At 58.0% G+C, this 115,343-nt stretch carries 99 protein-coding genes, 4 tRNA genes and 1 pseudogene; 73 read left to right on the top strand and 31 right to left on the bottom strand.

Annotation, left to right across the window (positions count from 1 at the left end; all coding sequences use genetic code 11):
- Nucleotides 1-92 precede the first annotated feature (92 nt).
- Nucleotides 93-554 (bottom strand): DUF6314 family protein, encoded by a 462-nt coding sequence (locus tag G5380_RS15220; RefSeq protein WP_307895906.1) that lies wholly within the window; start codon nucleotides 552-554, stop codon nucleotides 93-95.
- A gap of 39 nt (nucleotides 555-593) precedes the next feature.
- Here G5380_RS15220 and G5380_RS15215 point away from each other — a divergent pair, with 39 nt between their 5' ends.
- Complete coding sequence (locus tag G5380_RS15215; protein ID WP_236317454.1) at nucleotides 594-1,448, top strand: carboxylate/amino acid/amine transporter; 855 nt, start codon at nucleotides 594-596, stop codon at nucleotides 1,446-1,448.
- A gap of 6 nt (nucleotides 1,449-1,454) precedes the next feature.
- On the opposite strand, the gene G5380_RS15210 is transcribed toward G5380_RS15215, so the two are convergent.
- A complete protein-coding gene (locus G5380_RS15210; protein WP_376901871.1) occupies nucleotides 1,455-2,318 on the bottom strand; it encodes a GGDEF domain-containing protein in 864 nt (287 codons plus the stop codon).
- A 70-nt stretch (nucleotides 2,319-2,388) separates the two neighbouring features.
- Nucleotides 2,389-3,102: a 3-deoxy-D-manno-octulosonic acid kinase gene (locus G5380_RS15205; protein ID WP_042082212.1), complete on the bottom strand. Its 714-nt coding sequence runs from the start codon at nucleotides 3,100-3,102 to the stop codon at nucleotides 2,389-2,391.
- 222 nt (nucleotides 3,103-3,324) lie between these two features.
- On the opposite strand from G5380_RS15205, the gene G5380_RS15200 reads away from it, so the two are divergent.
- The 8 genes from G5380_RS15200 to G5380_RS15165 all read left to right on the top strand — a co-directional run bounded on the left by G5380_RS15200 (nucleotide 3,325) and on the right by G5380_RS15165 (nucleotide 11,291).
- Complete coding sequence (locus tag G5380_RS15200) at nucleotides 3,325-4,377, top strand: glycosyltransferase family 9 protein (protein ID WP_421352869.1); 1,053 nt, start codon at nucleotides 3,325-3,327, stop codon at nucleotides 4,375-4,377.
- Between the two features lie 303 nt (nucleotides 4,378-4,680).
- Complete coding sequence (gene gmk / locus G5380_RS15195) at nucleotides 4,681-5,307, top strand: guanylate kinase (RefSeq protein WP_005357125.1); 627 nt, start codon at nucleotides 4,681-4,683, stop codon at nucleotides 5,305-5,307.
- Nucleotides 5,308-5,386: 79 nt separating this feature from the next.
- Nucleotides 5,387-5,662 carry a DNA-directed RNA polymerase subunit omega gene (gene rpoZ, locus G5380_RS15190; protein WP_005307060.1) on the top strand — a complete coding sequence of 92 codons (276 nt, stop codon included), beginning with the start codon at nucleotides 5,387-5,389 and terminating at the stop codon, nucleotides 5,660-5,662.
- Nucleotides 5,663-5,793: 131 nt separating this feature from the next.
- A complete protein-coding gene (gene spoT / locus G5380_RS15185; RefSeq protein ID WP_005339255.1) occupies nucleotides 5,794-7,911 on the top strand; it encodes a bifunctional GTP diphosphokinase/guanosine-3',5'-bis pyrophosphate 3'-pyrophosphohydrolase in 2,118 nt (705 codons plus the stop codon).
- Between the two features lie 44 nt (nucleotides 7,912-7,955).
- A complete protein-coding gene (trmH, locus tag G5380_RS15180) occupies nucleotides 7,956-8,687 on the top strand; it encodes a tRNA (guanosine(18)-2'-O)-methyltransferase TrmH (protein WP_159162642.1) in 732 nt (243 codons plus the stop codon).
- Complete coding sequence (locus G5380_RS15175) at nucleotides 8,687-9,346, top strand: CatB-related O-acetyltransferase (RefSeq protein ID WP_266135177.1); 660 nt, start codon at nucleotides 8,687-8,689, stop codon at nucleotides 9,344-9,346. Before trmH ends, G5380_RS15175 begins: the two co-directional genes overlap by 1 nt.
- The gene (locus tag G5380_RS15170) at nucleotides 9,346-10,386 is read left to right on the top strand and encodes an alpha/beta fold hydrolase (RefSeq protein WP_266135176.1); all 1,041 of its coding nucleotides are present in this window, start codon (nucleotides 9,346-9,348) and stop codon (nucleotides 10,384-10,386) included. The genes G5380_RS15175 and G5380_RS15170 overlap by 1 nt, the downstream gene beginning before the upstream one ends.
- Before the next feature lie 89 nt (nucleotides 10,387-10,475).
- On the top strand, nucleotides 10,476-11,291 hold the full coding sequence (locus tag G5380_RS15165; RefSeq protein WP_005339262.1) for a Cof-type HAD-IIB family hydrolase: 816 nt from the start codon (nucleotides 10,476-10,478) through the stop codon (nucleotides 11,289-11,291).
- Nucleotides 11,292-11,325: 34 nt separating this feature from the next.
- On the opposite strand, the gene G5380_RS15160 is transcribed toward G5380_RS15165, so the two are convergent.
- The 5 genes from G5380_RS15160 to G5380_RS15140 form a co-directional block, all read right to left on the bottom strand.
- Nucleotides 11,326-11,841 carry a ricin-type beta-trefoil lectin domain protein gene (locus G5380_RS15160; RefSeq protein ID WP_266135175.1) on the bottom strand — a complete coding sequence of 172 codons (516 nt, stop codon included), beginning with the start codon at nucleotides 11,839-11,841 and terminating at the stop codon, nucleotides 11,326-11,328.
- A 179-nt stretch (nucleotides 11,842-12,020) separates the two neighbouring features.
- Nucleotides 12,021-12,097, bottom strand: a tRNA-Pro gene (locus G5380_RS15155).
- Nucleotides 12,098-12,173: 76 nt separating this feature from the next.
- Nucleotides 12,174-12,259, bottom strand: a tRNA-Leu gene (locus G5380_RS15150).
- Between the two features lie 20 nt (nucleotides 12,260-12,279).
- Nucleotides 12,280-12,355: transfer RNA gene (locus G5380_RS15145), tRNA-His, on the bottom strand.
- Nucleotides 12,356-12,406: 51 nt separating this feature from the next.
- Nucleotides 12,407-12,483 (bottom strand) — tRNA-Arg (locus tag G5380_RS15140).
- A gap of 232 nt (nucleotides 12,484-12,715) precedes the next feature.
- Here G5380_RS15140 and G5380_RS15135 point away from each other — a divergent pair.
- From G5380_RS15135 to G5380_RS15090, 10 genes are all read left to right on the top strand, one after another.
- Entirely contained in the window at nucleotides 12,716-13,312 is a 597-nt protein-coding gene (locus G5380_RS15135; RefSeq protein ID WP_266135174.1) for a TetR/AcrR family transcriptional regulator, read from the top strand.
- Complete coding sequence (locus G5380_RS15130; protein WP_005339268.1) at nucleotides 13,309-14,442, top strand: efflux RND transporter periplasmic adaptor subunit; 1,134 nt, start codon at nucleotides 13,309-13,311, stop codon at nucleotides 14,440-14,442. The genes G5380_RS15135 and G5380_RS15130 overlap by 4 nt, the downstream gene beginning before the upstream one ends.
- Nucleotides 14,443-14,457: 15 nt before the next feature.
- Nucleotides 14,458-17,538 (top strand): multidrug efflux RND transporter permease subunit, encoded by a 3,081-nt coding sequence (locus G5380_RS15125; RefSeq protein ID WP_216952542.1) that lies wholly within the window; start codon nucleotides 14,458-14,460, stop codon nucleotides 17,536-17,538.
- Nucleotides 17,539-17,656: 118 nt separating this feature from the next.
- Entirely contained in the window at nucleotides 17,657-19,624 is a 1,968-nt protein-coding gene (locus G5380_RS15120) for an ATP-binding protein (RefSeq protein WP_421172830.1), read from the top strand.
- Nucleotides 19,625-19,700: 76 nt separating this feature from the next.
- On the top strand, nucleotides 19,701-21,050 hold the full coding sequence (gene gorA, locus G5380_RS15115; RefSeq protein ID WP_421352868.1) for a glutathione-disulfide reductase: 1,350 nt from the start codon (nucleotides 19,701-19,703) through the stop codon (nucleotides 21,048-21,050).
- A 562-nt stretch (nucleotides 21,051-21,612) separates the two neighbouring features.
- The gene (gene kdpA, locus G5380_RS15110; RefSeq protein WP_323925208.1) at nucleotides 21,613-23,307 is read left to right on the top strand and encodes a potassium-transporting ATPase subunit KdpA; all 1,695 of its coding nucleotides are present in this window, start codon (nucleotides 21,613-21,615) and stop codon (nucleotides 23,305-23,307) included.
- A gap of 67 nt (nucleotides 23,308-23,374) precedes the next feature.
- Nucleotides 23,375-25,432, top strand: coding sequence for a potassium-transporting ATPase subunit KdpB (gene kdpB / locus G5380_RS15105; RefSeq protein ID WP_421249739.1), 2,058 nt, complete (start codon nucleotides 23,375-23,377; stop codon nucleotides 25,430-25,432).
- A 62-nt stretch (nucleotides 25,433-25,494) separates the two neighbouring features.
- A complete protein-coding gene (locus G5380_RS15100; RefSeq protein WP_227341703.1) occupies nucleotides 25,495-26,022 on the top strand; it encodes a potassium-transporting ATPase subunit C in 528 nt (175 codons plus the stop codon).
- Nucleotides 26,023-26,148: 126 nt separating this feature from the next.
- Nucleotides 26,149-28,737: an ATP-binding protein gene (locus G5380_RS15095; protein WP_421352867.1), complete on the top strand. Its 2,589-nt coding sequence runs from the start codon at nucleotides 26,149-26,151 to the stop codon at nucleotides 28,735-28,737.
- The gene (locus G5380_RS15090; protein ID WP_047439862.1) at nucleotides 28,737-29,420 is read left to right on the top strand and encodes a response regulator; all 684 of its coding nucleotides are present in this window, start codon (nucleotides 28,737-28,739) and stop codon (nucleotides 29,418-29,420) included. The genes G5380_RS15095 and G5380_RS15090 overlap by 1 nt, the downstream gene beginning before the upstream one ends.
- A 4-nt stretch (nucleotides 29,421-29,424) precedes the next feature.
- Here G5380_RS15090 and G5380_RS15085 read toward each other — a convergent pair whose 3' ends face one another.
- Nucleotides 29,425-30,555, bottom strand: a complete 1,131-nt coding sequence (locus G5380_RS15085) for a multidrug effflux MFS transporter (protein ID WP_421352866.1) — start codon at nucleotides 30,553-30,555, stop codon at nucleotides 29,425-29,427.
- A 92-nt stretch (nucleotides 30,556-30,647) separates the two neighbouring features.
- On the opposite strand from G5380_RS15085, the gene G5380_RS15080 reads away from it, so the two are divergent.
- Complete coding sequence (locus tag G5380_RS15080) at nucleotides 30,648-31,436, top strand: AraC family transcriptional regulator (RefSeq protein WP_421352865.1); 789 nt, start codon at nucleotides 30,648-30,650, stop codon at nucleotides 31,434-31,436.
- On the opposite strand, the gene G5380_RS15075 is transcribed toward G5380_RS15080, so the two are convergent.
- On the bottom strand, nucleotides 31,402-31,635 hold the full coding sequence (locus G5380_RS15075) for a hypothetical protein (protein ID WP_005342304.1): 234 nt from the start codon (nucleotides 31,633-31,635) through the stop codon (nucleotides 31,402-31,404). The genes G5380_RS15080 and G5380_RS15075 overlap by 35 nt on opposite strands.
- Before the next feature lie 293 nt (nucleotides 31,636-31,928).
- On the opposite strand from G5380_RS15075, the gene G5380_RS15070 reads away from it, so the two are divergent.
- The gene (locus G5380_RS15070) at nucleotides 31,929-33,179 is read left to right on the top strand and encodes a valine--pyruvate transaminase (RefSeq protein ID WP_216949910.1); all 1,251 of its coding nucleotides are present in this window, start codon (nucleotides 31,929-31,931) and stop codon (nucleotides 33,177-33,179) included.
- Between the two features lie 72 nt (nucleotides 33,180-33,251).
- Here G5380_RS15070 and G5380_RS15065 read toward each other — a convergent pair whose 3' ends face one another.
- Both G5380_RS15065 and G5380_RS15060 read right to left on the bottom strand, forming a co-directional pair.
- Nucleotides 33,252-33,692: an Hsp20 family protein gene (locus G5380_RS15065; protein ID WP_216949909.1), complete on the bottom strand. Its 441-nt coding sequence runs from the start codon at nucleotides 33,690-33,692 to the stop codon at nucleotides 33,252-33,254.
- Between the two features lie 92 nt (nucleotides 33,693-33,784).
- Entirely contained in the window at nucleotides 33,785-34,198 is a 414-nt protein-coding gene (locus G5380_RS15060) for an Hsp20 family protein (protein ID WP_005339298.1), read from the bottom strand.
- A gap of 280 nt (nucleotides 34,199-34,478) precedes the next feature.
- Between G5380_RS15060 and G5380_RS15055 the strand changes: the two genes are divergently transcribed.
- Nucleotides 34,479-35,249 (top strand): MBL fold metallo-hydrolase, encoded by a 771-nt coding sequence (locus tag G5380_RS15055; RefSeq protein WP_421209811.1) that lies wholly within the window; start codon nucleotides 34,479-34,481, stop codon nucleotides 35,247-35,249.
- A 92-nt stretch (nucleotides 35,250-35,341) separates the two neighbouring features.
- Nucleotides 35,342-36,301 (top strand): helix-turn-helix domain-containing protein, encoded by a 960-nt coding sequence (locus tag G5380_RS15050; RefSeq protein WP_421352864.1) that lies wholly within the window; start codon nucleotides 35,342-35,344, stop codon nucleotides 36,299-36,301.
- 99 nt (nucleotides 36,302-36,400) lie between these two features.
- On the opposite strand, the gene gyrB is transcribed toward G5380_RS15050, so the two are convergent.
- From gyrB to dnaA, 4 genes are all read right to left on the bottom strand, one after another.
- Nucleotides 36,401-38,812 (bottom strand): DNA topoisomerase (ATP-hydrolyzing) subunit B, encoded by a 2,412-nt coding sequence (gene gyrB / locus G5380_RS15045; RefSeq protein ID WP_076494165.1) that lies wholly within the window; start codon nucleotides 38,810-38,812, stop codon nucleotides 36,401-36,403.
- Nucleotides 38,809-39,912, bottom strand: coding sequence for a DNA replication/repair protein RecF (gene recF, locus G5380_RS15040; RefSeq protein ID WP_005339305.1), 1,104 nt, complete (start codon nucleotides 39,910-39,912; stop codon nucleotides 38,809-38,811). Before recF ends, gyrB begins: the two co-directional genes overlap by 4 nt.
- A gap of 2 nt (nucleotides 39,913-39,914) precedes the next feature.
- On the bottom strand, nucleotides 39,915-41,018 hold the full coding sequence (gene dnaN / locus G5380_RS15035) for a DNA polymerase III subunit beta (protein ID WP_421352863.1): 1,104 nt from the start codon (nucleotides 41,016-41,018) through the stop codon (nucleotides 39,915-39,917).
- Between the two features lie 83 nt (nucleotides 41,019-41,101).
- Entirely contained in the window at nucleotides 41,102-42,472 is a 1,371-nt protein-coding gene (dnaA, locus tag G5380_RS15030) for a chromosomal replication initiator protein DnaA (RefSeq protein WP_005339307.1), read from the bottom strand.
- Nucleotides 42,473-42,783: 311 nt separating this feature from the next.
- Between dnaA and G5380_RS15025 the strand changes: the two genes are divergently transcribed.
- The 16 genes from G5380_RS15025 to G5380_RS14950 all read left to right on the top strand — a co-directional run bounded on the left by G5380_RS15025 (nucleotide 42,784) and on the right by G5380_RS14950 (nucleotide 61,986).
- Nucleotides 42,784-43,542: an amino acid ABC transporter substrate-binding protein gene (locus G5380_RS15025; RefSeq protein ID WP_005339308.1), complete on the top strand. Its 759-nt coding sequence runs from the start codon at nucleotides 42,784-42,786 to the stop codon at nucleotides 43,540-43,542.
- A complete protein-coding gene (locus G5380_RS15020) occupies nucleotides 43,543-44,211 on the top strand; it encodes an amino acid ABC transporter permease (RefSeq protein WP_013724235.1) in 669 nt (222 codons plus the stop codon).
- A gap of 12 nt (nucleotides 44,212-44,223) precedes the next feature.
- Complete coding sequence (locus G5380_RS15015) at nucleotides 44,224-44,958, top strand: amino acid ABC transporter ATP-binding protein (protein ID WP_005339311.1); 735 nt, start codon at nucleotides 44,224-44,226, stop codon at nucleotides 44,956-44,958.
- 270 nt (nucleotides 44,959-45,228) lie between these two features.
- Nucleotides 45,229-45,363 carry a 50S ribosomal protein L34 gene (rpmH, locus tag G5380_RS15010; protein WP_005307156.1) on the top strand — a complete coding sequence of 45 codons (135 nt, stop codon included), beginning with the start codon at nucleotides 45,229-45,231 and terminating at the stop codon, nucleotides 45,361-45,363.
- On the top strand, nucleotides 45,363-45,722 hold the full coding sequence (gene rnpA / locus G5380_RS15005; protein ID WP_005342318.1) for a ribonuclease P protein component: 360 nt from the start codon (nucleotides 45,363-45,365) through the stop codon (nucleotides 45,720-45,722). The genes rpmH and rnpA overlap by 1 nt, the downstream gene beginning before the upstream one ends.
- A complete protein-coding gene (gene yidD, locus G5380_RS15000) occupies nucleotides 45,689-45,937 on the top strand; it encodes a membrane protein insertion efficiency factor YidD (RefSeq protein ID WP_075116235.1) in 249 nt (82 codons plus the stop codon). The genes rnpA and yidD overlap by 34 nt, the downstream gene beginning before the upstream one ends.
- Nucleotides 45,938-45,942: 5 nt before the next feature.
- Nucleotides 45,943-47,589, top strand: coding sequence for a membrane protein insertase YidC (yidC, locus tag G5380_RS14995; protein WP_421319262.1), 1,647 nt, complete (start codon nucleotides 45,943-45,945; stop codon nucleotides 47,587-47,589).
- A 98-nt stretch (nucleotides 47,590-47,687) separates the two neighbouring features.
- Nucleotides 47,688-49,049: a tRNA uridine-5-carboxymethylaminomethyl(34) synthesis GTPase MnmE gene (gene mnmE / locus G5380_RS14990; RefSeq protein WP_019445516.1), complete on the top strand. Its 1,362-nt coding sequence runs from the start codon at nucleotides 47,688-47,690 to the stop codon at nucleotides 49,047-49,049.
- Between the two features lie 343 nt (nucleotides 49,050-49,392).
- The gene (locus G5380_RS14985) at nucleotides 49,393-50,727 is read left to right on the top strand and encodes a tyrosine-type recombinase/integrase (protein WP_196783469.1); all 1,335 of its coding nucleotides are present in this window, start codon (nucleotides 49,393-49,395) and stop codon (nucleotides 50,725-50,727) included.
- A gap of 78 nt (nucleotides 50,728-50,805) precedes the next feature.
- Nucleotides 50,806-51,837, top strand: a complete 1,032-nt coding sequence (locus G5380_RS14980; RefSeq protein WP_194495380.1) for a hypothetical protein — start codon at nucleotides 50,806-50,808, stop codon at nucleotides 51,835-51,837.
- Nucleotides 51,838-52,001: 164 nt separating this feature from the next.
- The gene (locus G5380_RS14975; RefSeq protein WP_194495378.1) at nucleotides 52,002-52,238 is read left to right on the top strand and encodes a helix-turn-helix transcriptional regulator; all 237 of its coding nucleotides are present in this window, start codon (nucleotides 52,002-52,004) and stop codon (nucleotides 52,236-52,238) included.
- A 7-nt stretch (nucleotides 52,239-52,245) separates the two neighbouring features.
- The gene (locus tag G5380_RS14970) at nucleotides 52,246-52,710 is read left to right on the top strand and encodes a hypothetical protein (RefSeq protein WP_421352862.1); all 465 of its coding nucleotides are present in this window, start codon (nucleotides 52,246-52,248) and stop codon (nucleotides 52,708-52,710) included.
- Entirely contained in the window at nucleotides 52,697-53,479 is a 783-nt protein-coding gene (locus tag G5380_RS14965; RefSeq protein WP_421352861.1) for a Lin1244/Lin1753 domain-containing protein, read from the top strand. Before G5380_RS14970 ends, G5380_RS14965 begins: the two co-directional genes overlap by 14 nt.
- On the top strand, nucleotides 53,479-54,750 hold the full coding sequence (locus tag G5380_RS14960) for a replicative DNA helicase (protein WP_194495375.1): 1,272 nt from the start codon (nucleotides 53,479-53,481) through the stop codon (nucleotides 54,748-54,750). Before G5380_RS14965 ends, G5380_RS14960 begins: the two co-directional genes overlap by 1 nt.
- Nucleotides 54,751-55,482: 732 nt before the next feature.
- Nucleotides 55,483-61,200 (top strand): DUF4011 domain-containing anti-phage protein Hhe, encoded by a 5,718-nt coding sequence (gene hhe / locus G5380_RS14955; RefSeq protein WP_421352860.1) that lies wholly within the window; start codon nucleotides 55,483-55,485, stop codon nucleotides 61,198-61,200.
- Between the two features lie 594 nt (nucleotides 61,201-61,794).
- Nucleotides 61,795-61,986, top strand: coding sequence for a hypothetical protein (locus tag G5380_RS14950; RefSeq protein ID WP_421352859.1), 192 nt, complete (start codon nucleotides 61,795-61,797; stop codon nucleotides 61,984-61,986).
- Here the strand turns inward: G5380_RS14950 and G5380_RS14945 are convergent.
- The 9 genes and pseudogenes from G5380_RS14945 to G5380_RS14905 form a co-directional block, all read right to left on the bottom strand.
- Entirely contained in the window at nucleotides 61,939-62,919 is a 981-nt protein-coding gene (locus G5380_RS14945) for a hypothetical protein (protein ID WP_216952506.1), read from the bottom strand. The genes G5380_RS14950 and G5380_RS14945 overlap by 48 nt on opposite strands.
- A gap of 16 nt (nucleotides 62,920-62,935) precedes the next feature.
- Nucleotides 62,936-64,210 (bottom strand): hypothetical protein, encoded by a 1,275-nt coding sequence (locus G5380_RS14940; protein WP_421352858.1) that lies wholly within the window; start codon nucleotides 64,208-64,210, stop codon nucleotides 62,936-62,938.
- 40 nt (nucleotides 64,211-64,250) lie between these two features.
- Complete coding sequence (locus tag G5380_RS14935; protein WP_227341692.1) at nucleotides 64,251-66,125, bottom strand: HAD-IB family phosphatase; 1,875 nt, start codon at nucleotides 66,123-66,125, stop codon at nucleotides 64,251-64,253.
- Between the two features lie 189 nt (nucleotides 66,126-66,314).
- Nucleotides 66,315-66,548, bottom strand: a pseudogene (locus tag G5380_RS14930) (IS3 family transposase); the annotation flags it as partial.
- A gap of 24 nt (nucleotides 66,549-66,572) precedes the next feature.
- A complete protein-coding gene (gene fhuB, locus G5380_RS14925; RefSeq protein WP_421352857.1) occupies nucleotides 66,573-68,555 on the bottom strand; it encodes a Fe(3+)-hydroxamate ABC transporter permease FhuB in 1,983 nt (660 codons plus the stop codon).
- Nucleotides 68,552-69,436, bottom strand: a complete 885-nt coding sequence (locus tag G5380_RS14920) for an ABC transporter substrate-binding protein (RefSeq protein WP_421352876.1) — start codon at nucleotides 69,434-69,436, stop codon at nucleotides 68,552-68,554. The genes fhuB and G5380_RS14920 overlap by 4 nt, the downstream gene beginning before the upstream one ends.
- A gap of 30 nt (nucleotides 69,437-69,466) precedes the next feature.
- A complete protein-coding gene (locus G5380_RS14915) occupies nucleotides 69,467-70,231 on the bottom strand; it encodes an ATP-binding cassette domain-containing protein (protein WP_421352856.1) in 765 nt (254 codons plus the stop codon).
- Nucleotides 70,232-70,277: 46 nt separating this feature from the next.
- Nucleotides 70,278-71,924 carry a multidrug ABC transporter permease/ATP-binding protein gene (locus G5380_RS14910; RefSeq protein ID WP_421352855.1) on the bottom strand — a complete coding sequence of 549 codons (1,647 nt, stop codon included), beginning with the start codon at nucleotides 71,922-71,924 and terminating at the stop codon, nucleotides 70,278-70,280.
- 79 nt (nucleotides 71,925-72,003) lie between these two features.
- Complete coding sequence (locus G5380_RS14905; protein WP_421352854.1) at nucleotides 72,004-74,100, bottom strand: TonB-dependent siderophore receptor; 2,097 nt, start codon at nucleotides 74,098-74,100, stop codon at nucleotides 72,004-72,006.
- Between the two features lie 396 nt (nucleotides 74,101-74,496).
- Here G5380_RS14905 and mioC point away from each other — a divergent pair, with 396 nt between their 5' ends.
- The 26 genes from mioC to G5380_RS14775 all read left to right on the top strand — a co-directional run bounded on the left by mioC (nucleotide 74,497) and on the right by G5380_RS14775 (nucleotide 100,512).
- Nucleotides 74,497-74,946, top strand: a complete 450-nt coding sequence (gene mioC / locus G5380_RS14900; RefSeq protein ID WP_033138545.1) for an FMN-binding protein MioC — start codon at nucleotides 74,497-74,499, stop codon at nucleotides 74,944-74,946.
- Between the two features lie 508 nt (nucleotides 74,947-75,454).
- Nucleotides 75,455-77,344: a tRNA uridine-5-carboxymethylaminomethyl(34) synthesis enzyme MnmG gene (mnmG, locus tag G5380_RS14895; RefSeq protein WP_042656905.1), complete on the top strand. Its 1,890-nt coding sequence runs from the start codon at nucleotides 75,455-75,457 to the stop codon at nucleotides 77,342-77,344.
- Between the two features lie 8 nt (nucleotides 77,345-77,352).
- Nucleotides 77,353-77,979: a 16S rRNA (guanine(527)-N(7))-methyltransferase RsmG gene (rsmG, locus tag G5380_RS14890; RefSeq protein ID WP_216952496.1), complete on the top strand. Its 627-nt coding sequence runs from the start codon at nucleotides 77,353-77,355 to the stop codon at nucleotides 77,977-77,979.
- Nucleotides 77,980-78,005: 26 nt separating this feature from the next.
- The gene (locus G5380_RS14885; protein WP_005357226.1) at nucleotides 78,006-78,809 is read left to right on the top strand and encodes a ParA family protein; all 804 of its coding nucleotides are present in this window, start codon (nucleotides 78,006-78,008) and stop codon (nucleotides 78,807-78,809) included.
- Nucleotides 78,806-79,714, top strand: coding sequence for a ParB/RepB/Spo0J family partition protein (locus G5380_RS14880; RefSeq protein ID WP_005342343.1), 909 nt, complete (start codon nucleotides 78,806-78,808; stop codon nucleotides 79,712-79,714). Before G5380_RS14885 ends, G5380_RS14880 begins: the two co-directional genes overlap by 4 nt.
- 190 nt (nucleotides 79,715-79,904) lie before the next feature.
- Nucleotides 79,905-80,315 carry an ATP synthase subunit I gene (locus G5380_RS14875; RefSeq protein ID WP_216952492.1) on the top strand — a complete coding sequence of 137 codons (411 nt, stop codon included), beginning with the start codon at nucleotides 79,905-79,907 and terminating at the stop codon, nucleotides 80,313-80,315.
- Between the two features lie 8 nt (nucleotides 80,316-80,323).
- Entirely contained in the window at nucleotides 80,324-81,106 is a 783-nt protein-coding gene (atpB, locus tag G5380_RS14870) for a F0F1 ATP synthase subunit A (RefSeq protein ID WP_216952488.1), read from the top strand.
- A 58-nt stretch (nucleotides 81,107-81,164) separates the two neighbouring features.
- Nucleotides 81,165-81,407 (top strand): F0F1 ATP synthase subunit C, encoded by a 243-nt coding sequence (atpE, locus tag G5380_RS14865; RefSeq protein WP_005307205.1) that lies wholly within the window; start codon nucleotides 81,165-81,167, stop codon nucleotides 81,405-81,407.
- A gap of 55 nt (nucleotides 81,408-81,462) precedes the next feature.
- On the top strand, nucleotides 81,463-81,933 hold the full coding sequence (gene atpF, locus G5380_RS14860; protein WP_204480536.1) for a F0F1 ATP synthase subunit B: 471 nt from the start codon (nucleotides 81,463-81,465) through the stop codon (nucleotides 81,931-81,933).
- 13 nt (nucleotides 81,934-81,946) lie between these two features.
- The gene (gene atpH, locus G5380_RS14855; RefSeq protein WP_204480539.1) at nucleotides 81,947-82,480 is read left to right on the top strand and encodes a F0F1 ATP synthase subunit delta; all 534 of its coding nucleotides are present in this window, start codon (nucleotides 81,947-81,949) and stop codon (nucleotides 82,478-82,480) included.
- 15 nt (nucleotides 82,481-82,495) lie between these two features.
- Nucleotides 82,496-84,037: a F0F1 ATP synthase subunit alpha gene (gene atpA / locus G5380_RS14850; RefSeq protein WP_421209795.1), complete on the top strand. Its 1,542-nt coding sequence runs from the start codon at nucleotides 82,496-82,498 to the stop codon at nucleotides 84,035-84,037.
- A gap of 42 nt (nucleotides 84,038-84,079) precedes the next feature.
- Nucleotides 84,080-84,946: a F0F1 ATP synthase subunit gamma gene (gene atpG, locus G5380_RS14845; protein ID WP_041210471.1), complete on the top strand. Its 867-nt coding sequence runs from the start codon at nucleotides 84,080-84,082 to the stop codon at nucleotides 84,944-84,946.
- Nucleotides 84,947-84,979: 33 nt separating this feature from the next.
- Nucleotides 84,980-86,368 (top strand): F0F1 ATP synthase subunit beta, encoded by a 1,389-nt coding sequence (gene atpD / locus G5380_RS14840; RefSeq protein WP_026455856.1) that lies wholly within the window; start codon nucleotides 84,980-84,982, stop codon nucleotides 86,366-86,368.
- 18 nt (nucleotides 86,369-86,386) lie between these two features.
- Complete coding sequence (locus G5380_RS14835) at nucleotides 86,387-86,815, top strand: F0F1 ATP synthase subunit epsilon (protein ID WP_005339345.1); 429 nt, start codon at nucleotides 86,387-86,389, stop codon at nucleotides 86,813-86,815.
- 93 nt (nucleotides 86,816-86,908) lie between these two features.
- Nucleotides 86,909-88,276: a bifunctional UDP-N-acetylglucosamine diphosphorylase/glucosamine-1-phosphate N-acetyltransferase GlmU gene (gene glmU, locus G5380_RS14830; protein ID WP_421258384.1), complete on the top strand. Its 1,368-nt coding sequence runs from the start codon at nucleotides 86,909-86,911 to the stop codon at nucleotides 88,274-88,276.
- A 20-nt stretch (nucleotides 88,277-88,296) separates the two neighbouring features.
- The gene (locus tag G5380_RS14825) at nucleotides 88,297-89,700 is read left to right on the top strand and encodes an undecaprenyl-phosphate glucose phosphotransferase (RefSeq protein ID WP_421352853.1); all 1,404 of its coding nucleotides are present in this window, start codon (nucleotides 88,297-88,299) and stop codon (nucleotides 89,698-89,700) included.
- A complete protein-coding gene (locus G5380_RS14820) occupies nucleotides 89,684-91,003 on the top strand; it encodes an outer membrane beta-barrel protein (protein WP_421352852.1) in 1,320 nt (439 codons plus the stop codon). Before G5380_RS14825 ends, G5380_RS14820 begins: the two co-directional genes overlap by 17 nt.
- Nucleotide 91,004: 1 nt before the next feature.
- On the top strand, nucleotides 91,005-91,544 hold the full coding sequence (locus G5380_RS14815; RefSeq protein WP_421231433.1) for a polysaccharide biosynthesis/export family protein: 540 nt from the start codon (nucleotides 91,005-91,007) through the stop codon (nucleotides 91,542-91,544).
- A 15-nt stretch (nucleotides 91,545-91,559) separates the two neighbouring features.
- On the top strand, nucleotides 91,560-93,701 hold the full coding sequence (locus tag G5380_RS14810) for a GumC family protein (protein ID WP_421352851.1): 2,142 nt from the start codon (nucleotides 91,560-91,562) through the stop codon (nucleotides 93,699-93,701).
- The gene (locus tag G5380_RS14805) at nucleotides 93,698-94,912 is read left to right on the top strand and encodes a lipopolysaccharide biosynthesis protein (protein WP_421352850.1); all 1,215 of its coding nucleotides are present in this window, start codon (nucleotides 93,698-93,700) and stop codon (nucleotides 94,910-94,912) included. The genes G5380_RS14810 and G5380_RS14805 overlap by 4 nt, the downstream gene beginning before the upstream one ends.
- The gene (locus G5380_RS14800; protein WP_421203804.1) at nucleotides 94,909-96,288 is read left to right on the top strand and encodes a capsular biosynthesis protein; all 1,380 of its coding nucleotides are present in this window, start codon (nucleotides 94,909-94,911) and stop codon (nucleotides 96,286-96,288) included. Before G5380_RS14805 ends, G5380_RS14800 begins: the two co-directional genes overlap by 4 nt.
- Nucleotides 96,285-97,295, top strand: a complete 1,011-nt coding sequence (locus G5380_RS14795; RefSeq protein ID WP_421352849.1) for a glycosyltransferase family 2 protein — start codon at nucleotides 96,285-96,287, stop codon at nucleotides 97,293-97,295. The genes G5380_RS14800 and G5380_RS14795 overlap by 4 nt, the downstream gene beginning before the upstream one ends.
- Nucleotides 97,292-98,506 carry a glycosyltransferase family 4 protein gene (locus tag G5380_RS14790; protein ID WP_421203808.1) on the top strand — a complete coding sequence of 405 codons (1,215 nt, stop codon included), beginning with the start codon at nucleotides 97,292-97,294 and terminating at the stop codon, nucleotides 98,504-98,506. The genes G5380_RS14795 and G5380_RS14790 overlap by 4 nt, the downstream gene beginning before the upstream one ends.
- Nucleotides 98,503-98,994 carry a serine acetyltransferase gene (locus G5380_RS14785; protein WP_266135136.1) on the top strand — a complete coding sequence of 164 codons (492 nt, stop codon included), beginning with the start codon at nucleotides 98,503-98,505 and terminating at the stop codon, nucleotides 98,992-98,994. The genes G5380_RS14790 and G5380_RS14785 overlap by 4 nt, the downstream gene beginning before the upstream one ends.
- On the top strand, nucleotides 98,981-100,108 hold the full coding sequence (locus tag G5380_RS14780) for a glycosyltransferase family 4 protein (protein ID WP_323936968.1): 1,128 nt from the start codon (nucleotides 98,981-98,983) through the stop codon (nucleotides 100,106-100,108). Before G5380_RS14785 ends, G5380_RS14780 begins: the two co-directional genes overlap by 14 nt.
- Complete coding sequence (locus G5380_RS14775; RefSeq protein WP_033115229.1) at nucleotides 100,105-100,512, top strand: hypothetical protein; 408 nt, start codon at nucleotides 100,105-100,107, stop codon at nucleotides 100,510-100,512. The genes G5380_RS14780 and G5380_RS14775 overlap by 4 nt, the downstream gene beginning before the upstream one ends.
- 32 nt (nucleotides 100,513-100,544) lie before the next feature.
- Here G5380_RS14775 and G5380_RS14770 read toward each other — a convergent pair whose 3' ends face one another.
- The 5 genes from G5380_RS14770 to blrA form a co-directional block, all read right to left on the bottom strand.
- Nucleotides 100,545-101,942 carry a DUF4832 domain-containing protein gene (locus G5380_RS14770; protein ID WP_323936965.1) on the bottom strand — a complete coding sequence of 466 codons (1,398 nt, stop codon included), beginning with the start codon at nucleotides 101,940-101,942 and terminating at the stop codon, nucleotides 100,545-100,547.
- A 134-nt stretch (nucleotides 101,943-102,076) separates the two neighbouring features.
- Nucleotides 102,077-103,426: a cell envelope integrity protein CreD gene (gene creD / locus G5380_RS14765; protein ID WP_227341674.1), complete on the bottom strand. Its 1,350-nt coding sequence runs from the start codon at nucleotides 103,424-103,426 to the stop codon at nucleotides 102,077-102,079.
- Nucleotides 103,427-103,546: 120 nt separating this feature from the next.
- Nucleotides 103,547-104,341 (bottom strand): OXA-12 family class D beta-lactamase, encoded by a 795-nt coding sequence (gene blaOXA / locus G5380_RS14760; protein WP_421352848.1) that lies wholly within the window; start codon nucleotides 104,339-104,341, stop codon nucleotides 103,547-103,549.
- Nucleotides 104,342-104,421: 80 nt separating this feature from the next.
- Nucleotides 104,422-105,843, bottom strand: a complete 1,422-nt coding sequence (gene blrB, locus G5380_RS14755; protein ID WP_368192794.1) for a beta-lactam sensor histidine kinase BlrB — start codon at nucleotides 105,841-105,843, stop codon at nucleotides 104,422-104,424.
- Complete coding sequence (gene blrA / locus G5380_RS14750; protein WP_157161682.1) at nucleotides 105,840-106,514, bottom strand: beta-lactam response regulator transcription factor BlrA; 675 nt, start codon at nucleotides 106,512-106,514, stop codon at nucleotides 105,840-105,842. Before blrA ends, blrB begins: the two co-directional genes overlap by 4 nt.
- Nucleotides 106,515-106,636: 122 nt before the next feature.
- Between blrA and G5380_RS14745 the strand changes: the two genes are divergently transcribed.
- A complete protein-coding gene (locus tag G5380_RS14745; RefSeq protein ID WP_421209781.1) occupies nucleotides 106,637-107,410 on the top strand; it encodes a DeoR/GlpR family DNA-binding transcription regulator in 774 nt (257 codons plus the stop codon).
- 55 nt (nucleotides 107,411-107,465) lie between these two features.
- Nucleotides 107,466-109,298, top strand: coding sequence for a glutamine--fructose-6-phosphate transaminase (isomerizing) (gene glmS / locus G5380_RS14740; RefSeq protein ID WP_005355853.1), 1,833 nt, complete (start codon nucleotides 107,466-107,468; stop codon nucleotides 109,296-109,298).
- Nucleotides 109,299-109,357: 59 nt separating this feature from the next.
- Here glmS and G5380_RS14735 read toward each other — a convergent pair whose 3' ends face one another.
- Entirely contained in the window at nucleotides 109,358-110,134 is a 777-nt protein-coding gene (locus G5380_RS14735) for a helix-turn-helix transcriptional regulator (protein WP_216952456.1), read from the bottom strand.
- A 210-nt stretch (nucleotides 110,135-110,344) separates the two neighbouring features.
- Here G5380_RS14735 and G5380_RS14730 point away from each other — a divergent pair, with 210 nt between their 5' ends.
- From G5380_RS14730 to G5380_RS14705, 6 genes are read left to right on the top strand one after another with little or no spacing between them, the layout of a single operon-like run.
- Nucleotides 110,345-111,106 (top strand): DUF3450 domain-containing protein, encoded by a 762-nt coding sequence (locus G5380_RS14730; protein ID WP_216979813.1) that lies wholly within the window; start codon nucleotides 110,345-110,347, stop codon nucleotides 111,104-111,106.
- Entirely contained in the window at nucleotides 111,103-112,407 is a 1,305-nt protein-coding gene (locus tag G5380_RS14725; RefSeq protein WP_257691535.1) for a MotA/TolQ/ExbB proton channel family protein, read from the top strand. The genes G5380_RS14730 and G5380_RS14725 overlap by 4 nt, the downstream gene beginning before the upstream one ends.
- Nucleotides 112,404-112,934, top strand: a complete 531-nt coding sequence (locus G5380_RS14720) for a MotA/TolQ/ExbB proton channel family protein (protein WP_005339367.1) — start codon at nucleotides 112,404-112,406, stop codon at nucleotides 112,932-112,934. The genes G5380_RS14725 and G5380_RS14720 overlap by 4 nt, the downstream gene beginning before the upstream one ends.
- A complete protein-coding gene (locus G5380_RS14715; protein WP_005339369.1) occupies nucleotides 112,931-113,332 on the top strand; it encodes an ExbD/TolR family protein in 402 nt (133 codons plus the stop codon). The genes G5380_RS14720 and G5380_RS14715 overlap by 4 nt, the downstream gene beginning before the upstream one ends.
- On the top strand, nucleotides 113,329-113,991 hold the full coding sequence (locus tag G5380_RS14710) for a TonB family protein (RefSeq protein WP_421206842.1): 663 nt from the start codon (nucleotides 113,329-113,331) through the stop codon (nucleotides 113,989-113,991). The genes G5380_RS14715 and G5380_RS14710 overlap by 4 nt, the downstream gene beginning before the upstream one ends.
- 2 nt (nucleotides 113,992-113,993) lie before the next feature.
- Entirely contained in the window at nucleotides 113,994-115,172 is a 1,179-nt protein-coding gene (locus G5380_RS14705) for a hypothetical protein (RefSeq protein ID WP_421209779.1), read from the top strand.
- The last annotated feature ends 171 nt before the right edge of the window (nucleotides 115,173-115,343 follow it).

Here is a 115,343-nt window from a genome sequence, read left to right as displayed (position 1 = left end):
CTCTCCTGTTTTTGGGACTGTTTTAAAAAACCTCCGATTTGTCCCCCGCTACCGGCGCTCTGCGCCGGTTTTTTTATGCCTGCCAGCCGGCGTCAGATCAGATAGCGATAGCTGAGTCGCTCGTTCTTGCGCGGCCCGGTGATCTGCCAGCTCAGCAGAAAACCGCCGTCGATCTCGGTCAACTCGGCGCTGTAGTGATCCGCCCCGCACAGATGGGGCTCGGCGGTCAGCCAGCGGCCATCCCCCTGCGGCAGCAGCTCGAACAGCTCGACCGGCGCTTCATAACGCAGATGGGAGAGACGGATCCCCCGCGCACTGCGCTGCCACCAGAAGCGGTTGTGCATGGCGAGTTCCCTGCCATGAGGCGTGATGTAACGGCCCTGCTCGTTAAACAGCCAGCCACCCTGATGATCGGTCACCTGCACACGCCCCTCGCCCCGACCATTCCAGTCGGTCGCCGACCCCTCGCCATTGCTGGCGGTAAAGGAAAATGCTCCGACCTGTGGCAATCGCGCCCATAAACGCTGGATTGCCTCTTCCATCTCGGCCATCATAGCCCCCTTAAAATTGACAACTGACGATAAATCAAACACATGAACTACTTGATAGGGGTCACCCTGCTCTGGTCATTCTCCTTCAGCCTGATCGGGGTCTACCTCGCTGGCCAGGTGGATGCCTACTTCTCGGTGCTGACCCGCATCGCCCTCGCCAGTCTGGTGTTTCTCCCCTTCCTGCGCCGCCGCTGGCTACGCCCCGATCTGGCGGCCAAGCTGATGGCGCTGGGCGCCATCCAGCTCGGCATCATGTATCTCTTCTACTACCACTCCTTCCTGCTGCTGACGGTGCCGGAAGTGCTGGTCTTTACCATCTTCACCCCCATCTACGTCACCCTGCTCCACGACCTGCTGGAAAGGCGCTTCAAGCCCACCTATCTGTGGGGCGCCCTGCTGGCGGTGATCGGGGCTGCCGTCATCCGTTTCGATGGCCTTACCGAAAGCTATGTACTGGGATTTCTGGTGGTGCAGGGGGCCAACCTCTGTTTCGCCCTGGGTCAGGTGGGCTACAAGGTACTGCTGGCAAGGGAGGCGGAGCAACCGCCGCAACTGGCAGTGTTCGGCTGCTTCTATCTGGGTGCGCTGGTGATCGCACTGCCCGCCTGGTGGCTGCTGGGCAAGCCGCAATATCCGACTTCAGGGTTGCAGTGGGGTATTCTGCTCTGGCTGGGGGTGGGTGCCTCCGGCCTCGGCTACTTCCTCTGGAACAAGGGGGCGACGCTGGTCACCAGCGGGGTGCTGGCCATCATGAACAATGCGCTCATTCCGGCCGGCTTGCTGGTCAATCTGCTGCTCTGGGGCAAGGATACCGACCTGACCCGACTGACCATCGGCGGCCTGCTGATGCTGGCCTCGCTCTGGGTCTGCCAGCGTGACAAGCGCGGCCAACCCTGACCGCACTCAGCCGACGACGGTGTTGTGCTCCCGTCTGGCCTGACTGTGACAGCTGGCCAGCCGGGCCAGCAGATGATCGAGCTGCTCGCCAGCCTGACTCTGCACCAGCCCAATGCTGACGGTGACCGGCCGCTGTGACAGCAGGCTGGCATCGGCAATCTCGAGGCGCAGCCGCTCGGCGATCTCCAGCGCACTCATCCGCTCGGTCTGGGAGAGCATCAGGATAAAACCGTCCTCATCCCAGCGGGCAAAGGGATCTTCCCGCCGCAGTTCGTGGCGTACGATACGCGCCAGCTTGGCCAGCATGGCGTCGCAAGCCGCTTCGCCAAACAATTGCTGGATTTTGGCCATGTGATCGACAGAAAACTGCAGCAGACTGAAAGTGCCGCTCTCGGTCGCCAGCCGCTCTTCAAGCAGTTGCTCGAAACGGCCACGGCTCTCCAGTCCGGTCAGCGGATCGGTGCCATGTCGCTCCTCCAACAGCACGGCAGCGGGATCGAGGTGACGGACGACGCCCAGCAGATAACCCCGCTCATCACGACGCATCCGCTCTTCCAGCCGGATGTAGTGACCGTGATGATGCAGAATGCGGTATTCGAGGCGCAGACCGCTGCTGCGGCCGCTCTGGCAGGCGAGCAGGGCATCTTCCAGCCGGGCAACATCGTCGGGATGCACCCGATCCAGCCAGCCGAGATCATCCGGCCAGCACTCTCCCAATCCCAACAGGCGCAGGCAGGAGGGATCACGCTGCAGTCCATGTTGGGCTGACCAGCTCCAGATCCCCGCCTCCAGCAGCGCCATGGCATCAGACAGCAGACCCGGATCAAGCCGGGCAGTCACATCGACCAAAGGTGTCTTGAGCATTTCCATGGGGCGCCTCGAAACAGGATCTGAATACCTGCTCAATAAGTAACATTGGCGTTCACGCCGAGCAACAGGGTCAGAGTGCTTTTCCCTGATACCCGTTCATCAAGGTCTGCCAGTTCTCCGGTACGAAGTGGAAACTGGTATGCAGTTGAGACTCTTTATTGAATGAACGGAGCAAGCGTTCCAGATTGGCCTTCTGCCATTCGCCGGGGGAGCGGATCGCCCCCTTGTCAAAATCGATCACCCACACCTTGCCCTCTTTATCGAGCAGCAGGTTGTGGCTGTTGAGATCGGCGTGATAGACCCCGGCATCGTGCAGCTGACGTACCGTCTGACCGATCTTGTGCCACACCTCGGTCGCCACCGGCCCCTGCTTGAGCAGTGCCACCATATCCTTGGCACCGCGAATTCGCTCAATCAGGATATCGGCACGATAGAATGGGCCCTGTTTGACCATGCGGGCAGCAAACGGACGCGGCACCGGCAGCCCCAGCTCGCACAGCTTGGCCAGCAGGGTGTATTCGGCCATGGCACGGCTCGACTCGACCCCTTCGAACCAGAAGCGATCCCGCACCACCTTGCCCACCATGCCGCCGCGATAGTAGTGGCGCAGCACCAGATGGCGGGACTCATCCTTGACGAACCAGGTCACCCCCCGCCCGATGGAGGTCCCCACCACCTGACGGTTGTTCTGCCACCAGGCAGGATCGAATAACTGGGGAGAAGGGTCGCGAAAGGCCCCTTCGGCATACCAGCAGATCTGGTTGTGTTCGGTCTGTACTCGCATCGTGGAGATCCCGCTCGGTGGGTCATGGATCGCAATTTTTCAATTGGCGATGAGGCTGCCGCTCTGGCATGCCCGCAATAGTGGCCTTTAATCAACGACGTGCAGAAACAGGTCATGGCGCAGGGCCCGGCCTATCCCGGCTGACGATTGTGCGCAATTTTACAATCCAGAGGGGAGTTTGCATAATGCCATCCACCCTTTTTGCCAGCCGTGCGCCACAACATGCCGCTATTTCAAACGCCCCCCTCCTCCATCTGCATCCTGCGGCTCTCCGCCATCGGGGATTGCTGCCACGCACTGGCGCTGGTGCGCGTCATCCAGCGGGAGTGGCCACAAACCCGCATCACCTGGATCACCGGCAAAATCGAGGCAACCCTGTTTGCCGATCTGCCCGAGGTCGAGGTGATCCCCTTCGACAAGAGCAAGGGGTGGCGCGGCTATCGCGATCTCTGGCAGACCCTCAAGGGGCGCAAATTCGATGCCCTGCTCCACCTGCAGGCGGCGATGCGGGCCAGCATCGCCACCCTCGGCATCAGCGCCAAGGTCAAACTCGGGTTTGATCGGGAACGGGCCAACGACGGCCAGTGGCTGTTCACCAACCACAAGGTGCCTTCGCCTGCCTCCCCCCATGTGCTGGACGGTTTCCTCGCTTTCGCCAAAGAGCTCGGCATCAAGGATCTAACCCCGGACTGGCAACTGCCCATCAGCGCCGATCATCAGGCATGGGCAAGGGAGAAGATTGGCGGTAAACCGACCCTGCTGATCTGCGCCGCCGCCAGCAAGGCCTTCAAGAACTGGACTGCCGCAGGCTATGCCGCGCTGGCAGATCACGCCGCCAACAAGGGCTTTCAGGTCTATCTCTGTGGCGGGCCTGCCAAACTGGAGCGGGATCTGGCTGCCGAGATCCAGCGCTTAAGCCAGAGCAAACCGGTCGATCTGGTGGGGCAGACCAACCTCAAGCAGCTGCTGGCGCTGATTGGCGAGGCGAGTCTGGTACTGGCCCCCGATACTGGCCCAACCCATATGGCCACCATTGTCGGCACGCCGGTGATCGGCCTCTATGCCCACCACAATCCGGCGCGTACCGGCCCATATCTCTGCCGCGACTACGTGGTCAGCGTCTATCAGGAGCTGGTCGAGCAGGAGACCGGCAAGCCGCTGGCCGAATTGAGCTGGCGCACCCGCCTCAAGGATCCGGAGGCCATGCGAAAAATCACCAGCGAGCAGGTGATCGCCGCCTTCGACCGCCTCTGTGCAGATCGTCAGCTGCCGTAGTGACAGGGCACCTCGGGAATTCCGAGCCATCAGGCAGGGATAACCTGATAGCCTCTGCTCTCAGCCAAAGGCACAATGCAGGCTGATGTGGGTTACGCTCCCGCAGCAAGCTACGAATACTTTGATCGGCTGGAATATGATTCCGGCCGTTTTTTTATTCGCCGCATTCTGGTAAAATTCGCCGCCTTTACATCCTCCTGACTCAAGAATTTTCCGCGTTTTGCGTTTGGCTGTCTCCCTTTCGGGCACAAGACGGCGGTCTCTGCTACAACCAAAACAGCGGTTTCGATTAAAGGTAATAATATGGCGCAACAAGGCACTCTCTATATCATCTCTTCTCCGAGCGGCGCGGGTAAATCCAGTCTGCTCAATGCCTTGCTGACCCAACATAACGCTGCGGGCAAGATGCAGCTGTCGGTTTCCCACACCACTCGCGCCACCCGCCCGGGCGAAGAGCACGGCGTCCACTACCACTTCGTCCAGGTGGAAGAGTTCAAGGCGCTGATCGAACGCGGTGATTTTCTGGAGTGGGCCGAAGTATTCGGCAACTACTACGGCACCTCACGCGCCGCCATCGAAGCCTGCCTGGCCAAGGGGATCGACGTATTCCTCGACATCGACTGGCAAGGTGCCCGCCAGATCCGCGAGCAGATGCCGACCAAATCCATTTTCATCCTGCCCCCCAGCCGCGAAGAGCTGGAGCGCCGCCTGATTGGGCGCGGTCAGGACAGCGCCGAAGTGATTGCCGGCCGGATGGCGAAAGCCATTGCCGAAATGGTGCACTACGACGAGTATGACTATGTCATTATCAACGAAGACTTCGAGCAGGCGCTGTTCCAGCTCAGGTCCATTATTGAGTGCCAACGGCTGGAGATGCGTCACCAGCAACAGGCTCAAAAAAACTTGCTGCAACAGCTACTGGCAGAGTAAGCCAAAAACAAGTAAACTTTTGCGTCATTTTTAAACACTGCTTTTCTAAATACAGAAAGCCCAAACACTGGAGTCCTGCATGGCACGCGTTACTGTAGAAGATGCTGTAAAACAGGTAGGTAACCGTTTTGACCTGGTGCTGGTCGCCGCGCGCCGCGCTCGTCAAATCGCGGTACAAGGCAAAGATCCCCTGGTCGACGAAGAGAACGACAAGCCGACTGTGATCGCCCTGCGTGAGATCGAGCTGGGTCTGGTGAACAATCAAGTGATGGACACCCAGGACCGCTACGAACAGCAAGAGCAGGAAGCCGCCGAGCTGGCTGCCGTTGCTGCCATCGCCGAAGGCCGCGGTTAAGTTATTCCTCCGGTTGGCACCCGCCCGGGTGCCGACTGTTCATCCCCATTTACAACCGCTCGAAAACCTCGCAAACTCAGGGCTATACCCTCAATTCCACGAATTGCCGTTTCACCGCTGCGGGGACTGTCTTGTATTTATTTGAAAACCTTAAAGAAATAGCCAGTTCCTACCTGCCGCCAGAGCAGGTTGAGAAGCTCAAGCAAGCCTATGTGGTGGCCCGTGATGCCCACCAGGGTCAGATGCGTTCCAGTGGCGAACCCTATATCACCCACCCTGTTGCCGTTGCCCGGATCCTGGGTGACATGCGCCTCGATCATGAAACCCTGATGGCCGCCGTGCTGCACGACGTCATCGAAGACACCTCTGTCACCAAGGCCGATCTGGCCGAACAATTCGGCAACGCGGTTGCAGAACTGGTGGCCGGGGTCTCCAAGCTCGACAAGCTGAAGTTTCGCGATCGCAAAGAGGCGCAGGCCGAGAACTTCCGCAAGATGGTGATGGCGATGACCCAGGATATCCGGGTCATTCTGATCAAGCTGGCCGACCGCACCCACAATATGCGCACCCTGGGCTCCCTGCGCCCTGACAAGCGCCGCCGTATAGCTCGGGAAACCCTCGAAATCTTCGCCCCCATCGCCAACCGCCTCGGTATTCACACCATGAAGAACGAGCTGGAAGAGCTGGGCTTCGAGGCGCTCTATCCGATGCGATCCCGCGTGTTGCGCGAATCGGTGCGCCGCGCCCGTGGCAATCGTCGCGAGATCATCGACTCCATCCAGAGCGAAATCAGCGGTCGCCTGAAAGAGGCGGGGATCGAGCATCAGGTCAGTGGCCGCGAGAAGAACCTCTTCTCCATCTACAACAAGATGGAGAAAAAAGAGCTGCAATTTCATGAGGTAATGGATATCTACGCCTTTCGGGTCAAGGTGAAGGACATAGATACCTGTTACCGGGTACTGGGGCAGATGCACAGCCTCTACAAACCGCGCCCCGGCCGCTTTAAGGATTACATCGCCATCCCCAAGACCAACGGCTACCAGTCGCTGCACACCTCTCTGGTGGGGCCGCACGGGGTACCGGTGGAGGTGCAAATTCGCACCGAGTTCATGGATCAGATGGCCGACAAAGGGGTTGCCGCCCACTGGGCCTACAAGCAGGATGGCGACAGTTCGGGCACCACTGCCCAGATCCGCGCCCAGCGCTGGATGCAGAGCCTGCTGGAATTGCAACAGAGCGCCGGCAGCTCGTTTGAATTTATCGAAGGGGTCAAAACCGACCTCTTCCCCGACGAAATCTACGTCTTTACCCCCGAAGGGCGCATCATGGAGCTGCCCGCTGGCGCAACGCCGGTGGACTTTGCCTACACGGTGCACACCGATATCGGCCACGCCTGCGTCGGTTCGCGGGTCGACCGCCACCCCTACCCGCTCAGCAGTCCGCTGCACTCGGGCCAGACGGTGGAGATCATCACTGCGCCGGGCGCCCGCCCCAACGCGGCCTGGCTCAACTTCGTGGTGACCACCAAGGCGCGCTCCAAGATCCGTCAGTTCCTCAAAAACCTGCGCACCGAAGAGTCGGTGGTGCTGGGTCGCCGCCTGCTCAACCATGCGCTGGGCGCCAAGAATATCGAAGACATCCCCGAGCCGCGCATCAAACAGGTGCTGGCCGATACCAAGCATGAGAACCTGCAGGGGCTGCTGGCCGATGTGGGCCTCGGCAACGCCATGAGCGTCATGGTGGCGCGCCGTATGCTGGGGGATGAACTGCCGCCGGAAGAACAGCCCAAAACCAGCAGCAAGAAGATGCCGATCAAGGGTGCCGACGGCATGCTGGTCACCTTCGCCAACTGCTGCCGTCCGATCCCGGGGGATGCCATCATCGCCCACATCAGCCCGGGCAAGGGTCTGGTGATCCACCAGGAAGCCTGCCGCAACATCAAGGGCTACAGCAAGGAGCCGGACAAGTACCTGCCGGTGCAGTGGGAAGTGGACAAGGAGCAGGAACAGGAGTTCCGCACCGGTATCAGCATCGAGATCGTCAACCATCAGGGTGCGCTGGCCGAGCTGGCCAACGTGATTGCCGCCACCGGCGCCAATATTCACGCCATCAGCACCGAAGAGAAGGATGGCCGGGTCTATCAGGTCAGCCTGCTCATCACCACCAAGAGCCGCATCCACCTGGCCAACATCATGCGCAAGATCCGCGTCATGCCCAACGTGCTCAAGGTGAGCCGACAGAAGAACTGAACACAGGCGGCGCAAGCCGCCTGCTGCTTTTATTGAGACAAGCCATGACCCCCGAACGCTTCAAGCGCATCACCGACATGCTGGCCCAGCGTCAGCTCGATTTGACCGTCTGTATGGAAGAGGTACACAAACCTCACAATCTGGCCGCCATCGTGCGTACCGCCGATGCCATCGGCATCCACCGGGTACACGCCGTCTGGCCCAAAACCTGGATCCACAAGCGCAAGGGCACCGCCCGCGGCAGCCAGAACTGGGTGGATGTAAAACTGCACCCGGATATCGGCACAGCCGTTGCCGAGCTGAAAGCTTCAGGCATGCAGATCCTGGCAACCCACCTCTCCGACAGCTCCGTCGATTTTCGCGCTATCGACTACACCAAACCGACCGCCATTCTGGTGGGTCAGGAGAAGCATGGCATCGGTGAGGAGGCGCTGGCACTGGCCGATCACCATATCGTCATCCCCATGGTGGGCATGGTGCAGTCCCTCAACGTCTCGGTGGCTGCTGCCGCCATCCTCTACGAAGCGCAGCGTCAGCGCGAGCTGGCCGGTTGCTATCAGCGCGGCTGCCCGCTCACTCCGGAGGAGCAGAACAGCATCCTGTTCGAGGGGGGTTATCCTATCTATGCCCAGCTCTGCAAAGAGAAAGAGATGCCCTACCCCCAGCTCGGCCCGGCCGGTGAAATTCTGGCGGACGAAGAGTGGTGGCAACGGATGCAGCTGACCCGCAAAGGCTGGGCGCAGCAGAGCGAGCAGGACGATCCGCAGGAGGAGTGATGGAGAACCCTTTTGGCAGCTGGCTGGAATCGCAAATCATCCGGGATCACCTGACCAACCCGAACATAGAGGCCGGCGACTACAGCTACTACTCCGGCTACTACCACGGCAAGCCGTTCGAGGATCACTGCGTCCGTTACCTGCTCGGCGATGGCTCGACCCGCGACACCTGGGAGAGCGGCCTCTGGGGCGAGGTGGATCGGCTGATCATCGGCAAGTTCTGCTCCATCGGCTCGGGCGCCACCTTCGTGCTGGCGGGCAATCAGGGCCACCGGCTGGATTGGGTTTCCACCTTCCCGTTCAATCCCGACACCTTTGGCGAAGGGGCCCGCAGCGGCTTTCTGCGCAAGGGAGACACCCGGATTGGCAACGATGTCTGGATCGGCTCGGAAGCGATGATCATGCCCGGCATCACCATAGGTGATGGCGCCGTCATCGCCACCCGCGCCGTGGTAACCAGGGATGTGGCCCCTTACACCATAGTCGGCGGCAACCCGGCTCAGCCGATCCGCCGTCGTTTCAGCGATGAGCAGATCCTCATGCTGCAAGAGATGCAGTGGTGGGACTGGCCCCTGCCTCGCTTGCAAGCCTGCATGGCGCTGCTCTGCTCGGAGGATATCGCTGCCCTTTATCACCATTGGCAACAGGAGTGTGCCTGATGAAACCCCTCTCTCTTTCCCTGTTGGCCCTGACCCTGTTTTCTGCCGGAGCCCTTGCCGTGACCAATACCTATCAGCTCACCAGCGAAGCCGATGTACCCAGCCTCTACCAGCAAATCCTACCCGACTTCTGGCGCCAACATGCGGTTGAAGGGGAGTTCAAGGGCAAGGACGGGGTGACCATCCGCTATGCCGCGCTGCGGCAGGAGAAGGTTGATCGCGCCATCCTCATCGTCAATGGCCGGGTCGAAAGCTACCTCAAGTATCAGGAGCTGACGTGGGATCTCTGGCGTCAGGGCTACAGCCTCTATCTCATCGACCATCGCGGTCAGGGAATGTCTGGCCGGATGCTGAATGACCCGCAGAAGGGATATGTCGACCAATTCGACGATTATGTGCTCGATCTCAAGCAGTTTCACGACCAGATAATCATGGCGGACCAACCTGCCAAGCTGTTCCTGCTGGCCCACTCCATGGGCGGTGCCATCTCGGCCCGCTATCTGGAGCGCTGGCCCGATGATATCAAGGCGGCCGTGCTCTCCTCCCCCATGCTGGGCATCAATCTCGGCGGTCTGCCCAAGTGGCTGGCCAAGGGATTGGCGAGCACCATAGGCACGGTCGGCGGTTGGTTTGGCGAACCACCCTATGGGCCGGGTCAGAGCACCTATCAGGATCACGGCTTTGCCGACAACGAGCTGACTCACAGTCAGTCCCGCTATCAGGCGTTCCGCCAGCTCTACGAACAGCACCCGCAGATCAAGCTGGGTGGCGCGACCGCCCACTGGATTTATCAGGGGATCACCGGTGCCGATGCTGCCATCGCCGATGCGGGCGCCATCAAGACGCCGCTGCTGGTGCTGCAGGCTGGCAACGACAGCGTGGTGGACAATGCCGCACAGGATCGCTTCTGCACCATTGCCAAGTGCGAAGGGGGCAAACCACTGCGCATCGAGGGTGCTTGGCACGAACTGTTTATCGAATCCGATGACAAGCGCCAGCCCGCCCTGACCGCGATGGTCGACTTTTTCGCCCGCTTCTGAGCTGGCTATTTTTTGTAACCCTAAATAAATGGGGTGACAGTGCGGGCTAAGGTAAACTGCCCCTGTTTTCAATCGATGCCGAGGTAATGATGTTCAAGGTAGTTGTATCCGATCTCGATGGCACTCTGCTCAACAAGCAGCACCAGATCTCTCCCCGTACCCGGGATACCCTGCACCGCCTGGTAGAACAAGGTGTGAAATTCGTGGTCGCCACCGGCCGTCATCACGTTGACGTACGCAGCTTCCGCGATGCGCTGGGGATGGACATCTACCTCATTACTTCCAATGGCGCCGTGGTCCATGACAAACAGGATCAGCTCATTTTCAACCAGCCGCTGCCGACCGAAATCGCCGCCGAACTGATTGCGCTGGAGCGCGACCCCTCTATCCACCTCAATGTCTATCAGGGTGATGACTGGGTGGTGGAAGAGGAGCTGCCCTGGCTGCTGCAGTTCCACGACGAGTCAGGGTTCACCTACCGTCTGGTCGATGACCTGAAACAGGAACCGAAAGAGCAGATCAACAAGGTGTTCTACATCGGCGACCACGAAAAGCTGCTGAAGATCGAGGCGCACCTCAACCAGCGCTACGGCGATCAGCTCAACGTCACTTTCTCCCTGCCGGACTGCCTCGAAGTGATGCACGCCGGAGTGCATAAGGGCAATGCGGTGCGTGCCGTGCTGGAGCAGAACGGTTTCGACATGTCGGAGGCGATCGCATTCGGCGATGGCATGAACGACTTCGAGATGCTGACTATGGTGGGGCGCGGCATCGTCATGGGTAACGCCCATGACCGCCTGAAAATGGCGCTGCCGGAGTACGAGCAGACCCTCACCTCCGATGAAGATGGCGTCGCCGTCTATCTGGAGAAGCTGTTCGAGCTGGAGAGCGTCAGCGCAGCCTGATCCTCTTCAGACCGCCATCCGATTCAGCAAAGCCTCACCATGTGAGGCTTTGTTTTTTCAGGGTTTCCAGCCAAGGATTGGGCCGCTGCCAGCTGAAGCTCTGGTTCGCCCCGCCGTAGCATTCGGCCAGCCGCAGCGGCGTGCCGGGAGTATGGCGTCGTCCGGCCACATCGAGGCAGCGGGAGACCTTGCTGTTGAACAGCCTGTCTTTCTGCCACTCCCACTGCGCCTGACCGTCACAGGGTGCCAGCATCACTTCGCTGTCGTTTTTGGCTTGCAAACAGAGATCCTGCAGGCGCAACTCACCCAGATCCCACTCGAACAGTTGATCGTCTTTTCCGCTGCAAGGTTGTGCCAACACCTTCTGTCGGGATACTGCGACACAAAAGCCGCCGCTGGTCAGCAAGGGAGAGAGCACCCGATCCTCCGACGGTCTCGAAGCGATTGAGTCCATAATTTCATCGGTTGATGGCGGTTTGATGGTACACCCCCCCAGCAGCAAGGCAGCCAGCAGGGCGGGAGAGCAAGCAAAGGAAATTTTGTCATTCATGGAAAAATGCCTGAAATGGGCCGATGACATCCGGTTGTCAGTGACTCGAGGCTGAAGCATAACCGAAAGGCGGGGCGCGCTGCCCAAATAGAGTGTAAACAGACGTAACAGGGAGAGAGTACTGGCCCAGCGGAGGCCAGAAAGTAAAAAACCCCGCCGAAGCGAGGTTTTTCTAAATGTGGTCGGTGATAAAGGATTCGAACCTTTGACCCTCTGGTCCCAAACCAGATGCGCTACCGGGCTGCGCTAATCACCGAGGCTATTTCTTTCAAAATAGTTTACTTCAAAAAAACAAAGACGACCTTATGGTCATCCTCGTCATACAGCAAGCATGGTGCGAAGAGAGGGACTCGAACCCTCACACCCGGGGGGCACTAACACCTGAAGCTAGCGCGTCTACCAATTCCGCCACCTTCGCGTACCTGACAAGCTGTAAAATGGGGTGGCTGATGGGGCTCGAACCCACGACAACCGGAATCACAATCCGGGACTCTACCAACTGAGCTACAGCCACCACAGCTGTTTTCGTTCCACAACAACGCCCGTTTAACCGACGCACTTTTGATGGTGCGCCCGACAGGATTCGAACCTGTGACCTCTGCCTCCGGAGGGCAGCGCTCTATCCAGCTGAGCTACGGGCGCTACGCTGTCGAACGGGGCGCATTATTAATGATGGTTTCTGGTTTGTCTACACTTTTCTGTCACCGAAGGACTGTTCGTTGTTTTTTCAGGCAATCTGTGTGTTTTTCTTCCACATTCCTGCCTGTAGCCTGACAAAAGGCATACATCCCCGCATCAGTTCATCTTGCCGTCTTGACTTGATGTTGTGCCCATCTAGAATGAATGAACGTTCATTCAATCGAAAGTCACACTGATGATTCTGGATAAAAAAGAGAGCATCTTCAACGCGGCCCATGAGGTGCTGGGTGAACGGGGTTTTCATGGTCTGTCGATTGCAGAAGTCGCCAAGAAGGCCAATGTTGCCACCGGCACCATCTATCGCTACTTCGGTGACAAGGATGATCTGATCCGGCAACTGCATCAGCACACTATCTTGCAGTGTGTCCCCATGGTCATGGCAGATGTAGCGATCGATAAAGTTTCATTTCAACAATTCCGCCAACTATGGCTCAATATTCACGCCATTTTTGTTAATGAACCCAACGCAATAAAGTGCAAATTACAGTACGAGAGCTCTCCGCTAGGGGCAGAATTGGAGACCAATCCTGTCATTCTGGCCGCTTGGGAGCCTCTGGACCGATTCTTTGAACAGGGCGTTGAACAAGGATTGTTTATTGATTTACCGATACGGGCACTCCAGGTGTTGAGTCTGGACAGTGTCATGCATCTGGCCCTGCAGTGCAGGGTTCACAACATCACGCTGACCGAATCGCAGTTGGAAACCGCGATCCGGGCCAGCTGGAATGCCATTTTATCCCCCAATCTTTCCACCTCAGGAGCCTGTTCATGAAAAAGTGGATGGCCATTATGTTGCTGATAGCGATCGCCTTGTTTGGCAGCGTCATCGGCTTCAATTTGTTCAAACAGAAGATGATTGCCCAATATATGGCCAACCGGCCGGAGCCCGAGTTCCCTGTCACCGCCATGGTGACCAAGGCGCAGGATTGGGTACCGACCATCGAAGCGATCGGCTTCATCGAGCCGAATCAGGGGGTGACCCTCTCCACCGAACTGGCAGGCACCATTGATGCCATCACCTTCGAGTCAGGCAAACCGGTCAAGGCAGACCAGCTGCTGTTGAGCCTGGACTCTACCGTGGAGCGGGCCAATCTGCGCGCCTCCCAGGCCAAGCTGCCGGCGGCAAAAGCCAAGTTCGATCGTTTCCAGAACCTCTACAAGACCAGCTCCATCTCCAAAGAGCAGCTGGATGAAGCCGAAGCGGCCTATCGCTCGCTGGAGGCGGATATCGAGAGTCTGAAGGCGACCATTGCCCGTCGTGAAGTGCGTGCGCCCTTTAGCGGCGTGGTCGGCCTGCGCAATGTGTTCCTCGGTCAGTATCTGCAACCGGGCACCGATATCGTGCGCCTGGAGGATACCAGCGTGATGCGCCTGCGCTTCACCGTGCCCCAGACCGATATCTCCAAAATCAAGCTGGGCCAGACCATCAAGATCAATGTGGATGCCTATCCGCAAACCCAGTTTGATGGTCATATCACCGCTATCGAGCCTGCGGTCAACTTTCAGAGCGGCCTGATCCAGGTACAGGCAGACATTCCGAACAACGACGGTCAGCTCCGTTCCGGTATGTTCGCCCGCGCCAGCATCATTCTGCCGACGGTGAAAGATCAGATCGTGATCCCGCAGAGCGCTATCTCCTTCACCCTTTACGGTCAGAACGTCTACGTGCTCAAAGAGGGCGAAGAGACCGACAAAGAGGGTAACAAGGTGAAAGTGCTGCGAGCCAAGCAGGTTGTGGTCAAGGCCGGTGAGCGCCGTGGCAACGATGTGCATGTGCTCTCCGGCATCCAGGCCGGTGACCAGATCGTACTGTCGGGTCAGGTTCGCCTGAGCAACGACACCAAGGTGCATGTGGTCGAGAACGATGCCCTGGCCGTTCCGGCACAAACCCCGATGCTGTAAGCGCGGAGATCTGCGATGCGATTTACTGACATATTTATAAAACGGCCTGTGCTGGCGATCTCGCTCAGCTTCCTGATCGCCTTGCTGGGCTTTCAGGCCATCTTCAAGATGCAGGTACGGGAATACCCCGAGGTGACCAACACGGTGATCACCGTCAGCACTGGCTACTATGGCGCCAGTTCTGATCTGATCCAGGGGTTCATCACCCAGCCGCTGGAACAGGCGGTCGCGCAAGCCGACAACATCGACTTCATGACCTCCTCCAGCCAGCTGGGTAGCTCCACCATCACTGCATACATGAAGCTCAATACCGACCCCAACGCCGCGCTGTCCGACATACTGGCGAAGGTGAACTCGGTGCGCTCTCAGTTGCCGAAAGAGGCGGAAGACCCCTCGGTCACCTCCTCCACCGGTTCAACCACGGCGGTGCTCTACCTCGGCTTTACCAGCCCGGAGCTCAACTCCAGCCAGATCACCGACTATCTGGAGCGGGTTATCAAGCCGCAGCTCTTTACTGTCGGCGGGGTCTCCAAGGTTGACCTCTACGGCGGTGTCGAGTTTGCCCTGCGGGTATGGCTGGATCCGGCCAAGATGGCGGCCTTCAACCTGACTGCCAGCGACGTGATGACGGTGCTCAACAGCAACAACTATCAGTCCGCGACAGGTCAGGCGACCGGTTACTTCACCCTGTTCAATGGCAATGCCGAGACCCAGGTCAAGGATGTCGACGAGCTGAAGCGACTGGTGGTGGCTACCCGCGACGGCAAGGTGATCCGTCTGGCGGACATCGCCAAGGTAACCCTCGAGAAGAGTCACGATGTCTATCGTGCCAGCGCCAATGGTCGCGAAGCCGTGGTCATGGCGGTCAACGCCGCCCCGACAGCCAACCCCATCAACATCGCCCGCGATGTGCTGGCACTGCTGCCGAGCCTTGAGCGCAATATGCCGAGCACCATGCGTCTCAACGTGATGTATGACTCCACCGTGGCGATCAACGAGTCCATCCACGAGGTTATCAAGACCATCCTGGAGGCAGCCGCCATCGTTCTGGTGGTCATCACCCTGTTCCTCGGTTCGTTCCGCGCGGTCATCATCCCGATCATCACCATTCCGCTCAGTCTTATCGGCGTAGTGATGATGATGGATATGTTCGGCTTCTCGATAAACCTGATGACCCTGCTGGCGATGGTGCTGGCGATCGGTCTGGTAGTGGATGACGCCATCGTGGTGCTGGAGAACGTCGACCGCCATATCAAGGAGGGGGAAGAACCGTTCCGGGCCGCCATTATCGGTACCCGCGAGATCGCGGTACCGGTTATCGCCATGACGGTTACCCTGGCGGCGGTATACGCGCCTATCGCCCTGATGGGGGGTATCACCGGCTCCCTGTTCAAGGAGTTTGCCCTGACGCTGGCCGGTGCAGTGTTCGTCTCGGGCATCATCGCCCTGACTCTGTCACCGATGATGTGTTCCAAGATGCTCAAGGCCAACGAGCAGCCAGGCAAGTTCGAGAGCACAGTCCATCACCTGCTGGAGCGGATGACCGATCGCTACGACAGCATGCTGCACGCCGTGATGAAAAAGCGCCCCGTCATCGTGGTGTTCGCCGTCATCGTCTTCGCCAGCCTGCCGCTGCTGTTCAAGTTCATCCCGAGCGAACTGGCACCGTCAGAGGACAAGGGGGTAATGGCCGTGCTGGGTACCGCACCGTCCAACGCCAACCTAGACTACATCGAAAACACCATGGCGGATGTGAACAAGATCCTGGACGAGCAGCCCGAGATCGCCTTCTCCCAGGTCTTCTCAGGGGTGTTCAACGCCAACCAGGCGTTCGGTATCGCCTCCATGGTGCCCTGGAGCCAACGTGAAGCGAGCCAGAAAGAGGTGCTGGACCGGGTCGCCAATCTGGTGAAAGACATCCCGGGTATGGCCATCACCACCTTCCAGTTCCCGGAACTGCCGGGTGCATCGAGTGGTCTGCCGATCCAGTTCGTCATCACCACCCCGAACAGCTTCGAAAGCCTGTTCCTGGTGGCCGGTGAAATTCTGGCAGCGGCGCAGAGTAACGGTCAGTTCGTCTATTCGGATCTCGATCTGAACTACGACTCCGCCACCATGAAGATCCGCATCGACAAGGACAAGGCGGGTGCCTACGGCATCACCATGCAGGATATCGGTATCACCATGGGCACCATGATGGCGGACGGTTACGTCAACCGTATCGACCTGGATGGCCGCTCCTACGAGGTGATCCCGCAGGTCGAGCGCAAATACCGTCTCAATCCGGAGTCCATCAAGGGCTACTACGTGCGGGCCGCAGATGGCAAGTCGATCCCGCTCGGCAGCCTGATCACCATTGAAGTGGTTGGCGAGCCCCGCGCCCTGCCCCACTTCAACCAGCTGAACTCCGCCACTATCGGTGCCGTTCCGGCTCCGGGTGTGGCCATGGGTGATGCGATCAACTGGTTCCAGACCACCGCCGACGAGAAGCTGCCGCAAGGCTATCGTTACGACTTCATGGGTGAAGCCCGTCAGTTCGTCACCGAAGGCAATGCGCTCTATGCCACCTTCGCGCTGGCACTTGCCATCATCTTCCTGGTGCTGGCAATCCAGTTCGAGTCGGTGCGTGACCCGCTGGTCATCATGGTCTCTGTACCGCTCGCCATCAGCGGGGCCTTGATTGCCTTGGCTTGGGGACTGGCGACCATGAACATCTACTCCCAGGTGGGCCTCATCACCCTGGTGGGTCTGATTACCAAGCACGGCATCCTGATCTGTGAAGTAGCGAAGGAAGAGCAGCTGCTGCGCGGCATGAACCGGATGGAAGCCGTGATGCAAGCCGCCAAGGTGCGTCTGCGTCCGATCCTGATGACCACCGCCGCCATGATTGCCGGTCTGATCCCGCTGCTCTACGCCGCAGGCGCCGGTGCAGCACAACGGTTCAGCATCGGTATCGTCATCGTGGCAGGCCTTGCCATCGGTACCCTGTTCACCCTGTTCGTACTGCCGGTGATCTACACCTATCTGGCTTCCGAGCACAAACCCTTGCCGGTATTCGATGAAACCATTCCGCCCAAGGCAAACGGCGGACACTGATCATCAATCACTTGCCAAGGCCCCGATACGGGGCCTTTTTTATGGTTCGCAGGAAAGACGACATAAGTGCATGAAGCAGTTAAACTAAAAAACACAACATCCAGACCGCAAGGACGCCATGTCAGGACTCATCTCCAAGACCGCCGAGGCCGTAGGCCGCAACGGACTCTCATACCGCCTGCTCTCCTATATTCTGGTGTGTAGTACCGTATTGGCGATGATCATTACGGTGCTGCAACTCGCCTGGGATTACCGCAAGGATGTCGCCGTCATCGAAGACAGCATCGGCCAGATCGAAGCCTCCTTTTTGCAACCTATTGCCGCCAGCTTGTGGAACCTCGATGAGGAGCAGGTCAAGGTGCAGATCGAAGGGATCATGAACCTGCCCAACATGCAGTTTGTGATGGTCAAGGAGATGCTCGGCAACTCCGAAGTGCCACTGTTGACCCAGGGAGTGGAACGGGAAAGCTATGACATCTCCCAGGAGTTCAATCTCACCTATCAGGGGGAAATTGTCGGCAAGCTGTTTGTCGCCGCGTCGCTGGAGCAGATTTACCAGCGTCTGATTGAGAAGTCAGTGCTGATCATGGTCAGCCAGACCATCAAGACCCTGGTGGTCTCATTTTGTATCCTGATCATCATTTACTATCTGGTGGTCAGACACATCAACCGCATCGCCAACTACGCCCAGAAGTTCAACCTCGATCGGCTCGACATGGAGCTGGTGCTGGAGGGGCGTCCGCAACCACGCAAGAAACCCGACGAACTGGATACCCTGGTCTCCACCCTCAACCAGATGCGCACCCGGCTACGTGACGAGCTGGTCGCTCGTCATCAGGCGGTGGAACAACTGCAACAGGAGCGGGATTTCTCCGCCACCCTGATCAACTCGGCCAACATGGTCATCTGCTGTATGGAGCCGGATCTCACCATCGCCAGCATCAATCCAGCAGCCATACTGCTGACCGGTTATCACCAACAGGAGCTGCTCCAGCACAACTGGCTGGATCTCTTCGTCAGCCCGACCCAGCGGGAAGAGCTGAACAATATCCTGAACGAAGAGGGGTCACTGGCAGACAAAGAGGTCATCATGCATGACCAGCAGGCCCACGAGCTGGTGCTGCAGTGGACCTTCGTACCCTTCTATGAAGGGCCGAACCTCAAGTACCAGATCGGGTTCGGCTACGACATCACCCAACTGAAAAAGGTCGAGCGGGAGATTATCCAGCTCAATGAGCAGCTGGAAGGAAAAGTGGTGGAACGTACCCGCAGCCTGAGTGAAGCCAACAACCAGCTGGGCAAGGCGTACGACGACCTGAAACAGGCCCAGCAAACCCTGGTGGAGTCGGAGAAGATGGCCTCCCTCGGCTCGCTGGTGGCCGGGGTGGCACATGAGATCAATACCCCAATCGGCATCAGTGTGACCGCCTCCTCCTACCTGCAGGAACGGGTTGCCGATTTCAAATCTCATATAGAGTCAAAACAGCTGTCGCGTTCCTATCTCAACGAGTTCACCGTCAACCTCGACGAGTCGATGCAGCTGCTGCAGAGCAACCTGCGCCGCGCCTCTGAGCTGATTGCCAGCTTCAAGCAGGTAGCTGTCGACCAGTCATCGGAAGCACGCTACAACTTCAGCCTCGCCGACAACCTCCATCAGGTGGTGGTCTCGCTTGGCCACAAACTGAAGAAGAGCCAGTGCGAAGTGGATATCCAGTGCGATCCCAAGCTGTCAATCTTCTCCTTCCCGGGCAGCTTTACCCAGATCTACTCGAACCTGATCCTCAACTCCATCAACCACGGGTTCGACAGCTGGGACAAACCGAAGAAGATCACCATCAAGGTGGAACAGCAGGGAGAGGAGCTGTTTATCGACTATTCGGACAACGGCCGCGGCATCCCGCCCGAAATCTTGCCGCGCATCTTCGATCCCTTCGTCACCTCCAAGCGGGGTCAGGGTGGCAGCGGTCTGGGCACCCACATCATCTACAACCTGGTGGTGCAACTGCTGAAAGGCCGTATCAGCTGTGCCAGCGAACCGGGCCAGGGCGCCCAGTTCCATATTCGCCTGCCGATCCAACATAACTGAGCGCTGGCTCTTGTGAGCCAGCCGCTTTATCCCCATCATGCTGTGATTGCATTCTTAATGAGCGGAGAACCTCGCAATGGCACAGCATTTTGACTATATCGCCATCGGCGGCGGCAGCGGCGGTATTGCGTCTGCCAACCGGGCTGCCATGTACGGTAAGAAAGTTGCCCTGATTGAAGCCAAAGAGTTGGGTGGAACCTGCGTCAACGTAGGCTGCGTACCGAAGAAGGCCATGTGGTATGCCGGCCAGATCGCCGATGCCCTGAAATATGGCGCCGACTACGGCTTTGACACCACCCTCAACCATTTCAACTGGGCCAAGCTGGTCGAGTCCCGCCAGGCCTACATCGGCCGCATTCACCAGTCCTATCAGAACGTGCTGGGCAAGAACCAGATCACCGTCATCAAGGGCTTCGCCCGCTTCGTCAGCAGCAACACCATCGAGGTCAATGGCGAGCACTACACGGCCGATCACATCCTGATCGCCACCGGTGGCCGCCCGGAAATTCCGGCGATCCCGGGTGCCGAGCTGGGTATCGACTCCGACGGTTTCTTTGACCTGCAAAGCCAACCCAAGCGGGTTGCCGTGGTGGGTGCTGGCTATATCGCGGTCGAGATCGCAGGGGTGATGCAGGCGCTCGGCTCAGAGACCCATCTGGTGGTGCGCAAGCACGCGCCGCTGCGCAACTTCGACCCCATGATCCACGAGACATTGGTCGAAATCATGGCGCAGGAAGGGCCCAAGCTGCACACCCACGCCATTCCCAAAGCCGTGCTCAAGAACGCTGACAACAGCCTGACCCTGCAACTGGAAGATGGTCGCCACCTCACCGTCGACTGCCTGATCTGGGCCATCGGCCGCGTGCCAGCTACCAACAACCTCAATCTGACTGCCGCAGGCATCGCGCTGGACGAGAAGGGCTTTATCCCGACCGACAAGTTCCAGAACACCTCCGTCGCCAACGTCTATGCTGTCGGTGACAACACCGGTCGCATCCAGCTCACCCCGGTGGCCGTCGCTGCGGGCCGTCGTCTCTCCGAGCGGCTGTTCAACAACAAGCCGAACGAGCACCTCAACTACGATCTGGTGCCGACCGTGGTGTTCAGCCACCCGCCCATCGGCACCATAGGCATGACCGAACCTGAAGCCATCGCCGAATACGGCGAGGACCAGGTGAAGGTCTACCGCAGCCAGTTCACCGCCATGTACTCGGCACTGACCCAGCATCGCCAGCCCACCCGGATGAAGCTGGTCTGTGTCGGCCCGGAAGAGAAGGTGGTCGGTTTGCACGGTATCGGCTTTGCGATGGACGAGATCCTGCAAGGCTTCGGCGTCGCCATGAAGATGGGGGCCACCAAGGCTGATTTCGACAACTGCGTGGCTATCCATCCGACCAGTGCAGAAGAGTTCGTGACAATGCGATAGGTACGTTTGAAGTTGGCCTGTCATTATCAGGCCAACTTCAACAACTGCGTTCCCACGCCTCACCCCACCAGCGCGGAAGAGTTCGTCACTATGCGCTAAGGGCTGATGAAGTTGGCCTGTCACGAGCAGCCGGCTTCTACAGCCATGTAATCCCTTCATCCAAACCCGGCTCAGGCCGGGTTTTTTGAGCCCTCCTCGCTATTTCTCTCGCAGATCCGTCGTTCTTTACGCCGATTTTACGCCTGCCACATGGCGCTTTATGGCGCCTTTACGCCTCTTTTACATACCCTTTTCAGCGTCAATGACACCAACAGAGTCGATATGGTCTTACATCGGCTCTCGCAGCTAATTATCTCAATGGAGTCGATATGAATTGGCTATATCTGCTGCTGGTCCTCGCCTTGATGGCCTATCTGATGCGCGCACTCACGCGCACTCACGAGTGAGGGACTACCTATATGCAGCAAGAATTTATCTACCCGGTGGCCAGCAAACTGCCGAGCCTCGTGAGCAATCCAATGCGTGCCCTGACGCACCGTGACCACGAGTGAGGAACTAGAACATGTGGCAAGAAATAATCTATCCGGTGGCCTTCGTGCTGCTGGTTCTGCTACCAGCACCGCTGCTGGGCAACTACATCTACCGGGTATTTGAAGGCAAAATCCACTGGCTGGCGCCGGTCGAGCGCGCCACGCTGGCTTGCTGTGGCACCGATGGGCGGGAGCAGGACTGGAAGTCCTACGCCCTCAGCCTGCTGGCCTTCAACGGCGCCGGTTTCGGTCTGCTGTTCCTGATCCTGATGGCGCAGGGGTTGCTGCCCCTCAACCCGCAACAACTGCCGGGTCTGAGCTGGCAACTGGCCTTCAACACCGCGGTCAGCTTTATGACCAACACCAACTGGCAAGCCTATTCCGGTGAGGCCAGCCTCTCCTACTTCAGCCAGATGGTGGGCCTGACCACCCAGAACTTCGTCTCCGCAGGGACGGGCGCCGCTGTCGCCATTGCCCTGTTCCGTGGCATCGCCCGCCAGCAGACCATCAACCTTGGCAACTTCTGGCAGGATCTGGTGCGTTTCTGCCTCTATGTGCTGCTGCCCATCGCGCTGATCATGGCGCTGGTGCTGGTATGGCAAGGGGTGCCGCAAAGCCTGTCAGCCTATCTGCCGTTCCACGGTGTGGAAGGTCAGGAGCAGCTGCTGCCCCTCGGCCCGGCGGCCTCGCAGATCGCCATCAAGCAGCTGGGCTCCAACGGCGGTGGCTTCTTCGGCATCAACTCGGCACATCCGTTCGAGAACCCGACAGCCCTCTCCAACTGGCTGGAGATGGTCGCCCTGCTCACCATCGCTGCCGCCATGGTCTTTACTCTGGGCCGCTATGTGAAGGACATGGCCCACAGCCGCGCCATTCTCGGTGCCATGACCCTCATGCTGGTGCTGGGGCTCTTCGTCTCCCTCTCCCAGGAGCTGAAACCAGATCCCGCCCTCGCCCAACTCACCACTGACGCCAGCAACATGACTGGCAACTGGGAAGGCAAGGAGAGCCGCTTCGGCCCTGTGCTCTCCAGCATCTGGGAAGTGGCGACCACTGCCGCCTCCAACGGTGCCGTCAACGCCATGCACGACAGCTTTACTCCGCTCGGCGGCATGGTGGGCATGATCAACATGCTGCTGGGTGAGGTCATCTTCGGCGGGGTCGGCTCCGGTATCTACGGCATGATGCTGTTCGTGCTGCTGACCGTATTCCTGTGCGGCCTGATGGTGGGACGCACCCCGACCTATCTGGGCAAACGGCTCGGCATCACCGAGATGAAGTGGGTGGTCGCCAGCATGCTGGTGATGCCGGTGGGGGTTTTGGTGATCGGTGGTGTCACCCTGTTGATGCCAGATGCCAGCACCATCATCGGCCATGATGGCCCGCACGGTCTGTCACGCCTCATCTATGCCTACGCCTCAGCTGCCGGCAACAACGGCTCCGCCTTCGCCGGTTTTGCCGCCGGTGACAACTGGCAGTGCATCGCCATCGGTCTGGCCATGCTGCTCGGTCGCTTCGGCTACATCATTCCGGTACTGGCCATAGCCGGTCAGCTGGCCCGCGCGCCCCGTCAGGAGACGAGCGAAGGGGACTTCCCCATCAGCGGCCCGCTGTTCGTTACCCTGCTGATCATCACCGTCCTGCTGATAGGTGGTCTCTCCTTCCTGCCGGTGCTGGCACTGGGCCCGGTGGCCGAACATCTGAGCCTGATCGGAGGAGCACTCTGATGAACCTGACCCTGTCGATCACCATCCGGATGCCAATGGCCAACTATCTGATGCTGGGAGCTTTCCAATGAGCAAGTCCACTGCAATGAGCACCGACACCATGTTGGTGAAGGGCAAAAAACAGAAATCACAGATCATCCAGGCAATGGTTGAGGCCCTCTATCGCTTCAATCCCAAGGCGCTGTTTGGCAGCCCCATCCTGTTCACCCTCTGGCTGGCTGCCGTGATGGCCACCGTGGAATCGCTGTTGGGGCAGCCCTTCTCGGGGGTTGCTCCCTCGCTGGCCTGGCAGTTGACCGCCTGGCTCTGGCTGACCCTCTGGTTTGCCAACTTCGCAGAAACTCTGGCCGAGGGACGCGGCAAGGCCCGTGCCGATAGCCTGAAAGCGGGCATGAGCCAGCTCAAGGCCCGTCGGGTGATCAATGCCAAAGATGGTCAGGGCGAGTGGGTGCCCGCCACCAGCCTGATGAAGGGGGATCTGGTGCTGGTACGCAGCGGCGAGATGATCCCGGCCGACGGCGAAGTTGTCGCTGGCATCGCCTCGGTCAACGAGGCGGCCATCACCGGCGAATCAGCCCCCGTCATCCGCGAGTCGGGTACCGATCGCAGCGGCGTGACCGGCAACACAACCGTGGTCTCCGACGAGATCTGGGTGCGCGTCAGCAACAATCCGGGCGAAAGTACGCTGGATCGGATGATCGCACTGGTGGAAGGGGCCAAGCGCCAGAAGACCCCCAACGAGATGGCGCTCGACGCCCTGCTGGTGGGTCTGACCCTGATCTTCCTGCTGGTGGTCGCCACCCTGCCCTGGTTCCTCGACTACAACGGCACCCAGGTCCCGCGTCTCTACCTGATCGCCCTCTTCATCACCCTGATCCCGACCACCATCGGTGGCCTGCTCTCCGCCATCGGCATTGCCGGTATGGATCGACTGGTGAAGCTGAACGTCATCGCCAAGTCTGGCCGTGCCGTGGAAGCGGCTGGTGACGTGCGCACCCTGCTGCTGGACAAGACAGGCACCATCACCTTCGGCAACCGGATGGCTGACGAACTGATCCCGGCACCGGGCGTCGACCCCGCCCTGCTGGCACAAGCCGCCATGCTGGCCTCGCTGGGTGACAATACCCCGGAGGGCAAATCCATCCTGACTCTGGCCAGCAAGAGCATGGCCAAGCCGATCCAGCTGGAGAGCGACAAGGTGATCCCCTTCAGCGCCGAGACCCGGCTGAGCGGACTGGATCGCAACGGTCATCAATATCGCAAGGGTGCGGTGGATGCCGTGTTGAACTACCTCAGCCTCGACCGCAAGGCGGTGCCTGAGCTGGTGATCAAGTCAGTCGACAGCATCGCCCGTCAGGGTGGCACCCCGCTGCTGGTATGCACTCAGGAGAAACTGCTGGGGGTGGTCTACCTCAAGGACATCATCAAGCCCGGTATCAAGGCTCGCTTCCAGATCCTGCGCCACATGGGGATCCGCACCGTGATGATCACCGGTGACAACCCGAAAACCGCCGCCGCCATCGCCGCCGAAGCCGGGGTGGATGACTTCATCGCCGAAGCGACGCCGGAGAAGAAGCTCGCCTATATCCGGCAGGAGCAGGCCGATGGTCGTCTGGTTGCCATGTGCGGCGACGGTGCCAACGATGCACCGGCACTGGCACAGGCTGATGTGGGTCTGGCCATGAACGAGGGTACCCAGGCAGCCAAGGAGGCGGGCAATCTGGTGGATCTCGACTCCAACCCCACCAAGCTGCTGGACGTGGTGCTGGTCGGCAAACAGCTGCTGGTGACCCGTGGCGCCCTGACCACCTTCTCCATCGCCAACGACGTGGCCAAGTACTTCGCCATCCTGCCAGCCCTGTTCATCGCCGCCTACCCGCAACTGGGGGCGTTGAACCTGATGCAGCTGGGCAGCCCGCAGAGCGCCATCCTGTCGGCCATCATCTTCAACGCCCTGATCATTGTGGCGCTGGTGCCGCTGGCACTGCGTGGTGTCGACCTGAAAGGCTCGGCCGCCAGCCTGCTGCGCCGCAACCTGCTGATCTACGGTGTCGGTGGCCTGCTGGTGCCTTTTATCGGCATCAAGCTGATCGATCTGGTCATTACCGGCCTGGGTCTGGTGTAACGACATAACCGGGATGCGGGGCAGACCCGCATCCCCAGCCATCTTTTTGGAGCAAGCGAATCATGATAGCAATCAGAACCCTGTTGACCCTCACCCTGCTGCTGGGGGTCGCCTACCCGCTGGCGGTCACCGGACTGGCACAGCTGCTGTTCCCCTGGCAGGCCAACGGCAGCCAGCTCACCGACAGCAAGCAGCAACTGATCGGTAGCGCCCTGCTGGGGCAGAAATTCGAGCGGGCTGACTATTTCCATCCCCGTCCCTCCGCCAGCGATTTCAACACCATTGGCGGCAGCGCCAGCAATCTGGGGATGAGCTCACCGTTTCGGGCAGAGTTTGCCGAACAGGCAGCCAAGGCACAGCCGGGAACCAGCTCCCCCGCCATGCTGACCCGCTCCGCCTCCGGCCTCGATCCCCACCTGCCGCTGGATGCGGTGCTGGCTCAGGTCGACCGCGTCGCCAAAGAACGTGGACTGGATCCCGCCCAACTGACGGAGCAGGTCAAGTCGGCCACACAAGCTGGTATCCTTGGCCCGCAGGTGGTCAACATTCTCCAGCTGAATCTGCAACTGGATCATAAAAAGGGCGCCTGATGGCGCCCATTCCGGTTTGGTGATGACCTCGATTTTCGAAACGGGCAGTTGGCTCGATAGGGATAACAATGGCTGATGTAGCAAGCGCTGATGCCCTGCTGACGAGTCTGATGCAGGAGCATGGGGATGCGTGATGAGGTAAGGGCCGACGCCCTGCTGGCGAGTCTGGAACAGGAGCACAAGGGCAAGCTGAAGGTGTTTCTCGGCGCCGCTCCCGGCGTGGGCAAGACCTACGCCATGCTGCAGGCGGTGCGGGAGCAGGCCAAAGAGGGGGTAGACATCCTGATCGGCGTGGTGGAGACCCACGGCAGGCAGGAGACGCTGGCTCTGCTCGACAAGCTCGCCATCATGCCGCGCAAGATCCACATGCACCGCCAGCAGCGACTGGAGGAGATGGATCTCGACGGTCTGCTCGCCCGCAAACCGGCCATCGCCGTGGTGGACGAGCTGGCCCACAGCAACGCCCCCGGCAGCCGCCACGAGAAGCGCTGGCAGGATGTGGAGGAGCTGCTCAACGCCGGGATCGACGTCTACACCACCCTCAACGTGCAGCATCTGGAGAGCCTCAACGATCTGGTGTGGCAGCTGACCGGGGTCAGGGTGAAAGAGACCCTGCCCGATCAGGTGCTGCTGGAAGCCGACAGTCTGGTGCTGATCGACCTGCCCCCCAAGGAGCTGCTCGGCCGCCTCAAGGAGGGCAAGGTCTATGTGCCCCATCAGGCCAAGGCTGCGCTGCAATCCTTCTTCTCCCTCAACAACCTCACCGCATTGCGGGAGCTGGCGATGCAGACCGCCGCCAGCCATGTGGAGGGCGATCTGCAACTGCAGTGGCAGGCTGCAGGCAAGAGCACCTTGCCGCTGCGGGGCAAGCTGATGGTTTGCCTCGGTGACCTGCACGGCTCGGCGCTGGTGCGCTACGGCCACCGCTTTGCCCAGCGCCGCCAACTCCCCTGGCTGGTGGTGCATGTCGACAGCAATGGCCGCCGCTCAGCCGATGTGGAGCAGGCGCTGGCGCTCGCCTCCCACCTCGGTGCCAAGGTGCTGACGCTCTCCAGCCCGGCGGTCGCCAACACCCTGCTGGAGACCGCCGAACAGCAGCAGGTCTCCCAGCTGCTGCTCGGCAAACCCCACAAGGCGCCGTGGCGTCGCTCGCTGGTGCAACACCTGCTCAAGCAGGCTCAGGGGCTCGAAATCACGCTGGTCGATACCGAGAAGCAGAAGCCCGAAGTGGGGATGCGCGTCCCGACCCCGAAGGATATTCACCACAGCTTGCTGGCGGTAGCCATCATGGGGATCACCTCGGCCGCCGCCTGGGGGCTCTCCTACTGGCTGCCGCCCGCAGCGTTGCCACTCATCTTTGTACTGGGGGTGCTGGCGACTGCCCTCACCACCAGTCTGGTGCCCGCCACGCTGGCGGCGGTGCTGGGCTTTATCGCCCACAATCTGCTTTTCACCGCCCCCTACTTCTCCCTGAGCGTTGCCAACCACAGCGACCTGCTCACCCTGTTCGTACTGCTTATCGTCGGCATGACGGCGGGACGGCTCGCCTCCCGCCAGCGCCAGCAGTTGATCGGCCTGCGCGAGACCCAGCAGCTGGGCAATGCCCTGCTCTCCCTCAGTCAGGGGCTGGCGACCGCCAACAGTCCGGAGGAGGTGCTCAGACAAGGTGCCCAGGCCATTTCGCTGGCGCTCGGCCAGCCAACCGTGGTGATCGACAAGGAGTTCAACGACAGGCTCGGCAACGAGAAGCACAGACCCGGCCAGACCGACAAGGCGGCCATCGACTGGTGTCTGGCCCAGAAGCAGAGTGCCGGAGCCCACACCGCCACCCTCAATGCCGCCGAGGCGCAGTATCACCACCTCAGCGATGATCTGGTGATCGGCATAACGCTGGCCAATCCGCTCTCCTCCTCCGCCGAGCATCAACTTCAGGCGCTGCTCACCGACATTCGCGCCGCGCTGGCGCGGATCGACCTCAACGAGCGGCTGGCCGACAGCCAGCTGCAGGCGGAAACAGACCGGATGCGGGCCGCCCTGCTCTCCTCGGTCTCCCACGATTTGAAGACGCCGCTGGCCACCATCATGGGTGCTGGCAGCACCCTGCTGGAATATGGTGACCGGATCCCGCCGGATGATCGCAACGAACTGCTCCACTCGGTACAGGACGAGGCGCGCCGCCTCCACAGCTATGTGCAGAACCTGCTGGATATGACCCGTATCGGCTCCCCCGACTTCCAGTTGAAGCGGGACTGGGTCGACCTGACCGATCTGGTAGAGAGCGCCCGCAAGCGGCTCGACTCCTCCTGGCGCCAGCACAAGCTGCTGGTACACATCGATCAGCATGTGCCCCAGCTCTATGTGCACGGCGCCCTGATCGAGCAGGTGCTGGTCAATATCCTCGACAACGCCTCCCGCTACTCGCCAGCTGGCACCCCCATCGAGTTCAAGGTGATGGTGGCCGAACCCGACCTCATCATCGATATCATAGATATCGGGGTCGGTATCGCCGAGTCGGATCGGGAGAAGATCTTCAACCTCTTCTACACCCAGCCGGTTGGCGATTGCGGTAGCCGTGGCACCGGGCTTGGCCTCGCCATTTCCCGCGCTATGATAGAGGCCCACGGCGGCAAGATTTGGGCCTTCTCCGGCCCCAATGGCAACGGCACCTGCATGCGCATCTCCCTGCCGCTCGCACTCAATTCACCGGAGGTTTGATGGCGCACATTCTGGTCATAGATGATGAAGCGGCGATCCGTCGCTTTCTGCGGATCAGCCTGATTGCCGAGGGCCATCAGGTGAGTGAGGCGGTGGGGGTCAATGAAGGGCTGGAGCAGTATCGCCACCTCAACCCCGATCTGGTGATCCTCGATCTCGGTCTACCGGATGGCGATGGCATTCAGGTGTTGCAGGCCATTCGCGAACATCACCCCAATCCGGTGCTGGTGTTGTCGGCCCGTGATTCGGAGCAGGAGAAGGTACGGCTGCTGGATGCCGGCGCAAACGACTACATGAGCAAGCCGTTTGGCATCGGCGAGATGATGGCACGTATTCGCGTGCTGTTGCGCCAACGTGCTGGCGTCAGCAGTGGCGAACGGCGCCACTTCCCCCAATGCGGCCTGACGCTGGATGTCAGCAGCCACAAGGTGACCATGAAGGAAGAAGAAATCCCCCTCTCCCGCAAGGAGTTCGCCCTGTTGCAGGCGCTGGTGTGCCACCCCGGCAAGCTGGTGATGCAGACCCAGCTGCTCAATGACATCTGGGGGCCGAGCCACAAGGAGGACACCCACTACCTGCGCATCGTTATCGCCAGCCTGCGCAAAAAGCTGGGGGATAACCCCCAGCAACCGACGCTTATCGAGACCGAATCAGGTATCGGCTACCGCTTTATCGGCAACTGACGTTTCACGTGGAACGACGACGCCCGCAGCAAAGCAGTGCCAGCAGACCACAGCCACTGAGCAACAGGCCGAGATCCTGCAATCCGGCCGCCACCGCCAATCCCAGACTGAGCAGCAGGTAGTAACCAAGCCCGAACAGGGCGCCAGCACTGCCCGCCACCTCGCGATAGGCCAGCAGCGCCTGACTCAGCACGTTGGGGATCGCCAGTCCGAAGGCCACCACGATTCCCATCATGGGCAGCAGGAACCAGAGGCTGGCCTGAGTCGTCCAGACCAGCAGCCCGGCGACCAGTGCCAAAACGCAAGCCAGTCTGATCAGAGAGGACGGCAGCCATCCCCTCCCCAGCAGATGCTTGTTGAGCAGGCTGCCGAGCAGAGTCGCCAGCGCTAGCAAGATCCCCGAATAGCCAAACTCGCCGGTGCTCAATCCCAATCCGGCAAACAGGAACGGCGCCAGACTGTAGTAACCAAACAGCATGGTGTTGAACAGGGCGACCAGCATGGCACTGCGCCAGAGTCCGCCATCCTTCATCATCCGACACGCCAGCGGCCAGAGTGCGACTTGCCGGGTGGTGGCCGGACGGGTTTCCGGCAGCTGCCAGCAGGCCACCAGCAGCAAGCCTACCGCCAGTATCAGCAGACCGCTGAACACCCCGAGATAGCCAAACCAGCTCGCCAGCTGACTGCCACTGAGCAGCCCCAGCACCGGACTGAGTGAGAGCGCAATGCCCATCACCGAGAAGACCCGCGCCAGATCGCTGCCCTGATAGCTGTCGCGCAGCATGGTCTGGGTCACCACAGATCCCACGGCGGCACCAAAGGCCGAGATGACCCGGGCCAGCAGCAGGGTTTCAAACTGGTTGGCCAGCAGCGCCAGCAGGGTGCCTACACCATAGGTGAGCAGACCGGCCAGCATGGCGGGACGCCGCCCAATCAGATCGCAGAGCCGTCCCCAGCAGACCACGCCTACCGCAAACGCCAGAAAATAGACCGACAGGGTCTGGGATGCCTGCCCTTCGCTCACCTGAAACTGGCTGGCGATGTGGGTCAGTACCGGGCTGTAGATGGTCTCCACAATTTGGGGAAACATCATCAATCCCACCACCAGCCAGAGCGGTGGCAACTTGTTGTTCATGACAAACCTCCTTCACAAGAGGTCGCCATTCTAGAGAGATGCCGATTGTCTGATTACAATAAGCAGGACTATAAACATCAAAAATCGGACATATGGCCTTTATTCTTCCCGATCACCCTTTTGACCCCGACCAGCTGACGGGCAGCGTGATCGGCATTGCCTCCGCACTCGGCTGGCACGACTCGGGCCTGCATCAACATCAACGCCATCAGCTGCTGTTCGCCCAATCCGGCTGCATGACCATGGAGCTGGAAGGTCGGGTCTGCCTGCTGCCGCCTACCCGCGCCGCCTGGCTGCCTGCAGGCACCGCACACAGGATCTTGATGCGCGGTGTCGTTGCCTACCGCTCCCTCTACTTCCAGCCGTACCCCGAGTTGCCCGGCACGGTGGAGGTGCTGGCGGTCAATCCGCTGCTGCACGAACTGATCGAACGGATGGCGCTCTGGCCGTGGGACAAACCGCAAGAGCAGCAGCAACGGACGGTGGCACTGTTTATGGAGGAGTTGGGGCTGGCGCCGCGGGAGTCGTGGCAGTTGCCGCTGCCGACCGATCCCAGACTGGGCGACTGGCTACAGCAGTTGAAGCGGGGAGATGCCCTGCCGGAGCGGCTCAATCAGTTAGCCGGACAGATAGGCACCAGCGACAAGACCATTGGCCGCATCTTTATGCGGGAGACCGGCATGAGCTATCAGGCATGGCGTCAGCAGTGGCGGCTGTTGCGGGCCATGGAGCTGTTGGCCGAAAGCGAGTCCATCAGCCGGATTGCCGCTGCGCTGGAGTTCTCCAGCGACAGCGCCTTCATCAGCTTCTTCAAACAACATACAGGACAGACCCCCCTGCGCTACCTCAACTCTCGGGGTGAGTCGCCACAGCCTGACTAGCTTCCACAACCAGGGTATCCAGCGCCAGCGGCTTGAGATTGTGCAACGCATCCTGCACCACGGCATGGGATGCCTGTTGCAATTCGCTCTGCACATCCTGCTCCAGCTGGGCACTCTCCAGCTCGGGCCGCGGGTTTTCGTTGGCCATCACGTTCAGGCTCAGGGCACTCACAATCAGGGTAGCGATCAGGCTTTTCATCTGGTTTGCTCCGGTATGGTTGAGATGACCAGATAACTATTCCAATAGTTGTGCCAATCCTCACGCAATTCATAACATGATGATTTTGTTTAAGTTAACTATATCTCGATACCAAATTGAGTCGCAAAATGCATCCCGCTCGGTCATTTTTAAACCAACAGTTGGTGCTTTTAACCACGTTTGATTTTTGCACCATGTTCCACGTGGAACGTCCCATCTTTTTGATCGACACCCGCTTTTAAACTGAGCTATGGTGCTACATCCCCGTAACTCAAATCTGGATCTGTCACTGAATGGAATTTTCCTTGTTCGGCGAGAAGTTCACTCGCCACGCCGGCATTACCCAACTCATGGATGACCTCAATCAGGGGCTGACCAATCCGGATGCCATCATGCTGGGTGGCGGCAATCCGGCCCCCATCCCCGCCATGCTGGAACGCTTTCAGGCCGAGGCCAAGAGCCTGCTCGACAACGGCGAGCTGGTCAAAGCGATGGCCAACTACGACGGCCCACAGGGCAAAGACAGGTTCACCAAAGCGCTGGCAGCCCTGCTCAGCAAGGAGCTGGGATGGGATATCTCGGCTCGCAATATCGCCCTGACCAACGGCAGCCAGAATGCCTTCTTCTACCTGTTTAACCTGCTGGCCGGCGAATTTGCCGATGGCCGCAAGAAGAAGGTGCTGTTCCCGCTCGCCCCCGAATACATCGGCTATGCCGACTCGGCGCTGACCGACGACTACTTCGTGGCCTACAAGCCCACCATCGAGAAGCTGCCCGATGGCCAGTTCAAATACCACGTGGATTTCGAGAGTCTTCAGGTAGGTGACGATATCGGGGTGATCTGCGTCTCCCGTCCCACCAATCCCACTGGCAACGTGCTGACCGACGAAGAGATCGAACACCTCGATCAGATCGCCCGCGACAAGGGGATTCCGCTGCTGATCGACAACGCCTACGGCGTCCCCTTCCCGGGCATCATCTTCAGCGAAGCCAAGCCGTTCTGGAACGCCAACACCATCCTCTGCATGAGCCTCTCCAAACTCGGCCTGCCAGGCACCCGCTGCGGCATCGTCATCGCCGACGAGAAGATCATCCAGGCCATCACCAACCTGAGCGGCATCATCAATCTGGCGCCGGGCAGTCTGGGGCCCGCCATCACCATCCCGATGATCGAGAGCGGCGAGATCATCGCCCTCAGCGAACAGGTGGTGAAGCCCTTCTATCAGCAGAAAGCGGAGCTGGCGGTGCAGCTGCTGCGCGAAGCGATCCCCGACCCGCGCTTCCATATCCACAAGCCGGAAGGCGCCCTCTTCCTCTGGCTCTGGTTCGAGGGTTTACCGATCCACTGTCAGGAGCTCTATGAGCGACTGAAGGCGAAGAACCTGCTGATCGTGCCGGGTCACTACTTCTTCCCCGGCATCGACGACCCAGAGTGGCGCCACAGCCAGGAGTGCATCCGCCTCAACTACTCCCAAAGCGAGGAGCTGGTTCGCCGCGGCATCGCCATTCTGGCCGATGAAATAAACGCCCTCTACGCCGGCTAAGTCAGTCCGGCCAGCCAAAAACAGAAAGGCCTGCATCTGCAGGCCTTTATTGTTTATCGCGATCCGGTTTGCTTAGCCGGGCAGCGCCAGCTGCTCGGGTTTGCCGATGGGGATGGTGCGGGGCTTGAGCGCCTCCGGCAGTTCGCGCGCCAGATCGATGGTCAACAGACCATGCTCCAGCTTGGCGCCCTGCACTTCCACGTGCTGGCTCAGCTTGAAGGCGAGCTCGAAGTCGCGCTCGGCAATCCCCTGATGGAGGAACTGACGCTCACCGGCCGCAGCCCCTTTGCACCCCTTCACCTTGAGGGTGCCGTTTTCGGTCTCCAGCTCCAGCTCTTCGCGCTCGAAGCCAGCCACGGCGACCGTGATGCGATAGCCATCCTGATCGCGCTTTTCAATGTTGTACGGAGGGTAAGCGGCGGTCTTCTGCTCGAACAGACCTTCCAGCTCGCGGGCCATCCGCTCGAAGCCGACGGCGTTGGAATAGAGATGAGAAAAATCGAGGTTACGCATAATCCTATCCTTCTAATAAGCAACAGGTTCAACTCTCCACAGGCCCGTCATCGGCACCCGGGAAATTTTATAATTTCAGTGAATTCAGGCTATCAGCCGTTGATCTCTATCTTGCGCGGCTTCATCGCCTCGGGCACTTCACGCACCAGTTCGATGTGCAGCAAGCCGTTTTTCAGGTCGGCCCCTTTCACCCGCACATAATCGGCCAACTGGAAGCGACGCTCGAAACCACGTTCGGCAATCCCCTGATAGAGATAGTTGCGCCCGGTGTCGGCCTGCTTGTTGCCCTTCACAGTCAGCAGATTTTCCTGAAAGCTCAGCTCCAGCTCTTCCTGGGTAAAGCCCGCCACCGCCATGCTGATGCGGTAGTCGTTGTCACCCAACTGCTCGATGTTGTAGGGGGGATAACCGGCATTGCCATTGCTGGCCGCAGATTCGATGAGATTGGCCAGACGATCGAAACCGATGGCAGAACGATAGAGCGGAGAAAAGTCGATAGAACGCATAGTATTACCCTCTTATGAGCGATAACGGATTGTTTGCCCTCCTTATGGACGGGCGCCTGGTCGAAACCTCTGTCGAGCGTTCCGGCCTTGTTACCTATATAGGGGCTCACTTTTTGCTTTCAAGGGGATTTTTTCAAATTTTTTAAATGGCCGCGCCGGTCTGTAGAACATCAACCTGTTGGCCCGATAGTGATGATAATCGACCCGTGGGCCACTGATGGCAATGCGCTCCGCACCCCATAATTGGTTGCATATACACCAGCCAACATGGAGCCACCCCATGAAGATTACCCAGGTTCGCAACGCCACCTTGCTGCTCGACTATGCCGGCACCCGCTTTCTGATCGACCCCATGCTCTCGGCCAAGGGAGCCTTCCCCGGCTTTGAGGGCACCGCCAACAGCCAGCTGCGCAATCCGCTGGTCGAGCTGCCGCTACCGATCGATGAGCTGGTCGATGTGGACGCCGTTATCGTCACCCACGACCATCCCGACCACTGGGATGATGCCGCCAGAGCCAAGATCCCCAAGCATCTGCCGCTCTTGGTACAACATCAGAAAGATGCCGATGCCATTCGTGCCAGTGGCTTTGAGGATGTGCGCCTGCTGAGCGACCAGCCCGAGTTTGCCGGCATTCGCCTGCAGCAGACCGGTGGCCAACACGGCAGCGACCAGTTGATGGCGGTACTGGGCGAGCGCATGGGAGAGGTATGCGGCGTGGTCTTCACCCACCCCGATGAGCAGTGCCTCTATCTGGCCGGTGATACCATCTGGCATCCCACGGTCGAGCAAGCCCTGCAACAGCATCAGCCTGAGGTCATCATCCTCAACTGTGGCGATGCACAGGTGCCCGGACTCGGTTCCATCATCATGGGCAAGGAGGATGTCGCCGCCGTTTATCAGGCCGCACCGCAAGCCACGCTGATCGCCAGCCATATGGAGGCGGTCAACCACGCCGTGCTGTCACGCCTAGAGCTGCGCGACTATCTGTCGGAACGGGGCATGATGGATCGGGTACGGGTGCCGCAAGATGGCGAGGCGATATCGCTGTGACCCGCAGGAGGGCCCATGCCAGACATGGCCCTTCGGCTTTCACTACCGAACGATTATGATGAGTGGTCTGAGCGCAGAGAGGAGCCAACACCATGACCACCCCGATCGTTGCCGTGGTGACCTTCGATCACTTCAGCCCTTTTCACTGCGCCGTCCCCTGCCTCATCTTCGGTGATATCCTGCCGGGCCAGCCGCTGTTCGAGCTCAAGATCTGCTGCGGTGATGGCAACCCTCATTCACACTCGGCGCAAGGATTCACCATTCAGGCTCCTCATGGGCTGGAGGTGCTGGCCGAGGCGGAGATCATCGTCATCCCCTTCTGGCACGACCCGGCAGCACGGCCACCAGCAGCGCTGCTCGATGCCCTGATTGCCGCCAGAGCCAGAGGTGCCCGGCTGGTCGGGCTCTGCCTCGGTACCTATGTGCTCGCCTACGCCGGGCTGCTCAATGGTCGCAAGGCATCGACCCACTGGGAGTACGAGCAAGATTTCTGCCACCGCTTTCCCTGCGTGCAGCTCGATACCAACGCCCTCTATGTGGATGACGAAGGGCTTGTCACCTCGGCAGGCACTGCCGCCGGGCTGGACTGCTGCCTCTATCTGGTACGCCAGTACCACGGCTCGGCCATCGCCAACAAGGTGGCACGGCGGCTGGTGATCCCGCCCCACCGGGAAGGGGGTCAGGCCCAGTTTATCGAGCAGCCGGTGCCCGCCTCCACGCGCGATGTCCGGATGAACCAGTTGCTCGATCACCTGCGTGCCCATCTGGCCGAGCCTCACACCCTGGACTCTCTGGCAGCCCATACCCTGATGAGTCGGCGCACCTTTACCCGCCGTTTTCATCAGGCAACCGGCCTCTCGGTGGGGGAATGGCTGCTGGCGGAGCGGCTCAGGCGCAGTCAGGAGCTGCTGGAGGTAAGCGGCCATTCCATCGATCGCATCGCCGAGCTGGTCGGCTTCAAGAGTGCCACCTCCCTGCGCAATCACTTTCGTGCCCGCTTTGCCATCTCCCCCAGCGAGTGGCGACGATCTTTTCGTGGCCAAAACCCCTGATACCAAAGCACGATGTTTCACGTGGAACGTGCAACTTCTTTCGCCCAAAAACAAAAAGCCGCTCACAGGGAGCGGCTTTTTGCTGTCTGACTGCGTCGATTAGACGTCGAGGTTGGCTACGCGCAGGGCGTTGGTCTCGATAAAGTCACGACGGGGCTCAACGGCATCACCCATCAGGGTGGAGAAGAGCTGGTCAGCACCGACGGCGTCGTCGATGGTGACGCGCAGCATACGACGGGCTTCCGGATCCATGGTGGTTTCCCACAGCTGGTCCGGGTTCATCTCACCCAGCCCTTTATAGCGCTGGATGTAGATGCCGCGTTTGCCTTCGCCCATCAACCACTCGACGGCTTCCACAAAGTTGGCAACCGGCTTCACCTTCTCGCCACGCTTGATGAAACCACCTTCCTCAATCAGGTTGGCGATCTCCTTGCCCAGCGAAACCAGCTGACGGTATTCACCGGACTGCAGGAAGTCGTAGCTAAGCGGATATTCACGGTCGACACCGTGCTGACGTACTACGGCGTGCGGCACGTACAGGCTGCGCTCTTCGTCACGACGAACCTGGATCTGGTACTGGATACCGTGGTTGCTCTCGTTGAGCACGGCTTCCATACCCTGACACCAGGCCAGCAGATCGCTCTCGCTGTTCAGCAGTGCTTCGTTCAACTCCGGCTGATAGATCAGCTGGGTCAGCACGGCTTCGGGCGCACGACGAGACATGCGGGTGATCAGGTGAGTCACCGAGCGGTGCTGGTTGACCAGACGCTCCAGCGCCTCGCCACCGATGGCCGGGGCAGACTCGTTGACGTGCAGGGTAGCACCATCAAGCGCCATGGCGGTCTGGTATTGCAGTAGCGCATCTTCGTCTTTCAGATACTGCTCCTGCTTGCCCTTCTTCACTTTGTAGAGCGGCGGCTGGGCGATGTAGACGTAGCCGCGTTCGATGATTTCCGGCATCTGACGATAGAAGAAGGTCAGCAGCAGGGTTCGGATGTGCGCACCATCGACGTCCGCATCGGTCATGATGATGATGTTGTGATAACGCAGCTTGTCCGGGTTGTACTCGTCGCGACCGATACCGCAACCCAGTGCGGTGATCAGGGTGCCCACCTCTTGCGAGGAGATCATCTTGTCGAAACGGGCCTTCTCTACGTTCAGGATTTTACCCTTGAGCGGCAGGATGGCCTGGTTTTTACGGTTGCGACCCTGCTTGGCGGAACCGCCAGCAGAGTCCCCTTCCACTATGTAGAGTTCGGAGAGAGCCGGGTCTTTTTCCTGACAGTCAGCCAGCTTGCCGGGCAGACCGGCGATATCCAGCGCGCCTTTGCGGCGGGTCAGTTCGCGGGCTTTGCGGGCCGCTTCGCGGGCACGGGCCGCATCGATGATCTTGTTGACCACAATCTTGGCATCGCCCGGGTTTTCCAGCAGGAAGTCGGCCAGCTTCTCACCCATCGCCTGTTCAACGGCGGTCTTCACTTCGGAAGAGACCAGCTTGTCCTTGGTCTGGGAGGAGAACTTGGGATCCGGCACCTTGACGGAGATAACGGCAATCAGACCTTCACGCACGTCGTCGCCACTGGCGGCAGACTTGGCCTTCTTGCTGTAGTCCTCTTTGTCCATATAGGAGTTCAGAGTACGGGTCAGTGCGGTACGGAAGCCAACAAGGTGAGTACCACCATCCCGCTGCGGGATGTTGTTGGTGAAGCAGTAGACCCCTTCCTGATAGGCGTCGTTCCACTGCATCGCCACTTCAACGCCGATACCATCCTGCTCGGTGGTGAAATGGAACACCTTCGGGTGGATCGGGGTCTTGTTCTGGTTCAGGTACTCAACGAACGCCTTGATGCCGCCTTCGTAACAGAAGTGCGCCTCACGGCCGTCACGCTCATCCATCAGACGGATGGAAACACCGGAGTTGAGGAAGGAGAGCTCGCGCAGGCGCTTGGCCAGGATCTCGTAGTGGAACAGGGTGTCGCTGAAGATGGTCGGGCTCGGCCAGAAGCGAACTTCAGTACCGGTGCCGGTGCTGTCGCCAATCTGCTTGAGCGGCGCTTGCGGCTCACCCAGATGATAGGTCTGTTCGTAGACGTGGCCGTTACGACGAATGGTCAGCAGCAGCTTGTCAGAGAGCGCGTTAACAACGGAGACGCCGACGCCGTGCAGACCACCGGAAACCTTGTAGGAGTTGTCATCGAACTTACCGCCAGCGTGCAGCACGGTCATGATGACTTCGGCAGCGGATCGGCCCTCTTCCGGGTGAATATCGACCGGAATACCACGGCCGTTATCGCGCACGGAGACGGAGCCATCGGAATGGATCTTGACCTGAATATCGGAGCAGTAGCCAGCGAGCGCCTCGTCAATGGAGTTATCGACGACCTCGAACACCATGTGGTGCAGACCCGAGCCATCATCCGTATCGCCGATATACATCCCCGGGCGCTTGCGGACCGCATCCAGGCCCTTCAGCACCTTGATATTCGAGGAGTCGTAAGTATTTTCACTCATAGCTTACTCTCTGCCTTCTCTAACGTTTCGGAGATTTTACCCTGTTCCACGTGGAACAACTTGCAGTCATTCGCATCCATCATGTCTGCGAGCTGACCGGTGTCGATGGCGGTGATAAACACCTGGGACGCACACTGCTTCAGCCTTGCGGCCAGCAAGCGGCGCTTGTCGACATCCAGTTCAGAGGCAAAATCGTCAATTAAAAAAATACAGCCACGGCTGCTATGTTGATTCAAATAGAGCCCTTGGGCCAGTCGCATGGCGCAGACCAGCAACTTCAGCTGACCCCGGGACAAAATATCCTGAGCGGGCACCCCGTTCGCCTTGAGGCGCACATCGGCTTTTTGTGGACCGACACCGGTATAGCCCAGCGCCCGATCCCGCTCAAACCCCGCCTCCAGCAGATCGCCGAGGGGAGTATCTTTCTCCCAGCCCCGGTAAAAGCCGAGACTGATATCGAATTCCGGCAGAAAATCCGCCGTCATTTCCTTGATCAGGGGCGTAATGGCCTGACAATAACTGGCGCGAAACTCGGCCAGCTCACCACCCAGCCGCACCAACTCCTGATCCCAGAACGCCAGCTGGCGGTACTGGGTGCTCTGGCGCAGCAGCGCATTGCGCTGTTTCAGCAGCCGCCGCACTCGTCCCCAGAGGGCAAAGAAGGTTGGCTCCTGATGGAAAACGCCCCAATCGAGCCAGGCGCGGCGAGCCTGAGGCCCGCCCGTCAGCAGGTTGAAGCCATCGGGATGGATCAACTGCACCGGCAACAGCTCCGCCAAATCGGCAAGCCGCTGGGCCTGTGCCCCGGCAATCTTGAGCTGGGTCTCGCCACTCTTGTCTTTGGCAAGACCGATAGGTACCTGACGCCCCTCCAGCTCGCACTGGGCAAACAGGGTAAACGCCCTCTCCCCCTGGCGGATGACCCGCCCGGTCAAATGAGTGCGAAAGGAGCGCCCCAGACCAAGGTAGTGAATGGCTTCCAGCACGCTGGTCTTGCCGCTGCCATTGCACCCGACCAGAATGTTGAGGCCGGGCGACAGCTTGAGACTGGCTTGCTGGATATTGCGAAAGTCGCTGAGCTGGAGTTTGACCAGGGACACGACTAGATCCGCATCGGCATCACCACGTACTGAGCATCCTGATGTTCAAAATCCTCAATAATGGCACTGCTGATGGAATCGCTCAGGCTAATCTGAATTTGGTCACATTTTAACGTATTCAGCACGTCGAGCACATAAGAGACGTTAAAGCCGATCTCCATCTCGCCAGCGGCATATTGTACGTCAAGCAGCTCTTCGGCTTCTTCCTGCTCCGGGTTGTTGGCGGTGATGCGCAGCAGGTTTTCCTGCAGATTGAGACGCACCCCACGGAATTTCTCGTTGGAGAGGATGGCGGCGCGGGCAAACGCCTGACGCAGATCCTCACGGCCGGCGATCAGGGCCTTGTCGCTGTTGCGCGGAATGACGCGACGCCAATCCGGGAAGCGGCCATCCACCAGCTTGGAGGTGAAGATGAAGCCATCGAGGGCGGCACGCAGGTTGCTGCGGCCGATCTGCAGCCGCACCGGCTTGTCTTCTGCTTCCAGCAGACGCACCAGCTCCAATACCCCTTTGCGCGGCAGAATAACCTGATGATCGGGCAGCGATTCCCCTACGACCTCGCGGCGGCAGGTGGCCAGACGGTGACCGTCGGTCGCCACGGTACGCAGACCGTGACCTTCACTCTCGAACAGCATGCCGTTCAGGTAGTAACGCACATCCTGGCTGGCCATGGAGAACTGGGTCGCATCGATCAGCTTCTTCAGCTCCAGCTGGCTGATATCGAACTCGAGCACGGATTCCCAATCCTCGATGTTCGGATACTCGGTCGCCGGCAGGGTCGAGAGGTTGAAGCGGGAGCGACCGGATCGGATGATCAGGCGCTCCCCTTCGGTATTGAGACGGATCTCGGCGCCTTCCGGCAGACCACGGCAGATATCCAGCAGCTTGCGCGCCGGTACTGTGGTGCGGCCATCTTCGCTGGCCCCGTTCAGATAGACCTGACCGATCATCTCTACTTCGAGATCGGTACCGGTCAGTGACAGCAGACCGTTGCTGACATCAAGCAGCACGTTGCCGAGGATCGGCAGGGTCGGTCGGCCGCCGAGGGCGCCGGACACCAGCTGCAGAGGACGTAACAGGGCCTCACGGCTAATTTCGAGCTGCATCTGTGCTCTCCGTTGTGATTAGGAGGAAAAGATTCGGATCAGGTTGGAATATTCGCGCTGCATCTGTCCACTCGATTCCGTTATCAGGAAGAAAGGGTACGGATCAGGTTGGAATAGTCCTCCTTGATGTCGTGACTCTCCTCCTTCAGCTGCTCGATCTTGCGGCAGGCATGAAGAACGGTAGTGTGGTCACGACCACCAAAGGCATCACCTATCTCCGGCAAACTGTGGTTGGTCAGCTCCTTGGCCAGTGCCATCGCCAGTTGGCGCGGACGGGCAACAGAGCGGGAACGACGCTTGGAGAGAAGATCCGCCAGCTTGATCTTGTAGTACTCCGCCACCGTCTTCTGGATGTTGTCGATGGTGACCAGCTTCTCCTGCAGTGCCAACAGGTCGCGCAGCGCTTCGCGCACGAAATCGATGTTGATGGCACGGCCGGTGAAGTTGGCGTTGGCGATCACCCGGTTGAGGGCGCCTTCCAGTTCACGGACGTTGGATCGCAGACGTTTGGCAATGAAGAAGGCCACTTCGTCCGGCAGATGGATCTGGTTCTCGTCTGCCTTGCGCATCAGGATCGCGACACGGGTCTCCAGCTCCGGCGGTTCGATCGCCACGGTCAGGCCCCAGCCGAAGCGGGACTTGAGGCGATCCTCGACACCGTTGATCTCCTTCGGATAGCGATCCGAGGTCAGGATGATCTGCTGGTTACCTTCCAGCAAGGCATTGAAGGTATGGAAGAACTCCTCCTGGGAGCGCTCCTTGTTGGCGAAGAACTGGATGTCATCGATGAGCAGGGCATCGACGCTGCGGTAGTAACGCTTGAACTCTTCAATGGCGTTGTTTTGCAGCGCTTTCACCATGTCCTGAACAAACCGCTCGGAGTGCATATAGATGACTTTGGCATCTTTTTTACTCTCCTTGATGGCATTGCCAACGGCGTGCAGCAGGTGGGTTTTACCAAGGCCGGTGCCGCCATAGAGGAACAGCGGGTTGTAAGCACCACCCGGATTGTCCGCTACCTGACGGGCAGCCGCACGCGCCAACTGGTTGGACTTACCCTCGACGAAATTCTCGAAGGTATAGTTCACGTTGGTGTTGCTCTTGTGGTTCGGCTCGGGCTTGGCTTCAGCCTTGCTTTCCCAGCTCTTCTGCAAGTTATTCACAGGCGCGGCACCCTGTACCGGCGCTCTGGCGACAGCAACAGGATGGGGACGATTGCCTATATCAAAACGCAGGGCGGGGCCGTCGACCCCGCAGAGTTCGTTGATGATGCCGTTAACCCGGATGAGATACTTGTCTCGTACCCAGTCCAGAACAAAGCGATTCGGTGCATACAGGGTCAGAGTATTGTCACTCAACTCCGCTTGAAGCGGCCGGATCCACATGCTGAATTCTGCCGAGGGCAACTCATCTTGCAGCCGGTTAAGGCACTGCTGCCATAGCGAAGCAGTCACTCTAAACTCCTGTCGATTGATTAACTAAAGACCGGCTATTCTACGTTTTTAGCCGCCGGATCTCCAGCCATCGCCCGGTGGATCCAGCAAATAAGATCCTTGACTTTCAAGGATCCAGCGCCTTTGGATCGGATTTCATCCCCAAAGTTACCCACAGCTTGATCCACCGTCCGGATTGGTCGATCCCGTGCTTCTCTCCTGTTATTTCATATAACCAAATGTCATTTATTTTTTAAATTTTATTCCAATAACATCAGGGCCAAACCAGTTATTACAACTACAAATACAAGACATTGAGAGAGAGAAACACCATGAAAACATCCATCAAACTGATTTCCGGCGCAGCCATCCTGCTCGCCACCCTGTCCGGTCAGGCCATCGCCCAGGAGACCATCAAGGTCGGCATGTCTGGCAAATATTTCCCGTTCACCTTCGTCAAGCAGGACAAGCTGCAAGGGTTTGAAGTGGATATGTGGAACCAGATCGGCGAGCGTACCGGCTACAAGGTCGAATTCGTGACTGCCAGCTTCTCCGGCCTGTTCGGCATGCTGGAAACCGGCCGCATCGACACCATCTCCAACCAGATCACCATCACCGACGAGCGCAAGGCTAAGTACGACTTCTCCCAGCCTTACGTCTATGACGGCGCCCAGATCGTAGTACGCAAGGGCAACAGCACCATTCATGGCATCAAGGATCTGGAAGGCAAGAAGGTGGCCGTGAACCTGGGTTCCAACTTCGAAGAGCTGCTGCGCAAGAACGACCCGAACAAGAAGATCGATATCCGCACCTATGACTCCGCCTTCGAGCAGGATGTCGCCCTGGGTCGCATCGACGCCTTCGTGATGGACCGCGTCTCCACCGCCCAGCTGATCAAGGAGTCCAAGCTGCCGCTGCAACAGGCTGGCGCACCGTTCGAGACTATCGAGAACGCCCTGCCCTTCCTGAAGACCCCGGAGAAACAGGCGCTGCTGAAGAAGGTCGACGAGGCCCTGACTGCCATGCGCAAGGATGGCTCCCTGCGTCAGATCTCCGAGAAATGGTTCGCTTCCGACATCACCGACAAATAAATGATGGAATTTGACCTCGAATACACGCTGGGGCTGTTTCCCATCCTGCTCAAATACCTGGGCACCACGATGGAAATGGCCCTGTGGGGATTCGTGCTGGCACTCGTACTCTCGCTAGCCCTGGCGATAGTACGGGTGTTTCGCGTCCCCGCGATTCACTGGCTGGCGATGCTCTATATCTCGTTCTTTCGAGGTACACCGCTACTCGTTCAGCTGTTCCTGCTCTACTACGGACTGCCGCAACTGTTCCCGATCTTCGTGGGGATGGATGCCTTTACTGCCGCCATCGTCGGTCTGACCCTGCACTTCGCCGCCTACATGGCCGAGTCGATCCGCGCAGCCATCCTCGGCATTCACAAAAGCCAGATGGAAGCGGCGCTCAGTATCGGCATGAGCCGTTATCAGGCGATGCAGCGGATCATCCTGCCGCAGGCGGCCCGTATCGCCACTCCGTCGCTGATGAACTACTTCATCGACATGATCAAAAGCACCTCGCTGGCGTTCACCCTGGGAGTGGCCGAGATCATGGGCAAAGCGCAGATGGAAGCCTCCTCCTCCTTCAAGTTCTTCGAGAGCTTTATGGCGGTGGCGCTGATCTACTGGGTAGTGGTGATCTTCTTTACCCGCTTGCAGCATCTGCTGGAAATTCGTCTTAACCGTGCCTATTAAAGGAGGGCTCTCATGATCAAGCTAACCGGCCTCTCCAAGGCATATCACGGCAATCAGGTGCTCAACGGCATCGATCTGGAGGTCAAAAAGGGGGAAATTGTCGTCATCATCGGCCCCTCCGGCACCGGCAAGTCGACCCTGTTGCGCTGCCTGAACCTGCTGGAGACCCCGGATGCGGGCACCCTGGCCATCGACGATCTCGAGCTCAATCTGGCCAAGGCCAGTGAGCAGCAGGCGATCGAGCTGCGCAAGCGGGCCTCCTTCGTGTTCCAGAACTACGCCCTTTTTGCCAACAAAACAGCGCTCGACAACATCGCCGAAGGGCTGATCACCGTCTGGAAGCAGCCAAAAGCGGAGGCCCGCGCCACAGCGCTCGGCATCCTCAAGGACATTGGCCTCGCCGACAAGCAGGATGCCTATCCGGCGTCGCTCTCCGGCGGCCAGCAGCAGCGGGTCGGCATTGGCCGCGCCATGGCGGCCCACTCCAAGGTGATCCTGTTTGACGAGCCCACCTCGGCCCTCGATCCCGAGTGGGTCGATGAGGTTTTGGGACTGATGAAAGAGTTGGCCCGCCAGCACCAGACCATGGTGGTGGTGACTCATGAGATTGAATTTGCTCGTGATGTTGCCGATCGGGTGATCTTCATGGAAGGGGGGCGGATCGTCGAGCAGGGCCCGCCGGATCAGATATTGGTCGATCCCAAGGATCCCCGTACCCGGGAGTTCTTGCGGAAAGTCCTTAAATAGCTCTCTCTTTGGCGGCCTGGCCGCCTTTTTTATTGAGGGATCCCTTGTTTAACCCCGGGTTGCCAGTATAATCCGGAGCCCTTGATCCTCTGGATCCTCACGCTCGGCAGTGGCCTTTTCAAGACCATGGCAGGATGAGAGGGAACGGCGGATTGACTAAAAGCCGAACTCTGTTTAGAATTCGGCCTCTTTTGCTAGTCGTCACACGCTATAGCTGGCGCGTCGGCTAAGTGTGACAATCAAAACTGTACAGAAATACGGAATCGAATCATGAAACGTACTTTTCAACCGTCCAACCTGAAGCGCAAGCGCTCTCACGGTTTCCGCGCCCGCATGGCAACTGCCAACGGTCGTAAAGTTCTGGCCGCTCGTCGTGCCAAGGGTCGTGCCCGCCTGGTAGTCTAATGCCTACCCAGCACACCTTCTCTCGGGAGTTACGTCTGTTAACTCCCGAACACTTCAAACGCGTTTTCGCCGAGCCTGTCCGGGCCGCCTCTCCGCAGATTACCCTTCTCGCTTCTCCCAATTCGCTCGAACACCCTCGTCTTGGTCTCGCTGTGCCCAAAAAAGCACTCAAGCGTGCCGTTTGGCGTAATCGTGTCAAACGGGTGGTTCGGGAAAGTTTCCGCCTCAAACAACATCAGCTGCCCGCTATCGACATCGTGGTGATCGCCAAGGCCGGTGTGAAAGAGATGGATAACGAGGAACTGTTCAAGTTACTGGAAAAGCTATGGCGCACCCTGTCACGCCGTTGCAATGGGTAGCTATCAAACTGATACGCCTGTATCAGCTAATCATTAGCCCTCTGCTCGGGCCGCGCTGCCGTTTTACTCCAACTTGTTCCCAATTTGCGATAGAAGCCATCCGACTTCACGGTTTCATAAAAGGCGTTTGGTTAGCCAGCAAACGTCTATTAAAATGCCATCCCTTATCCGAGGGTGGTTATGACCCGGTTCCGCAACCAAAGCGAAGAAACTGAAAACTATGGAATCACAACGCAATCTACTCCTGATCGGTTTGCTGTTCGTGAGCTTTCTGCTCTGGCAACAGTGGGAGTCCGACAAGGCTCCGAAGCCGGCCCCGACTACCGTGGCCCAAACCGAACATTTCGTACCTGAAGCCGGTCAGACCGGTGATATTCCTCAGGTTTCCGAGCAAGCCAATGCGACTGCCGCACGCAAGCTGATCACCGTCTCCTCTGACGTGCTCAAGCTGACCCTGGATACCCAGGGTGGCGACATCGTGTCTGCCGAACTGCTGTCTCACAAACTGGAAGAGGGCAAGGACCAACCGTTCGTGCTGCTGACCAGCAAGCCTGAGCACCTCTATATCGCCCAGAGCGGTCTGGTGGGTCGCAACGGTCCGGACAGTCAGGCCGAAGGTCGTCCTACCTATGAAGCCGCCCAGACCAGCTATCAGCTGGCCGATGGTCAGGATCAAGTCGTCGTTCCGATGACCTGGACCGACAGCAAGGGCGTGGTCTTCACCAAGGAGTTCATCCTCAAGCGTGGCGACTATGCCGTTGGCGTTGATTACAAGATCGACAACAAATCTGCCGAGCCGGTTCAGGTGCAGTTCTATGGTCAGCTGAAGCAGACCGTAGCAACGCCGAAGGATCAGGAAGGTCATGCCATGGTAGCCAGCGCTTACCGTGGTGGTGCCTTCTCCACTGAAGATACCCGCTACAAGAAGTACACCTTCGACGAGATGAAGGATGCCGACCTGAACAAGACCACCAAGGGTGGTTGGGTCGCCATGCTGCAACACTACTTCGTCTCTGCCTGGGCTCCGAATGCCGACGATGCCAACAGCTTCTACAGCCGTGTGATCCCTGGTAAAGGCCAGGCCATCATCGGTTACAAGGCGCCGCTGGTTGACGTGGCTGCCGGCCAACAGGCCGAAGTGACCAGCAAGCTGTGGGTCGGTCCCAAGCTGCAAGACCAGATGGCCAAGGTGGCTAACCACCTCGACCTGACTGTCGACTACGGCTGGCTGTGGTTCATCGCCCAACCGCTGCACTGGCTGCTGACCGTGTTCCACGGTTTCGTCCAGAACTGGGGTCTGGCCATCATCATGCTGACCCTGCTGGTGCGCGGCATCATGTTCCCGCTGACCAAGGCCCAGTACACCTCCATGGCCAAGATGCGCATGCTGCAACCCAAGATTGCGGCCCTGCGCGAGCGCTTCGGCGATGACCGCCAGAAGATGTCTCAGGGCATGATGGAGCTGTACAAGAAGGAGAAGGTCAACCCGCTGGGTGGCTGCCTGCCGATCCTGGTTCAGATGCCGATCTTCATCGCCCTTTACTGGGCACTGATGGAGTCCGTTGAACTGCGTCACGCGCCGTTTGCCCTGTGGATCACTGACCTGTCAGTGAAGGACCCCTTCTTCGTGCTGCCAATCCTCATGGGTGCCTCCATGTGGTATCTGCAGAAGATGAGCCCGACCACCATCACCGACCCGATGCAGCAGAAAGTGATGCAGTTCATGCCGATCATCTTCACTTTCATGTTCCTCTGGTTCCCGGCTGGCCTGACTCTTTACTGGCTGGTGAGCAACGTCATCTCCATCATCCAGCAGACCATCATCTATCGTCAGCTGGAGAAGAAAGGACTGCATTCACGCAGCTAATCTTCCCGTGATGACAAAAGAGGCGGCCTTCGGGCCGCCTTTTTTATTACAATGTCCCCACTACGTTTTCCTATCAGCGAACAAACGAGCCAAGCAAGATGACAACAGATACGATCGTGGCCCAGGCCACCGCGCCAGGCCGTGGTGGCGTCGGCATAGTCCGGGTCTCCGGCCCCGCCGCCGAACAGGTCGCCGGGATAGTGCTCGGCAAGCTCCCGCGGGTGCGCTACGCCGAATATCTGCCGTTCAAGGATGAGCAAGGCCAGGTACTGGATCAGGGCATCGCCCTGCTGTTCAAAGCCCCCAACAGCTTCACCGGCGAGGACGTGCTGGAGCTGCAGGGCCACGGCGGCCCCGTCATCATGGACATGCTGATCCGCCGCATTCTGAAAATCGACGGCATTCGTCCTGCCCGCCCCGGCGAGTTCAGCGAGCGCGCCTTCATCAACGACAAGCTGGATCTGGCCCAGGCCGAAGCTATCGCTGACCTTATTGAAGCCTCCAGCGAACAGGCCGCCCGCAGCGCCATGCACTCCCTGCAGGGGCAGTTCTCCAGCAAAATCCAGCAACTGGTGGAGAGCCTGATCCGGCTGCGCATCTATGTGGAAGCGGCCATCGACTTCCCGGACGAGGAGATCGACTTCCTCTCCGACGGCAAGGTGGCGGGCGACCTCTACGCCATCATGTCCGAGCTGGACGACGTGCGCGGGGAAGCCAAACAGGGCGCTCTGCTGCGGGAAGGGATGAAGGTGGTGATCGCCGGTCGTCCCAACGCCGGCAAATCGAGCCTGCTCAATGCCCTCGCGGGCCGCGAGTCGGCCATCGTCACCGAGATTGCTGGCACCACCCGCGACGTGCTGCGCGAACACATCCATCTCGATGGCATGCCGCTGCACATCATCGACACCGCCGGTCTGCGCGACACTCAGGACAAGGTGGAGCAGATCGGTATCGAACGCGCCTGGGCCGAGATTGAACAGGCCGATCGGGTGCTGTTTATGGTGGATGGCACCACCACGGATGCGGTCGACCCGCGAGAGATCTGGCCGGAATTTGTTGATCGGTTGCCAAAAAACATCGGCCTCACCGTCATTCGCAACAAGGCCGACCTGACCGGCGAGGATCTGGCACCGAGCCAGGAGCAGGGCCACGCCGTCTACCGCATCTCCGCCAAGACCGAGCTGGGGCTGCCCGCCCTGCGCGAGCACCTGAAAGCCTGCATGGGCTTCCAGGGCAACACCGAAGGGGGCTTTATGGCCCGCCGCCGCCATCTGGATGCGCTGGAGCGCGCCGCCGAGCGCCTGCTGGTGGCCAAGGAGCAACTGGAAGTGTTCGTGGCTGGCGAGCTGGTAGCCGAAGAGCTGCGCCTGGCGCAGGAGTCCCTCTCCGAGATCACCGGCGAATTCAGCTCCGACGATCTGCTGGGCCGTATCTTCTCCAGCTTCTGTATCGGAAAATAATTCCGGTTCCGGAATGGTCCTAATTATTCCGCAAACAACCCATAAGCCCGCGTAATTGCGGGCTTTTTGTTCTTTTTCTGTCTTGTACGTTCCGCAGAAATCCACCAATATGTGTTCCCATATTTGTTCCCATGATCAAAAAATGTGTTCCCATGAATGGTCGGATGTGTTCCCAAGTGGTCTATTTTTGAGATGGAGATATCACTTTTCATGGGAACACATGGAGGATGGAATATCGCCGCATGCCTTATGGATAAAGGCCTGCAGAGATGTGTTCCCATGATGATTGGTGTTCCCATGGTGATGCAATTCCCATGGGAACACGGGGCTCAAATGGAGGTGAATGATGGCTCTATCGGATACGAAGCTACGAAATCTCAAACCGGGCGAAAAGCCATACACCAAAACCGACGAAGGTGGGCTTCATCTTGACGTCATGCCGGGTGGGTCAATGGTGTGGCGACTGCGTTACCGAGTCGGTGGGCGTGGTAGCAAGCAAGAAAAAATCACATTGGGCAACTATCCTGCCTATTCCCTCTCCGAAGCCCGTAGCTGGCGCGATGACTGTAAAGCATTAGCCGGTCGTGGCCTCTCCCCAATGGCCTTGAAGCGAGGCGATCCTATCCCTGGTGACGCCACCCTCGGAGCCAGAGATCTGGCCCAGTTGTTTATCCGCGAGTGGTGCTTGAAGGCTGTCGAAAAAGCCAGAGAGAAAGAGGAAGCGCTCAGAGCGGGCGATACGGTGGAAGCGTTTGCTTGGCACTGGTATGCCAAAATTGCCGAACCCGCGAACAGTAACCCTCGCAACATCAAGCGCATTCTGGAAAAGGACGTGATCCCGGCGATTGGCAGCAAGCAAATCACCGATGTGACGGTCACTGACATCCTCTCCATTACTGACAAGATCAAAAATCGCGGTGCCGATCAAATGGCGCTGCAAACCCGTAACGTGTTGAAGCGGCTGTTTTCCTATGCCATCGGGCGGCAAAAGATCACCTTCAATCCTGCCACGGCTATCGAGGCGAAATACATCGCCAGAGCGAGAAGCCGGGACATGGCCCTGAGACCAGATGAAATCGGAATCCTGTTGCGGACTATCTATCACTCCAACATGAAGCGCGCCCATAAGCTGGCCCTACACCTGCTCATCCTGTGCATGGTTCGTAAATCGGAACTGATCGAAGCCCGCTGGGAAGAGTTCAACCTTGAGGGGGCGATGTGGGAAATTCCTGGCGAACGCATGAAGATGAGCAAAGCCCACCTCGTTCCTCTATCTCGGCAAGCTGTCGCTATGTTCGAGGAGTTGAAGGGGTTATCAAGCGGCTCTGAATGGGTATTTCCTAGTCGCAGCGATCTGCACAAGCCCATCTCTAAATCCACCCTCAATGTCGCAGTTCGAACACTGGACATCGAGGTAAGGGACTTTGTCATTCACGACTTCCGCAGAACGGCGTCAACTCAGCTGAATGAATCTGGTCACTTCAATTCCAAGTGGATCGAGAAAGCCTTAGCCCATGAGGTTGGAGGCGTGGCAGGCATCTATAACAAAGCCGAATATCTGGATCCACGACGGAAAATGCTGCAATGGTGGGCTGACTTCGTGGATAGCCAGATTGAGGATGGTCGCGGCAAGGTCATCATCGGCCCCTTTGGAAAATCGTACCAATCGACAACATAAACCATTATCTCAACTCGCCAGACGCTAACCCCTGTATACAGACCGGAACAGCCGAGGACACCATAACAGAGCGCTAAGATGGACTTTCCAGCATACACCCCGGCAGCGGTCCGGGTATTAATAACAACGTTGATTGAAGGAGATTCACGGGAACAACAAGGGTGGGCTTCATCCCTCGCTAATGCGGAAGAAATCTTATCAGGCATCGAACGAACGATTGAATCGTTCCTACAGCGAGGCCGAGAAGACTACCTACCAAGTTTGAGAATACAAAGGGCCGAAGCCTTGGCACATAGGGACAGTGTCGCTGTCGAGGTGGCCTGCCTTTGCCGGTTAGGACAAGATCCGCGCATGGCAGAGCCATTCGCCCTGCTGACGCGTATTTTTAGCGACGATCAGCAGTGGGAAAACTTCATCCGAGCGGCATGGGCTGCGCACCAAGACTTTGCAAAATCACGTGACAAATCGAAGCGGGCTGCGGATCAGGCTGGCGTGGTAGTCAACTCAATAAAGACTGTGATTAACGCAATTGACCACTTTTCGGATATTGGCATCAGCGGCCCGGATGAGCTCTATTCAATCCCAGCTTTACTACGGCAAACCGACAACCACGCAGATCGGGGACGTAATCTGCATATGTGGCGTGGCCAGCGGGGCTACCTGCTCGGCGACCAGCCGGAGCGAGAGATACCCAAGGCAAAACCAGCATTAGTCAGCGACGAGCCCTTCCCCACCCTTAACGTGCAATTTATGCCTGCTGACAAAAGTATTGTTATCGACCCGGCAGAAGAGCTTAGGAATAGCTTGCGCTATGCATGGGATACAGCCCCCACACTCACAGCAATGCTTGGTACGCTGGCAAACGTGATGGGTGATTTCAGACCGAGCCAGTCTGATGTGATCGAAGCAGCGACTAGTTCAAGGCAGCATAGCCAGAAATCAGAATACTTGAGGGCCTTTGGATACCTACTGGCTAAGCAGTACCACTTCACTTTGACAAAGCCACTCATGCAAGCAATGGCCATTGTGGCTAACGTGGTTATCAACTCACCCGATACTATCGTGACCTATGACGATGTAAACAAAGCGCTAAAGGGGAAATTTAGATAAAAAAGCAAGAAAACTCGAGCGAAAAATAATAGGCGAGTTTTCCCAGTTGGCGGAAAACTCATGCCCAGAAAACTTGCTGAGTTTCTTCGATCTAGGCAATCCCGATGCATATTGTACGAAACCATGTTCCGGGACGCTTCACCTTCAACTGGAGAAAGCGAAACATGGCCGTACAGATCAAACCCGCACTGACTATTCTTCGTCGCAAACAGGTTGAAGCCCGCACAGGGCTTTCTCGCTCGACTATCTACGCCAAACTGCGCCTCAACCTGAAGCGCCCCAGGGATTACGATCCTTCCTTCCCCAAGCCGGTTTCTGTTGGTGCGAAGGCCGTCGGCTGGGTTGAAGAGGAAGTGGAAGCCTGGCTCATCGCCCAAATCCAAAAGAGCCGCAAGGCATAGGAGGCTGATGATGACCAAAATCGGCAACTACCGCGAGGCGCTGCAATACGTTGATGCCCAGAGCGAAAAAGATCAGGACACCACTTCGCCCAAAATCACCTTCAACCTGTCAGGCATGAGTGGGGTGGAGCTGTATAACTTGATCATTTCCGCAGCCATAGCTGCTGCGCCGAAATGGCACGAGGCTGGCGTGAAACTGAACACTTACCCCCTGCCGCTTGTGGAGATCGTGGCGGGTGTTACCAGCGCCCCCTTTCTCAACCTTCCCGCTGGTGATCCCGTCGAGAGTGAGCGTGGCACATCCCATTGCAGCCCCGCCCGCCGGGTTGCTTGTAGTGTCAATATCGAGCTCCCCGATTTGGTCCAGATCAACCAGACCTTGGAGGATTATGATCGCAAAGAAGTCTACAAGCGCGGGTTCGCCTTGATGCGGGCGTGGTTCAAAAAGGGGGGCGGCAATGAAGTGGTTTAAACACGACACTGACGCCAATCAAGACGCCAAGATCCAAAATGTACTGCTGGACTATGGCCTTGAGGGCTATGGTCTCTATTGGTACTGCCTTGAGCTGATCGCGGGCAAGGTCGAGTTCGGTAGCCTGACATTCCAGCTTGAACACGACGTCAGGATTGTTGCTCGTAATACCGGCAGCACACCGGCCAGGGTGGAGGAAATTCTCCGTTACTTCATCAAGCTGGGTTTGCTTGAAGAACGTGAGGGGGCAATTACTTGCATGAAATTGGCCCGTCGCTTGGACCAATCCATGACCAGCAACCCGGCTATGAGAACAGTAATCGGGGAACTTCGCGCAAGGGGACATGATGGGGTCATGACCTCATCATGTTTGAGTCATGATGGGGTCATGCAATATAAGAAGAAAAAAGAAGAGAATACGTCTAGTGATTTGCCTCCTGCTAAGCAGGAGGCTGCCCTCTTCAGTAATGACAAAGCTAAGATAACCCCCAAGGGCACTCGCCTTCCCGAAGGCTTCGCCGTTCCCGATGATTGGATTCATTGGGCGGTACATGAGGCCAAACACCTGGCGAAAAGCGACATTGCCCGCGAAGCCCTGACGTTTGCTGACTTTTGGATCGCCAAGCCAGGAAAGGAGGCCTTTAAGCTCGACTGGCAAGCTACCTGGAGGAACTGGATCCGCCGGGCCGACAAAGAACCGGGTCGCAACCCCCAGCACCGCCATCACGCTGCAGATACCCCGATCAAGATGTTCGAGGGGTACAACTAATGACGCACACCAACGACAATAAGCTGAGCAGCTTTGACGCCGAGCAATACTTTATTGGAAGCGTGATTAGCCGCAACCAGCCGGAAATCTTCGACGCCCACGGTATGCGCCGCAACCACTTCGAGAGTAACGTTCACCGCATCATCTTTGATGCCTGCCAAGCTGTTTGCCGTGATGGCTATACGCTTGATCTTGGCACCTTGACGGAGGCCCTTAAAGAACGGGGAGACCTTGATCGCGTCGGTGGGTCTGCCTACTTGATCGAGCTGATCAAGGTGGGGGTAAGCACGGCAAACGCACACCTTTACGCCGAATCAATCAAGACCAAGGCAGCCCGTCGCAAGGTGCATAATCTGCTGCTGGCCGCCACCGCAAAGGCTGCCCAAGGCGATCTGGATGTATCCGCATTGGTTTCCGACCTGGTTGCCGTCGATGATGACGGCAACGAGTACGAAAGCAACGGGCCCCAGCTGTCCGAGCTTGCCCAAGAAGCCGAGGACCGCGCCGCTCGTGGTGAACTGATGGGAATGCCGTTCGGGATCCCGTCTCTGGATGCCGTCACTTGCTGTCCCGCTGGCTACCTGACCGTGATTGTCGCCCGCCCTGGTGTGGGGAAAACAGCACTGCTGCTGAGCATGACCGCCGCCAACCTTGATAACGGACGCAGGATTGGACTTATCTCTGCTGAAATGCCGGGGGCAGACGTGGGTACTCGCCTTGCAGCGCTGACTAGCGGCGTGACCGTGGCATTGATCAAGGCTGGCAAACTGAACGACATGGATGCGGCCAAGCACAGCGCCAAAGGGCATGGGTGGATGACCAAGATTGGGGATCGCCTGCAAGTACTCCATGCGCCGCGTATTTCGATCGGTGACATTGAAGCGATTGCCCGCAAGTGGAAGCGTCAAAACGGGATCGAGGCCCTTTACGTGGACTATCTCCAAGACATTGACCATCCCGACAGTCTGGGCGATGACCGCAAGCGAGTAGCCACCGTCTCCGGTCGCCTGCGTCAGCTTGCCAAGGAGCTTGGCTTGCCGATCGTGAGCCTCGCCCAGGCAACGAGGGCCGTTGATGAGCGCGAAAACAAGATCCCGAAAAAGGGAGACATTGCAGATTCGAGCCAAGCGGAGAAAGATGCCGCTGTTATCCTGGGCATTCACCGCGAGCCGGATGACACAGAGGTAAGAGCCGTATTCGACAAAGTGAGAGATGGTCGAACGGGCGGTGTGCCACTGATGTTCGAGGGGCGCAATATGCGTTTCTACTAACTGACCAAGACCCGCCCACCAGCGGGTTTTGTCTTTTATTCCTCATTTATCGAGGCCTGTTCACCTTCTGGCTCACGCTTGATGCGTCAGACGATTTATCCATACAAAGAAACAAAATCAGCACCACACTCTAAATTTAGATACAAACACGCAATATAAAATCTATATAGAACCAGATTTTCGATTTAGCCCCATCCATAACATAAATGACTTATGCGACCAGTAACGCGCGCGGGCGCGCGATTGCCATTATTTAATCACATCGTCAATGCGGTGTGTGCTCGCTCGCAGCCATTCCACCAATAGCTGTGCATCATTTGGTGATACCACCGACAACCAACACCATTCGGATTCATCCCGTCCCCCCCCTCTCTGCTGTGACATCGCGCATAGTGCAGTGGGGGCCATTTGTATAAACTGCCTGCCAGATAACTGACTGATAGGTAACGGGCGAACTCGGCATTTCCCATCGGTATGCCACCTTTGTGGCATCGTCTCTTGCTAACGTGCCCCCTTATCTGCTGCACCTAGCAAGGCCCGACATCCACCTTTCCGTCAGTCTGATGACTTATGGCTTGCTCTCACGTTATTGCACCGCAGGTAGGCTGACAGCAACACAGCGAGTGCGGCAACAGAGCCCCATGACAGCACCAGCGTCAAGTGGTGTAACAATGCAGCAGATGCCACATTTTGCAGTTAAAAATATTTAGTCAAAAAAGGTTGGTAAATTCGATGTCAGGATCTAATCCGCAAACGCTCAATAAGTTAATGGATAAGGTAGACCCCTTTGTGCTGTCCTCGCTGGAGGCGATGCGCAAGAAACTACTGGATCTGACATCTCGTAACCGCTTGCTCAATTTCCCCATAACCCAAAAAGGGTCCTCTCTGCGCATTGTGGATGAGCTGCCCGATCAGCTCTTTGAAACCATCTGCGCTGAAAAGAATATGCAGTTTGCGCCAGTGCCCGAACCGACGCGCGAGCAGTTGCTGGCGCAAGGCTATCTGTCCGTTGACGAAGATGGCAAGGATCAGCAGATCAAGCCTCATCCCAAAGCCACCGAGTGGGCCCAGGTACTAGGTATCCGGACAGATTACGACTTGCCATCTACCGAGGGTGCCAAGGGGCCATCAGAGGATGACAAGGCGCTGCTGCTATTCGCTGCCGATGTCATCACGCAGTTTGCCGTAGCCCAAAATGGCAAGCTGACCGGCATTCGTGCTCACTACGCCGAGCACAACCTTACCGTCCGAGCCCTGACTGACGCTAGCCTTCGAGCCGGTTTTAGCGATCTGGGAGAATTCGAGCTGCATGTAAAAAAGGGGGAAGCACTGACCTTCAGTGTGAGCAACCCCGCCCATAGCGATCACCAGATCCAGGTCATGTTGTATCCCAACGAGCTGGAGGCCCGGTTAAGGGCCATTCATAACAAGGCGCAAACAGCGATTGAAGAGAGCGGTGCCAGCATTCTTTATCTTGCGTTAGGGTTCCTAGAGTGGTTTGAGAGCGACGATTCAGATAAGGCAAGATTGGCGCCACTATTCACCATTCCAGTGATGCTGGAGCGGGGCAAACTCGATCCCTTGGATGGGCTGTATAAGTTCCATCTTTGTTACTCAGGTGAGGACATTCTTCCCAACCTGTCACTCAAGGAAAAGCTATACGCCGATTTTGGGATCGCGCTGCCCGTATATGAGGAGGAACAAACCCCGGAGGCCTATTTTGCCAAGGTGACTGGCATCATTGAACGCGCTAAACCGAAGTGGTCCGTCAAACGTTATGCCGCTCTGAGCCTGCTCAACTTCAGCAAGATGATGATGTTTCTCGATCTTGATCCGGATCGTTGGCCGCAGGATAAGCGAAATCTTGTTTTTCATGAGGTGGTCACGCGTTTTTTCACTACCCAGCAGAGCGCAGAGTCACACGGGGGCGGTGAGAGCCGGGGCGGGGAATACTCCATCGACTACTACCCGGATATTCATAACCAGATCCCGCTAATCGACGATGCCGACAGCTCGCAGCACAGTGCCTTGATAGATGCGATGAAGGGTCAGCATCTGGTGATCGAAGGTCCGCCTGGCAGTGGCAAATCCCAGACCATTACCAACTTGATTGCCGCCGCCCTGCTCAATGGCAAGAAAGTGCTGTTCGTTGCCGAGAAAATGGCCGCCCTTGAGGTGGTCAAGCACCGCCTGAGCAAGGCGGGTCTCGGGGATTTCTGCCTTGAGCTGCACAGTCATAAAACCCACAAACGCAAGGTGCTTGAAGAGCTACAGGCCAGGATGGTGCATCAAACCAAGATGCCCTCCCAAGAGGAGATCGAAGCTAGGATCGTTCGCTATGAAGAGCTTAAAGAGAAACTCAACCGCTATGCAGTGCTGATCAATCAGCACTGGGAGGCGACCGGTAAGAGCATTCATCAAATCTTGAGTGGCGCGACCCGTTATCGTGACAAGGTGGCGATCGATCCCACGATGCTGCATATCGACGGTCTTTCCGGCAAGAACCTAGATAAGGCAGCCCAGTTCCGGCTCCATGATCAAATAGTCGCTTTCGCCCAGATCTATGAAGAAGTGCGCGAACAGGTAGGGGAAAGCAGCGAGATCTACGATCACCCTTGGAGCGGTGTGTGCAATACAGGGATCCAGCTATTTGACAGTCCAAGGATCGTGGAGGCGCTGAAGCAATGGCAAGCGGGGCTACAAAACTACCACGAGCATTATCTGCGTTTTAGCGAGCGGTGGTCGATGGCAGACTTACCAGCAGACTTGAAGGGAGGGAAACGGCTGGCCGATGATCTATCCCAGTTGGTGTGCTTGTCCGGCCAGGAGCATTTTGTTGCATTGCCCGCACTGGCAACCGAGGCCTGCATCAAGGGAATAGAAGAGCATCTTGCTACCTTTGAGTCAATTCAGGCCTGTTATGCCGAGCTGAAAGAGACAATCTATCCGGAGAAGCTGGGTGAGCTGGCCGCAGGCAAGCATCTGGGACTGCCTGCTGGGGAAATAGCGAAACTGGGGGCCCACGATTCCTGCTCGCTGCGCGACCTTGTTCGGGGGCTCGAGCAGTTACACAAGCTCTCATCTGAGCTGGATGAACTCGATACCCAGCTTGTGGACTTGAAGATGGCGTTGCCAAGCGTTATTGCCAACAACATGACGGCTGATCAATCAGGTTTCTCGTTTACCGCTGCACTGCTTCACCTCGTCTCCAGCTTGCCTGCCGAGTTGATCAAGTGGCGTGATGGCTGTTTTGACGATGATGACATCGATGGAACCTTACTCGCGCTGACTCAACAAATCGAGGAGCTACGGCCACTGCGTGACAATCTGGTGGCAATCTATCAATTGGATCGCCTGCCCTCCCAAGAGGTACTTGCGAAGGCTGTCAGTATTATTAACTCGGGCAATATTTTCTCCTGGTTCAAGAGGGAGTGGCGTGAAGCCAGAAAATTGCTGTTATCCCTAGCTGTCAAACCGGATGCCAAATTTGTCGAACTCAAACGATGGGGTTCTCAATTGGTCAAATTTGCCGAGCGCAGACAAGCCTTTGAGCAGAGCGGCTTTGATAAGCGGGTAGGCGCGGCTTTTGCCGGTATCGATACCGAGGTTGATCAACTCACACAACTACGGGCCTGGTATCGACAGGTGAGAGAAACCTATGGCGTCGGATTCGGCCCCAGAGTCGCCATTGGCTCGGCAGTGCTTGTGCTCGATAGCATGACCATCAAGGGGATCCAGCAACTGGAGAAGAGCTCCTTGAGTCGCAGGCTTTGGGAGAATATCGACGCTGTGCTCAGCCAACAGCAAATGATGCCAACCCTTTTTGGCTCTAATTCAGCATCGAACTGGCTGGGTAAAGATGGATTACTTGCTCAAATCAGCTGCGCCCTGAAAGCCATTCTGGTGCAGTTACAAGCCTGGTTTGTTCATGATGAAATCACGCTCGGGCAGATGATGCAACTCTCTGTAACCTTGCGCCGACTCGATGGTCTGCAGGATGAGTTCGAACGTGGCGCGCCAAAGTTATCCATTTTCGCTGGCCAAGTTTCTCTGGAAGCAGGACTGGACAAGGATAACCAGTCAGCCTTGGCATCCATTAATGCGACAGTAGCCATGGCCCGAACCCTGCTTGAACGGTTGTATACCCCTCAGCTGGCGGCGCGTATTCGTCAATTGCCTGACGTTACGACGTATGAGTCATTGCGTCAGGACGGCCAAGCGCTGGTCAAAAGCTGGCAGCAGCAACAGCAGAGTGCCGGAAGCTTTATTCAGGAGACGCAGCTTGACATAGAACTCTGGTTCAAATCGACTGACGGTTCACTGGAGCAGGTATTACACCGAAACCAGAAGGCTATTGCCCAACCACGTTGGCTGAATGGCTGGCTCAACTTCACCCGCAATCGTGAACAGATGCAAGCGCAGGGATTGCATCGGATTTGGGAGGCCGTTTTGCAAGGGCGCCTTCTCATTTCACAACTTGAAGACGGTATGCAACTGGCGATTTACGATCAACTCTCGCGAGAGGTTGTTGCGTCCCATCCCGACTTGATCCATGTATCGGGCAATGAACGCAATGCGTTGCAGAAAACGTTCCGTGAATATGACAAGAAGTTGATGCAGTTACAGCGTCAACGCATCGCGGCAAAAATTGCTGCACGACATGTGCCTAATGGCTATGCCGGTGGCCGCAAGAGTGAATATACCGAGCTTGCTCTGATCCAGAATGAACTGGGTAAAAGAATGCGGCATATTCCGATCCGGCAGTTGGTTAATCGCGCGGGTCATGCCTTACAGTCGCTGAAGCCATGCTTCATGATGGGCCCTATGTCTGCGGCTCATTATCTTGAGCCAGGAAAGCTGGATTTTGATCTCGTAGTCATGGATGAAGCCTCTCAGGTCAAACCTGAAGATGCGTTGGGGGTTATTGCCAGAGGGAAACAATTGATCGTTGTCGGTGATCCGAAACAGCTTCCTCCGTCTAGCTTCTTTGATCGCTCCAATGACGATGACGACGATGATGATGATGTGGCAGCCGTTAACCAGATCGGCAGCATCTTGGATGCGGCATTACCGCTGTTCCCGATGCGCCGGTTGCGTTGGCACTATCGCTCTCAACACGAGAGTTTGATTGCCTATTCCAACCGCCATTTCTATAACAACGACTTAGTCATATTCCCTTCTCCCCATGCCGACTCTCCCGAGTTTGGTATCAAGTTCAGCTATGTTCCCCAAGGTAAATTTATTAACCAGCACAACATCGAGGAGGCTCGGGTTGTGGCTGAGGCTGTCGTCAGGCAGGCGCAAATTAATCCAAAAGAGTCACTTGGTATTGTTGCAATGAGCTCGAAGCAACGTGACCAGATTGAACGAGCGCTCGATGAGTTGAGGCGAACTGATGCGCAAGCAGATAAGGCAATTGAGCATCTTCTTTCCATGCCTGACCCCCTGTTTATTAAGAACCTTGAGAATGTGCAAGGGGATGAGCGTGATGTCATTTTCATCTCCTTTACCTACGGCCCTGCCGAGATAGGCGGCAAGGTTTACCAGCGCTTTGGCCCCATAAACTCCGATGTGGGCTGGCGCCGCCTCAACGTACTGTTCACTCGTTCTAAAAAGCGGATGGAGATCTTCAGCTCGATGCGCTCAGATGATGTGATGACAAGCGAGACCAGCAAGCGCGGGGTATTGGCGCTTAAAGGTTTCCTCCATTTCGCGGAAAAGGGTGCGCTTGATGGGCAAACCAAGCATACCGGGAAAGCGCCTGACAGTGATTTCGAAGTAGCGGTCATAGAGGCGGTGAACGCAGCTGGATTTGAATGCGAGCCTCAGGTCGGTGTGGCGGGCTTCTTTGTGGATATTGCGGTGATCGATCCAGGCAGGCCAGGTCGTTACTTGATGGGTATCGAATGTGATGGAGCCTCTTATCATTCGGCTAAATCTGCGCGTGATCGGGATCGTCTTCGTCAAGAAGTGTTGGAGCGGCTCGGTTGGAATATCCGCCGTATCTGGTCAACCGATTGGTTCAGTAATCCGGATGAAGTGTTGGCTCCCATTATTCGTGAGCTCCACGAATTGAAAAGCAGGGACAACGTCACTGAAGCTGGAAACCGGGTCACTACTCCTGTCCACGCAGTGATTGACCCCAAGCCAGTAACTGCTCAAGCCCCAATGGCTGAAATGGATCTGAAAACATCGCTTCAGCGTTTTTCCAAGGATGTGATCGCCATAGAGTTTCCATTGGTTGATGAGGATCGCCGATTGCTACGCCCTGCGATGTTAGAGGCGCTTTTGGAGCATCAGCCACTTTCACGCTCGGAGTTCGTCGAAAGGATCCCGAAATATCTGCGTGATGCTACTGAGCCAATGGAGGCCAAGCGTTTCCTCGATCAGATACTGGCACTGATTGATGGCTCGAATGAATATTCGACGAAAGTAGACACCATAGTGTAAAGAGGATCATAAGTATGTGGGTGAGGTAACCCCTGTGGTTTAAAAGCCTATGAAGTGGCGCAACCTGATGCAGGCTATTGCCAGGATCAATCGGGTGCATTCAAGGACAAACTGGGTGGACTGGTGGTCGATTACATCAGTATCGCAAACGAGCTCAAGAGCGCCATCAAGGAGTCCATCAATAGCTGTGGTCGTGGCCGCCCGAAAGCCCCTCACGGTACTAGAGGAGAAGCTGGATGTACTTCGCTCCATGCTGCACGGCTGACAACCTCACAGGTGGAAACAAACTGCTGGCAGACAAAGGCCGAGAGTTTGTGTGAGGTGTGGTGTTGAGCGGGGAAGCTTTCAACAAGTGTTCCCATATTTGTTCCCATGGGGATAAATAGCAAAACTGAAAGCCCATTATTTACAGATATTTAGGTGTATTTTTTAGCTTCTGCATCGGTGGTGAAAAATCAGCAATAAAAAGCAGCCAGTGAGAACATAAGATATTGTAAATATTGGATTTTGTTTTTTACTGGCTATTCTTGCCTGATCTTGTTTCGTGAGAATTTACCCCGAAGTAACCTCTCGGGGTACTTTCGGGGGACACTCATGAAGATCAGCATCGAATTCTGCGCACCGGACGCCGAAGGCAAGCGCGCTCTGCGCTTAACCTACTACGTCGGCTCCTACCTTGATCCAGCCACAGGCATCCGCAAGCACAAACGCAACTGCGCCATCACAATGACCACAGCATCACTTGCTGATGATGTTTTCCACTACACCATAATCAAAGTGGGCTGACGGGAAGTTGCTGTGATATTTCATCGCCTGCTCGACAAACTCATCTGCCAATGGTGCTCGTTGTCGATAGTCATGAAACAGAATGGCCTGGAGATGTCCCAGCTTGCTGCGCTGCTCATCGGAGGGCAAGCCCTCATCATCCAACAGGCAGACTGTGGGCCGCCCCATTAGAATGGACTCGGCATGTATGGAGGAAGCACCGTTGCACAACACAACATCAGCCTCCTGAATCGCTCGGATCGAGCACTCCTCAGCGGGAATGATGCAATCGGGAAAACGATTATTGAATAATTTCTCTACCTGCGCCACGTCCCGCCAAGCAGGTAACTTGACTCTGACATTTTCCGTTATAAGCGGAGCAAAGTAATCGACTATTCCTGAATCACCAAATCTCAGACGCAAGTGTTCAAACATACTGATGAACAGTACAATCCTCGGTTTATTTTTTTGGGCTGGCTGGCTAGGACGAGCACTTTTTGTATGCTTTATCCATCCACTTTCTATGACTTTCGTATGACGACCCAAGGTCGCCTGGAGTGCAGAGGATGAAAAAGGCGTAAGTATGTAGTCAAAAAGATCCAAAAACCTTAGTTCATTGAGATTTTTATCTCCAAAAGGAGTAAGAAGATCATGTGGAATATATATGGATTTCTTAGGTTTTAATTTTTGAATTATTTCTAATGGCGATAAATAATTTGGGTAGTGTTCATTAAATTTTGGCGCCAAAAACTTTGCAACATCTCTAGTTAAATTAGTATGTGCTGATGTAATGTAGACAACATCCTCACCAATAAAGGGGGCAAGTAAATCTTCATCCTGCGCTGTGAGTTGGCCAAAATCCAACTCTGTGACATCATAACCAACCGCCCTAAGGTATTTGCATAAATCAGCCAACACATACTCAGAATCTACGCCTGAGGTAACAATTTTCATGAGGTCTGGCCTTTTATTATGTGGTAATTTGAGAAACAGCAAACTGATTATCGCTTGCTCTTATCCCCACTCGCGGTGTACGCGTCAACTTGGTGTCAATGACATCAATAATGAGAGTGCTGCCAACCTCAACCATTACCTTGGTAGACATGACAGAGAGTGCAATAATAGTAGAGTACTGCCCAGCGGTAACATTCACCTCTTCACATGGTATAAATTTAGGCTCACTTATTATCCTCCAACTACCATCATTAACCCATAATGTGATAACAGGCATATCTGCCGTGGATGCCTGAAGCATACAGGCATACATATGACTATCTTGCGGGCCTGAATAGCAAGCGACCAGAGAAGCATGTCCACTCCCAGCCCCCAACCACGAAAATTTAGCCTTTATACTAATCACATCATCTACAGCAGTTTTTGCCTGAGCAATGGCCAGAGAAAAACCATCAGCTGGCGCCATAAAACCAATCTTGGTCGAATCAAATGGTGTTATCATCAAATTCTCCCAATAGAAATTTTCGGTATTGCAAATTGGGAGTCTAGCCGCCCTAAGTGTTACACAGCTGGGCGACTCAGTATAAATCGCCGGTGCAGAACCAAATACAGAATAAGAACCATCAGGCAAACATCCAATAGAGACAAAATCACATTTTTGATTTTCCGAAAGCTGTGCTATCTCATAGAAACCAACCTTATGAAGACATTTTCTAGTGTTCTTGCTATGTACCACAAAATGGCAATTATCGATATATAAAATATGACTTTGACAAGCCCTCAGAAGTAGATTTAGGATATGTCGCTCACCAATAAAATCCTGCATCAGCCAAGGTGATGCGATACCAATACTTGTTACATGACGATCTTTCAAATGCAATACAAAATCGTCAACATTGCGAACATAAATAACTTCCTGATCTTGCAACAGTAACGAGACACCATCATGTAGCACTGGACATACAAAAACTATATTGCACTGCTGCCAACTCTTGATATTTTTAGAAATACCAACAAAAACATCTTCAAGCTCAGCCGCTGTAACTATCACATCGTGGACATTGGCTGATGACATCACCGGTAATGAACTGACTTTCTCGCGCAGAAGTTCTGTTATAGCCTGAAGTCTGGAGATATCATCACGCAGAGTTAGCTGCCCCTCTGACAGTTGCTGGTTACCTTGCTCAATCCCCTGACTCAGATTAACCAGCTGTTCTGAAAAAATGAGATCAGCATCGCACTTTCCTGAACGCCTCAGGAATGATTGGAGAAAACGCGTAAATCGACTCATGGTATCGTCATCCAATAATTATTATTCAGTACAGTTTTGCCTAACTGCTCTCTTCAGGTATACAGACAAGGGCATAGAAATGGGTGTTATCCCATCGGTTGTACTCTTTTGGATAAATATCAACAACTTCCTTAATGCTGAAACCGGCTTGACGTATAAGATCTATCTCATGCTGTAGCCATCTATATTCAGAGTAGTAATCTGTTCCTAGCTCTTTGGAGTAACCATCAACAATGACATCTTCAGTACACCCCATCTGATGCTTGACTATCAAAGTACCAGCAGGTCGTATCCATGAGCGAGCCTTCTGATAAATCCGTTCCGCCTCTGTTCTATTGAAGAAATTCATCACACCAAAAATGGTAACAAGATCAAATTTCTCTGCCACATCAAATATATTGAGATCTTCATTAATAACTTTCAGGTTGTCCGTTCTTTTTATAAAATCGCTAAAGTTAGAATATTTTTCTACAGCGACTATTTTAGAGAAATCTTCTGTAAGGTGATTAACAAGCAGCCCAGTACCAGCACCAAGATCAAGCAGGGTTTTACTTTTATCTGAGAAACGTTTGACTAACTCAATATCAAAAATAGAAAAATCGGGGGCTTTATTTCTAGTCTCTATTGGTGATTTTATTTTGCTGGCTAGTTTTTCATAATAACTATTTATTTTATGATTACCACTACTCCACGAGTCCACAAAATCAACAGCTTTCTTATAGTCTTCATAAGTGTCAATATCTTGCGCTCGTATTATCTTCGCAGACATTGGCAATAATGGTTCTAAAAGATTGTAAAGATGGCCCGAGGTAAATCTTATATTTTCCCTGCGGATGGCAGCAGGTCCAGACCACTCGTAATCACCATCATCTCTGGAAAATGAAACAACTTGTTCTTGTTCATTAAGCTTCACAAAAACTGCGTCTTCGCTCACTTTTTGACTCACCCCAATAAATTCTTGCTCTGCTTCAATGCACTGAGCAATATCATCTGGGTGAACTAATAGATCCCCATCCCAAGCAATAATCATTTCATTAGCATGTTTACCACCAAGATAGAGACTAGCGCCAGTTTTAGAGTGAAAATAATCGTGATTGAAAACAAAAATAATATCTTTTCTGATCGAGCATACTTCATCAATAAGACTGCTAGCCTGAAAACCAACAACTATTCTAAGATCACTTACATGCCGGAATTGTTCTAGCTGTAGATGAATAAGTGGCACCCCTTGTAGCTTAATAAGCGACTTTGTTTGTCCCAGCCCAAGGCGCGAACCAACCCCCGCAGCACTAATTACCACTGACCTTCCATTTTGAGGTGATTTTATCTGTTGCAGTAACCTGAGCATAGCAACAGAATCATATACTGCATAATCTGCAACTTGCATGACCGTATTTGCCGGTTGGTGAATCAAGCCGCAAGCAATAGAAACATCAGCGATCCTCATGGCCTCAGCATCATTATTTCCATCACCGATGAAAACGACTTGCTCACCTTGCGCTTGATACTCTTTAACAATATCTTCTTTCTTTAGTATTTTGGTTAATCGAACCTTGCCATTGGCATCAACTTCCCCTTCTGATGAACGAATTACGCACTCTATTTTTTTGGCTAATTCTGCGATCCAGCCATTATAATTTCCAGTGGCAATAATACAGTCATCACGGTTACTATTGATAAAATCGAGCAGAGACTGGTTAAGGGGAATATCCGCTACGATGCGAGCAACTTGAGCCACATCTAGGTGACCAAGTATGTCAACCCGCTTGATGAAACTTTCCATGAATGGGATCTGACCATTAATAGTCTGGGCAGTTAACTCTTCTATTTGCGTAGTGACATTGAAACTTTTAGCTATGATAGGCAATGTTTCACAGCAGCTAAGAGTTCCGTCGAGATCGAAAATAAATTTCATCCTTTGCCTCGCTAGGTTGGCAATATCTAAACGTTTGTATTTATAAGACAATAAGCAAGTGAAGTCGAGACAATCTGGCGCAGGATCATACCCAGATCAGATGGACTTAGCCCACGATGGTAGACATATTCTGTTCTCACGACGAGACTTATTCGAAGACCTCTGGTGTGACGCGCATCCAAGGTGGCTCTAGCGTCGCACTCTGTAGTAGAACGCTTCAATGCAATCGAAGATTTCGGCGCGGGCCAGATCGTGGGTTTTGTTGATCCTTTTTATGATGCGATCTTTTTTTCAGCGAACTGAAGAACGATTCAGAGACAGCATGATCCCAACAGTTGCCACGTCGGCTCATATTGGGGGCCAAGTTATTGGCCCCAAAAAACACTGCCTATCGTTACTGCCATATTGGCAACCCTGATCCGACTACACGATAGCCAATCCACAAACCTAAAGGCGGCGCAGGCACCACATGAAGTAAGCGCCCCCTAATAGGGTGGAGACCAGCCCGACCGGCACCTCCTGCGGGAAGAGGATCTGCTGGCCGACCCAGTCCGCCGATACCATCAACAGGGCGCCGGAAGCGGCGGCCCCAAGCAGGTGCCAGCGTGCCCGCACCAGCCCCATCAGCTTGGCCATATGTGGCGCCAGAAGACCGACGAATGAGAGCGGCCCGACCACCAGGGTGGCACTGGCGGTGAGCACGGCCACCAGCAGCAGGATGGCGAGCTGGGCACGGTTGAGGCGAATGCCAAGCGCGGTCGCTACAGCACTCCCCATCGGCAGCAGATCGAGCCAGCGGCTCACCAGCAGGCAGACGGCCAGCATTAACAGCGCCAGCCCCACCAACCCATAGGCTACCGGCAGGGTGACGTAGTAGGTGGAGCCGGACATCCAGGAGAGCAGTTGCTGCACCCGCAGGTCACCGTTGGCCAGCGCAATGGCCTGCAGCGGCTCAAACAGTGCCGTGATGGCGATGCCGGAGAGCAGGATCCGCTCCGGCTGGAAGCCGTGCTTGCGATTGACCACCACCAGCAGCAACAGGCAGCCGAAGGCACCGAGCAGGCCACCGGCCAGCATCAGCGGCAAAGGCAACGCGGGCAGCAGCAGCGCCGTGGCAATCACCCCCATAAAGGTGCCACCGCTCACCCCCAGCAGCTCCGGGCTCGCCATAGGGTTGTTGCTGACCCGCTGCAACAGGGTGCCCGCCAGCGCCAGCAGCACGCCAGCCGCCCCCGCCGCCAGAGTGCGCGGCAACCGCCACTCCAGTTGAGCCTGCCAGCGGAGCCAGCTCGGCCAGCTCCAGCCCGTCATTCCCTGACCCAACAGCAGGGAGGCGACCATGGCCAGCAACAGCCCGACCAGCAACAGGCCGATAAGGCGAGCCGGTGCCGGATGGCGGGCCACCAGCAGGCCGGCGTTTGCCTTTGGCGTACCCGACTTGATGCCAAGGCGCGGGATCAGCCAGAGCAGCAGCGGCGCGCCCAGCATGGCTGTCATGGCGCCAGTGGGGATCAAGACTGGCCAGAAGCGGCTCAGACTCTGCAGCAGCAGATCGGTCGCCGCCAGCAGCAGGGCGCCGAGGATCGGTGCCCACAATAGCCGTTGGCCAAGCTGACGGATCCCGAGCAGCCGCACCATGGCGGGGGCGGCCAGCCCGATAAAGCCGATCAGCCCGACCACGCTCACCACGCAAGCGGTGACAAATACCGCCAGCCCGAGTCCTGCAAAACGCAGATGCTGCAGGGAGACCCCCAGACTACGGGCGCTGGCATCATCCAGCTCCAGCACCGCCAGCGGGCGTACCAGCACAGCGGCCAGCGCAGCGGCTGCCAGCAGGCGGGGCAACAGGTAACTCACCCCGCTCCAGCTGTTCTGCACTAGCGAGCCACTGCCCCACACCAGCAAGCCTTTCAGCTCCTCCTGAAAGAACAGCAAGAGCCCCATGCTGATGGCCGCCAGATAGAGGTTGATCACCAGCCCGGCAAAGACGATGACCACCGGATTGAGCTGGCGACGCCAGGCCAGGGCAAACACCAGTGCCATCGCGAGGCTGCCACCGGCCATGGCGATCCACTCCCGCCCCAACAGCAACCAGGAGGGGGCAAACAGGGTCACCATCATCAACGCCAGTTGGGCACCGGAGGCCACCCCAAGAGTGGTGGGTGACGCGAGCGGGTTGCGCAGCACCTGCTGCATCAGGGTACCAGCCAGCCCGAGAGCCGCCCCGGCCAACAGGGTGACAGCCAAGCGGGGTAGCCAGCTGAAATGCACCACCGCTTGGCTGACATCATCCAGATTGGGGGCGAACAGGCTCTGCCACCAGAGCGCACCGGGCAGCTGGCGAGCCAGCTCCCAATACGCGAGCAAGAGGATCAACCCCAGCAGGCTCGAGACCGGCCGCAGCAGCGGCGATGTGAGCAGTCGCTTCATCGGCTAGCCTCCATACGCTCGGCATCTTGCAGCAATGCATCGCTGAGCAGACCGGCGAAACGGCGGGCGGCCAATACGCCGCCAAAACTCCAGACCGCAGGCAGATGCAGCACGGGGGCTTGGCGTACCAGCGGCAGATGCTGCCACAGCCCAGGCTCCTGCAGCCGTTCACTCACCCCGACCGGAATGGGATCGACCACCACCAGCCGCGCGGTTGGCAAGGTCATGAACTGCTCGATGCTGACCACCGAGAAACCCCAGTCATTGGTCTGCTCCTGCCAGCCATTACGCAGCCCGAGGCGCGTCATCACCGCATCGAACAGGCTGTGGCGACCAAACACCCGCACATGGCGCTCATCGATAAACTGCACCACCAGCAGGGGTGGCAAATCCGCAGGCAATCTGGCCTGCATACTGGCGAGATCCCGATCCAGCCCGGCCAGCAGCCGTTCGCCCTCGGCGGTTTTGCCCACTATACGGGCGAGGGTCAGGGTCACCTCGTGCAGTCTCTGCCACAGATCGGTTTGCCCATCATAGAGGACGATGGTGCTCACCGGTGCAATGCGGGAAAGAGTTGGCGCCAGCGGGGCCGCCAGCGGCGAGATGAGGATGCGATCGGGTTTGAGCTCCGCCAGCAGCTCACGGTTGGGCTGGGTGCGCAGGCCGATATCTACCACTCCGGCGGGTAGCCGTGGCTCGCCGACCCATGCCTGATAGGGGCCTGCATCCCCCACCGCCAGCGGCGTCACCCCGAGTGCCAGCAGGGTCTCGGCTATGGTCCAGTCGACGGTGGCGATACGGGGTAGCGGCGCAGAGGCGATCGGGGATTTGTCGGCCTGCGCCGCTAGTGGCAGCAGCAGGCTGACGAGACAAGGGGCCATCTTCAATAAAAGGTTCAAGGATGCCCCCGGTCAGACGATGGCGATGGCGTGGTCATAGGCCGGGTGGCGAATGACCTCCATCGGAATGCCATAGATGGCGTGCAGAGTCTCGCTGGTCATGATCCCCTCAGGTTCGCCGTGGGTGAGCAGGCGGCCGGAGTGGAGTGCCACCAGCCGATCGCAGAAGCGGGAGGCCATATTGATGTCGTGAATGACGATGATGACCCCGAGGTTTAGCTGACGGCTCAACTGCTTGACGAGCGTCAGCACCTCCACCTGATGGGCCACGTCCAGCGCGGCCAGCGGCTCGTCCAGCAGGATGAAGCGGCTCTCCTGGGCCAGCAGCATCGCCAGCCAGACCCTGCCCCGCTCGCCGCCGGAGAGGGTATCCACCAGCCGATCGGCAAAACGTTCGGTATGAGTCAGAGCGATGGCACGCTCGACCTGACGGTGATCCTCCGCCCCCATCTGGCCCAGCAGGCCACGCCAAGGGTAGCGGCCCATCTCCACCAGCTCCCGCCCGAGCAGATTCTCGGCGCTCGGCAGATGCTGGGGCAGATAGGCCACCTGACGGGCAAACTCCCGGTTGCCCCAGTCGGGCAGCGGCTTGCCATCGAACAGGATCTCGCCGTCGCTGAGGGGTTGCTGGCGAGCCAGCAGCTTGAGCAGGGTCGATTTACCCGAACCATTGTGGCCGATGAGGCCATAGACCTGTCCCTGCTCGAAACGCAGGTCGGTGGGGTGCAGCAGCGCGCGGTCATTGACCGTGAAGCTGGCTGATTTCATCTCGAACATAAGCAATTCCTGTGCTGGCTTGCCGCCAGTCTCATCGGTGCCGGCATCAAGCCGGCACCTCGCAATCCAGATAGGCGATCGCATCGCGGCTCACTGCGGCGCGGCGCGCCCCGGTCAGTTCAGTGAGCTGGCCCTGACGCATCTCCAGCAGGCGATCGGCCTGCGGGAAGTAGTGATCGTCGTGACTGATGGCAATCACCGTCTTGCCCATCTCCTTGAGGCGCGGCAACAGCACCTGATAGAAGATGCGGCGGAACTGGGGATCCTGATCCGCGGCCCACTCGTCAAACAGCATCACCTCGCGCTGCTCGGCCAGCGCCAGCAGCAGGGCGACCCGCTTGCGCTGCCCCTGAGAGAGTTCGATATCGGCGATAAAGCCATCCTCGATGGTGAGCTTGCTGCCCATCTGCAACCGCTCCAGCCACTCGGCCACCAGCTCATCCTTGGGTTCCGGCCCCAGCAGGTGCTGGAACAGGTGATAGTCGGTGAAGATGGCGGAGAAGAGCGCCAGATAGCCGTTGCGATCGGTGATCGGCTCACCATCCAGCAGGATCCGGCCCGATACCGGCTGATAGAGCCCGGTCAGCAGCATGGCCAGCGTCGACTTGCCGGATCCGTTGCCGCCGATAATGAAGATCTGCTCCCCCTTTTCGATGACCAGATCGATGGGGCCAACGGCAAAACCGCCCTCCCCCTGATAGTGAAAGCTCACCTGCTCCAGCTCGATACGCTGCCAGGGGCGGATGGCGGGCGGCAGCGGGAAGTCCGCATCCGGCTCGGCCAGATTGAGGGCAGCAATCTTGTCGAACGCCACCTGAGCGGCAAGCAGGGTCGGCAGGGCGCCAATCCCCTGCAACAGCGGGGTACGCAGGAACAGCAGGGTCAGGGCGAAGGTGGCGGCCACATTGGTGTTGGCCCAGCCAAGGCCGTTGGCCAGAAAGAAGACCAGACCGATGGCCCCCAGCATCATGATATTCGACCAGTTCACCGCGCTCAGGTGATAGGTGTCGGCGCGGATGATCTGCTGGCGGTAGTCACGGGCATTTTGTTCATAGAGCTGGTGGTAAACGAAGTGAGCCCGCTCGCGGTTGAGCGCCAGCTCCTTGCTGCCGGCGATGATGGCCTGATAGTTCTGATAGAGCCGATCTTCGGCCTGACGCATGTGGGAGAGATGGCGATAAACACGGTTCACCAGCAACCAGCCCACCACCATGGTGACGGTGACCCAGAGCGCGGTCACCCCGAGCAGGGCCGGAGAGAGCCAGCCAAGGTAAAGGGCAGAGCCCAGCGTGAGTACCAGCCCCTGCACCAGCTCAGGCAGGCGCACGAAGGCAATGGTGATCTGGCCGATATCGCTGGAGAGGGAGGCCAGCAGCGGCCCCTGACCAATCTGGCGGATGCGGGCGACATCGGTATCCAGCAGTTGCTTGAGCAGACGGCCGCGCAACCGGTAGACAAAATGGTGACCGAGAGTGGTCAGGGCCAGCTGAGATCCGAGCGTGATCACCAGCAGCAGCACAATCAGGCCGACCAGCTGACCGAGGATCGGCAGCGGATCACCTATAGATTCGATAAGAGACTGATTGATAAAAGCAATGACGCCAATCCCGCTGACGGCACTGAGCAGGCTGAGCAGGGTGATGGCGATAAAAGGCCAACGATATTGGCGATAAACCAGAGACAAGAGTTCCATAACGGACCGGTATTCCAGAGAGATCAGAACAACTGCGGGTGAAAAGAAGGGCGGGAATCCGGTTCCCGCCCGACTTCGATTACCAGCGGTAGTTGATGCTGCCCACTACGCTGCGCGGCTCGCCGTAGTAGCAGTAGTAGTCACAACTGGCCACGTAGGTTTCACCCAGCAGGTTGTTGACGTTGAGCTGGGCACGCCAGTTCTTGGCAAAGTCATACCCGATCATCGCATCCCACACGGTATGGGCTGGCACCTCGGCAGAGCCGTAGATGGGGGTGTAGTCCGCATTCACGGCGCCAATACCCACGCTGGAACCGATATAACGCACACCGGTACCCAGCTCCAGACCCGAAGCCACCCCTTGCTGCACCTTGTAGTTGCCCCAGAAGGAGGCTTGGTGGCGCGGGATCAGGCTGGCACGGCGATCACCACTGCCGGTGTCGTTGGTTTTGGCATCTGTGTAGGTATAAGCAGCGGTCAGACGCAGCGCATCTGTCACCTGCACGCTCCCTTCCAGCTCAATCCCCTGAGAGGTCACTTCACCCGCCTGGGTCTGCTGGCCGGAACCGGTAGAGACCAGCGAGTTGGTCTGGGCCAGATCGAACAGCGCCATATTGATGTAACCGTCGAGGAAGGCAGGCGCATACTTCACGCCGGTCTCGTAGAGCTTGCCCTTGAGCGGCTTGTAGGAACTCTTGGTGTTGGGATCGATCCCCGGCAGCACCTCGAACGACTCGGCATAGGCAAAGTAGGGAGAGAGGCCGTTGTCGGCCAGATACATCAGGCTGCCCGAGAGGGATAGCTCGTGATCGTACTGGCGCTCGTCCTTGCTGGTATTGGTATTGTGGGTCTCCACATAGTCAAAACGGCCACCGGCAGTCAGCAACCAGCGATCGTCCCAGCGGATCTGGTGCTGGGCATAGAGACCGCTCTGGCCCTTGCTGCTCTTCTGGTGAGTGGCGGTCGACTCATCAAAACCAGGGAAGCCGCTGTAATCCGGGTTCATGGTATTGATGGTGCCCATACCGTAGTTGTCGGCCTCGACCCCTTCATTGACATGACGCTGCAGATCAACCCCCAGCAACAAGGTCTGCTCGGTGCTGTCGGTGTTCCAGTAGCCCACCATCTGGTTGTCCATGGTGGCACTCTTGGTATTGCCATCGCGGTAAACCAGGCCACGACTGGCGGTTGTGCCTTCATAGGTCGGGAAGATATAGGTCTGGCGCAGCAGCAGATCGTTGTAGTTGAAGCGGACGTTCTGCTTGAACTCCCAGGTCTGGTTGAGCTGGTGGGCCAACTCATAACCGGTGGAGATCTGGGTATTGCGGTTGCGATCGTAATCCGGCTGGCTCAGGTTGGTGGAGGGATCAATCTGGCCACCTGACGAATTCAGAGTGCCATAGACAGGGAAGAAGCCGTTGGTCGGGACCCCTTCGTCATGCAGGAAACTGGCCAGCAGGGTCAGGCTGGTACGATCCGAAAGATCGAAGGTGACGCTGGGCGCCAGATAAACCCGATCGTTGTAAGTACCGGTAAGCACACCATCACGCTCTTTATAAAGAGCAACCATGCGGTAGCGGCTGTCGTCGGAGAGCGCGTCAGAGACGTCCACCCCGACCTGACGATGATCCCGGCTGCCAAGCTGCAGATCCACCTGCCCTTGCGGCGTGGCGGTCGGCCGCTTGCTGATGGCATTGATCACCCCGCCCGGAGGCGCCTCACCGTAAAGGATCGAGGCTGGCCCCTTCAGCACTTCCACACTCTCCAGACCGAACGATTCCGGCGTCCAGACGTAGTAGCCGGTGCCAAACAACCGGTTGCCATCCAGATAAGAGGCGGCATCGAAGCCACGCACCTTGAACCAGTCGGTGTTGTTGTCTGAGCCATAGAGGCCGGTCAATACGCCGGAACGGTAGCGAATCGCTTCATCCAGCTGCAACACGGCGTGCTGATCCAGTTCCTCGCGATTAACCACGGAGACGGCGCGAGGGGTCTCGGCCATCGGCACTTCCACCTTCATGGCCGTACCTGTCACCACCATGGTTTCGCTGGCTTTGGGCAGCTCAGCGGTGGTTTGTTCAGCCATCAGCGGCAGGGAGACGAGCAAACCGGAGAGCGAAAGCACGCCGAAGGCGCCCTTCTTGCCGGGTCCTGTAGTGTATTTTTGCGCAATCATATTAAAGTCTCGTTTATCAATGAGTTATGTTGTTTTAATTGTTATTTGTGGTCGTTTGTCACGACATCACCCTGTTCCATGGGCGAATAAAGCAGCGCAATCCTACTACAGGAGCCGTGATCGAATCGATTCAATAATTGCTAATCATTTGCATCTACATTGTTATCTAGCTGCATCGTTGGCAGGATTTCGCGGGAGATGGGAGCCATCAGGAGAGCTATGAGCGGAGAAGAAAATGGAGAGGAATATCAAGAAGCAGAAAAAAGATCGGCAGGATGGATCCGGTGGCATTATCTGACTGGATACATTATCCCCAAGCTTTATCCATATTTATCCACACCCTTTGGCGGTAGAATCCGGCTTTCCGTTTCTTTGTCTGAAATCAGGATCCATTCCATGGCCAAACTCAATCTCGTCGTCGGCTCCATGCTGGGCGCCGCCGAATATGTCGCAGACCACGTCGCCAACCTGCTGGAACAGGCTGGCCACCAGACCCGGATCCACAACCCGGCCAAGCTGGCAGAGGTGCTGGATGATGCGGGATCCATCCTGCTGGTGGTCACTTCCACCCATGGTGCCGGGGATGTGCCCGACAACCTGCAACCCTTCGCCAAGGATCTTGCCGAGCAGCATCCGGATCTTAATTCATTGAAATATGGCGTGATCGCCCTTGGTGACAGCAGTTATGACACCTTTTGCCAGGGTGGCAAGACGCTGGATCGGCTGCTGGCCGAGTGCGGTGCCAGCCGGATCGGCGAGCGGCTCGACATTGATGTGACCCAACACGAGATCCCCGAAGATGCCGCAGAAGTGTGGATCCGCGACTGGATGACGATGATCGCCTGATCAGCGTGCGGGAGATCCTGAAAAAAAGCTTGATCTCCCCACTTATCCCCAGATCGACTATCCACCATGTTATTAACAGATTGATCCGGGGGAGTTGTTCTACAAGGTTACCCACAACGCCCAGGGGTAATGTGCATAACTACGGTGTAAAGCTCTGCAAAACCTATAGTTATCCATGTATTAGATCCAGACCGACAGACCTCTGTGTATAAAAGTCCTGGTTATCCCCTCGTTCACCGGGCCAGGATCCAAGCTTTTCCACAAGCTAGGATCGTCCTTAAATTAATGATCTTTATGATCAAAAAGTGCTTATCAACAGAAAGGGCGGATCCTAATAAGAGATCCAGTAAAAGATCGATCTAAAGATCCTTAAGATCTAATTAGTGGATCCTCCCTTCATACTGAACGTTAAGTAGACGTTCCCCTCAGGACGCGAAACAGATAGAATGTTCCGCCCTTTAGCCCAGGCAAATAAAGATCTTCAGGCGTGCAGATCAAGGTGATCCCAATGCAATACCATGAACAATTTGATGTGATCGTCGTCGGTGGCGGTCATGCCGGAACCGAAGCAGCAACAGCGGCAGCCCGTATGGGCATGAACACCCTGTTGCTGACCCACAATATCGATACGCTGGGACACATGTCCTGTAATCCGGCGATCGGCGGGATCGGCAAGGGACACCTGGTCAGGGAAGTTGACGCACTCGGCGGGATCATGGCGCGTGCCATCGATCTTGGCGGGATCCAGTTCCGCACCCTCAACTCCTCCAAGGGCCCGGCAGTACGAGCCACTCGTGCCCAGGCGGATCGCCTGCTCTACAAGGCTGTCGTTCGCCAGATGCTGGAGAACTACCCGAACCTGAAGATCTTCCAGCAGGCTTGTGACGATCTGATCATGGATGGGGATCGTGTTGCCGGTGTGGTCACCCAGAGCGGGATCCGCATCAGCGGCAAGACTGTGGTGCTGACGGTCGGTACCTTCCTGAATGGTTTGATCCACATCGGGATGGAAAACTACAAGGGCGGTCGTGCCGGGGATCCTCCCTCGATCGCTCTGGCCCAGCGCCTGCGTGAACTGCCGCTGCGCATCGATCGTCTCAAGACTGGCACCCCGCCGCGCATCGATGCTCGCAGCGTCGATTTCTCTGTGATGCAGGCCCAGCACGGCGACGATCCGCGCCCCGTCTTCTCGTTTATCGGCGATGCCAGCCAGCATCCCCGTCAGGTGCCCTGCTACGTCACCCACACCAACGAGCGTACCCACGAGGTGATCCGCAATAACCTGGATCGCAGCCCCATGTATGCCGGGGTGATCGAGGGGATCGGCCCGCGCTACTGCCCGTCGATCGAAGACAAGATCACCCGTTTCGCCGACAAGACGGCGCACCAGATCTTCGTCGAGCCGGAAGGCCTGACCACCCACGAACTCTATCCGAACGGGATCTCTACCAGCCTGCCGTTTGACGTGCAGGTGCAGATCGTCCGTTCTGTGCGCGGCTTCGAGAACGCCCACATCACCCGCCCCGGCTATGCCATCGAATATGATTTCTTCGATCCGCGGGATCTTAAGGCCAACATGGAGAGCAAGTGCATTCCAAACTTGTTCTTTGCTGGCCAGATCAACGGTACGACCGGTTATGAAGAGGCGGCGGCACAAGGCCTGATGGCCGGTCTGAACGCCGCGCTGCGTGCCCAGGACAAGGATCCCTGGAACCCGCGTCGGGATCAGGCCTACATGGGCGTGATGATGGACGATCTCTCCACCCTGGGGACCCGCGAGCCTTACCGCATGTTCACCAGCCGCGCCGAATACCGCCTGCTGCTGCGGGAAGACAACGCCGATATCCGTCTGACCGCCATCGGTCGCGAGCTGGGTCTGGTGGATGACGAGCGCTGGGGCAAATTCAACGCCAAGATGGAACAGGTCGAGCTGGAGCGTCAGCGCATGCGTTCAACCTGGATCCACCCGCAACATCCGTCACTGGAAGCGGTCAACGCCCTGGTCAACACCCCGCTGACCCGCGAACAGAGTCTGGAAGAGCTGCTGCGTCGTCCCGAGGTGACCTATGATGCGCTGATGGCCATCGAGGGTGTCGGCCCTTCCGTGACCGATCCTGCTGCGGCCGAACAGGTTGAGATCCAGATCAAGTACGCCGGTTACATCGAGCGTCAGCACGATGAAGTGGAAAAGCAGCTGCGCAACGAGAACACCCTGCTGCCGCTGGATCTGGACTATCGCGAGGTGAACGGCCTCTCCAACGAGGTGAAAGCCAAGCTGAACGATGCCAAGCCGCAGACCATTGGTCAGGCTTCCCGCATCTCCGGCATCACCCCGGCGGCCATCTCCATCCTGCTGGTTCACCTGAAAAAACACGGCCTGCTGCGTAAAACCGCCTGAGGAATCCCATGTTGGAAAGATTGAACGGCCTGCTCAAGCAGGCCGAAATTGTTATCACCGATACCCAAAAGAGCCAACTGGTGCAGTTGGTCGAGTTGCTGCACAAGTGGAACAAGGCTTACAATCTCACCTCGGTGCGAGATCCGGACGCCATGCTGGTCAAGCATATCCTCGATAGCCTGGTGGTAAGCCCCCACTTGCACGGTGAGCGCTTCATCGACGTGGGGACCGGTCCCGGCCTGCCGGGATTGCCGCTGGCGATCATCAATCCGGACAAGCAGTTCGTTCTGCTAGACAGTCTGGGCAAACGGATCAACTTCATCCGCCAGGTCATTCTGGAGCTGGGGTTGACCAATGTGACGCCGATCAAATCCCGGGTGGAAGAGTATCAACCCGAAGTCGGGTTTGATGGTGTACTCAGCAGAGCGTTCGCTTCGCTAGAGGACATGCTGAGCTGGTGTCACCACCTGCCGTCAGAACAGGGCAGCTTCCTCGCGCTCAAGGGACAATATCCCGCAGAGGAGCTGGCCCAGTTGCCTGCCAATATCCGTCTGGTAGCCTGTCATGAGCTGCGGGTGCCGGAGCTGGAAGGCGAACGTCATCTGCTGGAATTCAAACATATCCAGCCCGAATAGGGTCGCAGTTTCATTTAGGGGATCGTGTGGGAAAAGTCATCGCCATAGCCAACCAGAAGGGTGGAGTAGGTAAAACCACCACCTGTGTGAATCTGGCCGCCTCCATGGCTGCCACCCGGCGCAAGGTGCTGGTGATCGATCTGGATCCGCAGGGCAATGCCACCATGGGCAGCGGTGTCGACAAGTATGACGTCGAGCGCACCGCCTATGAGCTGCTGATCGAGGATGCCCCCATCAGCGAAGTGATCATCCCCGAAACCACCGGGGGGTATCACCTGATCGCCGCCAACGCCGACGTGACCGCGGCCGAAATCCGTCTGATGGAATTTTTCGCCCGCGAAATCCGCCTGCGCAATGCGCTGGCTTCGGTGCGGGACAAATACGACTACGTCTTCATCGACTGCCCGCCCTCTCTCAACATGCTGACCGTGAACGCCATGGCCGCCGCCGACTCCGTGTTGGTGCCCATGCAATGCGAATATTACGCGCTGGAGGGGCTCACCGCCCTGGTCGACACCATCAGCAAGCTGGCCGCCGTGGTCAATCCGGAGCTCAAGATCGAAGGGGTGCTGCGCACCATGTTCGATCACCGCAACCGGCTGGCCAATGATGTGTCCGATCAGCTAAAACAGCACTTTGGTGACAAAGTCTACCGCACCATCATTCCCCGCAACGTTAGACTGGCTGAAGCCCCGAGTTTCGGTGCCCCGGCCATGCACTATGACAAATCATCGGTGGGCGCCAAGGCCTACCTGGCACTGGCTGGCGAGATCCTGCGCCGCCAGGAGCAGGAACGTCAGGCGACCATCGCAGACCGAGAGAGCATATGACTCCGAAAAAACGTGGACTGGGCAAGGGGCTGGATGCCCTGCTCAGTACCAGCACGGCTGCCCGCCAGAAACAGGTGATGAGCGATCAACGTACTGAAGAGGCCATGGCCCCCACCAATCAGGGCGAGCTGCGCAAGCTGCCGGTGGAGTGGTTGCAGTCCGGCAAGTACCAGCCCCGCAAGGATATGTCCCAGGATGCACTGGAAGAGCTTGCCAACTCCATCCGCGCTCAGGGGGTGATCCAGCCCATCGTGGTACGCCCTCTCGGCGAACAATCCTTCGAAATAATTGCCGGTGAGCGGCGCTGGCGCGCGTCCCAGCTGGCGCGGCTCGAGGTGGTGCCCTGCATCGTCAAGGATGTACCCGACGAGGCTGCCGTTGCCATCGCGCTGATTGAGAACATCCAGCGGGAAGACCTCAATGCCATCGAAGAGGCGGTCGCTTTACAAAGACTACTGACCGAATTCGAACTCACCCACCAGCAGGTGGCCGAGGCGGTGGGCAAGTCCCGCACCACGGTGACCAACCTGCTGCGTCTCAACCAGCTCAACGACGACGTGAAGCGTTTCGTCGAGCATGGCGACCTCGACATGGGTCATGCCCGAGCCCTGCTGGCCCTGAGCGGTCAGGCTCAGTCCGAACTGGCCAAGCTGGTTGCCCAGAAAGGGCTGACTGTACGCGATACCGAGAAGCTGGTGCAAAAAGCGCTTGAACCGGCAAAAGCCAGGGTCGAACCGGCCCGTGATCCGCAGATCGGCTACCTGGAGCGCCAACTGGCAGAAAAAATTGGCAATCAGGTGCAACTTCAGCCTGGCAAGCGGGATAGCGGAAAGTTAGTAATAAGTTACGAGAATTTATCCGATTTGGACCGTATATTGGGCTATTTTGGCGTGTCAGAATCGTGATTCTTACGCTTTTTGTAGTAATAAAACATCCATTCCTTTTGATATGGCCATAACCTTGATTTGCCGCGGAAAGCCGCAAAAATTAAGGATTTTTGTCATATTGCAATAGCGGCCCTCAAGGGTATAATTTGACCGGCTTTAAGAGCTGTTAACATGGGGTCTTCGGATCCCGATTTTTTACAGTTCTGTAATGTTCAGGGGTAGGTTGGTGAAGCAGAAAATAGCCTTGGAAGGTTTTACGCTAGCCTGGGTTATGCTCGTTTGTCAGCTCATCCTGATCCTGGCGATGAGTGCTGTCTGGTTTTATCAGATTAGTGCCAGCGCCGGTTATTCCGCCCTTTACGGAGGGGGGATGTACTGGGTTCCTCAAGCCTTGTTTACTGTCTGGGTGCTGCGCCGCAAGGTGACAACCGAGAGTGTGGGCCTGGTTTTGCGGGACTTTTATGGTGGGGCTGGGATTAAGCTCGTTTCGACAGCAGGTCTGTTTGCTCTGTTGTTTGGTGCGAAAGTCGAGGTCGTTACCGTCTCGTTTTTCGCCACTTATATCCTCGCCCTCGTTGTACAGTGGATAGTCTCATTCACGCTTAACAACCACTATTAGGAAAACTCATGTCTGCAACCGGAGAAGTCCTGACTCCTCAGGGATATATCTCCCACCACCTGACCCACCTTCAAGTCGGGTCCGGGTTCTGGACGGTGAATATCGACTCAATGGTATTCTCCGTCGTGCTAGGCGCCCTGTTTATCCTGCTGTTCCGCAAAGTAGCCGTTAACGCTACCAGCGGGGTGCCGGGTAAGCTGCAGTGCTTTGTGGAGATGCTGGTCGAGTTTGTGAATGGTAACGTCAAAGACATCTTTCATGGTCGCAACAAGGTCATCGCACCTTTGGGGTTGACTGTGTTTGTCTGGATCTTCCTGATGAACCTGATGGATCTGATCCCCGTTGACTTTATCCCTCACGCTGCACAATTGATGGGTATTCCCTATCTGCGTGTGGTTCCCTCTGCTGACGTTAACATCACCATGTCCATGGCTTTGGGCGTGTTCTTCTTGATCCTGTATTACAGCATCAAGGTCAAGGGTATCGGCGGGTTTGTGAAGGAGCTGACGCTTCAGCCTTTCAACCACCCGGCGGCCATCCCGGTTAACCTCATCCTGGAAACTGTTACGCTGGTATCCAAACCGGTCTCTCTGGGTCTTCGACTGTTCGGCAACATGTATGCTGGCGAACTGATCTTTATCCTGATTGCGGGTTTGCTACCCTGGTGGTCACAGTGGATCCTGTCCGTGCCTTGGGCAATTTTCCACATCTTGATCATCACTTTGCAGGCATTCATCTTCATGGTTCTGACCATCGTCTATCTGTCGATGGCACAGGAAGACCATGGTTGATGCGACTCAAATAATCCTTTTTATACAATCAATTACATCTAAATAAATGGAGATCCTCATGGAAAACTTGAACATGGACCTGCTGTACATCGCTGCTGCAATGATGATGGGTCTGGCTGCTATCGGCGCTTCCATCGGTATCGGTATTCTGGGTGGCAAGTTCCTGGAAGGTGCTGCTCGTCAACCTGATCTGATCCCTGTTCTGCGTACCCAGTTCTTCATCGTAATGGGTCTGGTGGATGCGATCCCGATGATCGCCGTTGGTCTGGGTCTGTATGTGATGTTTGCGGTTGCTGGCTAAGTCGTTACGACATCTCCAGGCATAACCCATTAACTAACTAAAGAGGACATCGGCTGTGAATATCAACGCCACCCTCCTCGGCCAAGCAATTGCTTTTTTCTTCTTCGTTGTGTTTTGCATGAAGTATGTATGGCCGCCGCTGATGGCTGCCATCGAAGCCCGTCAGAAAGCTATTGCTGACGGTCTCTCTTCTGCCGAACGAGCCAAGAAAGATCTGGATTTGGCCAAGGCCAACGCCGTCGATCAGCTGAAAGAAGCCAAGCTGCAGGCTGCTGAAATCATTGAACAGGCCAACAAACGCAAGGCCCAGATCATTGATGAGGCAACTGTCGGTGCTCAGGCTGAGCGGGAAAAAATCCTGGCTCAAGGCCGTGCCGAGATTGAAGCTGAACGTCATCGTGCCAAAGAGGAACTGCGCAAGCAGGTTGCTGCTCTTGCCATTGCGGGTGCAGAGAAGATCCTGGCGCGCCAAATCGACCAGGCTGCCAACAGCGACATCGTCGACAAACTGGTAGCTGAACTGTAACGGGAACGGGGCTATGTCTGAACTGACTACAATCGCTCGCCCCTACGCCAAGGCTGCTTTCGAGTTTGCCGTTGAGCACAAGGCGGTTGATCAGTGGCTGGGGATGCTCAGCTTCGCTGCGGAAGTAGTGAAGAACGAGACCATCCACTCCCTGGTTAACGGCTCTGTGGCTGCCGACGAGCTGGCAAAACTGTTTGTCAGCATCTGCGGGGAGCAACTCGACGAGCATGGCCAGAACCTGATCCGGGTAATGGCAGAGAATGGTCGCTTGGGTGTGCTGCCGGCGGTCGTTGCCGAATTTGTGGTGTTCAAGTCTGAACTGGACAAAGAAGTTCAGGCTGACGTTATTTCGGCGATTGCACTGACCGACCAGCAGAAAGCCAATATTCAGGCTTCTCTGGAACAACGTCTCGCGCGCAAAGTGAAGCTGAATTGCAGCATCGACGCGTCCTTGATGGCCGGGGTGCTCATCAAGGCCGGTGATCTGGTTATCGACGGAACTGTCCGCGGCAAGCTGGATCGCATGGCTGACGCGCTGCAATCTTGATTGGGGTATTAGAGCATGCAACTGAATTCCACTGAAATCGCCGAGCTGATCAAGCAGCGCATTGCGCAGTTTGATGTAAAGAGCGAAGCGCGTAACGAAGGTACCATCGTCTCCGTGAGTGACGGTATCATTCGTATCCACGGCCTGGCCGATGCCATGCAGGGTGAGATGATCGAGCTGCCGGGCAACCGCTACGCTCTGGCATTGAACCTGGAGCGTGACTCCGTTGGTGCCGTAGTGATGGGTCCCTATGCCGATCTGGCCGAAGGGATGAAAGTAAAAGGTACTGGCCGCATTCTGGAAGTGCCGGTCGGTCGTGGTCTGCTGGGCCGGGTGGTCAACACCCTGGGTCAGCCTATCGACGGTAAAGGTCCGGTCGAGCACGATGGCTTCTCTCCGGTAGAAGTGATTGCCCCGGGCGTTATCGAGCGTAAGTCTGTTGACCAGCCTGTCCAGACCGGTCTGAAAGCCATCGACTCCATGATCCCTATCGGTCGTGGCCAGCGTGAGCTGATCATCGGTGACCGCCAGGTAGGTAAAACTGCCATTGCGATCGACACCATCATCAACCAGAAAGACTCCGGCATTAAGTGTGTCTACGTTGCGATTGGCCAGAAGGCCTCCACCATCGCCAACGTGGTGCGCAAGCTGGAAGAGCACGGTGCCCTGGCCAACACCATAGTAGTGGTTGCCTCTGCTTCCGAAGCGGCTGCCCTGCAATACCTGGCTCCGTATTCAGGTTGCTCCATGGGTGAGTACTTCCGTGACCGCGGTGAAGATGCCCTGATCATTTATGATGACCTGTCCAAGCAGGCCGTTGCATATCGTCAGATCTCCCTGCTGCTGCGCCGTCCGCCAGGACGTGAAGCATTCCCGGGCGACGTATTCTATCTGCACTCCCGTCTGCTGGAGCGTGCAGCTCGCGTCAACGCCGAGTACGTAGAGAAGTTCACCAAGGGTGAAGTGAAGGGCAAAACCGGTTCTCTGACCGCGCTGCCGATCATCGAAACCCAGGCGGGCGACGTATCCGCGTTCGTTCCGACCAACGTGATCTCCATCACCGATGGTCAGATCTTCCTGACTTCCCAGTCTTTCAACGCCGGTATTCGTCCTGCGGTTGATCCGGGTATCTCCGTATCCCGTGTGGGTGGTGCCGCCCAGACCAAGATCGTCAAGAAGCTGTCCGGTGGTATCCGTACCGCGCTGGCCCAGTATCGCGAACTTGCTGCCTTTGCCCAGTTCTCTTCCGACCTGGACGATGCAACTCGCAAGCAGCTGGACCACGGTCAGAAAGTGACCGAACTGATGAAACAGAAGCAGTACTCTCCGATGAGCGTGGCTCACCAGTCTCTGGTGCTGTTCGCCGCGGAAAAAGGCTATCTCTCTGATGTCGAGTTGAGCAAGATCCTCGACTTCGAAGCCGCTCTGCTCTCTTTCGCCGATACCCAGCATGCTGAGCTGATGGCTGAAATCAATGCCAAGGCTGACTACAACGACGCGATCGTTGGCAAGCTGACTGCGTTGCTGGATGACTTCAAGGCAACCCAGACCTGGTAAGCGAGTGTGGCAGCACAAGCTGCCACCTGATGGAGAGAAGAGATGGCCGGCGCAAAAGAGATACGTAACAAGATCGGGAGTGTTAAAAACACTCAAAAGATCACCAGCGCTATGGAAATGGTGGCAGCAAGCAAAATGCGCCGTGCGCAGGATCGCATGTCTGCCAGCCGTCCGTACGCTGAAACCATGCGCAAGGTGATCGGCCATATCGCTCAGGGGAACCTGGAATACAAGCACCCCTACCTCATCGAACGTGAGGTCAAGCGAGTGGGTTACATCGTCGTCTCCACCGACCGTGGCCTGTGTGGTGGTCTGAACATCAACCTGTTCAAGGCTGCCCTCAATGATATGAAGCAATGGAGCGCGAAAGGTGCCAAGGTTGACCTGGCTCTGATCGGCAACAAAGCCTCCAACTTCTTTGAACGGCACGGCGCCAAGGTGAAAGCTCATGTCGCAGGACTGGGCGATAACCCGAGCGTCAATGACCTGATTGGTTCAGTCAAGGTCATGCTGAAGGCTTACGACAACGGTGAGATTGACAAGCTGTATCTGGTGTACAACAAGTTCGTCAACACCATGGTGCAGCAACCACGGGTCGATCAACTGCTGCCTTTGCCCGTAACTGAAGACAGCAAGCTCGCCAAGAAACACCACTGGGATTACCTCTATGAGCCGGATCCCAAGAAGCTGCTGGATACCCTGCTGGTTCGCTATGTCGAATCTCAGGTCTACCAAGGTGTAGTGGAAAACTTGGCCAGTGAACAGGCAGCCCGAATGGTTGCCATGCAAGCCGCGACTGACAACGCCGGTAACCTGATTAACGATCTGCAACTGGTATACAACAAGGCCCGTCAGGCCAGTATTACCCAGGAGCTGACAGAGATCGTATCCGGTGCTGCTGCGGTGTAAGGCAAGGGTTATCAAAGGTTTAGAGGATTTGACATGAGTAACGGTTTCATCGTCCAAATCATCGGCGCTGTAGTGGACATCGAGTTCCCGCAGAATGCCGTGCCCCAGGTGTACGATGCACTGAAGGTCGTTAGCGAAGGTCAAGGCCAGGGTCTGGTGCTGGAAGTTCAGCAACAGATCGGTGGCGGCGTCGTTCGTTGCATCACCATGGGTTCCTCCGACGGTCTGCGTCGTGGGTTGGAAGTAATGAATAGCGGTAAATCCATCCAGGTTCCGGTCGGTACTGCGACACTGGGTCGGATCATGAACGTACTGGGCGAGCCAATCGACGAGAAAGGCCCGATCGGTGAAGAAGAGAGCTGGTCAATCCACCGTGAAGCCCCCAGCTACGAAGATCAGTCCAACAGCACCGAGCTGCTGGAGACCGGCATCAAGGTTATCGACCTGGTATGTCCGTTCGCCAAGGGTGGTAAGGTTGGTCTGTTCGGTGGTGCCGGTGTAGGCAAAACCGTAAACATGATGGAGCTGATCCGTAACATCGCGATCGAACACAGTGGTTACTCTGTATTCGCCGGTGTAGGTGAGCGTACCCGTGAGGGTAACGACTTCTACCACGAGATGATGGAGTCCAACGTACTGGACAAAGTATCTCTGGTTTACGGTCAGATGAACGAGCCGCCCGGAAACCGTCTGCGCGTAGCGTTGACCGGCCTGACCATGGCCGAGAAGTTCCGTGACGAAGGTCGTGACGTGCTGTTCTTCGTGGACAACATCTACCGTTACACCCTGGCCGGTACCGAAGTATCCGCACTGCTGGGCCGTATGCCTTCCGCAGTAGGTTACCAGCCGACCCTGGCCGAGGAGATGGGTGTTCTGCAAGAACGTATCACCTCCACCAAGACCGGTTCCATCACATCCGTACAGGCCGTTTACGTTCCTGCGGATGACTTGACTGACCCGTCTCCGGCGACCACCTTCGCCCACCTGGATGCGACCGTCGTACTGTCCCGTCAGATCGCGGCACTGGGTATCTACCCGGCCGTTGACCCGCTGGACTCTACCTCTCGTCAGCTGGATCCGCTGGTGGTTGGCAAGGAGCACTACGAGACCGCTCGTGGCGTTCAGACCGTACTGCAGCGCTACAAAGAGCTGAAGGACATCATCGCCATCCTGGGTATGGATGAACTGTCAGAAGAAGACAAACTGACCGTAGCCCGTGCCCGTAAGATCGAGCGTTTCCTGTCCCAGCCGTTCTTCGTTGCAGAAGTGTTTACCGGTTCTCCGGGTAAATACGTGCCGCTGAAAGAGACCATCCGTGGTTTCCAGGGCATCCTGAAAGGCGAGTATGACGATCTGCCCGAGCAGGCGTTCTACATGGTTGGCGGTATCGACGAAGTCGTCGAGAAATCCAAGAAACTGTAAGCCTCGACAGGAGGGCCCATGGCAGAGATGATCTCCTTTCACCTGGACGTGGTGAGCGCCGAAGGAAAACTGTTTTCCGGTCGCGTGCAATCCGCTCAGGTATCAGGCTCCGAAGGTGAGTTGGGTCTCCGCCACGGTCATGCTCCGTTGCTGACTGCCATCAAGCCGGGCCTGGTCCGCTTGGTGAAGCAGAACGGAACTGAAGAGGTGCTGTACATCTCCGGCGGTATGCTGGAAGTACAACCTGAATCCGTGACCGTGCTGGCGGACACCGCGATTCGTGCTGACGACTTGGATGAGGCGAAAGCCCAGGAAGCCAAGCGCGCAGCCGAAGAGCGGATCCACAGCTCCCATGGTGATATCGACTACGCCCAGGCCGCCACCGAGCTGGCCAAGGCGATGGCTCAACTGCGAGTCATCGATATCGTCAAAAAGAATTACCGCTAATAACGGTGATGCAAAAAGCGACCTTCGGGTCGCTTTTTTTTTACCCGTTGGATAGACTCCGCCGAGTATTTTTCATGTTCCAAAGGCCAATTTATGTCCCTCAACGTCGTGATCCTGGCTGCGGGTAAAGGTACCCGTATGCGCTCTTCCCTGCCCAAGGTACTGCACCCGGTAGCCAACAAACCCATGGTTTCCCATGTGATCGATACCGCTCGTCATGTCGGTGCCGAGCAGCTGCATCTGGTCTATGGCCACGGTGCCGAGCTGCTGAAAGAGCGGATCGTGGCGGCTGATGTGAACTGGGTGCTGCAAGCTCAGCAGCTGGGAACTGGTCATGCCGTCGCCCAGGCCATCCCGTTCTGGAAGGATGAAGACGATGTGCTGGTGCTCTACGGCGATACCCCGCTGATCCAGCCCGAGACCCTGCAGCGCTTGCTCGCCGCCAAGGCTGAAAACGGGATGGCACTGCTGACCGTGGTGCTGGACAACCCCACCGGCTATGGCCGCATCGTCCGTGAAAATGGTCAGGTAGTCGGTATCGTCGAGCAGAAGGATGCCAATGCCGAACAGCTGGCCATTCGTGAGGTGAACACCGGCGTGCTGGTGGCCAATGGGGGCCAGTTGCGTCAATGGTTGTCTCGTCTCGACAACAAAAACGCCCAGGGCGAGTTCTATCTGACCGATGTGATCGCCATGGCTCACGGCGATAATTGCCCGATTGCCGCCGTTCATCCGGAGCGTGCCGCCGAGGTGGAAGGGGCCAACAATCGGGTGCAATTGGCTCAGCTTGAGCGCAGCTATCAGCAGATGCAGGCCGAGAAACTGATGATTGCAGGTGCAACCATGATCGACCCCGCACGCTTTGATTTGCGTGGGGTTTTGGAAATTGGTGAAGAGGTTGTTATTGATGCAAACGTCATCATTGAGGGCAAGGTGACTCTCGGCAATCACGTTCGTATCGGAGCCGGTTGCGTACTGAAAGATTGTGTCATTGGCGATCACACCGAGGTGAAACCCTACTCGGTTATCGAGGGTGCACAGGTGGCAGATCAGTGCTCAGTGGGTCCGTTTACCCGCTTGCGTCCGGGGGCGGTTCTGGAGCAGGATGCGCACGTTGGCAACTTCGTCGAGATGAAGAAGGCCCGTCTGGGGGTTGGTTCCAAGTGCGGTCATCTGACCTATCTGGGTGATGCCGAGATTGGAGCCGGGGTGAATATCGGTGCCGGTACCATCACCTGCAACTACGACGGGGTCAACAAATTCCAGACCATCATCGAGGACGATGTGTTCGTCGGTTCTGATACCCAACTGGTAGCGCCTGTTCGCATCGGCAAGGGGGCCACCCTGGGTGCCGGCTCTACTATTACCAAGGACGTGGGTGAAAATGAACTCGTGATTACCCGGGTACCCCAGCGTCACATCAAGAACTGGGCTCGTCCGGTCAAGAAAACTGATAAGTGATATCAGTATGAAGGCGACCCATGAACAAGCGAATCATCAAGCTCGCAGACGCGAGCCACAGTCTGTTTTCCCGCTTTGTCGATCTGGTGGGAATTTCAGTCTCAATGGTGCTGCTCGCACGGCACTTTGGCTTGTTTCATGGGTTGGACGAGATGTCCCTGGTCACGCTGGGCATGGTGTTCTTCTTTCTGGTCTCCCAGAATACCGGGCTCTATTGCAGCCGGGTTCGTAAACATCTGGCGCAGTCTCTGCTGCGCCTCATCTTCTCCTGGTTGGTAACTGCTACCCTGCTCTACCTGCTGGTCTATCTGGTTCCCATCTTTAAACCCTACCACCCCTTCCCGCTGGAGCTGGCGGTGCTCTGGCTTGCCATGGCCTGCCTCATTTCCACCGGCTATCGGGTGTTGTACCGACTGGTGACCCTCTGGTTCAGCGATGCCTCCTGCTGTCGGCGTGTGGCCATCATTGGCGTGACTCCGGCCGGACTGGCGCTGGAAAAATCCCTGTGGGAGAGCCCGCGTCACGATATTCAGATGCTCGGATTTTTCGATGCCCGTAGCGAAGAGCGCTTCGGTTACCCGACTCGCAGTCCTCTGTTGGGTGATGTCGATGAGCTGCTCGAGCTGGCACGCAAAGGGCTGGTCGACGAAATCTATCTGGCGCTGCCTCTGACCGCCCGGGAGCGTATCAATCACTACCTCTACGAACTCTCCGACACCACGGTTAATACCTATCTGGTTCCCGATTTCTACGAGTACGGCCTGACCGTATCCCACATCGATCGGGTGGGCGATATCTATACCTTTAGCTTTTTCGATTCCCCGTTCGAAGGGGGCGCCGCCCTGCTCAAACGCATTGAAGATCTGGTGCTGGGTTCACTCATCCTGCTGCTCATCTCTCCGGTTATGGCGCTGGTGGCTCTCGGGGTGCGTCTCTCTTCCCCTGGACCCGTGCTCTTCAAGCAGGATCGCTACGGCCTGGGGGGGAAACGGATCCAGGTCTGGAAATTCCGCTCCATGCGCGTCATGGAGAATGATGCCGTGGTGACTCAGGCAACCAGAGGCGATCCCAGAGTGACGCCATTCGGTGCGTTTTTGCGTCGTACCTCGCTGGATGAGCTGCCGCAGTTTTTCAATGTGATTCAGGGCTCCATGTCGATCGTGGGGCCACGTCCCCATGCCGTGGCGCACAACGAGCAGTACCGCTCACTGGTGGAGCGGTACATGCTGCGCCACAAGGTCAAACCGGGGATTACCGGGCTGGCCCAGATAAATGGATTTCGTGGTGAAACCGACACCCTCGACAAGATGGAGATGCGGGTCAAGTTCGATCTCAAGTACATCCAGTACTGGTCGCTCGGACTGGATTTCAAAGTCATTTTCCTGACTGTATTCAAGGGGTTTGTCGGTGCGTCAGCTTACTAGCCTCGTTTGCGCCGGACTGCTGCTCTCCCCCTCTCTTTCAGTCCGTGCCGAGGTCACTCCCTTATCCCATCAGGGGCTGCTGGGTCTGGAGGTCCAGACCGAGATGGAGAGTCGTTATGGTCACGACAGCAACCTGCTGTGGCTGCGTGACAGTGGTCAGGCGATTGGCTCCGATTTCATCGGAATCACCCCGGAATTTCGCATGGTGGGCAAACGCGGCCTGGATCGCTATCAGTTCAGCTATCTGGGTGACTATCGTCGCTATGGCAGCAGCCATGGGGATGGCTATGCCGATCACCAGTTCCAGTTTGACGGCAGCTGGCGCTTCTCCCTGCGCAACGCCTTCAAGCTGATGTACCAGTATCGGCTGGGCCATGAGGCGCGTGGCGAGGGGCTGACCGAAGGCTTTATGTTGCAGGGGGATGAGAAGGCTGGCGGTGATGCCACTTTCGGCTGGTTCAACATTGCCGAGCCGTTGCGCTTCAAACGCAGCGAAGTGGGTGGCCGCTACAGTTATGGCGCTCCCGATGCCAGAGGCAAGCTGGAGCTGGCGCTCTCCCACAAGGATCTGGGTTATCTCGACAGGCACCTCTACCTGCATGACTTTGAACGCTATATGGCCGAGCAGGAGTGGCATGAGAACACCGCCATTGTCGAGCTGTTCGATCAGGTGAGCCATGTCAGCCGTTTTCGTTACACCCTGCAGACCAATCTGCGACGCTATCCGGCCAATCCGCGCAAGGATTCCGACGAATTCTTCCTTATCACAGGGGTGATGAGCCAGCTGACCGGCAAGACCCGGATCGATGCCAATATCGGCGGGATCTACAAGCGTTTCGTCAATGATCCACAGGCAGAGAGTTTCAAAGGGCTGAACTGGGATCTGCGTCTGGAGTGGCAACCGCTCGATTACAGCAAGCTCGCGCTGCTCTCCAGCTGGACCATTCGTGATCCGGGTGGTGACGGCGGCTATGTCAGCAGCCAGCTATATGGCGCCGAGTGGCAGCACCACTGGTCACCCGGAGTAGCGACCACGCTCTCTTATCACGATATCCGGGATGATTATCACCAGTCGGTGGTCTGTGGTAACGACAACCGCCACCGTCAGGACGACATCCATCGCTGGGGCATGGGCATCAGCTACGACATTCGTCCCTCCGTCAATCTGGGGCTCCACTACCTGCAGGCCGACTCCGGTTCCAGCTTTGCCGGGCAGCCCATCGACATCGGCGGCAATTGCTATGGCCGTGCCCTCGGTTACGACAAACAACAGCTTTCTCTTTCACTCAAGGTAGCCATTTAACATGAACAAAAGCGTGATGGTGCTTCTGCTTGGCTGGTTGTTCAGCCTGTCGGTCTGGGCTGGCCAGAGCCCTCAAGGCAACGATTCCGCCTACCGGCTGGCGCCGGGGGACGAGGTCGAAATCCGGGTGTATGGCGAGCCGGATCTGTCGATGAAGTTCAAGGTCGATACCAGTGGCCACGTCAATTACCCCTATCTGGGTCAGGTGTTGCTGATGGGCCATACCACCGCTGAGGTGGCCGAGCTGCTGACCAGAGGGCTCAAGCACGGCGTGCTGCTCGATCCCATGGTGACGGTCAACGTGACCACTTTCCGACAGGTGTTTGTTGCTGGCGAGGTGGCTCACCCGGGGGGCTACGAATACCAGCCCGGCCTGACGGTGGAGAAGGCCGTCGCGTTGGCGGGTGGTTTCACCGATCGCGCCGCCAGACGGGATATCAGCCTGCGCCTCAATGGCAGCGATCAGTTGCTGGAAGAGGTGAGCCTGCAACGGCAGCTCAATCCCGGCGACATCATCACCATCGAACAAAGTTTCTTCTGATCCAGGACGCTCTTCATGACTTCATTGTTGGTTGAAAATGGCCGTGCGCTAGAGAGTCGCCTCGATTTCAGCGGCCCCTGGCGGGTGCTCAAGGCAAACTGGTGGAAGGTGGTATTGTTTGCCGCCGTGGTGACCCTGGCGGCAGCCCCCTTTATCCTCAGCATGCCGCCCTATTATCAATCCAGTGCGACCCTGCTGCTGAAGGCAGATGCCAACAGCGCTTCCCCTATCGAGCCCGTCTACCGGGTCGATACCAGCCGCCGCGAGTACTACAACACCCAGTTCGAGCTGCTCAAGTCACGCCGGGTAGCCGAGAAGGTGGTTACTCATCTGGGTTTGGCCGAGTTGCCGGAATTCAACGGGCAGCCCAATCCCGACAGCTGGCTGAGCCGCATCAAGGGGCTCTGGAGTGCCGCACATCAGGAGGATGCCTCCTCACGCCACCAGCATGCGCTGGAGTATCTGGCCAGACACCTGACCGTCTCGCCGGTGCGCGATACCCAGCTGGTCAGCATAGGGTTCGAATCCCGCTCTCCCGAGCTGGCCGCCAGCGTCGCCAATGAGGTGGCCCAGACTTACATCGATCTCAATGTGGAGGAGCGGGTCGATGCCAACACCACGGCATCGCACTGGAACCAGAGCCGGCTGGTGGAGATAAAGGCCAGTCTGGAGAAGCAGGAGAAGCAGCTCGGCGATTTTCTTGCCCGCAATGATCTGCTGACGTTTCGCGGCGTAGATGGTCTGCAAACCGAAGAGCTCGGTATCATCACCAACAAGTACGCGGATGCACGCGAGCGGCGGCTGGCGGCGCAGGCCGAATTCCAGTCCATTCAGGAGTACGGCCGCAATCCGGCGGCGCTGGCTTCCCTGCCCGAGGTCTCCAACCACCCCCAGATGCAGGATCTGCGCATCGCCCTCATCAAGGCCCAGCAGGAGCTCTCCGAGCTGGCCAAGCGTTATGGCCCCAAGCATGACCGTATTCTGCAGGCCGAAGCGCGCATCAAGGCGCTCAATACCCAGTCAAACCAGCTGATGCGGGAGATTGCCGACGGTATCGAGGATCGCTACCAGAGCAGCCAGCGCAAGGAGCAGGAGTATCTCGCCCAGCTTGACGAGAAGAAGCGGGAGTTCTCCTCGCTGGCGGTCAAGAAGGATGAGTACAACAATCTGAAGAACAATATCGACAAGACCCGTCAGCTCTATAACGAGCTGTTCCGCCGTCAGGAAGAGACCCGCCTGAACGCTCAGTTGCACGAGTCGAATGCCATCCTCTACGATGCTGCATCGGTGCCCTTGTTGCCAGCCAAGCCAAACAAGATGCTGTTTCTGCTGATGGTGGTGATCATGGCGGGCATGGTTGCCGTGCTGGCCGTCATCACTGCCGGAGCACTGCGCAATACCCTGGATCGTCTGAGCCAGCTGGTCTCCCAGCTCGGTGGGCGGGTGCTTGGCGAAATCCCGCGGCTGGCAGCCTTGCAGGATCAGAGTGCACTGCTGCGGGTGGGAGCGGTCAATCCCAGAGTAGGTGCCAGTGCCGATGACCTCTACGCCATCATGCGGCTGGAGTCGGGTCAGCTGCAGCGCATCATGATCACCTCGACCGGTGCTGGTGAGGGCAAGTCGACGCTGGCGGCTCTCTGTGCCGCCAGCTTTGCCCGCCATGAGCGAGTGCTGCTGGTGGATGGGGATCTGCGCCGGGGCTCCCTTGGTCGCCAGTTGCTGGGGCAGGCAGCCAGACCGGGGTTAGCCGAGCTGCTCGCAGGCGAAGCCGATTTGGCTGCCTGTCTGGTGCCAAAAGAGGGATTGACCCTGCTGCCGGCTGGCCAGCCGGTCTCCTCCCCGCTGGCACTGCTTGGCTCGCCACGCTGGAGCGAACTGCTGGCAACCCTTGCCGGGCAGTTTGACCGCATCATAGTGGACACCCCTGCGCTGGAAGTCGGCAAGGATGCCCTGCTGCTGGGGCAACCGCTGGATGGTGCCATTCATGTGATCCAGTCCGGCCAGCTGCCGGCCAGTCGGGTGCTGAGCGTGCTGGCACAGCTGCGGGATGCCAGAGTGGCGGTGTTGGGGACAGTGCTGACCCAGGTCGCCGAGCGCGATCTGGAAGGGGCGGAGAACCTGAGATTCTGTGGTGCACCCACCTGGGGCGCGCTATGAAACTGCTGCGCAGCATCACCACCATAGGGGGTGCTTCCGTGTTATCCCAGCTGATCGGGGCGTTCTCGGTCTGGTCACTGTCGCACAAGTTCGACATGGCTGCGGTCGGGCTCTATGCCCTCAGCTACAGTCTGGTGCTGATCGGTGCCCAGCTTGCCACCTTTGCCTCGCAACTGCTGTTGCCCAAGCTGGAGGAGGCCGAGCTGCCCGGCAACCTGATCTTTTCCCTGTTGCAGGTCTGGCTGCTCCCCATCCCCTATGTGCTGGTGGTGGTCTGCTTTTTCTCGCTGCCGCTCTGGCCGCTCTACCTGCTGACCGTGACCCACGGGCTGCTCCTCATCGCCGAGAATCTGGCCCTGCGGGCCGGCCACTACCAGCGGCTCGGTCTGCAGCGTATCTCGGCCTCTGCCGTGGTGCTGCTCTGTCTGCTGTTGGCCCCAGACATGACGCACTTCTATCAGTTATGGGCCTGTCTGTTGCTGCTGGTGATCGGGTGCTGGTTGTGGTCTGCCTTTGCCTGGCACAGTTCCATGCTGAGAGAGGCTGCCCCGCGCCACCTGCTGCACTTCTTCTCCCGCCATAAAGCGCATCTGGCTGGTGTCGGCAGTGCCGAGGTGCTGGCGATGGTGACGGCCAATCTGCCGACCGTGCTGATCAACTTCTGGTTTTCCCCTCTGGTGGCTGGCTACTTTGCCGTGGTCAACCGCTTCTGTCTGGCGCCCGTGGTGATTGTCGGCAACGCCATCCGCCACTCCATCTTCTCGCGATGGTCGGAGGATTTTCGCCTGCGCCGTTTCAACGGGGAGGAGTTTCGCAAGGTGAAGCGGCTGCTGCTGGCTATGGGCAGTGCGGCCACCCTCGGGATCCTCATCTGCTATCCGCTGGTGATGAAGTGGTTCTTCAATGCGGAGTGGATCGCCTCCATCGATACCTCCCGCTACATGTTGCCCTATGTCTTTACTGCGGTGGCCATCTGCCCGCTGACCGTAATCGAGCTGGTGTTCGGCTCGCCCCGCTACTTTTTGCAGATCCAGCTTGAGCAGCTGCTGGTCGTAGTGATTGCCTTCGTGCTGTTGCCCTGGTTGCAGCAGGAGTACGAGCTCTGCGTGCTGGCCTTCTCTCTGCTGACTGCGGTGCGCTACGGCTTCGTCTTTTTGCGGGTCAACCGCCGGGCTGCCGAGTTGCAGGGGCGGATGGAGCTGCCCTCGTGAACAGTGCCCTCATCATGCAGGCCAATCTGCTGCTGTCGCTGGTGATCTGCGGCCTGGCCCAGTACGTCACCGGTATTACGGCCTTCCTCTGGCTGCCCTTCCTGCTGGCGATTGCCACCTTGATGTTGCTGCCGCTGCAGACGCGTTACAGCCCGTTGCGGCTCGACTATCAGGAGAAGGTGCTGCTGCTGCTCTACTGTGGCTTGCTGGTGCTGGCGCTGCTGGGCACCCTGCTTCAGCAGGGGGGCATGGTGACTATCATCGGTTTCAAGAACGAGCTGGCGCTCTCTCTGCTGCTTCCCTGCCTGTTGCTCGGCTTTTGCCGCGAGTCACAGATTTACCGCATCATGAAGCTGGTGGAGTGGGTCTTCTACCTGCAGATCCCGGTGGTGCTGTTTCAGGTGCTGGTGGTGGTGCCGAAGCGGGTGGCAATGCGCGGCGAGTTTGAGAAGTGGGACTCGGTGGTCGGTACTTTCGGGGGGGATCCCATGGGTGGCGGCAATACCGGTGCACTCGGCTTCTTCTGCCTGCTGGTTATGCTGATCAAGCTCTCCGAGTTTCGCCACGGCCTCATTTCGCGTCGTTCGGTCGCTTTTCACATTCTTGCCGCCTTTGCCATTTGCGTGCTGGCCGAGGTGAAGTTCGTCATCCTGTTGTCCCCCTTGCTGCTGGCCTGGGTCTGGCTCTCGCCAAGCTATGTCAGGGGGATGAAGAGCTATGACCTCAAGCGTCTGTTGCTGATTGCGCTGGCGATGACTGCACTGGTGGCCGTGGCCGTTCTGGTGCTGGCTGCCTCCTACTCATCCGCGTTCGAGGGGGCCGGGCAACAGGGGGCCATTGAGCTGTTTATCGACTCCCTCGGCTATATCTTCGATCCCAACCACATCAACCCGGAAACCGGCGAGCTGGGGCGGGTGACGACTCTCTTTTTCTGGGCCAGCAACGGTGATCACCACGGTCTCAGCAATCTGCTGTTTGGTTATGGCCTCAACACCACCAACCATGGCAGCACCCTGCCCGGTTTTCTCAACCCCCTGTTCAACGTGCTGCTCGACTCCACCTCCCTCAGCGTGTTGCTGTGGGAGGTGGGGCTGATGGGCACCCTGATCTTCATCGCGCTGATCGTTCTGCTGCTCTGGTGCTGCCGTCCCCGCCCGTTGCTGGATCGCCAGCTGCTGAGTGCGGCAGATGTGCGTCTGCTCAGCTACCAACCCGCTTTCATCGCGTTCGGGATCGCCTGCCTGCTGAGTTTGCCTTACAGCCAGCTGCTGATGCTGATCCCGGTACAGCAGTTCCTCTTCTATTTCGTGCTGGGTGCCGCCCTGGTGATCCGTTCTTCGGTTCGGCAGGCCACCAGCTCTTGTGAGGTGTCATGACTCCATCCCCCCTTATCTCCGTCATCATCAAGACCTACAACGAGGAGGCAGGGATTGCCGACACCATAGCAAGCATCAGGAGCGCTCTGGCCGACTATTCCCACCAGATTATCGTGGCGGACAGTCTCTCGACCGACCGCACCCAGGTGATTGCCTGCCAGCTGGGGGGGACTGTGGTGAGCCTGACCGACCCGGCCGATCGCTGTTGCGGCGTGGGGCCACAGCTTGGCTACCTCTTCAGCGAAGGGGAGTTCCTGCTGCTGCTCGATGGCGATATGAAGCTGGAGCCGGAGTTTGTGCCGGCCGCCCTTGCGCACATGCACTCCCACCCCGAATGCGGTGGCGTGGCCGGGCGGGCCGAGATGGATGATGCCCACAGCTATGAGTTCAAGTCGCGCAAGCAGCGCATCAACCAGATCTATCCGCTGGGCGATTCGCGCTGGCTGTGTGGTGGCGGCCTGTTTCGACGCAGCGCCATCGAGCAGATCGGCTATCTCACCAATCGCAACCTGCACGGTTACGAAGAGGCGGAGCTGGGTATCCGGCTGCGTCAGGCGGGCTATCGGCTGGAGCGGCTCGATGTCCCCTTCTTCTTTCACACCTCCCACACCATGGACTCCCTTGCCCTGATCCGTTACCGCTGGCGCATGGGGTATTTGTTTGCCAGCGGCGAGCTGGTGCGCTCGGCGTGGGGGCAGCCCTATTTTCGCGAGGTGCTGTCGGTGATCCGCTCCGAGCTGCTGTTCGGACTCTACCTGCTGACACTCCTGTTCTGCGTGCTGCTTTTCGTAGCCGGACTGCCGTTCTGGTTGCCGTTGCTGGCACTGACACCGCTGGGTGGCTTCATCGCTCTCAAGTGGTTGAAGAACCGCTCCCTGCAAGATGCCCTGCGCAGTGTCATGAACCTCTCCATCTATGCAGCCGGGCTGGTGCGCGGCCTGCTGTTGCCCCAGCGCTCTGCGCGCGAGGCGCCCGCCCATCGTCTGATCCAGGAGTCATTGCCGTGAAGGTGCTCTTTGCCAACAAGTTCTTTTTCATGAAGGGGGGGGCCGAGACAGTCCTCTTTCAGGAGCGGGAGATGGTGCGTCAGGCGGGTCATCAGGTGATCGACTTTGCCATGCAGCATCCGGATAACCTCCCCTCGCCCCAGAGTGGCTACTTTCCGGCCAACGTCGATTATCACCAGCGGCACGGGCTCTTCGATCGGCTGAAGATCGCCGTTCGCTTCATCCACAATCAGGAGGCCTGTGATCGGCTGGCGGAGCTTATCCGTGCAGAGCGGCCCGATATCGTTCACTTTCACAACATCTACCACCAGCTCACCCCGGCGATCATCCGGGTGGCCAAATCCCTGGGCTGCAAGACGGTGCTGACAGCCCACGACTACAAGGTGGCCTGTCCCAATTACAGCATGCTGGTCGATGGCGAGCCGTTCGATCTGACCCGGATCGAGGGTTCCTGGCTCAAGCTGTTTCGCCATCAGTGGCAGGAGGGGTCGTGGGGCAAGAGCCTGCTGCTCTCTGCCGAGGCGGCCTGGCAGCAGTGGCGTCGCAACTACGAGCAGGTTGATGCATTGGTTGCGCCGAGCGCCTTCATGGCCGGGATGCTTCGCACCCGGCTGCCTGCTTCCCGCATCGAGGTGATCCTCAATGGTATCGATGTCGAGTCGAGCCGCGAAAGTGGAGAGGATCGTGGGTACTTTCTGTTCCTCGGGCGCCTGATGGCCGAGAAAGGGGTCGAGACGCTTGCCCGTGCCCATCAGCGCATGACGCGGCCGGCGGGTCTCAAAATTGTGGGCGGTGGCCCGCTGCAGGCGCACCTCGGGCAGCATTATCCCAATGCCGAACTGCTGGGGTTCAAGCAGGGGGAAGCGTTGCTCGATCTGCTGCGTCACGCCAAGGCAGTGGTGGTGCCGTCCGAGTGGTACGAGAACTGCTCCATGTCGGTACTGGAGGCGATGGCCTATGGCAAACCGGTGATCGGGGCTCGAATTGGCGGGATTCCGGAGCAGATCCGCGACGGTTTCGATGGCTTGCTGTTCGAGGCGGGTAATGCCGACGAGCTGGCCCGCTGCATGGATAGGCTGGTGGCCGAGCCGGAGCAGACGGCGGCCATGGGGCGTTCGGCCCGTCAGCGGCTGATCGACAGTTACTCCCTCGCTAGCCACCAACAAGCCCTGCTGGCGCTCTACCAGTCGTTGCTGGAGGAGCAGAGATGAGCTTCTGGCACGAGTTGAAAGCCGAACTGGCGCTCAATCCGAGCAAGACGGCGCGCCTGTTCCTGCTCTGCTACCGGCTGGCACAGGGAGACCGCTTTATGAGGCTGCCCGGCTTGTTGCTGCTCAAGGGATTCAAGCTGCTGTGTGGCCTCGATATCTCGCCAAGAGCCCGGCTGGGTTGGGGTCTGCGCCTCTATCACCCGCAGAATATCGTCATCGGTGACGGCGTGCAGATGGGGCGTGACTGCACCCTGCGCCACAACTGCACCCTGGGTAACAAGCCAGATCGTGAGAGCGGCCAGCTCCTCTCGCCCACCGTGGGGGACGGGGTCGAGTTCGGCACCGGCGCCATCGTTATCGGGGCAATCGCCATTGGTGATCATGCCTGTGTCGGTGCCGGCGCCGTCGTCACTCGTTCCGTCCCGGCTCGCGCCGTTGTTGCGGGCAATCCCGCCAGAATCATTCGAGAAGATCATGAAGCAGATTAGTGTGACCGTGCTCGGTACCCGGGGGATCCCCCATGTACTGGGCGGTGTCGAAACCCATTGTCAGTCCCTCTATCCGGAGCTGCACCGCCAGTTCGACGTGGCGGCGACCGTGCTGGCTCGCGCCCCCTATGTGAATTACCGAAGCGGCGAGTTTGAAGGGGTGGCTCTCGAGGCGTTGCCCACCCCCAAAAAGAAGTCGCTGGAGGCAATCCTCCACTCTCTGCTCGCGGCTTTTTACTGCCGCCGTCATGCCTGCGATCTGGTGCATGTCCATGCCATCGGCCCGGGACTGGTGGTGCCGCTGCTGAGGTTGCTTGGCAAGCGGGTGGTCTTTACCCATCACGGCCCCGACTATGACCGCCAGAAGTGGGGGGCGCTGGCCAAGTGGGTATTACGCCTTGGCGAGCGCTGGGCGGTACGTTATGCCAGCGAGGTGATCGTCATCTCCGAAGTGATCAACGAGGCGATCCGCCGACAGTACGATCGCCAGGATGCCCACCTAATCTACAACGGGGTGAAACGGGTCGAGCTGCCTGCAGCGGACAAGAGGGAACTGACGCTGGCCCGTTTCGGACTGACCGCTGGCAGCTATCTGGTGGCGGTGGGCCGCTTCGTCGAAGAGAAGGGGCTGCACGATCTCATCGCCGCCTACCGCCAGCTCGATACCGAGCTGCCGCTGGTACTGGTGGGGGATACGGATCACCCCACCCCCTACAGCGAGCGCTTGCAGCGGATAGCGGATGAAACACCGGGGGTGATCCGTACCGGTTTCCTCAATGGCGAGGCGCTGATCAGCGTCTTTTCACAGGCGGCCCTGTTTGCCATGCCCTCTTATCACGAGGGGTTGCCGATAGCCCTGCTGGAGGCGCTCTCCTTCTCCCTGCCGGTGGTGGTGAGCGACATTCCCGCCAATCTGGCGGTGGCGCTGCAACAGGAGTGCTATTTCCCGGTCGGCGATGTGAGTGCGTTGGCAGAGCGACTCAACGCCCAGTTGACTCGCGGCAAGGTCGATTACAGCGACTATCTGCAGCGGTATGACTGGCAGCGGATCGCCGGCCAGACCATGGCGGTCTACCGCAAGGCTTTGGGCCTGCCCGCAGGAGAAAACCAATGAGCCAATTACCGCAGAAACCGCAGGGGGCGATCGACCGCTTCTACCGTGCTCTCTCCCCCGAGGTGGCCGAGAGCCTGAGTGAAACTCAGCGCGACGGTATCGAGCAGGCGCTGCGGCTGATGAGTGATGGCAAGTCGCACGCCATCAACGTCAACAGTGCCTTCGGCATCGGTCGCTGGCGCTGCTATCTGGTGGTGTTGATGGGACGGGATCGCCGTCATCGCGGGCGGGAAAGCGGCTTTCGCTTTCACCTCAAGGTGCTGCTGACTACCCTGCTGTTGCTGCTGGGGATCTGCGGCATGGTGCTGCTGCTCTATCTGGTGAAGTCAGCCCTTGGCATCGACATCTTCAAGCACTTCTCGTTCGGGGTGTGGGACCTGTTCAAAAAGAGCGTGCTGATGTGATGAAAGAGGGCTCCTGCGGGAGCCCTTTTGCGTTACTGGATGTCGATCTCGGCCAGACGATACCAGCCACTCTCTTCCAGACCGGCAATGCCGAGCTGCAAAGCGGGCTGCTTGTCCTGACCGATGAAGGCCAGCTCGAGATAGTAGTGACCGCGTGCCATCCGGCCCGGCAGGGTCAGGCTGTCGCGAGTGGTAGCCTTGCTGCCCGGGATCCAGCGGGTCATGTCGTTGCGGGTCACCAGCATGGCGCCGACCTGCCCTTCCTCGTTGACCAGCCGGTAGGTGAGCGGCCAGTTGCGATAGGCCGGCGCTACCCCGTCGTTGTGCCAGTCGCCGTTGAGGGCAAGGGTAGCCCCCGGCTTCATGGTTCCCTTGAGGGTCAGCTGGTCCAGCACGATGCGATAGCCCAGCTTGCGCAGGGCATTGTCGACGATGGGTCGATATTGGGGGGGAATCGGATCCGACTTGAGATTGATGGTGGAGGCGTGTTGGGCCAGCGCCCAGTCAAAGGTGGCCTTGACCTCCTCCATGGTGTACTGCTGTTGGCCTGGCCACTCGCTCAGCTTGCCGCACACCTCGAAACTGACCGGCGCCCGCTGCCAGCTGGAATCGAAGTTCGCCACATTGGCGCGGGCGCTCGCCAGTCGTTCCGGGTAGGCGTTGCGCATGTGGCTCCAGCTTTGGGAGAAGTGGTGCCAGTCGCCGAGGCAGTCTGCCCGCCAGCCAGCTCCCTTGCCCACGGCATACTCAAACATGGGCAGGTTGTTGATGAGCATCAGCTTGGGGGTTCGCGGAAAAGCGGCCATCTGCAGGTCAACATAGGGTTTGAGCTGCTCGCTGCTGTAGCGCTGTTCCAGCGTCGGACCGGGGAAGTTGCTCATGTGCCACTCCCCCCATGAACCTATCATGCCGATGTCGACATGACTCAGCGCCGGGTTGCCATCGTAATGGGCGCCCAACGCCTGAAACAGCCGGGTGGCTCGGGCGAGGAACTGCGGGTCGCTGTAGTCGGGCACAAAGGTCTGGTGGTTGTTCACCCACTCTCCCCGAATCCCCTTGTTGATGAGCCACTCCGGGATCTTGCTGCCCGAGAAGGGCTCATCAAGGGTCATGACCCTGAGGGCAATCGACTGTTTCGGGGTGGCGTGCTGTGCCTGATCGATGGCCCTGTCGATCAGAGCAAAGTTGTATTCGCCCTCCCGTGGCTCCAGCTCGCTCCAGTAGAAGCGGAAGTAGTCGACCGTGCTGACCGGATGTTCAGCCAGAGAGAGGGGATGACCCCAGCTGTTGTGAAACTCTTCGATACCGACGCCGGGATTGTGCAAGAGGTCTTCGACCGGTTCGGGATGAATGGTGAGGGTACCGGCCAGAGCTCCCTGAGCCCATAGCAAGCCGGAATAGAGCAGGATCCTGCCCGGATGCATTTTCATGTGATCGTCCGCCTGTGGAACATGGTTGCATGCTAGGAAATTGGCGGACAAAGGCCCAGCCGGTTCCGCTTTTTTCGAGAAGAACCGACTGAAGCCTTTGTTGTCTAGGTCAGAGATTGACGGAGGTTGTGCCCTCAGTCGTCATTGTCATGTCCGGCTGGGCGGGACTCGACACTCTGTTGCCCCATCACCTGATACCAGTCGAGCTTGCGGGTCAGCATCATGATCAGCGCCAGGGTGGCGAACAGCAGCAGGGCGCCGAGCAGCAGGGCGATCTCTTCGGCTTGCAGCAGGCTGTAGAGGATGGCATAGACCAGCCCGAGCAGCGCTGCGAAGCCGATCCCCTGCTTCGGGCCACTCAGCACATGACTGAGGTAGAAGCCGTTGAGCAGCACGCTGGCCAGCGCGGCTACCAGATAGGCCCAGCCAAAGCCGAGGTGCTCGGTCAGGGCCAGCAGCACCAGATAGAAGATAGCCAGCCCCATGCCTACCAGCGCGTACTGGATCGGGTGAACCCTCAGCCCCTTGAGCAACTCGAACATAAAGAAGCTGATAAAGGTGAGGCCGATGAAGAGCAGGGCATATTTGGCCGCCCGTTCGTTGAGCTGATAGTGATCCACCGGCTGCACCAGACTGACGCTGAAGGTGGAGAGATTGCTATCGCCCCCGTTCATCATCCGGTTGAAGCGGGTCTCCATGTCGCTGGCGAACCAGCTGGTTTGCCAGTTGGCCTCAAACCCTTGTGGGCTCAGGGTGCGACTGCCCGGCAGAAAGTCGCCGATAAAGTTGGGGTGGGGCCAGTTGCCCGCCAGCTGCAGGGTGCTCTCCTTGCCCAGCGGGACTATGTCGAGGGCGTTCATCCCCTGTAGATTGAGCTCCAGATGGAAGGTGCCATCCTGCTGCGGCAGGCTGTCGATCGGGGCATGGATACCCGCGAGCGCATCACCGAGGCGGGCGCCGGGGGCAAATGGGATCCGCTGTGTGCCGAGTTGCAGTTCGGGGACGCTGTTGATACCGCGGGCATCGGAGAGTACCAGACTCAGGTAGGGTTTGCCTGCCACCAGCTCATCATCCCCGGCGAGCGGCGCGCTCTCTTGTAGTTGAGCTGCTGTCGGCAAACGGCCGGAGAGGGAGAGCCGGGTCTGATAGACCTGCGCCTGATAGATGCCGAGCTTGCGCGGGGTCACCTCCATGATGGCCTGCACGTCCAGCTGTTCCGGCAGCAGGTAGCGGTAGATCTGCTCCTGACGGACGAAGCGCTTGCCCTCCTGCTCGACCGTCACCGAACGGGTATAGGGCTGTACGATAATGGGCCCCATCAGTCGCTGCGGGCCGCTGCTGCTGGCCATGATGCTGTGAATGGCCTGACTGCGGTAAGCCTGACGCTCCCGGTTCAGCTCCATGATGGATTGCACCGGTACCATCAGCAGCAGGCTGAGCAACAGCAGCAGAAAGATCTTGTGGGTGAATATCTGTTTGACCATGACACGTCTCCTTGTTGGATGGAGTGAGTCTGCCGGCCGGACGTGAAGGGGGGATGGGCTTGTGTGAAGTGGTGGTGAAGGGGGATAAAAAAACCGGCATTGCGCCGGTTTCTGGAGGAATTACAGGGTCTTCAGCTTCCCGGGCAATGCGGCCAGCACCTCTTCTTTCGCCTTGATAGAGGCGAACTGCTTGCCTGGCTTTTGCACCACGGTATGGACGAAGATCAGTTGCTTGCCCGGTTTGCTGGCCCAGCCGACGAACCAGCCGATCTGCTGATCGCGGTTGAGGCTGCCATCCAGCTTCTTCGGGTAGCCCATGCCGGTTTTGCCGTGGATCTGCCAGCCGTCGATCTCGCTCACCTTGAGGATATTGGCGGTGTACTGCAGGGTCTGCGCCGAGACCGGCAGCTTGCCGCTCACCATCTTGCCGAGGAAGCGGGCCTGCTCCTCCGGACTGATGGCGAGGCTGGAGCTGAGCCAGGCCTGGGTCAGGCCGTCATGTTTGCCCGGATTACCGGAGAGATCCCGGTTGCCGTAGTCGAAGCGGTCGACATATTGCTGGAAGCGCTCCATCCCCAGCCATTCGGTGAGCTGCTGGGAAAACCAGACCACCGAGTAGGTTTCCCAGCGGCGCGGGGTGGTGGTTTCACGCCAGGCGGGCAGCCAGCCGTCATAGCTCGGTTTGTAGGGCAGCGCCGGATGCTCTTCATCCACCAGATAGCCACTGTCGTAACCCATCAGCGCCAGCGGGATCTTGAAGGTGGACGCGGGCGGCAGCTGGCTGGAGCAGTCCCCTTCGCTGGAGAGGGTCTGGCCGTTGCCGTCGGCATAGAGAAAGCAGCCGCTGGCGGCGGAGGCAGGCAGGTCTGCGAGCAGACCGGCAGCCAGCAGGCTGGAGAGAAGCAGGCGGGACATAGCATTTCCTTGAGCAAATGGATGAGAGAAAGCGGCAGTCTAATGCCGCTTTGTGTGGGGAATGTGAAGTTGCGGGGGGACTAGGCGAATGGCAGCCAGAGTTCCGCCAGCGCGCCTCCTTCCGGCCGGTTGCTCAGGGTCAGACGGCCGCCATGCTGGTGGGCTACCTCATGGGTGAAGCTAAGCCCCAGACCACTGCTCTTGCCCTTGTCCGGTCGTGGCAGGGAGTAGAAGCGCTCGAAAATGCGCGGCAATGCGTAGTCGGGAATGCCGGGGCCGCAGTCGGTAACCCGAAAACAGTAGCCCTCCTCCTGCTGGCTGCCGCTCAGGGTGACCTGCCCGTTGGCGGGAGAGAAGTCGATAGCGTTATCCAGCAGGTTGCCGATGGCCTGCTCCACCAGCAGCGGATCCCACTTCTGTTTCGGCGCGCTGGCCAGCTCGGCCACCAACTCGACCTGACGGCGCTGGGCGATGATCTGGCGAGCATCGAGGGTGCGCTTGCCCAGTTTCGCTGGCTCCACCGACTGGCGATCCAGCCCCTGCCCCGACTCCAGCCGCGCCAGTTGCAGCATTCGCTCGATCAGCTGCTGCATGCGCGCGGTTTCCAGATTGATGTTGCCGATAAACCGTTTGGCAACTTCGGGGGGTGGCGTTTCGGCCAAAATCTCCCCTGCCCCGCGAATGGCCGCCAGCGGGCTCTTCAGCTCGTGGGTCAGGCTGTGCACATAGGCTTCGATGTAGCTTTTGCCATCGAGCTGGTGGCGCATGGTTTCCAGCGAGCGGCCGAGCCGATCCAGCTCGACGGTGTGCAACTGCGGCAGCGGTGCCGCCTCCCCCTTGCTGACCGAGTCGGCATAGTGCACCAGCTTGCCGATGGCGCGGTTGAGCCACCACACCAGCAGGCTGCCGATCAGCAGCGAGATGAGCAGCATCTGGCCGCCGGCCCGCAGCAGCTCCTGTTCCCCCCGCTCGATGGCTGGCATCAGGGTGCGGTTGGGTTTGGCGACGGTGAGGGAGCCGATGATCTCGGCCCCTTCCCGCAGCGGTGCAGCCACATACATGGTCGAGCTGGCGGCATCGTCGGGATCGGTGCGGGTGCTGCGGGCGCCATACTGGCCACGCAGAGTGCGGTAGACATCGTTCCAGCGGGAATAATCCTTGCCCAGATCCGTGCCGTCGGAGTCGTAAATCACCATCCCCTGCCGATCCGTCACATAGATGCGGTACTCCGCCTGCTGCTTGAGGTGGCCGTCGATCATCGCATTGATGGGATTCTGGTTGAGGCGGGCGAAGGCGCTGGCCAACCGCCCGTTCATCATATTGCCCTCTTGCAGGTCATCGAGCGCGAGCGGCGCCAGCAGCTGGGTCATGTCGACCAGAGTATCCTCGGTGGCGCTGCGCACCCCGGGTTTTATCTCCTCGACGAAGATCTCCAGTACAAACCAGGCGGCCAGCGCGAAGATCAGCAGCAGGCCGCACAGCAGTTGCAACCCGAGTCTCATGCCAGCTCCAGGCTGTAGCCCAGCCCGCGGTGGGTGAGGATCAGGTTGGCTTCTGGATCATGTTCGCGCAGCTTGGCGCGGATGGTCTTGATGTGGGTATCGACGGTGCGATCAAGACTCTCCTCCGCATCCTGCCACACCAGATCCATCAGCTGCTGGCGGGAGTAGACCCGCCCCGGCGCCTGCATCAGGGTCTTGAGCAGTAGATATTCGTAGCGGGTGAGGGCCAGCGGTTGGCCGCGAAAGTGAATGCGGGCCCGCTGCTCATCCAGTACCAGCAGGGTGCTGGGCTGGGGGGCGACCGGCTGGCTGCGGCGCAGGATGACCCGCACCCGGGCACACACTTCCCGTGGCGAGAAGGGTTTGGCCACATAGTCGTCGGCACCGATCTCCAGCCCGATCAGTCGGTCTATCTCCTCGCTGCGGGCGGTGAGGAACATCAGGGGGATATCGGTCAGCGCCCTCACCTGCTTGCAGAGTTCGAAGCCGCTGATGTCGGGCAGCCCCACATCGAGGATCAGGAAGTCGGGTCGCGTCTGTTCCAGTCGTGTCAGCAACTGCTGGCCCAGCATGAACCACTCCACCTCGAACCCGTCGGTCTGCAGGGCGTAAATCAGGGTGTCGGCGATGCTGGCCTCATCCTCCACCAGCCAGATGACTCTCTTTTGCATGGCATCCTCGTCGCAAATTGGCACCCCATTCTGGCATCGAACCAAATCGGATCCTATTTGCTGTTTTATTTTTCCGAAAAAGGGGCTAATATTTCGATGTTCTTTCGAATCGAAACTTAAAAATGACCAAACGTAATACTCAACAACGCCGCCACACCATAGTGACCCTGGTACAAGAGCAGGGTGAAGTGAGCGTCGACGCCCTTGCCAAACACTTTTCTACCTCCGAAGTGACCATCCGTAAAGATCTGGCGGTACTGGAGACCGGCGGTCTGCTGCTGCGCCGTTACGGTGGTGCCGTTCCCTTGCCAAACGAGATGGTGGTCGAGGTCAACCCTGAACAAGTTTCGAACCGAAAGTTAGCTATTGCCCGTTCGGCGGCCGAGCGGCTGCGTGATCACAACCGCGTCATCATCGACAGCGGCAGCACCACCAGCGCCATGATCCCCATGCTGGGCAACAAGCGCGGCCTCATAGTGATGACCAACTCCCTCAATGTGGCCGGTGCCCTGCGCGAGCTGGAAAATGAGCCTACCCTGTTAATGACCGGTGGCACTTGGGACCCTCACTCCGAATCCTTCCAGGGGCAGGTGGCGGAACAGGTGTTGCGCTCCTACGACTTCGACCAGCTCTTTATCGGTGCCGACGGCATCGACCCGGAGCGTGGCACCACCACCTTCAACGAGCTGGTGGGCCTGTCGCGGGTCATGGCCGAGGTATCGCGGGAGGTCATTGTGATGGTCGAATCGGAAAAGATCGGCCGCAAGATCCCCAATCTCGAACTTCCCTGGTCGAGCATCCATACCCTGGTGACCGACGAGGGGCTGGCCAGCGAGGCCAGAGAACAGATTCAAGCCCAGGGGGTGACGCTTATCTGCGCCCCGGTCACTTGCTGACACGAGCTCTGAACCATCCAACTGACTTTACGATTTGCATCTCAAGGAGAAGTGTATGTGTGGCATCGTCGGGGCTGTTGCCCAACGTGATGTGGCTGAAATTCTGGTAGAGGGCCTGCGCCGTCTGGAGTACCGCGGTTATGACTCAGCCGGTGTGGCCGTGTTCAGCGCCAACCAGCCGTTGCAGCGGGTTCGCCGTCTGGGCAAGGTGGCCGAGCTGGCCAAGGCGCTCGACGAGCAGTCCGTCCATGGTGGTACCGGCATCGCCCATACCCGCTGGGCCACTCACGGCGAGCCTTCCGAGCGCAATGCCCATCCCCACGTCTCCGAGCATATCGTGGTGGTGCACAACGGCATCATCGAGAACCACGAAGAGCTGCGGGAAGAATTGAAGGCGCTGGGTTATGTGTTCAGCTCCGACACCGATACCGAGGTGATTGCCCATCTGGTCCATCACGAGCTGAAGAGCGCCGGCAGCCTGCTGGCCGCCATGCAAACTGCGGTGAAGCAGCTGCGCGGTGCCTACGGTACCGTGGTGATGGACAGCCGCGACGACAGCCGCGTGGTGGTGGCCCGTTCCGGTTCACCGCTGGTGATCGGCCGCGGTATCGGCGAGAACTTTATCGCCTCCGACCAGATGGCGCTGCTGCCGGTGACCCGTCGCTTCATCTTCCTGGAAGAGGGTGATGTGGCCGAAGTGACCCGTCGCGATGTGCATATCTTCGATACCAACGGTAACGCCGTGGTGCGTGAAGAGCAGGAGTCCGAACTCTCCCACGATGCCGGTGACAAGGGCGAATACCGTCATTACATGCTCAAAGAGATCCACGAGCAACCCAAAGCGATCACCAACACCCTGGAAGGGCGTCTGGGCAGCGATCACGTGGTGGTCGAATCGTTCGGCAACGGCGCTCGCGCCATCTTTGACAAGGTCGAGCACGTGCAGATCGTCGCCTGCGGCACCTCCTATCACTCCGGCATGGTGGCTCGCTACTGGTTCGAAGAGATCGCTGGCGTCTCCTGCGATGTGGAGATCGCCTCCGAGTTCCGCTATCGCAAATCGGTAGTGCGCCCCAACAGCCTGCTGGTGACCCTCTCCCAGAGTGGCGAGACTGCCGATACCCTGGCGGCGCTGCGTCTGGCCAAGGAATCCGGCTACATGAGCTCGCTGGCTATCTGCAACGTGCCGGGCTCCTCGCTGGTGCGTGAATCGGATCTGGCTTTCATGACCCGCGCCGGTGCCGAAATCGGCGTGGCCTCCACCAAGGCGTTTACCACCCAGCTGGCTGGCCTGCTGATGTTGGTGGCCTCGGTCGGTCACTGCCGTGGCCACCTGAGCGCCGCCGCCGAAGCCGAACTGGTCAAGGCGCTGCAAGCCCTGCCGCTGCGTATTAAAGAGAGCCTGGCACTGGCCAAGGATATCGAAACCCTGGCCGAAGAGTTTGCCGACAAGCAGCACAGCCTGTTCCTCGGCCGTGGCAGCCAGTACCCCATCGCCATGGAGGGGGCGCTCAAGCTCAAAGAGATCTCCTACATCCACGCCGAAGCTTACGCCGCTGGCGAACTGAAGCACGGCCCGCTGGCGCTGATCGATGCCGAAATGCCCATTATTGTGGTGGCGCCGAACAACGATCTGCTGGAGAAGCTCAAGTCCAACGTGGAAGAGGTGCGCGCCCGTGGCGGTATCCTCTACGTGTTCGCCGATGCCGATACCGGCTTCAAGAGCGACGAGACCATGCGGGTCATGAACCTCAACCATGTGGAAGAGGTGATCGCCCCCATTGTCTATACCGTGCCGCTGCAGCTGCTCTCCTATCACGTTGCCCTGATCAAGGGCACCGACGTCGACCAGCCGCGCAACCTGGCAAAATCGGTGACCGTCGAGTAAGTCACTTTCTTAAATGATAAAGAGCCGCAATTGCGGCTCTTTTTGCTTCGGCTGAGGGGTTACGACAGCCGCAGGTTGGTGATGGTGACCTCGTCGAGGGAGGGCACAATGATGCCGCTGGTGATCCCTTTGGCGATGGCTTGACTGCGGTTCTTCGAGTCGGTCTTGTTGGTCACCTGGGTCAGGTGAAAGTTGACCGTCCGCTCACTGATGCCGAGGATGGTGGCGATCTCCCAGGAGGTCTTGCCCTCGCTTGCCCAGAACAGGCACTCCTTCTCCCGATCCGACAGTTCGGTCAGGTACTTCATCAGGTCAGGCCGGCTTTTGATCAGTTGCAGCGCGGAGTTGAAGATGTAGCTGGCGCAGAATGACAGCAAGGGAACGTTTTCAAACATCAGATCAGAGTTGGACTTCTCCTTGGTGATGAATGAGAGGATACCGTGCTCCCCCTGCGGGGTGTGGAGCGGGAAGGATACGCCGTTGCGCACCCCGAAATCGGCAGCCAGGTTCATCACGTCGCGGCTGGCGCTGGGTAGCCAGGGCGAGTCGCAGTCGAGTTTGTTCCAGAAGATAGGCTGGGTCTGTTTCAGCCCCAGATAGACCACCGGATCCTGGGTCAGATACTGGTTTTCGCTGTAGGCGTCAAACCAGCTGGTCGGACAGTTGTTGAACAGTGCCACGTGGGATTTCTGCATGCTGATGGGGAAAATAATCAACAGCCGGAAGTAATCAAAGCCCATTTGATGACTGAAGCGTTCCAGTTGTTGCTGGATATCGCTGGTTTTTGTTGCCTTGGTGAACTTGTCGATATGTTCCCAGATCGCATCGTTGAGCATGACTTTCTCCTTTTTCGATCTCTATCACACTGATCGAAAAGATTTTTTCTCGTTATTTATATTTGTGCGGTGGCTATTGGCGCCACTTATTCCGTGCGTGTCTAAAAATTATCCTGTTTTTGTGCATAAAGGCCAAGAAAATCCTCTCGTTGCCAGTCCGCCCCGCATTTGAGATAATGATAATAGTTATCATTAGTAAGATGTATTTCAATGAACAAATTATGGGGTGTGGCCCTGCTGCCACTGTCAGTCCACTTTGCTGCCATCGGGGATGAGCTGGTTGCTCCCGCCCTCAAGAACAGCATAGCTGCCGGGAAAGCCTCCCAGCAGCGGGTGGAAAAAGCCGCCGATGCCGCCGTTGCCGCACGACTGGAGCTGCAAAATGCCCAGCTGCAACTGCGCGACCTCGAAGCCTACAACCGCTACATGCAATCTCTGGTGGCCGATCAGCAAAATGAGCTGGGTAAATTGAGTCAGCAGCTGGAAGCGGTGCAAGAGACCCGTCAGGGCTTGATCCCGCTGATGTTGCAGATGCAGGCAGATCTGGAACTGCTGGTGCAAAACGACATCCCGCTGCGCAAGGAAGATCGTTTGGCGCGGGTTGAACAGTTGAAAGCGACCCTGGCCCGCGCAGACGTTAGCGAGGCAGAGAAATTCCGTCAGCTGCTGCAGGCCTATCAGATCGAAGCCGAGTACGGCAGCCGGATGGACAGCTATTCCGCCGAGCTGGAGCTGGATGGTGCTCCTCGTCGGGTCGATGTGCTGGCGCTGGGTCGGGTCTCCCTGCTGGCAATGACGGCCGATCGCAGTCAGGCATGGCGCTGGTCTGCCGAGGCGAAGCAGTGGCAAGCCCTCGATAGCCAGTGGCTCTCCCCTATCGCCGAGGCAATGGATGTGGCCGCCGACAAGAAAGTTCCCCAGTTGCTCAATGTCCCCCTCTCTGTCAGCCGCAGTCAGGAGGCCCAATCATGAGAGTCACCATGAAGTGGTTCCCCCTCCTTATTGCCCTCTTCTGCGGTACCAACGCCGCTGTCGCCGATGAGTGGCAGCAGCAGGAACAGGCTCGTGAACAGCAGGCTCAGCAAGATCTGGCGACCGTTGCCAAGGAGCTCGGCACTGCCCGTGCCAGACTGGCCGAGGCCCAGCGCCTGAGCAAGGAGCTGGCTGGCAAGTTCGCCAGCAACGAGAAGCAGCTGGTCGAGCTTAACGCCCAGTGGGAGCAAGCCTCCGGCGACATGAACGAGATCTTCGCGGTCACCCGTCAGGGCGCCAGCGATGCGGTCAAGCTGCTGAGCGAATCCGCCGTCGAGGGCCAGTACCCGGAGCGTCTCGCCCCGCTGAAAGCCATGGCACAGGATAAACAGGTGCCGGATCGTGCCGCTCTCGCCCTGCTGCCCGCCACGCTGCTGCAGGAGATCCGCGAATCTGGCCGGATTGCCCAGTTCAACGGCAAGGTGCTCGATGCCCAGGGGGCTGCCAGCGAGCAGTCGCTGACCCGGGTTGGCAGTTTTGCCCTGCTGGGGAGCGAAGGCTTCCTGCAACCGACCGCCGAAGGCTTGAGCCCGGTACTGGGTCTGCCCGGTAGTGTGCTCTCTGCCGTTGCGGCTTATCAGGGTCAGGAAGGGGAAGCGCTGCCGCTGGATCCTTCTCATGGCACTCTGCTGGCGATGCTGGCACAGGCACCCACCTTCTGGCAGCAGGTACAGCAAGGTGGTCAGGTCGGCGCCATTATCGTGCTGCTGGCCGCTATCGGTTTGGGAATTGCTGCGGTACGGCTGTGGAGTCTCTCCCGCGAACTTACTCTGGTGCGCCGCCAGCTCAAGAGCGGCGAGTATCACGCCGACAACGCCCTCGGCCGGGTGCTGACGGTAGCAGACAAACACCCCGAGCTGAGCATGGAGACCCTCGAGCTGCGTCTTGATGAGGCGATCCTGCAGGAGACTCCTCGTATGGAGCGCGGTATCGGCATGGTCAAGGTAATCGCGGCCATCGCCCCCATGCTGGGTCTGCTCGGTACCGTAACCGGGATGATCGGCACCTTCCAGGCCATCACCCAGTTTGGTACCGGCGATCCCAAGATCATGGCGGGCGGCATCTCCATGGCGCTGGTCACCACGGTACAGGGTCTGGTTGCGGCCATTCCGCTGATCCTGGCCCACAGCCTGCTGCAATCGCGCTTCACCGAGCTCTCCAATGTGCTGGAGCAGCAAGTAGCCGGCATTCTGGCTGAGCGCGCCGAGAGCAATAATGGCGGGATGGAGCGAGCAGCATGATGCTCGACATCTGGCAACAGCTGCAGAGTTTCATGGGCCGTGGCGGCCCTGTGCTCTGGGTCATTCTGGCCCTGCTGGTGCTGATGTGGATTTTGATGATCGAGCGGCTGCTCTACCTCAATCTGGGTTTTGGCCCCTTGCAGCAACAGCTGCTCGGCCGCTGGCAGGCCCGCAGCGAGCGCCACAGTTGGCACGCCCGGGCGATCCGCAGCCGCTGGCTGGCGCAGGCAGAGCTGGAACTGAACCGTCATCTGATCTTCATCCGCACCCTGGTGGTGCTCTGTCCCATGCTGGGGTTGCTGGGCACAGTGACCGGCATGATCGGCGTATTCGATGCGTTGGCTGCGGCCAACCGCTTTAACCCGGAGAGCATGGCGGGCGGGATCTCCCGCGCCACTATCCCCACCATGGCGGGCATGGTGGTGGCGCTCTCCGGCGTGTTGTTACTCAGTCGGCTCGAGAGTCAGGCCAAGCGTGCGCTGGCCAAGACCCGGGACGGCCTGCGAGAAGAGAAGGTAATGCAATGAGACGGCAATCCAAACGCCAGCGTGACGAAGTGCAGATCGACATGACTCCCATGCTGGATATCGTGTTCATCATGCTGATCTTCTTTATTGTCACCACCTCCTTCGTGCGCGAAGCCGGGCTCGAGGTGCACAGACCCCAGGCCAGTCAGGCCAAGGCGCAGAAATCTTCCAGCATCATGCTGGCGATCGGGGCTCAGGGTCAGATCTTCCTCGACCGCAAGCAGATCGATGTGGAGCGGGTACAGGCCACCATCGCCCGTCTGCTGGCGGAGCAGCCCGATGCCAGCCTGGTGATCCAGGCCGACGAGCGGGTACCCCATGGCAAGGTGGTGCGGGTGATGGATGAGGCCAAGGCGGCGGGTATCGCCAATATCGCCGTGGCGGTGGCGCCGAAATGAAATACAAGCTGATGAGCCTGGGGCTGGGGATTGCCCTCAGTCTGGGCATCCTGCTGTTTATGGCCACGCTGGTTGAACCGCTCCGGGGCGAGAAGGTGGCGAGCGAACAGAAGCCCATCGTCATCAATATGCAGAACGAGGTGACCGAGGTGCAGGTACGCGAGCGTCCAGTGCCGCAGGAGCCCGAGCCTCTGCCAGAGCCTCCCGCGGCATTGGCCTCGACACCGCTGCCGATGCCTGCCGCGGCCCCCTTGGCGGCCGTTGAGCCGAGTCTGGATCTGGTTTCAAGCCTCAGCGCGGTGCAGGTCTATGCCCCCGGAGTGGCGACCAGTACCGCACCGGTATTGAGTGGCAACTACCACGGCCAGCAGCAGGGAGCGGGTATCGGCGCAGGTGACATGCTGATGCCGCTGCAACGGATCGAGCCGGTCTACCCCTATCGTGCCCAGCAGTCAGGGATCGAAGGATTCGTCACCCTGCGCTTTAGCGTGAATGCGGAAGGTGGCGTGCAGGATGTGGAAGTGGTCGAGGCCAAGCCCAAGCGTCAGTTCGAGCGGGCGGCCATTCAGGCGATCAACAAGTGGCGCTATCAGCCGAGACCGGGCGCCACCGACAAGCTGGTGCAAGTCATCACGCTCAAATTCAAACTGGAGTCATAACTATGTTGCGGATCTGGATCTGTCTGCTGGCCCTGGTTGGCCAAGCCTGTCTGGCGATGGAGGTCAGCCCTCACTTCTCCCGTCAGCTTGAACCCGTGATGAGGCTCTATCAGTCTGGTCAGTGGCAACAGGCCCAGAGCAAGGCATCCGGCCTCAAGCCAAATAGCGATGCCGAGCGTGCCTGGCTGGCGCAGTTGCAAGCCTCGCTGGCGGCCAATCTGCAACAGACCGCCCAAGCGAGCCGCTACGTCGAACAGGCCCTTTCCTATAAAGAGTGGCCCGAGCAACAACAGCTTCAGCTGCTGCGACTGCGCGGCGATATTCAGGCCCAGCAATCCAACTGGTCTGGTGCCATCGCCAGCTACAAGGCGGCACTGGCGCTCAAGCATGACGATGCACTGCGCCTGCGTCTGGCTGGCCTCTATTACCACAACAAACAGTACGGTGACGCCGCCAGCCAGAGCGAACAGTTGTTGAAGAAGGGTTGGCAGAAACAGGCCGCCATCATTCGTCTCTCCGCCCTCACCGCCCAGCAACGTTATGGCGTGGCGGCCGATCAGGCGGCCGAGCTGATCCGTCATGAGCCGACAGAGAGTAAGTGGTGGCAACAGGCGGTATCGCTCAACCTCTCCGCCAAACGTGGGGATCAGGCGTTGGCGCTGCTGCAGACTGCCATCGACAGAAAACTGATGGATGACGCGTCAGCCCGCAACCAGCTGATCCGCCTCTATGCCTGGCAAGGGCTGCCTTATCGTGGTGCCCGTCTGCTGGAGGCGGCCATGGCCAAGGGACAGATGAAGCAAAGTGCTGAAAACCGCCAACTGCTGGCCCAATTGTGGGAAGGTGCCCGGGAGTGGTCACAAGCAGTTGATAGCTGGCAGCAGCTGGCCAGCCTACATGGTCAGCCCAAAGCTGCCATGCGCGCCGCCGAACTGCTGCTGCAACAGGGCAAGACAGATGCCGCCATGACCCAGCTCGCCGCCATCAAGTCGGTAAAAGGCGAGCAAGGCAATCGTGCCAAAGCATTGCTGGTGCAGGCACACCTTAATAAGGAGCAGTATGCCCAGGCGCTGAAACTGGCCCGAGAGCTGCAGCAGCAGGATAACTGGCAGCAGAAGGCAACCAGCTGGGTCAACTATATCCGGGCACAAAGCGAAGAGTTGAGCAAAAAAGCAGCGTAAAAGAGGTGCCAATGGGCTGTTTTGGGGTGTTCAGTTCGCTTTTTCAGCAAAAGAACGCATTTTTGCAAAAAGCCCTTGTCATCCCTGCGCGGCTCCCTATAATGCGCCCCTACCAGCACGGCGGAACACGCCGGACTGATGAGCCAGCTTCCTAGCGAAGTGGGCGCCGAA

Source organism: Aeromonas sp. 604443, from assembly GCF_049170315.1.
GTDB classification, from domain to species: Bacteria; Pseudomonadota; Gammaproteobacteria; order Enterobacterales; family Aeromonadaceae; genus Aeromonas; species Aeromonas veronii_A.
This window is presented reverse-complemented; position numbering and strand designations above follow the sequence as displayed.

Coding starts and splice junctions, on each gene's coding strand:
- atpG (WP_041210471.1), top strand. CDS start 84,080: ATGGCCGGCGCAAAAGAGATACGTAACAAGATCGGGAGTGTTAAAAAC.
- G5380_RS15100 (WP_227341703.1), top strand. CDS start 25,495: ATGATAGCAATCAGAACCCTGTTGACCCTCACCCTGCTGCTGGGGGTC.
- G5380_RS14920 (WP_421352876.1), bottom strand. CDS start 69,436: ATGGCCCCTTGTCTCGTCAGCCTGCTGCTGCCACTAGCGGCGCAGGCC.
- G5380_RS15205 (WP_042082212.1), bottom strand. CDS start 3,102: ATGCGAGTACAGACCGAACACAACCAGATCTGCTGGTATGCCGAAGGG.
- G5380_RS15075 (WP_005342304.1), bottom strand. CDS start 31,635: ATGAAAAGCCTGATCGCTACCCTGATTGTGAGTGCCCTGAGCCTGAAC.
- G5380_RS15215 (WP_236317454.1), top strand. CDS start 594: ATGAACTACTTGATAGGGGTCACCCTGCTCTGGTCATTCTCCTTCAGC.
- rsmG (WP_216952496.1), top strand. CDS start 77,353: ATGTTGGAAAGATTGAACGGCCTGCTCAAGCAGGCCGAAATTGTTATC.
- G5380_RS15165 (WP_005339262.1), top strand. CDS start 10,476: ATGTTCAAGGTAGTTGTATCCGATCTCGATGGCACTCTGCTCAACAAG.
- kdpA (WP_323925208.1), top strand. CDS start 21,613: ATGTGGCAAGAAATAATCTATCCGGTGGCCTTCGTGCTGCTGGTTCTG.
- blrB (WP_368192794.1), bottom strand. CDS start 105,843: ATGAGACTCGGGTTGCAACTGCTGTGCGGCCTGCTGCTGATCTTCGCG.
- G5380_RS15090 (WP_047439862.1), top strand. CDS start 28,737: ATGGCGCACATTCTGGTCATAGATGATGAAGCGGCGATCCGTCGCTTT.
- G5380_RS14730 (WP_216979813.1), top strand. CDS start 110,345: ATGAACAAATTATGGGGTGTGGCCCTGCTGCCACTGTCAGTCCACTTT.
- G5380_RS15095 (WP_421352867.1), top strand. CDS start 26,149: ATGCGTGATGAGGTAAGGGCCGACGCCCTGCTGGCGAGTCTGGAACAG.
- G5380_RS15120 (WP_421172830.1), top strand. CDS start 17,657: ATGTCAGGACTCATCTCCAAGACCGCCGAGGCCGTAGGCCGCAACGGA.
- G5380_RS15160 (WP_266135175.1), bottom strand. CDS start 11,841: ATGAATGACAAAATTTCCTTTGCTTGCTCTCCCGCCCTGCTGGCTGCC.
- mioC (WP_033138545.1), top strand. CDS start 74,497: ATGGCCAAACTCAATCTCGTCGTCGGCTCCATGCTGGGCGCCGCCGAA.
- G5380_RS15020 (WP_013724235.1), top strand. CDS start 43,543: ATGATGGAATTTGACCTCGAATACACGCTGGGGCTGTTTCCCATCCTG.
- G5380_RS15025 (WP_005339308.1), top strand. CDS start 42,784: ATGAAAACATCCATCAAACTGATTTCCGGCGCAGCCATCCTGCTCGCC.
- kdpB (WP_421249739.1), top strand. CDS start 23,375: ATGAGCAAGTCCACTGCAATGAGCACCGACACCATGTTGGTGAAGGGC.
- G5380_RS15220 (WP_307895906.1), bottom strand. CDS start 554: ATGATGGCCGAGATGGAAGAGGCAATCCAGCGTTTATGGGCGCGATTG.
- G5380_RS14945 (WP_216952506.1), bottom strand. CDS start 62,919: ATGAAAATTGTTACCTCAGGCGTAGATTCTGAGTATGTGTTGGCTGAT.
- G5380_RS14735 (WP_216952456.1), bottom strand. CDS start 110,134: ATGCTCAACGATGCGATCTGGGAACATATCGACAAGTTCACCAAGGCA.
- G5380_RS14705 (WP_421209779.1), top strand. CDS start 113,994: ATGTTGCGGATCTGGATCTGTCTGCTGGCCCTGGTTGGCCAAGCCTGT.
- blaOXA (WP_421352848.1), bottom strand. CDS start 104,341: ATGTCCCGCCTGCTTCTCTCCAGCCTGCTGGCTGCCGGTCTGCTCGCA.
- G5380_RS14940 (WP_421352858.1), bottom strand. CDS start 64,210: ATGAGTCGATTTACGCGTTTTCTCCAATCATTCCTGAGGCGTTCAGGA.
- G5380_RS14835 (WP_005339345.1), top strand. CDS start 86,387: ATGGCAGAGATGATCTCCTTTCACCTGGACGTGGTGAGCGCCGAAGGA.
- atpH (WP_204480539.1), top strand. CDS start 81,947: ATGTCTGAACTGACTACAATCGCTCGCCCCTACGCCAAGGCTGCTTTC.
- G5380_RS15065 (WP_216949909.1), bottom strand. CDS start 33,692: ATGCGTAACCTCGATTTTTCTCATCTCTATTCCAACGCCGTCGGCTTC.
- G5380_RS14815 (WP_421231433.1), top strand. CDS start 91,005: ATGAACAAAAGCGTGATGGTGCTTCTGCTTGGCTGGTTGTTCAGCCTG.
- G5380_RS14805 (WP_421352850.1), top strand. CDS start 93,698: ATGAAACTGCTGCGCAGCATCACCACCATAGGGGGTGCTTCCGTGTTA.
- G5380_RS15170 (WP_266135176.1), top strand. CDS start 9,346: ATGAAACCCCTCTCTCTTTCCCTGTTGGCCCTGACCCTGTTTTCTGCC.
- G5380_RS14980 (WP_194495380.1), top strand. CDS start 50,806: ATGGACTTTCCAGCATACACCCCGGCAGCGGTCCGGGTATTAATAACA.
- G5380_RS14710 (WP_421206842.1), top strand. CDS start 113,329: ATGAAATACAAGCTGATGAGCCTGGGGCTGGGGATTGCCCTCAGTCTG.
- yidD (WP_075116235.1), top strand. CDS start 45,689: ATGGCGCACCCTGTCACGCCGTTGCAATGGGTAGCTATCAAACTGATA.
- G5380_RS14905 (WP_421352854.1), bottom strand. CDS start 74,100: ATGATTGCGCAAAAATACACTACAGGACCCGGCAAGAAGGGCGCCTTC.
- G5380_RS15055 (WP_421209811.1), top strand. CDS start 34,479: ATGAAGATTACCCAGGTTCGCAACGCCACCTTGCTGCTCGACTATGCC.
- G5380_RS14825 (WP_421352853.1), top strand. CDS start 88,297: ATGAACAAGCGAATCATCAAGCTCGCAGACGCGAGCCACAGTCTGTTT.
- G5380_RS15060 (WP_005339298.1), bottom strand. CDS start 34,198: ATGCGTTCTATCGACTTTTCTCCGCTCTATCGTTCTGCCATCGGTTTC.
- gorA (WP_421352868.1), top strand. CDS start 19,701: ATGGCACAGCATTTTGACTATATCGCCATCGGCGGCGGCAGCGGCGGT.
- G5380_RS14965 (WP_421352861.1), top strand. CDS start 52,697: ATGAAGTGGTTTAAACACGACACTGACGCCAATCAAGACGCCAAGATC.
- G5380_RS14915 (WP_421352856.1), bottom strand. CDS start 70,231: ATGTTCGAGATGAAATCAGCCAGCTTCACGGTCAATGACCGCGCGCTG.
- trmH (WP_159162642.1), top strand. CDS start 7,956: ATGACCCCCGAACGCTTCAAGCGCATCACCGACATGCTGGCCCAGCGT.
- G5380_RS15050 (WP_421352864.1), top strand. CDS start 35,342: ATGACCACCCCGATCGTTGCCGTGGTGACCTTCGATCACTTCAGCCCT.
- G5380_RS14785 (WP_266135136.1), top strand. CDS start 98,503: ATGAGCTTCTGGCACGAGTTGAAAGCCGAACTGGCGCTCAATCCGAGC.
- mnmE (WP_019445516.1), top strand. CDS start 47,688: ATGACAACAGATACGATCGTGGCCCAGGCCACCGCGCCAGGCCGTGGT.
- dnaN (WP_421352863.1), bottom strand. CDS start 41,018: ATGCAGCTCGAAATTAGCCGTGAGGCCCTGTTACGTCCTCTGCAGCTG.
- G5380_RS15080 (WP_421352865.1), top strand. CDS start 30,648: ATGGCCTTTATTCTTCCCGATCACCCTTTTGACCCCGACCAGCTGACG.
- G5380_RS14910 (WP_421352855.1), bottom strand. CDS start 71,924: ATGGAACTCTTGTCTCTGGTTTATCGCCAATATCGTTGGCCTTTTATC.
- atpD (WP_026455856.1), top strand. CDS start 84,980: ATGAGTAACGGTTTCATCGTCCAAATCATCGGCGCTGTAGTGGACATC.
- fhuB (WP_421352857.1), bottom strand. CDS start 68,555: ATGAAGCGACTGCTCACATCGCCGCTGCTGCGGCCGGTCTCGAGCCTG.
- glmU (WP_421258384.1), top strand. CDS start 86,909: ATGTCCCTCAACGTCGTGATCCTGGCTGCGGGTAAAGGTACCCGTATG.
- rpmH (WP_005307156.1), top strand. CDS start 45,229: ATGAAACGTACTTTTCAACCGTCCAACCTGAAGCGCAAGCGCTCTCAC.
- G5380_RS14725 (WP_257691535.1), top strand. CDS start 111,103: ATGAGAGTCACCATGAAGTGGTTCCCCCTCCTTATTGCCCTCTTCTGC.
- G5380_RS15070 (WP_216949910.1), top strand. CDS start 31,929: ATGGAATTTTCCTTGTTCGGCGAGAAGTTCACTCGCCACGCCGGCATT.
- G5380_RS14875 (WP_216952492.1), top strand. CDS start 79,905: ATGTTCAGGGGTAGGTTGGTGAAGCAGAAAATAGCCTTGGAAGGTTTT.
- atpE (WP_005307205.1), top strand. CDS start 81,165: ATGGAAAACTTGAACATGGACCTGCTGTACATCGCTGCTGCAATGATG.
- rpoZ (WP_005307060.1), top strand. CDS start 5,387: ATGGCACGCGTTACTGTAGAAGATGCTGTAAAACAGGTAGGTAACCGT.
- rnpA (WP_005342318.1), top strand. CDS start 45,363: ATGCCTACCCAGCACACCTTCTCTCGGGAGTTACGTCTGTTAACTCCC.
- G5380_RS14975 (WP_194495378.1), top strand. CDS start 52,002: ATGGCCGTACAGATCAAACCCGCACTGACTATTCTTCGTCGCAAACAG.
- G5380_RS14970 (WP_421352862.1), top strand. CDS start 52,246: ATGATGACCAAAATCGGCAACTACCGCGAGGCGCTGCAATACGTTGAT.
- G5380_RS14795 (WP_421352849.1), top strand. CDS start 96,285: ATGACTCCATCCCCCCTTATCTCCGTCATCATCAAGACCTACAACGAG.
- glmS (WP_005355853.1), top strand. CDS start 107,466: ATGTGTGGCATCGTCGGGGCTGTTGCCCAACGTGATGTGGCTGAAATT.
- atpB (WP_216952488.1), top strand. CDS start 80,324: ATGTCTGCAACCGGAGAAGTCCTGACTCCTCAGGGATATATCTCCCAC.
- G5380_RS15015 (WP_005339311.1), top strand. CDS start 44,224: ATGATCAAGCTAACCGGCCTCTCCAAGGCATATCACGGCAATCAGGTG.
- yidC (WP_421319262.1), top strand. CDS start 45,943: ATGGAATCACAACGCAATCTACTCCTGATCGGTTTGCTGTTCGTGAGC.
- G5380_RS15135 (WP_266135174.1), top strand. CDS start 12,716: ATGATTCTGGATAAAAAAGAGAGCATCTTCAACGCGGCCCATGAGGTG.
- gmk (WP_005357125.1), top strand. CDS start 4,681: ATGGCGCAACAAGGCACTCTCTATATCATCTCTTCTCCGAGCGGCGCG.
- creD (WP_227341674.1), bottom strand. CDS start 103,426: ATGGTCAAACAGATATTCACCCACAAGATCTTTCTGCTGCTGTTGCTC.
- gyrB (WP_076494165.1), bottom strand. CDS start 38,812: ATGAGTGAAAATACTTACGACTCCTCGAATATCAAGGTGCTGAAGGGC.
- G5380_RS15200 (WP_421352869.1), top strand. CDS start 3,325: ATGCCGCTATTTCAAACGCCCCCCTCCTCCATCTGCATCCTGCGGCTC.
- G5380_RS14810 (WP_421352851.1), top strand. CDS start 91,560: ATGACTTCATTGTTGGTTGAAAATGGCCGTGCGCTAGAGAGTCGCCTC.
- G5380_RS15175 (WP_266135177.1), top strand. CDS start 8,687: ATGGAGAACCCTTTTGGCAGCTGGCTGGAATCGCAAATCATCCGGGAT.
- G5380_RS15210 (WP_376901871.1), bottom strand. CDS start 2,318: ATGGAAATGCTCAAGACACCTTTGGTCGATGTGACTGCCCGGCTTGAT.
- G5380_RS14720 (WP_005339367.1), top strand. CDS start 112,404: ATGATGCTCGACATCTGGCAACAGCTGCAGAGTTTCATGGGCCGTGGC.
- G5380_RS15085 (WP_421352866.1), bottom strand. CDS start 30,555: ATGAACAACAAGTTGCCACCGCTCTGGCTGGTGGTGGGATTGATGATG.
- atpA (WP_421209795.1), top strand. CDS start 82,496: ATGCAACTGAATTCCACTGAAATCGCCGAGCTGATCAAGCAGCGCATT.
- G5380_RS14935 (WP_227341692.1), bottom strand. CDS start 66,125: ATGAAATTTATTTTCGATCTCGACGGAACTCTTAGCTGCTGTGAAACA.
- G5380_RS14950 (WP_421352859.1), top strand. CDS start 61,795: ATGAAGATCAGCATCGAATTCTGCGCACCGGACGCCGAAGGCAAGCGC.
- hhe (WP_421352860.1), top strand. CDS start 55,483: ATGTCAGGATCTAATCCGCAAACGCTCAATAAGTTAATGGATAAGGTA.
- G5380_RS14780 (WP_323936968.1), top strand. CDS start 98,981: ATGAAGCAGATTAGTGTGACCGTGCTCGGTACCCGGGGGATCCCCCAT.
- blrA (WP_157161682.1), bottom strand. CDS start 106,514: ATGCAAAAGAGAGTCATCTGGCTGGTGGAGGATGAGGCCAGCATCGCC.
- G5380_RS14985 (WP_196783469.1), top strand. CDS start 49,393: ATGATGGCTCTATCGGATACGAAGCTACGAAATCTCAAACCGGGCGAA.
- G5380_RS14880 (WP_005342343.1), top strand. CDS start 78,806: ATGACTCCGAAAAAACGTGGACTGGGCAAGGGGCTGGATGCCCTGCTC.
- G5380_RS14960 (WP_194495375.1), top strand. CDS start 53,479: ATGACGCACACCAACGACAATAAGCTGAGCAGCTTTGACGCCGAGCAA.
- G5380_RS14775 (WP_033115229.1), top strand. CDS start 100,105: ATGAGCCAATTACCGCAGAAACCGCAGGGGGCGATCGACCGCTTCTAC.
- G5380_RS14745 (WP_421209781.1), top strand. CDS start 106,637: ATGACCAAACGTAATACTCAACAACGCCGCCACACCATAGTGACCCTG.
- G5380_RS14715 (WP_005339369.1), top strand. CDS start 112,931: ATGAGACGGCAATCCAAACGCCAGCGTGACGAAGTGCAGATCGACATG.
- mnmG (WP_042656905.1), top strand. CDS start 75,455: ATGCAATACCATGAACAATTTGATGTGATCGTCGTCGGTGGCGGTCAT.
- G5380_RS15125 (WP_216952542.1), top strand. CDS start 14,458: ATGCGATTTACTGACATATTTATAAAACGGCCTGTGCTGGCGATCTCG.
- G5380_RS15130 (WP_005339268.1), top strand. CDS start 13,309: ATGAAAAAGTGGATGGCCATTATGTTGCTGATAGCGATCGCCTTGTTT.
- G5380_RS14770 (WP_323936965.1), bottom strand. CDS start 101,942: ATGAAAATGCATCCGGGCAGGATCCTGCTCTATTCCGGCTTGCTATGG.